The following is a 115343-nucleotide window of genomic DNA, read 5'->3' as shown; positions in this document are numbered from 1 at the left end:
AAGTCGGTCCGCAGGTCTTTCATGAGGAATCCGACGTTCACGACGCCCCAGGCGATCGCCCCGGCCAATCCGAGGACGGCCACGGCCGCGAACACAGTACGCACGCCCCCAGTCTGGCCGAATCGGCCCTGGGAGTCGTGCACATCGGAGATGATGAGCCACATGAGACGACCGACACCATGAGGCGCCTGCTGTACGAGGCGCGCCGCGCCGCCTCGTCGCCGAACCGCAACGCCCGGTCGGCGACCGTCTTCGGTCGCCTCCTCGGCGCCGCGTTCGTCATCTGCCTGCTGACCGGGCTCTACAGCCACTTCCTGCAGGAGCCGCTCGACGGGATGCGGTTCCCGACGAGTCCCGTCTGGCTCTACCAGGTGAGCCAGGGCGTCCACATCACCGCGGGCATCGCCTGCATCCCCCTGCTGCTGGTCAAGCTGCACTCGGTGTTCCCGCAGCTCTTCCAGCACCCGCCGATCAAGCACCCGGTCGACGTGCTCGAGCGCGCCTCCATCGCCCTGTTCGTGGCGACGTCGATCCTCCAGCTCGTCACCGGCCTGCTGAACACGTACCAGTACTACCCGTGGCCGTTCCCGTTCAAGCAGGTGCACTTCGCCCTGTCGTTCGTCATCATCGGCTCGCTCGCGATCCACATCGCCGTCAAGCTGCCGCTCATCACCCGCTACTGGCGGGCGCGGGACAGCTACGACGCCGAGGGGCGCTTCGTCGAGCCGTCGTCCGAGCTCGACGAGGCCCGCGCCGCGTTCGTGGCCGAGAGCGAGGCGACCGCCGAGCTCGCCCGGTTCCGTGCCGTGCGCGACGCCGACGGGACGCGACGCGACCGTGATCCGCACGCCGCGCCTCCTGCGCCCGCCCGCGGCCTCACCGGACGCGTCCTCCGCTGGATCGACTCCGCACACGAGGTCGACCGCGAACCGGGCCGCGCCCGGGTGTCCCGCCGCGGCTTCTTCACCGCCGCCGGCGTCGCCACCGGGGGAGTCGTCGCGCTCACGGCCGGGCAGTCCTTCGCCCCGCTGTCACCGCTCAACGCCTTCGGCCCGCGGCAGCGCGGGCTCGGCCCGAACGACCTGCCGATCAACCGCACGGCCGCCGCCGCCCGGGTGCTCGAGACGGCCATGGACCCCGACTGGCGGCTCGACGTCCTGGTGGGCGGCGTCGCGACCTCGTTCACGCTCGACGCGCTGCGCGGGTTCGACGGGGCCGACGAACGCCTGCCGATCGCCTGCGTCGAGGGCTGGAGCCAGACCGGCTCCTGGCGCGGCGTCCGCCTCGTCGACCTGCTGGCGGCTGCCGGCGCCCCGACCGACCAGCGCCTCCGGCTCACCAGCCTCGAAGAGAAGGGTGGCTACCGCGTGACCGAGATGGGCCCCGAGTACGCCTCCGACCCGCGCACCCTGGTCGCCCTCGAGCTGAACGGCGAGCCGCTCAGCATCGACCACGGCTACCCGGCGCGCATGATCGCCCCGGGCCGACCCGGCGTGCTGCAGACCAAGTGGCTCAGCTCGATCGAGGTGCTCTCGTGAGCGCCCGGGTGCCCTCGGCCGCGTCGAGTGCAGGAGGCGCGGGCACGTCGCGCACCGTCCGCGTCGTGCGCGGGGTGCTGATCGCCCTCGGCGTGGCCCTCGTCGGCCTCGGCGGCTGGGTGCTCACCGACACCGTCTCCCCGAACCGGTACGGCGGACTGCTGCTCTGGCTGGCCGGTTCGGTCGTCGTGCACGACGCCGTGCTCGCCCCCGTGGTCGCCGCGGTCTCGCTGCTCGTGCGGCGGACCGGTCGCCGCGTCCGGCCCGCGGTCCTCTGGATCGTGCAGGGCGCGGTCGTCGTCGGGGTGATCTTCTCGCTCGTCGTCGTGCCCGAGATCGTGGCGAAGGCGAAGGGGCCGAAGAACGACACCGTGCTGCCGTTCGACTACGGCCTGCGCCTGGCCGTGCTGTGGCTCGTCATCGCGGCGCTGACGGCCGCTGTGGTCGCGCTCTACCTGGCGCGCAGGCGGCAGAAGGTGCGTCCGTCGACCGACCAGGTCTGAGCGACCCGCAGGCCCGCGCGTCGAGCGTGGCGGTGCAGGGCCTCGCGGCCGACCTCCGCCCAGGGGAAGGTCGCGCTGGCGTGACCCTGGTCGTCGACCACGTGGGCCTCGTAGCTGTCGTCGAGCGACGCCTCGGGGGCGGTCTCGACGACGACCGAGCCGGTCGCGGTGAGGATCTCGGCGCAGCGGGTCAGCAGCGCCGTCGGGTCGCCGCCGATGCCGACGTTGCCGTCCAGCAGCAGCGCGAGGTTCCACTGGCCCTCGCGGGGCAGCGGGTCGAAGACCGACCCGCCGGCCACGGGCAGGCCGGCCTCGCGGGCCATCGCCACGGCCGTGGGCGAGACGTCCAGACCCAGGACGGTCAGGCCGCGGTCCACGGCGGCGCGCACCATGCGGGCCGGCCCGCAGCCGATGTCGAGCACGGGGCCGGTCTCGCCGTCGAGGGTGGTGAGGTCGGCCGCGTCGGCGTCGGCGCTCCAGCGCGCGACGTCGAACGCCTCGTCGTCGCCTGCCTCGGGGGGCGACGCGGGGCGTCCGGCACCGCCGGCCGCGCGGACGAGCTGCAGGAGCCCCTCGTGACGCAGGGCGCGCGCGTACGGCTCCGCGCCTCCTGAACCGAAGGTGGCGGGCTGTTCGGGGGCGATGGTCATGAGGTGACCCCTTCGGTGGCGGGATCGGTCGTGCGGGCGACGCCGTTCGTGGTGGTGGTCGTGGGGGGCGCCTCGGCGTGCCGCAGGGCGGCGGCGAAGCGGCTGTCGGGTGCGACGGACGCGACGAGGCGGGCGTCGTCGATCGTGTCGACGTCGACGAGCTCGGGCAGCATGCGCACGGTCAGGCCGGCGTCGGCGAGTCGGCGGAGCTGGTGGGCACCCGTGTCGTCACGCGACATGGGGACGCCGCGCAGCAGGTCGCCGGTCGGCCGGGAGAGGCCCAGGGCCCAGAACCCGCCGTCGTTCGCCGGGCCGAACCAGGCGTCGACGTCGTCGGTCCACGCGTCGAAGACGGGGGCGAGGGCCTCGACCGTGACCTGGGGGGTGTCCATGCCGATCAGCACGGTCTTCCCGTCGACCTCGTCGAAGAGGGCGCCGAGGCGTGCGTCGAGGTCGCCACCGATCTGAGGGATCACATCGAAGTCTTCGGAGCCGACGGGCCTGCGGTTGCCGTCGAACAGCAACACGCGACGCGTGGCGGGCAGCCGACGGACGACGTCGAGGGTGTCCTGGATCGCGGCGGCCGCGACGTCGGCGGCCTGCTCGAGGCTGAGCGGGGGGTGCAGGCGCGTCTTGACCTTGCCCGGGATCGTCTCCTTCGCGATCACCACGAGGGTCGTCATCGGCCGACCTCCCTCAGGAGTCGGGACATGTCCTTGATCGCGACGGACGTGCCGCGGATGGTGCCGGTCACCTTGCTGCGGCCGACCCGGGGCGAGTAGGGCGCGTCCTGCTCGACGATCCGCCAGCCGGCCTCGCTCGCGCGCAGCACCATCTCGAGTGGGTAGCCGCTGCGGCGGTCCTTCAGGTCGAGGTCGAGCAGTGCCCGGCGCCGCGCGACGCGCATGGGGCCGAGGTCGTGCAGGGCGACGCCGCTGGCCCGCCGCATGAGGTGCGAGAGGGCGAGGTTGGCGATGCGGGCGTGCACCGGCCAGGCGCCCCGGGTCGTCGGGCGCCGGCGGCCGAGGACGAGATCGGCGTCACCTGCCATCACGGGGGCGGCGAGGGCGACGAGGTCGGCGGGGTCCATCGACGCGTCGGCGTCGCAGAACGCGACGTAGTCGGCCGTGGCGGCCTCGAGACCGGCGTGGGCGGCGCTGCCGAAGCCGCGCCGCGCCTCCTGCACCACGGTCGCGCCGTGCTCGGCGGCGACGCGGGCGGAGTCGTCGGTCGAGCCGTTGTCGACGACGATCGCGTGCCAGCCCTCGGGCAGGCGGCCGAGGACCCAGGGCAACGCGCCTTCTTCGTCGAGACAGGGAAGCACGACGTCGACTCGGGGGCTGCTCATCCTCTCGACTGTACGGATGCGATCCCATGAAGGTGATGGGAGCGGGCGGTGCGCACCCGAACGGGGGGCGGCCGCGCCCGCCTAGCGGACGACCGCGGCGCGCAGCGGGGCCGTGGCGAACTCGTGCATGCCCTGCTCGAAGGTCACGCTCGGTCGCCAGCCCAGCTCGCCCTGCAGCCGCGCCGACGACGCCGTCACGTGCCGCACGTCGCCCGCGCGGTACTCGCCGGTGACGACGGGCGTCGGTCCGCCGGCCTCGCGCGCCAGGGCCTCCGCCATCTCGCCGATCGTGTGCACCGTCCCGCTGCCGACGTTGAACGCGCGGAACGTGTCGGTCGGCTGGTCCGCGGTCCACTCGAGGGCCGCGAGGTTGGCGGACGCGATGTCGCGGACGTGGACGAAGTCGCGACGCTGGGCGCCGTCCTCGAACACGCGCGGGGCCTCACCGCGTTCGAGGGCGGAGCGGAAGAGCGAGGCCACGCCGGCGTAGGGCGTGTTCTGGGGCATGCCCGGGCCGTAGACGTTGTGGTAGCGCAGGGCGGCGGCCCGACCGCCGGTGCTGCGCGCCCACGAGGTCGACAGGTGCTCCTGCGTCAGCTTCGTGATGGCGTAGACGTTGCGGGGGTCGAGCGGGGCCTCCTCGCCGATCAGTTGCGGCTCGAGCAGTTCGCCCGCCTCGTCACGCGGGTCGAAGACGCCCGCGTCGAGGTCGGCGATGCGGCGGGGTGCCGGGCGTTCGGTCGCACCGGTCGAGGTGCGGTAGCTGCCCTCGCCGTAGACGACCATCGACGAGGCGACGACGAGGCGGTCGACGCCGGCGCGGTCCATCGCCGCGAGCACGACGGCCGTGCCGAGCTCGTTCGACGAGACGTAGTCGGGCGCGTCCTGGAAGTCCACGCCGAGCCCGACCTTGGCCGCCTGGTGACAGACCGCGTCGACGCCCGCGAGTGCCCGGTCGACGGTCTCGGCGTCACGTACGTCGCCGTGCACGAAGTCGACGCGCGGGTCGACGGTCGGCTCGCCGCCGTGCACGTCGGCCCGCAGGGAGTCGAGCACGCGCACGCGCCAGCCGCGGTCGAGGGCGAGGTCGACGATCGCCGACCCGATGAAGCCGGCCCCACCGGTGACGAGCAGCAGGCCCGGGCCGTCGGTGGACGAGGAGGCGCCGGTCGCGCTCACAGCGCAGCCCTCCGACCCGAGACGGGCCGGGCGAGCACCTCGGCCACCGCCCCGGGCGGCATCAGCTCGCGGGGCGAGTAGTCGCCGGGCATCGCGGCGACGATCGACGCGATGGCCGCGACGATGCGCGGTTGGGCGGCCGCGAGCCGTTCGAAGACGAGCGAGGCGCTCACGGCGTCGGCGTCGGGTGCGTCGCCCTCGGCCGGGGCCAGGCCGGCGTCGCTGTCGGTCACGTACGAGAGGTTGACGGCTCCCATGCCGAGTTCGAGGGTGAGCGGGATCTCGGGGTACATCGTCATGTTGACCGTGTGCGCGCCCGCGGCCCGGAACCACAGCGACTCGGCCCGGGTCGAGAACCGCGGCCCCTGGATCACCACGCAGGTGCCGGTCGGGGAGAACGGCTCACCCTGCGCCTCGAGGGCCGCGATCGCCGCGGTCCGGAGCACGGGGTCGAACGGGTCGGCGGCGATCAGGTGCTGAACCTGCCCCTCGACGTCGAAGAACGTGTCGCGTCGTCCCCAGGTGCGGTCGATGAACTGGTCGGTCACGACCATGGTGCCGGGGGCGACGTCGGGGCTGACCCCGCCGACCGCCGACGACGACACGATGGCCTTCGCGCCGAGCGACGCCAGTGCCCACACGTTCGCCCGGTAGTCGATCAGGTGCGGCGCCACCGCGTGGCCCGCGCCGTGCCGGGTGAGGAAGGCCACGCGCTTGCCGCCCAACTCGCCGATCGTCACCTCGCTCGAGGTCGGGCCGTAGGGCGTCTCGACGACGTGCCGGGTCGCCTCGCCCTCGGCGAAGAGCGAGTACAGCCCCGATCCGCCGATGACGGCGACGTCGACGGGCGGCGGCCCCGAGGAGGCGCGGGTGGGCTGGGGGACGTCGGGCTCGGTCGCGGGGTCGGTCACCCCCGATACGCTACTGACGATCGCCCGAGAGGAACCGCGTGCGCACCATCGAGACCCACCTCGCCGAGGTCACGGCCGTCGTCGAGGCGGCCGTGCGGGCCCGTCCGGTCGACGCGTTGGTGGTGAGCCCCGAGGCGCTCGCCTCGCGCTCCGACCGGTACCGCGACCGCGTCCTCGCCGCCGACGTCGTCGCCCCGATCGACCTGCCGCCGTTCGCCAACTCGCAGATGGACGGCTACGCCGTCTCGACCGCCGGGCTCGACCCGGACGCGCCCACCAGCCTCCGGGTCGCGGCGCGCATCCCCGCCGGGCGGGCCGCCCCCGACCTGGTCTCCGGCGCCGCGGCCCCGATCATGACCGGCGCGGCCGTCCCCGCCGGTGCCGACGCGATCGTGCCCATCGAGAAGGTCTCGCCGGACGCCTTCCCTCCCGTGGGCGTCGAGGCCGTCGTCGAGGTGCCGCCGGGCGTCGCCGCCGGGGCCTTCGTCCGCGCCGCGGGCAGCGACGTCGCCGCGGGTTCCGTGCTCTTCGCGGCCGGGACGCGACTGACGCCCGCGCGGTGGGGCGTGCTCGCCGCCTCCGGGATCGACGCGGTCGAGGTACGGAGCCGCCCGCGCCTCCTGCTGGTGTCGACCGGCGAAGAGCTCGCCGCACCCGGTGCCCCGCTCGGGCCCGGCCAGATCCACGACGCGAACGGCGTCGCCCTGGCCGCGGGGCTCGCCGAGGTCGGCGTCGTCGTCACCTCCGCCCGGGTGACCGACGACGCGGCCGCCCTGCTCGCCGTCGTCGCCCGCCACGCCGACGAGGTCGACCTCGTGCTCACGAGCGGCGGGGTCAGCGCGGGTGCCTACGAGGTCGTCCGCGACGCCTTCGAGGGTGCCGGCGTCACGTTCGGTCCGGTCGCCATGCAACCGGGCGGGCCGCAGGGCTGGGGGACGATCCGCGTGCACGACCGAGAGCTGCCCGTCGTCTGCTTCCCCGGCAACCCCGTCAGCTCGCTCGTGTCGTTCGAGGCCTTCCTGCGCCCCGCCCTGCAGGGCGTCACCGGCGTCGGCCTGCCCCGACGGCGATGGACCGTGCCGATGGCGCACCCCGTGGACTCGCCGGTCGGCAAGCACCAGCTGCGTCGCGGCCGGGTCGACGTCGACGGGCGCGCCCACCTCGTCGGCGGGCCGAGCTCGCACCTGCTCGCCGCCCACGCCGAGGCCACCGTGCTCGTCTCGATCCCCGTCGGGGTCGACCGCGTCGACGCGGACGACCGGGTCGAGGTCTGGGCGCTCGACGACCCCGCCCCCCACGAGAAGGCCGACCGATGACCCCGACCCCGCCCGACGTGCCGCCGACCGACGCCCCGACCGACGCCCCGCTCTCGCACGTGCGCGAGGACGGCACCGCGCACATGGTCGACGTGACCGGCAAGTCCGAGACGAAGCGGATCGCCACCGCCCAGGCCGTGCTGACCACCCGGCCCGACGTCGTCGCGCGACTGGTCGACGGATCGCTGCCCAAGGGCGAGGCCCTCGGCACCGCCCGCATCGCCGGCATCCTGGCGGCCAAGCAGACGCCGACGCTCATCCCGCTGTGCCACCCGCTGCCGCTCGGCGCGATCACCGTCGACTTCGAGACCACGGAGGCGCAGGTCACCGTGATCGCCCGCGTCTCGACCCGGGGCGTCACCGGGGTCGAGATGGAAGCCCTGACCGCGGCGTCCGTCGCGGCCCTGACCCTCTTCGACATGATCAAGGCGGTCGACGCGCTCGCCGTGATCGGCGAGATCAAGGTGCTCGACAAGCAGGGCGGCAAGTCGGGGGACTGGTCGCGATGAGCGGCGCCCCGCACGAGACGGCCGACGTGACCGCGCCCGGCGTGACCGCGCCCGGCGTGACCGCGCCCGACGAGACCGCGCGCCGTCGGGCCGTCGTCGTCGTGGCGTCCACCCGGGCCGCCGCCGGCACCGCCGACGACACGACCGGGCCGGTCATCCGCGACTGGTTCGTCGCGCGGGGGTGGCTGGTCGAGGGGCCCGTCGTCGTGGCCGACGGCGAACCGGTCGGCGCGGTGCTCGAGGCCGCCCTCGAGTGGGGCGTCGACGCCGTCGTCACCACCGGCGGCACCGGGGTGTCGCCGACCGACGCGACGCCCGAGATGACCCTGCCGCTGCTCGACCGCGAACTGCCCGGCATCGCCGAAGAACTCCGGCGCAGGGGTGCGGCCTCGACGCCCCTGGCCGTCCTCTCCCGGGGGCTCGCGGGCGTGGCCGGCGGCACCTTCGTCGTCAACCTGCCCGGCTCGCGCGGCGGGGTGCGCGACGGGCTCGCGGTCCTCGAGGACGTCCTCGACCACGTGGTCGACCAGTTGCACGGGGTCGACCACGCCCAGAACCGCCATCCCAGTCCCGAGGGGGCCGCATGACCACCGACGATCCGACCCTCCTGCCCGGCGGCGCCTCCGCCGGGGCGCCCGCCGCGCCTCCCGCCTCCGAGCGCGTGCTGCTCGCCCGCGTCGTCGACGTGACCGTGTCGGTGGCCGAGTGCTCCGCGCTCGTGACGAGCCGCGCCTCCGGGGCGGTCGTGACGTTCGAGGGCGTCGTCCGCGACCACGACGAGGGGCGGGGGGTCGAGGCGCTGCACTACGAGGCGCATCCGACGGCGACCGAGGTGATCCACGAGGTCGCGGTCGCCGTGGCCGAGGCGCACCCCGAGGTCGCGATCGCGGTCGAGCACCGCTACGGCGACCTCGTCGTGGGCGACGTCGCGCTGGCCTGCGCGGTGGCGTCGGCCCACCGCGCCGAGGCGTTCGCGGCCTGCGCCGCGCTCGTCGACGAGGTCAAGGCCCGCACCCCGATCTGGAAGCGCCAGGAGTTCACCGACGGCTCGGACGAGTGGGTGGCGTCGCTGGGCTGACCCCGGTCGCGCACCGTCGAGTCGGCCGCCCGGCCCGGGCCGTCTACGCTTCTGTGGTGGCTCATCTACTCGGCGCAGAAAACCTCCGTCTCGAATTCCCGACCAAGGTCGTCCTCGACGGGGTGACCCTCGGCATCGACGAGGGCTCCCGCATCGGTGTCGTCGGCCGCAACGGTGACGGCAAGTCGACGCTCATGTCGGTGCTCGCGGGTCGGCTCGAACCCGACGACGGTCGTGTCACGACCCGTCGCGGCCTGACCATCGGCATGCTCGACCAGCGCGACGTCCTGCCCGAGGGCGCCACGGTCGGCAGCCTGATCGTCGGCGACCGCGACGAGCACGAATGGGCCGGCGACGCGCGCATCCGCGACGTCATCTCGGGCCTCGCCACCGACATCCCGTGGGAGGCGCGGGTCGAGGACCTCTCCGGCGGCCAGCGTCGACGCGTGGCCCTCGCGACCCTGCTCGTCGGCGACTGGGACGTCCTGTTCCTCGACGAGCCCACCAACCACCTCGACGTCGAGGGCGTCGCCTGGCTGGCGCAGCACCTCTCGCGTCGCTGGTCGACGAATTCGGGCGCCCTCGTGGTCGTGACCCACGACCGGTGGTTCCTCGACGAGGTCTCGACCGACACCTGGGAGGTCCACGACGGCATCGTCGAACCCTTCGAGGGCGGCTACGCGGCCTACGTGCTCCAGCGCGTCGAGCGGGACCGCATGGCGTCCGCCTCCGAGGCCAAGCGCCAGAACCTCATGCGCAAAGAGCTCGCCTGGCTCCGTCGCGGGGCCCCGGCGCGCTCGACCAAGCCCAAGTTCCGCATCGACGCGGCCAACGAACTGATCGCCGACGAGCCGCCCGTGCGTGACGCCGTCCAGCTGTCGCAGATGGCGACCGCTCGCCTCGGCAAGGACGTCGTCGACCTCGTCGAGGTCGGCGTCTCGTTCGGCGACAAGCGCGTGCTGCAGGACGTCGAGTGGCGCATCGCGCCGGGGGAGCGCACCGGCGTGCTCGGCGTGAACGGCGCCGGCAAGTCGACGCTGCTGAAGGTCGTCACCGGGGCCATCGCCCCCACCGAGGGGCGCGTCAAACAGGGCAAGACGGTCAAGTTCGCGATCCTCGACCAGCAGCTCGCCGACCTCCACGAGGTCGCGCACGAGCGGGTGAACGACGTCATCGGCCGGCAGCGCACCTCGTACGTCACCGGGGGCAAAGAGATGACGCCCGGGCAGCTGCTCGAGCGCCTCGGCTTCACCAGCGCTCAGCTGCAGACCCCCATCAAAGACCTGTCCGGTGGCCAGAAGCGCCGCCTGCAGTTCCTGTTGATCCTGCTGAACGAGCCGAACGTGCTCATCCTCGACGAGCCCACCAACGACCTCGACACCGACATGCTCGCCGCGATGGAGGACCTGCTCGACGGTTGGCCCGGCACCCTGCTCGTCGTCTCGCACGACCGGTACCTGCTCGAGCGCGTCACCGACCAGCAGTACGCCGTGCTCGAGGGCCGCTTCCGGCACCTGCCCGGGGGCGTCGACCAGTACCTGCAGCTGCGTCGCGAGGCGACCCAGAACCAAGGAGGCGCGACCGACCGCCCGACGGCCGTCCAGGGGGCCTCGGCATCGGTCGCGGCCTCGGCCGCCGCCTCGGGCCTGTCGGGAGCCGAGAAGCGCAACGCCGAGAAAGAGCTCGGATCGATCGACCGCAAGCTCGCGAAGGCCTCGGGCGAGCGAGAGACCCTGCTGGCCCAGTTCGCCTCCTTCGACCAGTCCGACTTCGACGGCCTGGCCGCGTTGCAGGCGAAGCTGACGGCGCTCGACCACAAGACGGGCGAGCTCGAGGTGCGCTGGCTCGAGCTGAGCGAGTTGCTGGCGTAGCGAGCGAGCGAGCGAGCGGGCGAGCGGGCTGGCGTGCTCCGCAGGTCGCCCCGACTCAGTCGCCGAGCGTGAGGCTCAGCGTCCGCAGCAGGTCGGTCAGGCGGCGGCGGTCGTCGTCGCTGAGGTCGCTGAGCAGGGTGCCCTCGGCCGTGACGAGACGTTCGATCGCGGCGTCGACCGCGCGCCGTCCGTCGCCCGTCATCGTGACCAGGATGCCCCGGCCGTCGTTCGGGTCGGTGCGGCGTTCGACCAGGCCGCGGGCCACGAGCCGGTCGATGCGGTTGGTCATCGCGCCGCTCGAGACGAGGGTCTGCTGCAGCAGCGTCTTGGGGCTCAGCTGGTAGGGGGCACCGGCCCGACGCAGCGCCGAGAGCACGTCGAACTCCCACGACTCGAGGTCGCTGGCGGTGAACGCCTCGCGACGGGCGCGATCGAGGTGCTTCGACAGCCGCCCGACGCGCGAGAGCACCTGGAGCGGCGCGAAGTCGAGGTCGGGTCGCTCGTGGCGCCACGCCTCGACGATGCGGTCGACCTCGTCCTGCTCGGGCATCAGCCCATCATGCCCGAGGCCGTCGTCGGGTGCGGGAGGCGCGGTGCGGCCCGGCGGGCCCGTCGCCCCGCGCGGGCACCTCGGTCGAGTCGTGGTCTGGCAGAATGGACCGGCGCGCACGCGCGGTCCGCCATGGTGTAACGGCAGCACGACAGCCTTTGGAGCTGTTAGGTCTAGGTTCGAATCCTGGTGGCGGAGCCCCGAGCGTCGCAGGTCGCGGTCGGCTCGTCGGGTCCGTCCCGCCCCGACCGCGGGCGCCCTGGCGTCCATCCGACGACGAGGACTCCTGCCATGTCGAAGACCGATCCCACGCCATCCCTCGTCCGGGCCGTCCTGCTCGGCGTCCTCAGCGGGTCGCGCTCGGCGACGCCGCTCGCCGTCCTGGCCCTGAACCACGACGCCCAGGAGGCGCGGGGCCCCTGGCAGCGCTGGCGCCTGTTCCGCTCACCCCTCGGCCGCGGTGCCCTGGTGGCCGCGGGCGTCGGTGAGCTCGTCGGCGACAAGCTGCCGGCCACGCCGAGCCGGGTCGGTGCCGGCCCGCTGTTCGGTCGCGCGGTCTCCGGCGCCGTCGCGGGGATCGCGATGGCCGGCACCGGCCGTCGGGGCACCCCCGTGGCCGCAGCGCTCGCCGGGGCGTCCGGCGCCCTCGTCGGCAGCTGGCTCTTCTACCGGGCACGGAAGGCCGTCGTCGAGAAGACCGGGTTGCCCGATGTCGCCGTCGCGCTCGTCGAGGACGCCGTCGCGGTCTCGGGCTCGGTCGCCGTCGTCCGCTCCCGCTGACTCCTCCCCACCTCGTCTCGGCGTCGGCGGCGTCCCCACGCCGGGCGGGTGACCCGTGGTCGGGCGGCCTCCCGTGGGAGGATCGGCGGTGATCACGCGCCACCCCTCACCAAGGAGCACCATGCCCGAACGCCAGCTCGCCGTCGTCGTCCTCGCCGCAGGGCAGGGCACCCGCATGAAGTCCTCGACCCCGAAGGTCCTGCACCGCCTGGCGGGGCTGCCGCTGATCCAGCACGTGCTCGAGAGCGCCGGCGCGCTCCGGCCCGACCACCTCGTCGCCGTGGTGCGGCACGAGCGCGACCTGGTCGTCGCGAGCGTGCTCGACACCGCCCCGCACGCGCTCGTCGTCGATCAGGACGACGTGCCCGGCACCGGTCGAGCCGTCGAACAAGCGGTGGAGGCGCTGCCCGCCGACTTCACCGGCGACGTCGTGGTCGTCAGTGCCGACGTGCCCTTCCTCGACCACGCGACGCTCACCGCCCTGCTCGACCAGCACCGTGCCGCCTCCGCCTCGGCGACGCTGCTGAGTGCCGTGCTGCCCGACGCCACCGGCTACGGGCGGGTCGTCCGCCGCGAGTCGGGCGACGTCGACCGCATCGTCGAGCACAAGGACGCCACCGACGACGAGCGGGCCGTGCGCGAGATCAACTCGGGCACCTACGTCTTCACCGTCGCCGCCCTGCGCACCCACCTGCCCCGCATCGGGTCGGCCAACGCGCAGAACGAGAAGTACGTCACCGACATGGTCGGCCTGCTCACCGGTGCCGGCGAGGTCGTCGCCGCACGGGCGATCGACGAGACGTGGCGCCTCGAGGGCATCAACGACCGCGTGCAGCTCGCCGCCGCGGCCCGTCGGCTGAACGACCGCATCGTCGAGCACTGGCAGCGCGAAGGCGTCTCGATCGTCGACCCGCAGACCACCTGGATCGACCGCGACGTCTCCCTCAGCCCCGACGTCGAACTGCTGCCGGGCACCCAGCTCCGCGGCGCGACCTACATCGCCCCGGGCGCGGTCGTCGGCCCCGACACCACCCTCGTCGACACCGAGGTGGGCGAGGGGGCGACCGTCAAGCGCACGGACGCGACGCTCGCCGTCATCGGTGCCCGCGCCTCCGTGGGGCCGTTCGCGTACCTGCGGCCCAACACGCTCCTGTCCGCCGAGGGCAAGATCGGCACCTTCGTCGAGACCAAGAACGTGCAGATCGGCGCCGGGTCGAAGGTGCCGCACCTCAGCTACGTGGGCGACACCGAGGTGGGCGAGGGGTCGAACATCGGCGCCGGCACCATCACGGCCAACTACGACGGCGTGGACAAGCACCGCACCGAGGTCGGGTCGCACGTCCGCACCGGGTCGCACAACGTCTTCGTCGCCCCCGTTAGGATTGGCGACGGAGCGTACACAGGCGCCGGAACGATCGTCCGCAAAGACGTGCCGGCCGGTGCCCTGGCCTTGAGCATCGCTCCACAGCGCAATGCGAGCGGATGGGTCGAGGCGAACCGCCCCGGCTCGGCGGCTGCCGAGGCCGCCGCTCGCGCCGAACGAACGACCGACTGAACCCGGTCGGGTTGGCCCCTCGGGGCCGGAGAGCGAGTGACGTGTCCGGAATCAAGATCACCGGCGAGAACCGACTCGTTCTGATCTCGGGGCGTGCGCACCCCGAACTGGCCAACCAGATCGCCGCCGAGCTCGGCAGCGAGCTGATCCCGACCGACGCCCGCACCTTCGCCAACGGCGAGCTCTACGCCCGGTTCGACGAGAGCGTCCGTGGCTCGGACGCCTTCGTCATCCAGTCCCACTCGGCGCCGATCAACGAGTGGCTGATGGAACAGCTGATCATGGTCGACGCACTGAAGCGGGCCTCGGCCAAGCGCATCACCGTCGTGGCGCCGTTCTACCCGTACGCCCGGCAAGACAAGAAGGGCCGGGGCCGCGAGCCGATCTCCGCCCGGCTCGTCGCCGACCTCTTCAAGGCGGCCGGCGCGCACCGCATCATGAGCGTCGACCTCCACGCCCCGCAGATCCAGGGCTTCTTCGACGGCCCGGTCGACCACCTCTTCGCCATGCCCGTGCTGCTCGAGCACTTCCGCGCCAAGCTCGACAACACCACCCTGACGGTGGTCTCGCCCGACATGGGCCGCGTCCGCGTCGCCGACATCTGGAGCGAGAAGCTCGACGCCCCCCTCGCGATCATCCACAAGCGCCGTGACCCGTTGGTGCCGAACCAGGTCACCGTCCACGAGATCGTCGGCGACGTCTCGGGTCGCGTGTGCCTGCTGGTCGACGACCTGATCGACACGGGTCGCACCATCGTCAAGGCCGCCGAGGCGCTCAAGGCCAACGGCGCGATCGGCGTCGTGGTCGCCGCGACCCACGCGGTCTTCAGCGACCCCGCCCCTGAGATCCTCAACAGCGAGTTCATCGACTCGGTCGTCGTCACCGACACCCTGCCGCTCACCGAGCACCAGAAGTTCGACAAGCTCGAGATCCTGCCCATCGCCCCGTTGATCGCCCGGGCGATCCACGAGGTCTTCGACAACGGTTCGGTCACCTCGATGTTCGACGGCGCCGCCTAGCCCCCTCCCGGCACCTCCCGTCGCCTCGGCGCACGGAGTCGACCGGCCCGACCCGCCTGGCCCGACCGCCCGGCTCGCCTGGCTCTCCGACCGCTCGGCTCGCCTGGCTCCGACCGCCCGGCTCGCCTGGCTCTCCGACCGCTCGGCTCGCCTGGCTCCGACCGCTCGGCTCGCCTGGCTCCGACCGCTCGGCTCGCCTGGCCCCGACCGGCCCGGCTTGCTCGTCCGATGTCGGCAACTCCGGAGTCCGGCTGCGCCGCGCCTCCTGCGGGCCGCTTCGGCGGTCGTTGTCCTGACTTGCCGACGGGGACCTGCTCGACCCCCCCCCGGCCGCTCGGCCCCGACGGGCCCGGCCTGCTCGTCCGATGTCGGCAACTCCGGAGATCGGCTGCGCCGCGCCTCCTGCGGGCCGTTTCGACGGACGTTCTCCTGAATTGGCCACGCGGGCGGCGTGGGGCCTGGCTGCGTGCGGCCCGGCCCGCCTGGTCCACGACCTGCCCGCGCGAAGTCGGCAACTCCGGAGTCCGGCTGCGCCGCGCGTCCTGCGCGCCGTCTTGGCGGTCGTTCTCCTGACTTGCCGACGTGGGTCTGCTCGACCCGCCCGGCCCGTGCCGCCTGGGTCACGCGACCGGCAGGCCACGGCGGCCCGAGCGGCCCGCCTGGCCCGCGACCTGCCCGTGCGAAGTCGACAACTCAGGAGTTCGGCTGCGCCGCGCCTCCAGAGGGCCGATTCGGCGGCCGTTCTCCTGAGTTGTCTACGTCGACGTCGGAAGCTCCGAGATCCGCTGCGGCGGAACGACGAACGGGCGTGCCTGATGCCGCCCGCCGCAGCGGCACCGCATCGACGGGCACGCCCGTCAGGACGCAGGAGGCGCGGTGAGCGCCCCTGCACCCGTCAGTGGGTCGACGGCTCCGTCTCGATCTCGGACCGGTCGCCCGACCAGAGGGTGTGGAACGTGCCCTCCTCGTCGACGCGCTGATAGGTGTGTGCCCCGAAGAAGTCCCGCTGTCCCTGGATGAGGGAGGCAGGCAGGCGTTCGGAGGCGAGCGAGTCGTAATACGACAGGGCCGAGGCGAACCCGGGCACGGGGATGCCCGAGAGGGCGGCCTTGGCCACGATGCGGCGCCAGGCCTCTTCGCCGTCCCGGACGGCCGCGGCGAAGTAGTCGTCCTCGAGCAGGGTCGCGATCGACGCGTCCTTCTCGTAGGCGTCGACGATGCGGTTGAGGAACTGTGCCCGGATGATGCAGCCGCCGCGCCAGATCTTGGCGATGGCGCCCTTGTCGATGTCCCAGTCGTACTCGTCGGCACCGGCGATGATGGCGTCGAAGCCCTGGGCGTAGGCGACGATCTTCGAGGCGTAGAGCGCCTTCTGCACGTCGTCCTCGAAGCCGTCGCCGGCCTCCTGGATCTCGGGCCGTCCCTGCAGGGTCTTCTGCACGGCCGAGCGCTGGGCGGGCTTCGACGACACGGCGCGGGCGAAGACGGCCTCGGCGATCCCGCCGACCGGCACACCCAACCCGACGCTGTTCTGCACGGTCCAGACGCCCGTGCCCTTGGAGCCGGCCTGGTCGACGATCGAGTCGACGAGCGGGCCGCCCGTCTTGGCGTCCGTCTGGCGGAGCACCTCGGCCGTGATCTCGATCAGGTACGACTCGAGCTCGCCCGTGTTCCACTCCTCGAAGACCGAGGCGATGGCGGCGGGCTCGTGGCCGCCCACCCGGCGCAGCAGGTCGTACGACTCGGCGATGAGCTGCATGTCGGCGTATTCGATGCCGTTGTGGATCATCTTGACGAAGTGGCCCGCGCCGTCGGCCCCGACGTGCGTGACGCAGGGCTCGCCCTCGGCCACCGCGGCGATCGACGCCAGGATCGGGCCGAGCGTCTCGTAGGCCTCCTTCGAGCCGCCGGGCATGATCGACGGCCCCTTCAGGGCGCCTTCCTCGCCGCCCGAGATGCCTGCGCCCACGAAGTTCAGTCCGCGCTCCTTGAGGGCGGCCTCTCGTCGGCGGGTGTCCTGGAAGTTCGCGTTGCCGCCGTCGACGATGATGTCGCCCTCGTCGAACACGTCGGCGAGCTGGCTGATGACGGCGTCGGTGCCGCGACCGGCCTGCACCATGACGATCGCGGTGCGCGGCTTCTGCAGGGATGCGGCGAAGTCCTCGATCGACTTCGAGGCGATGAACCCGGCGTCACCGTGCTCGTCCATGAGGGTGTCGGTGCGCTCGGGGGAGCGGTTGTAGACGGCGACCGTGTTGCCCTCGCGACTGGCCAGGTTGCGCGCCAGGTTCGAGCCCATGACGGCCAGGCCGACGACTCCGATGTTCGCCTGGGCGGTGGACTGCGATGCTGCTCCGTGTTCGGTCACGGTGCCTCCTTCTCGGTCGGTGGTGTTCGCAGACTATGCCTCGGTGCCGAGCGTCCGACAGGCTCCGTCCGTACCCCTCCACGGCGGCTCGCCTAGGGTTGACGCAACCGTTTCCCCGATCGAAGGCCGTCCGTGACCGACCAGCCCCACCCCGCTCCCTTCCCGCCCGTCGTCGTGATGGGGGTCTCCGGATCGGGCAAGTCGACCGTGGGCGAGCTGTTGGCTGAGACCCTCGGCGTCCCGTTCGTCGACGCCGACGACCTGCACCCCGAGGCCAACCGGCTCAAGATGGCCGCCGGGCAGCCGCTCGACGACGACGACCGGTGGCCGTGGCTCCGCATCGTCGCCGACCGCATCGCCGCGGCGGGCGACGCCTCGGTGGTCGTCGCCTGCTCGTCGCTGAAGAAGGCGTACCGCGACGTCCTGCGGGAGGGCGACCCGCGCCTCCGGTTCGTGCACCTGACCGGCGTGCGGGACCTCGTCGCCCGACGTCAGCGCGAGCGCAAGGGGCACTTCATGCCGGCCGGCCTGATGGAGTCGCAGTTCGCCACCCTCGAGCCGCTGACCGACGACGAGGCTGGTTTCGAGGTCGACGTGGAGCCCGGTCCCGACGACGTCGTGGCGGCCGTGACGGCCCACCTCGGGGCCGTGCGACGAGGTGAGCTCGAGCACTGACGAGCCCGACTCGGGCGCTGAGGGGGCACCCTCGCGGACGGACGAGCCGAGGAGGCGCGGGTTGGCGACACGCCCGGCCGACGTGTAGCCTTGGTAGCTGAACCTCGGCGAGGGGTGCTCCGGCACCCGTGATCGACGCGGTAGGCAGGCGCTCGGTGCTCACGCACCACTCGTGCAGCGGTGATCGTCCCTCGGGCGGCACCCCTCGGGTTGCGGGTCCTTCCTCACGCGATTCGCGTTCGAGTTGACACCGACCACACACCCCCGGGCCGTCACGGCCCCTGCAAGGAGACGACATGTCCGACCAGAACAACCTCAGCGCCCTCGTGCGCACCAGCTTCGGCAAGGGCGCGGCCCGCAAGATCCGTGCCAAGGACCAGATCCCCGCGGTCATCTACGGCCACGGCACCGACCCCCAGCACGTCACGCTGCCCGGTCACGAGACCATGCTGATCACGCGTCGTGCCAACGCCGTCATCACGCTCGACATCGAGGGCACGAACCAGCTCGCCCTCGTCAAGGACATCCAGCGCGACCCGGTCAAGCAGACCATCGAGCACATCGACCTCATCGTCGTCCGCCAGGGCGAGAAGGTCACCGTCGAGGTGCCCGTGCACGTCGAGGGCGAGTCGGCTCCCGGCACGATCCACGTCGTCGAGCTCAACGCCGTCGAGCTCGAGGTCGAGGCCACGCACATCCCGCAGAACGTCGTCGTCTCGATCGAGGGCCTCGAAGAGGGCGCCCAGATCTCGGCCGCCGACCTCGTGCTGCCCAAGGGCGCGACCCTGGTCAGCGAGCCCGAGACCCTCGTGCTCGCCGTCTCGGTGCCCCAGCTCGACCTGACGACCGACGCGGTCTCCGACGAGGACGGCGAGGCCGCCGAGGCCGAGGGCGACGTCGAGTCCATCGAGGACGAAGAGCGCTCCGAGTAACACGACGCAGCTCGAACACCCTGCCGGCGCAGACCCACTGAGAGAACGACGACCACGACGATGGCACTCGATGACCAGTGGCTCGTGGTCGGGCTCGGCAACCCCGGGCCCGGCTACGCCGGCAACAGGCACAACGTGGGGCAGATGGTCCTGGCCGAACTGGCCGACCGACTCTCCACCGGGTTCAAGAACCACCGCACGAACGCGACGGTCGCCGAGGGGCGCACCGCTCCCGGCGGCCCTCGCTTCGTGTTGGCCAGGCCCGCGACCTTCATGAACGTCTCGGGCGGGCCGACGCAGGCACTGTTGAAGTACTACGACCTCGACGTGTCGCGCCTCATCGTCGTCCACGACGAGCTCGACATCGACTTCGACGTCGTCCGGCTGAAGCACGGTGGCGGCCACGGCGGCCACAACGGCATCCGCGACATCATCGCCGCCACGGGGTCGAACGAGTTCACCCGGGTTCGGGTCGGCATCGGCCGTCCGCCCGGCAGGCAGCCAGCCGCCGACTTCGTCCTCAAGGACTTCTCCTCCACGGAACGCAAAGAACTTCCGTTCCTGCTCGCCGACGCGGCCGACGCGGTCGAGATGATCGCCACCGACGGGCTCACCGCGGCGCAGCTGAAGTTCCACACCGCGAAGAGCTGACGCGTCCGGAGCCCGGCCGACCACGGACGTGGTCGAGTCGCGGACCGCGACGAGCGGGTCCGTCCCGCCGGTGACCGACCTCCGGGCGCCTCCCGGTGTCGCCGACAGCGAACCCCGACCGCGGTGTCGGTGGTGCCGCGTAACATCGTCCGGGTGATACTCGCGGGCTTGATCCAGGCGCTCTCGCGCGCCTCCACGTTCTCTGCCGCCCTCGACCGGGCCGCACGCAGCACCGATTTCTCCGTCGTCGACGGCCTCCGCGTTCCCCTGCTGGCCGGTCTGCTCGACCGTCGCGAGGGTCCGCAGGCGATGCTGGTCGTCACGGCCACGGGTCGGGAGTCCGAGGCGGTGCGGGGGTCGCTCACCAGCTACCTGCCCGAGGCCGAGGTCATCGAGTTCCCCGCGTGGGAGACCCTGCCCCACGAACGTCTCAGCCCCAGCGCCGAGACGGTCGGCAAGCGGATCCACGCCCTGCGGCGTCTCGCCACCTGGCGGCAGGAAGCTGCCGAGGCGCCGGGTTCCGTCCGCCCCATCGTCGTCGTCGCCGGTGTGCGCGCCGCCCTCCAGCCGCTCAGCGACAACCTCGTCGAGCTCGACCCCGTGCGGCTCACCGTGGGCGAGCGCGGCCACGACCTCTCGGGCATCGCCGTCCATCTCGTCGACCTGGCGTACGCCCGGGTCGACATGGTCACCCGCCGTGGCGAGTTCGCCGTCCGCGGCGGCATCCTCGACGTGTTCCCGCCCACGGCCGAACACCCGGTGCGCGTCGACTTCTTCGGCGACGAGGTCGACCAGATCCGTCGGTTCTCCGTGGCCGACCAGCGAAGCCTGGACGGCGAGGTCACGTCGGTCGAGCTGCCGCCGAGTCGCGAGATGCTGCTCACCGAGGCGGTCCGTCAACGGGCTCGCGAGATGCAGCACGAGTTCCCCAGCCTCTCGCAGATGCTCGCGAAGATCGCCGAGGGCATCCCGGTCGAGGGCATGGAGAGCCTGGCACCCGCGCTCGTGCACCGGCTGGTGCCGGTGACGCACTACCTGCCGGCCGGCGCCTCCATCGTCGTCCTCTCACCCGAGCGGGTCGTGTCGCGCGCCCAGAGCCTGGCCGAGACGAACCGCGAGTTCCTGTCGGCCGCCTGGAACGCCGCGACGGCCGGTGCCGAGGCACCCATCGACCTCGACTCGGGCGACTTCCTCAGCCTCCGCGACCTGCGTGACGCAGCGGGCGACCGGTCCTGGTTCACGATGAGCGGCTTCGACTCGGGCGAGGTCCTGTCCGACGACGAGGCGGTCGCCGCGGCCGGCGACTACGTCCGCGTGGACGCGGCCGTCGTCCCGAGTTTCAGCGGACACGCCGAGGGGGCGCTCGAGCACGTCGTCGAGCGCGTGCGCGACGGCTGGTCCGTCGTCGTCACGGCCCGCGGCACGGGGCTCGTCGAGCGGGCCCGAGACGTCCTCGCCGAGCGCGAGGTCGCCGCCCGCCTCGAGGAGAGCCTGCCCGAGACCCTCGAACCCGGCGTCGTCCACCTCGTGGCCGGTGGTGTCGAGGCCGGTTTCGAACTGATGGAGTCCAAGATCGCCGTCCTCGGCGAGTCCGACTTCTACGGCCGTTCGGCCAACTACGACTCGCGGCAGGTCAAGAAGCTCGCGACCCGACGCAAGAACGTCGTCGATCCCCTCCAGCTCAAGCCGGGCGACGTCGTCGTGCACTCGACCCACGGCATCGGCAAGTTCCTCGAGCTCACCAGCCGCGAGGTGTCGAGCGGTGGCAAGAACGCCGTCAAGCACTCTCGCGAGTACCTCGTGCTCGAGTACGCGCCCTCGAAGCGCGGTTACCCCGGCGACAAGCTCTACGTCCCGACCGATCAGCTCGACCTGCTCAGCCGCTACGTGGGTGGCGAGGCCCCGACGCTCAGCAAGATGGGCGGCGGGGACTGGGCGGCCGCCAAGGGCAAGGCGCGCAAGGCCGTCCGCGACATCGCGGTCGAGTTGGTCAAGCTCTACTCGGCCCGCATGGCGAGCAAGGGCCACGCGTTCCCGCCCGACACCCCGTGGCAGCGCGAGCTCGAAGAGGCGTTCCCGTTCGCCGAGACCCCCGACCAGCTCACGACCATCGACGAGATCAAGGCCGACATGGAGCGCCCGATCCCGATGGACCGCCTGCTCTCGGGCGACGTCGGCTACGGCAAGACCGAGGTCGCCGTCCGAGCGGCGTTCAAGGCCATCCAGGACGGCAAGCAGGTCGTCATGCTCGTCCCGACGACCCTGCTCGTGAAACAGCACTTCGACACCTTCAGCGATCGCTTCGCCGGGTTCCCCGTGCACCTCCGGAGCCTCAGCCGGTTCCAGTCGGCGAAAGAGTCCAAGGAGACGATCGCCGGGCTCGGCGACGGCACCGTCGACATGGTCATCGGTACTCATCGACTGTTGAGCGAGGGCATCTCGTACAAGGACGTCGGCCTCGTCATCATCGACGAAGAGCAGCGTTTCGGCGTCGAACACAAGGACGCCCTGAAGAAGCTCAAGACCAACGTCGACATCCTGGCCATGTCGGCGACCCCGATCCCGCGGTCGCTCGAGATGGCCGTCACGGGCATCCGCGAGATGTCGACCCTGGCCACCCCGCCCGAGGACCGCCACCCGATCCTCACCTTCGTGGGCCCCGAGAGCGACCGGCAGAAAGCCGCCGCGATCCGGCGCGAGCTGCTGCGCGAGGGCCAGGTGTTCTACGTGCACAACCGCGTGTCGAGCATCAACCGCATCGCGGCGCAGATCGCCGAGCTCGTGCCCGAGGCCCGCGTCGCCGTCGCCCACGGCCAGATGGCCGAGTCGACGCTCGAGCAGGTGATGGTCGATTTCTGGGAGCGCAAGTTCGACGTCCTCGTGTCGACCACCATCATCGAGACCGGTCTCGACATCGCCAACGCCAACACGTTGATCATCGACCGGGCCGACAAGTACGGTCTGAGCCAGCTGCACCAGCTGCGTGGGCGGGTGGGTCGAGGCCGGGAGCGAGGCTACGCGTACTTCCTCTACGACGCCGACAAGCCGCTCAGCGAGACCGCACAAGACCGGCTCGAGACGATCGCCGCCAACAACGAGCTCGGTGCGGGCATGCAGGTCGCCTTGAAAGACCTCGAGATCCGTGGGGCCGGCAACCTGCTCGGCGGAGAGCAGTCGGGGCACATCGCCGGGGTCGGTTTCGACCTCTACCTCCGCATGATCGGTGAGGCCGTCAGTTCCTTCCGCGGGGACGTCGCCGAGGGGCAGACCGAACTCCGGCTCGAACTCCCGGTCGACGCCCACGTCCCCGAAGAGTACGTCGAGAGCGAGCGGCTGCGCCTCGAGGCCTACCAGAAGCTCTCGACAGCCAGCTCGCCCACGTCCACCGACGACCAGATCGACTCGGTGCTCGACGAACTCACCGACCGTTACGGTGAGCCCCCGGCACCCGTGCTGGCGCTGATCGAGGTCTCCCGCCTGCGTCGGGCGGCCCAGAAGGCCGGTCTCAGCGAGGTCGTGGTCATGGGCAGCAACCTGCGGGTCTCGGGCGTCGACCTGCCCGACAGCATGCAGGTCCGCCTGCAACGGATGTATCCGGGTGCGCGGTGGTTCGCGCAGACGAACGCCGTCAGCGTGCCCCTGCCACGAGCCCATGGGCAGGCACCGAGCGACGACGAGTTGATCGTCTGGGTCGAGCAGCTGCTGTCGGCGATCTACGCGGCCCCGGTCGCGCGTCCGGCGACCGACACGGCCGCGGCGAGCTGACCGTGTCGCGTCGCCCGGACGGAGCCCACGACGAGGAGGCGCGGGGCGCCTCCGAACCCGGGGCGGGCGCTCGGCTCGACGAGCTCGTCCGCGTGGTCGACGCCCTCCTCGCCGACGAGGGCGGATGCGCCTGGAACCGTGCGCAGACCCCACGGTCCCTGGTGACCTACCTCGTCGAAGAGACCTACGAGCTCGTCGAGGCGATCGAGGACGGCACCTCGGACGACGTCCGGGAGGAGCTCGGGGACGTGCTCTACCAGGTGGTCCTGCACGGGGCCCTCGCCGCCCGCGCCTCCTCGGGGTCGTTCGACCTCGCCGACGTCGTGCGTGACGTCGCCGAGAAGACCGTGCGGCGTCACCCCCACGTCTTCGGGGCCGACCGGGCCGACGACGTCGACGAGATCGTCCGACTCTGGTCGGCGGCGAAGGCCGACGAGAAGTCGCAGCGGACGAGTGCCTACGACGGCGTCCCCGTCGGGCAGCCCGCTCTCGCCCGCGCCCAGAAGCTCGATGCGCGACGGGCTGCCGCAGGTGGCGTCCGCCCCGAGCCCGATCGGGCACCGACCACGACGTCGGGCACGGAGGTGACGGGCACGGCGGTGACGGGCACGGAGGTGACGGGCACGGAGGCGACGGGCACAACGGCGACGGACGCCCTGGCCGAGTCGCGCGAACTCGCGTGGGGCCGATCGCTGCTGGCGCAGGTCGACGAGGCCACCGATCGGGGCATGGACGCCGAGCGCGCGCTTCGGGCCGCCGTGCGCGAGCGCGAGATGCTGCTTCGGCGAGACGAGGCCGAACCGGCCGGAGGCGGGCAGCACGAGGGCGGCCAGGCAGAAGGCGAGCAGCCCGAGGGCGCCCAGGCCGGAGGCGGCACGATCGAAGGCGGCACGATCGAAGGCCGTCCCGTCGAGCAGGTGCCCCCTCAACCCGAATGAGGGGGCACCTCGGCGTCGCCCGCTCAACCCGAATGAGTGGCGAGGCCGGCGCTCGTCCACCAGAGGGTCGGCCCGAGGGGCAGCGACCCGGTGGGGTCCGAGTGGTGTCCTCAATGTAGAGGATGTGTGTTGACATGTCAAAAGCCGACATGTCGGTCCACTCGGCGTCCCGCCCGGGGTGCTCGGGGGGCCTCGCGGGTGCCGGTCGACCGACCGGTCGGCCACGACAGACGTCTGTTATGGTCCACTACGACGACGGCGACCGCGCAGGGTGAGTACGACTCGTCGGCACGAAGGAGCGGCACCATGCCTCGCAAGCCTGATCCCACCCGCAAGCCCGAGCTCCTCGGCCAGATCCTCGAGCACCTCCGGGGTCGCTCCCTCGCCACCGTGTCGTTCCGCACCCTGGCCGAGGCCCTGGGGGTCAGCACGTACGTCTTCGTCTACCACTTCGGCAACCGGGCCGAGCTCATCGCCGAGATCGTCCGCGCGGTCGTCGCCCGCAACGATGCCTTGCTGTCGGTCGCGGTCTCCGAGCTCGACCGCGAGGCCTTTGGCAAGCACCTGACTAAGGTCTGGCACGAGGTCACCACCGAGCGTGGCCGGGACCTGCACCGCCTCGAGCTCGAGGCGGCCCTGCTCGAGACCGTGGCGGGCGAGGTCGGCGGCACGGCCCGCGGGGCGGTCGGGCGATGGGTCGACCACGTGGCGGGCTGGGTCTCGGCGAACGGGGTCGCGCCGGCCGAGGCCAAGGTCGCGGCGCGGGTCTTCGTCGATGCGTTGTTCGGCCTGCAGTACGACGCCATCGTCTCGGGGGACGGACGTCGTGCGTCCGCAGCGTACAAACATGCCGTCGAGACCCTCGTTTCGCGTGTTCCTCAGCACTGACCCTGCTCGCCGTCGGCCTCGGGGTGGGTGGAACCTGATGGTGTCGGCGGGCGTCGGGTCGGGCTGAACCGGGCCGAGCGCTCAGCGCCCGGCCCGGCCAGGGCCCTCACCGCAGGGAAGGGAGGGCCGAGTGGTGTGACCGACACGCAACCCGATTCGCGCCGATCACCCGAGAAAACCATAACGTAGAATGTGACATGCCTGCAAGTCGGTACCGACGTCAGGGGTGCGGCGTCTCTGGGATGATGTCCTCATGCCGACCCCCGTCAACCCGCCGCGCGGCATGCGCGACCACCTGCCCGCCGACAAGAGGCGCCGCGAGGGCGTGCTCTCGGTCATCCGAGGCGTCTACCGCTCCTACGGCTTCGACGAGATCGAGACGCCCGTGGTCGAAGAGAGCTCGCGCCTCCATTCCGGGCTCGGGGGCGACAACGAGAAGCAGGTCTTCGCCGTCCTCCGGCGGGGCCTCGACCTCGACGATCTGCGGTCGGCCGAGAGCGTGCTCGGACTCGCCGACCTCGGACTCCGCTTCGACCTGACGGTGCCGCTCGCGCGCTTCTACGCGTCGCACCGAGCCGAGTTGCCGACGGTCTTCCGCTCCGTGCAGATCGCCCCGGTGTGGCGGGCCGAGCGTCCGCAGAAGGGCCGCTACCGCCAGTTCGTCCAGTGCGACATCGACGTCCTGGGAGAGGCCGGGCCGCTGGCCGAGATCGAACTGATCCAGGCCACGACCGCCGTGCTCGACGCCCTCGGCCTCACCGGCACGACGATCCGCGTGAACGACCGCCGCATTCTGCTGGCGATGCTCGCCCACTGGGCGGTACCCGAGGCGCTGACCGACCAGGCGCTGATCGTCGTCGACAAACTCGACAAGATCGGCGTCGACGGCGTCGTCGCCGAACTCGCCGACCTCGGCGTCACCACGCCGGGTCTCGGCGAGGCGCTCACCCAGCTGGCCGGCGCCTCCTGGGCCACCGGTGAGGCCACGGACGTCCCGTGGCTCGACCGTGCGGCGTTCGCCGACCTCGTCGCGCTGCGCGAGGCGCTGCCGGGGTCCACCCTCGAGTTCGATCCGACCCTGGTCCGCGGCATGGGGTACTACACGGGCACGATCTTCGAGATCGCCCACCCGGACGTGCCCTATTCCCTCGGCGGCGGCGGTCGCTACGACGGCATGATCGGCCGCTTCCTCGGCAGCGACGTGCCCGCGGCCGGTTTCTCCCTCGGCTTCGAACGCCTCGTCGACCTCGTGACCCTCGAGGCCGACGGCGACGAAGGGCTCGCGGTGGTCTACGACAAGAAGGTCCAACCGGTCGAGCTGCTCGCCCTGCAGCGCGCGTTGCTGGCGGGCGGCGAACGGCGCGTGCGCCTCGAGAAGAAGGCCAAGAACTTCACCAACCAGCTCGACGGACTGGCGGCGGCGGGGTTCGGCCGCTTCGTCACCGTGCGCGGGGGCGAGTCGGCCGCCGACCTCGAGGTCCGCACGATCGGCTGACCGTCGCCGACGGCTCCTCGCCGCGAACCAGGGCAGGAGGCGCGGCTAAGCTGGGCCGCGGACCTCGCGTCCCCAGACGAACGACTACTAAGGAGCTCTCCAGTGGCAGCAATCGACGCCGTAGGCGCCCGCGAAATCCTCGACTCGCGGGGCAACCCCACCGTCGAGGTCGAGGTCTTGCTCGAGGACGGCACGGTGTCGCGTGCGGCCGTCCCCTCGGGTGCATCGACCGGGGCCTTCGAGGCCTACGAGCTCCGTGACGGCGACAAGAGCCGTTACCTCGGCAAGGGCGTGCTCAAGGCCGTCGCCGCCGTGATCGACGAGATCGGCCCCGAGGTCGAGGGGCTCGACGCCACCGACCAGCGCCTGATCGACCAGGCCATGATCGAACTCGACGGCACCGACAACAAGAAGCGTCTCGGCGCGAATGCCATCCTCGGCGTCTCGCTGGCCGTGGCCCGGGCGGCGGCCGACTCGGCCGACCTGCCCCTTTTCCGCTACCTCGGCGGGCCGAACGCGCACACGCTGCCCGTCCCCATGCTCAACGTCATCAACGGCGGTTCGCACGCCGACAGCAACGTCGACATCCAGGAGTTCATGATCCTGCCGGTCGGCGCGTCCTCGTTCGCCGAGGCGCTGCAGTGGGGTGCCGAGACGTACCACGCCCTGAAGAGCGAGCTCAAGGCCAAGGGCCTCTCGACCGGTCTGGGCGACGAGGGTGGCTTCGCGCCGAACCTCGACAGCAACCGCGCCGCGCTCGACCTGCTCGTCGAGGCCATCACCAAGGCCGGCTTCACCCCCGGCAAGGACCTCGCCCTGGGTCTCGACGTGGCCTCGAGCGAGTTCTACGCGGACGGCAGCTACACCTTCGAGGGCGAGAAGCGCGACTCGGCCTTCCTCGCGAACTACTACGCCGACCTCGTCGCGTCGTACCCCCTCGTCACCATCGAGGACCCGCTCGACGAGGACGACTGGGAGGGCTGGGCCCACCTGACGAGCGAGATCGGCTCGAAGACGCAGATCGTCGGCGACGACCTGTTCGTCACGAACCCCGAGCGACTCGCCAAGGGCATCAAGGCCGGCGCTGCCAACTCGATCCTCGTGAAGGTCAACCAGATCGGCACGCTGACCGAATCGCTCGACGCCGTCGCGCTCGCCCAGCGCAGCGGCTACACGACGGTCCTCTCGCACCGTTCGGGTGAGACCGAGGACACCACGATCGCCGACCTCGCCGTCGCGACCGACGCCGGCCAGATCAAGACCGGTGCCCCCGCCCGCAGCGAGCGCGTGGCGAAGTACAACCAGCTCCTCCGCATCGAGGAAGAGCTCGGCGACGCCGCGGTCTACGCCGGGTACAGCGCTTTCCCGCGCTTCTCCGCCTGACGCGACCCGCGCCTCCTCGGGGCCCGTCCTGCTCGTGCGGGGCGGGCCTCCGTCGTTCCCCAGAGACGTCCTTTAGGCTCGTCCCATGCCCCGTGAGACCGCGAACCGCCGTGTGCCGGTGACCCTGCCGACCGGCGAGACGCCGACGGGCCACTGGCTGCGGTCGATCCGGTTCTCGGGGTTCAGCGTGCTCATGCTGGTCATCCTGGTCATGTTCGTCGTCATCCTCGCGCCCTCGCTGCGCACCCTGGTGCAGCAGCAGCAGCAGATCGCGGCCCTCCAGGACGACGTCCGGCAGCAAGAGCAGTCCGTCGACGAGTTGAAAGAAGACGTCGCGCGATGGAGCGATCCGGCGTACATCGAGGCCCAGGCACGCGACCGCCTGCTCTACGTCTACCCGGGTGAGTACAGCTACCTCGTGATGGGCGACGACGCGGCCCAGGCGCCCGGCACGGCTCCGGGCACCGGCACGACGATCAGCGACTCGCTCCAGACGCCCCAGGTCGACTGGGTGGCGGCGATGACGGCCTCGGTGCTCGACGCCGGGCTGAGCGACGAGCCCGCGACCGAACTCGTCGCCCCCGACATCAGCGGCAGCCAGGTGCCCGCCCCGACCTCCGAGCAGACAGGTGGCACGCCGTGACCACGCCCCCCTTCGACCCCGTGACCGACCACGACGTCCGTGTCGTGACCGCCCAGCTCGGGCGGCCCGCGCGCGACGTCATCGGCATCGCCGCGCGCTGCGTCTGCGGCGCACCCACCGTCGTGGCGACGAAACCGCGGCTGACCGACGGCACGCCCTTCCCCACGCTCTACTACCTGTGCCATCCCGGTGCCACGGCTGCCGTGTCGACCCTCGAAGCCACCGGGGTGATGGCCGAGTTCACCGAGCTCCTCGAGTCCGACCCCGAGTTGCGAGGCCGATACCACGCCGCGCACGAGGCGTACCTGGCCGACCGCGAGGGCATCGAGCACGTGGACGAGATCGACCACGTCACGGCGGGTGGCATGCCCGAGCGGGTCAAGTGCCTGCACGCCCTCGTCGGTCACTCGCTGGCGGCCGGGCCGGGGGTCAACCCCTTCGGCGACCTCGCCCTCGAGCGGGCGTCGTGGAGTCCCGACGTGTGCCGGTGCCCCGACTTCCTGGCCGACGACCAGCCGGCCGCCGCCTCGCCCGAGATCGGTGGGGGAGCCTGACGCGCGTGCGCCGTTCCGGGGGGTTCGTGGTGGCGATCGTGCTGGGGGCCCTCGTCGCTGCCGTCGTGCCGGCGTCGGCCGCATCGGCCGACCAGGTCCGCGATGCCGAGTACTGGCTCGCCGACTACGGCATCCAGCGGGCGTGGCAGACCACACGGGGGGCGGGGACGACCGTGGCCGTGATCGACACCGGCGTCGATTCGTCGGTGCGTGAACTCCAGGGCGTCGTCGTCGGCGGCACCGACGTGTCGGGGCTCGGCTCGGCCGACGGTCAGACGCCCGTCGGCGACGACCCGAACCACGGCACGCTGGTCGGATCGATGGTCGCCGGCCGTGGCACCGGGTCCGGCGACGGCGTGATCGGCGTCGCGCCCGAGGCCGACCTGCTCTCGGTGTCGGTGGGCTTCGGCTCGTCGGCGGTGGACTCCGACGACCAGATCGCCCGGGCGGTGCGCTGGGCGGTCGACGCAGGGGCGGACGTCATCAACATGTCCCTGACCCGCAACACGCTCGACTGGCCGACCAGCTGGGACGACGCCTTCCTCTACGCCATGCAGCACGACGTCGTCGTCGTCGCGGCGGCCGGCAACCGCGGCAGCGGCACGACCGAGGTCGGCGCGCCCGCGACCATGCCGGGCGTCCTCACCGTCGCCGGCGTGGATCGCCAGGGCACGGCGAGCTTCGACGCGTCGAGCCAGGGCATCACGATCGGTGTGGCCGCCCCGAGCGAGGACCTCGTGGGTGTCGGTCCCGGTGACGTCCACTACAGCTGGAGCGGCACGAGCGGTGCCACGCCCCTCGTGGCGGGCATCGTCGCCCTCGTGCGCAGTGCCCATCCCGAGCTCGACGCCGACGACGTCATCAACCGCGTCGTCGCGACGGCCACGCCGAAGGGCGCCACGACACCCGACCCGCTGTACGGGCACGGCCTCGTCGACGCGGCCGCGGCCGTCACGGCCTCGGTGCCGACGGTCGCCGAGAACCCCATGGGCGACCTGGCCGAGTGGATCCGGGTGCACCGGCGGGCGGACGTGCCGGCGCCGTCGGCGCAGGCGACGAACCCGACCGTCGAGGCCCCCGTGCCGACACCGGTGACCGATCCGGGTCAGCCGTTGGCGGTCCTGCTGCCCACGGTCGAGACCATGAGGTCGACGGGCATCCCGTTGATCGTCCTCACGGTCTTCGGGGGAGCGGCCGTCCTCGTCGCCGTCGGGGCGGTCCGCCAGTTCAGGCGTGCGCGGCGCTCGGGGTAAGGTCGTCTGCGACACCCCCACCTCAAGGAGACATTCGCCGTGCCCAAAATCCTGATCGTCGGCGGCGGCTACGCCGGTTTCTACACTGCCTGGAAGCTCGAGAAGTGGTTGCGCGCGGGTGAGGCCGAGGTCACGATCGTCGACCCGCTGCCCTACATGACGTACCAGCCGTTCCTGCCCGAGGTCGCCGCCGGGTCGATCGAGCCGCGCCACGCGGTCGTCGCCCTCCGCCGCCACCTCAAGAAGACGAACGTCGTCACGGCCAAGGTCACCGGCGTGGACCACGCCTCGAAGACCGCCACGATCACGCCCGAGGTGGGCGACGCGTGGACGATGCAGTACGACCAGATCGTCATGACGGCCGGCGCCGTGTCCCGCACCTTCCCGATCCCGGGCGTCGCCGACGAGGCCATCGGCCTCAAGACCATCGAAGAGGCCGCCGCGATCCGCGACAAGGTGCTCACGAACTTCCAGAAGGCCGCCAACCTGCCGGCCGGTCCCGAGCGCGACCGCCTGCTCACGGTCGTCGTGGTCGGCGGTGGCTTCGCCGGCATCGAGGTCTTCGCCGAGCTGCGCAGCTTCGCCAGCGACCTGCTCAAGAACTACCCCGACCTCACCATCGACGACACGCACTTCCACCTCGTCGAGGCGATGGGTCGCATCATGCCCGAGGTCTCGCTCGAGACGAGCCACTGGGTGCTCAAGAACCTCGCCGAACGCGCCGCGACGGTCCACCTCGACACGCAGCTGCAGTCGGCGGTCGGCGGGAAGATCGAACTGTCCACGGGCGAGTCGTTCGAGTCCGACCTCATCGTCTGGACGGCCGGCGTCATGGCCAACCCGATGGTCCGCGGCACCGACTTCCCGCTCGAACAGCGCGGACGCATCACCGTCAAGGCCGACCTTCGCATCGTCGACGGTGAGACCGTCGTCCCCGACGCCTGGGCCTGTGGTGACGTCGCCGCCACCCCCGACCTCACCGGGAAGGGCGTGGGCGGCTTCTGCGTGCCGAACGCCCAGCACGCCGTCCGCATGGGCAAGCGTCTCGCGAAGAACATCGTCGCCTCGCTCCGCGGAGAAGGACTCGTCGACTACAAGCACGAGAACCTCGGAGCCGTCGCCGGCCTGGGGCTGAACGTCGGCGTCTTCCAGAGCGGCAAGTTCGCCATGAAGGGCTTCCCGGCCTGGGCCGCCCACCGCGGGTACCACGGCATGGCGATGCCCTCCTTCGAGCGCAAGTTCCGCGTCGTCGGCGGTTGGTGGAACAACTTCTGGTTGGGACGCGACATCGTCTCGCTCGACAACCGTGAGCGTCCCCGGGCGGCCTTCGAAGAGTTCGCCTCGCGTCCCAAGGCGGCCGTCGAAACGCCCGCCGAGGCTCCCGCGCCCGCATCCGTCGGTGCCGGCCAGCCCGCCGGCGAGGCGGGGCCTGCGTATGCGAACCCGGTCGAGGACGACGGGACGGCCAAGAAGGGCACGGCCGAGGTCGGCGAGGCAGCGACCGGTGCTCCTCGCAAGGCGCCCGCGCGAAAGCCCGCCGCCAAGTAGGAGATCACCGGCGAGACCGCGGTGACCGACGAGGTGCCCGCCTCCGAGTGACCCTCGAGCACGTCCGAGACGCCCGCCCGCTGCCTGCAGCGTGGCGGGCGTCCGCGTCTCGTAGGCTGGTCGCTCGGGCCCCCGTAGCCCAATCGGCAGAGGCAGGCGACTTAAAATCGCTTCAGTCAGGGTTCGAGTCCCTGCGGGGGCACGTGCCGCCCCTCCCTGCCAGGTCACGTGCCGCCCGAGGTGGCGAGGTGGCATCTGCCCCGGCGCTCGGTGCTGATCGCGGCCGGGCCCCTGCGGAACGCAAGCGCCTCGCTGTCGACCCCGCCGCGCCTCCTGCTCTCGCGTAGGCCCCGCCCCCTCGCCCGCGCCTCCTGCTCTCGCCCCCGCCTCCTGCTCGCGCCTAGGCCCCTCGCCCTCGCCCGCGCCTCCAGCTCTTGCCCGCGCCTCCTGCTCTCGCGTAGGCCCCAGCCCGCGCGCCCGCTCGTCCGCTCCCACCCCGTAGCCCCGCCAGCTCTGCCAGCCAGAGCGCCCGGCCGCCCGGTTGCCCGCACCGCGCGAGCATCGTCGGCAACTCAGGAGATCGGCGTGCTCCGGGGCACGTCGCGCGCGTTCCGGCGTCGTTCTCCTGAGTTGCCGACTTCACGCGTCCGGCCGGCGGTCGCGTCCGCCGTATGGCCGCATCGCCTCGGCCCCTGTCGCGCGCCGTCCGCCCGCGTGTTCCGCTCCGTCTGCCCTGCCCCGCTCCGCCCTGTCCCTGCCCTGCTCCGTCTGCCCTGCCTAGCCCTGCCCTGCCCTACGTTGACAACTCAGGAGATCAGAGGATCGGCAGGCCGTTTCCGTCCGTTCGTGCGTTGATTTCCTGAGTTGCCGACGGCGACGACGCCGACGACGCCGACTGCGGCAGGCAATGCGGCGAGACCGGGACCACCGGCAGCCCGACGGCCTGGCAGCCGTCCGCGTGACATCCGCCGCCCCGCCCGCCGCCGCCCCGACCGCCGTCGCGTGGACCGCAGTCGGGACGGCCGGCGACGGAGGCGCGTCAGGTCAGGCGTCGTCGGTGTCGATCTCGACGAACGACGTCCAGAGCCAGGCCGCGACGCAGAGGCCCGCGGTCACGGCGGCGGCCACGACCGCGCCTCCGATCGGGAAGGACGACGAGCCGCCCGTGAGCACGGCGGCGGCCGCCGTGACGCCGACGACCGTGAGCGCCACGTGCAGCGGGCGCGACCAGGCCCAGAGGCGTCGACCCGGCAGGGAGCCCACCGGCACGAGCGCGAGCACGAGCGATCCGAGCCCGGTCAGGCAGACCGTCGCGCTCGTCTCGAGGGCCAGCTCGGTGATGAACCCACCGGTGGCGGGGAGGGCGCCGTGGACGGCCCAGGCTCCGGCCGACACGACCACCAGGGCGGCGACCTGGAGGAGCGCGAGCAGCCCTGCGTCGCGATCGCCCACCTCGCCGGTCCGGCCGTGGTGCGCCTCCGACCGGGGCGCTGCGGCGAGGTTCCCGACGAGCACCACCCCGAGCACGAGGGGCGGGTCCAGGCCGAGCGACCGCGTCACCGCGCAGGCGACGACGGCGACGAGGAGGAGGCGCGGTGACATGCGGATGCGCGTCTCGCGGTCCGGGGAACGCCCCATCACCAGGGTGGGGACGACGACCGCGAGCACGTTGACCAGGGCGACTCCGACGACGATCCCGGCGAACAGGCGTGCGTAGCGGACCTCGTCGTCGAGGCCGGCCGCCAGCCCGACCACGGCGGCTCCGGCCGCGATGGTCAGCACGGCGGCGAGGCGCGGGTCGAGTGTGGCGGTCGAGAACGAGGTCGGGAGTTCCCGACGACGGTTCCGGCCGGTGAGCCGCGGGGCGCGCGGCGCGAGGCGACCTCGCATCGCCGTGGCCAGCAGACGTGCCGGGGCGACGACGAGCAGCACGAACGCGGCTGCGAGGCCGAGAGCGATCAACCATCCCGACCCGGTCATCGTCCGGCCGAGGGACGGCAGGTCGCGACCGAACGTCGTCGCGGCCGCCCAGGAGTCCGCCGTCGGTGTGGAGGCTTCGGGTGGTACCTCGCCGACGCCACCGGGAGCGCCTCCCGGCCCGTCACCGGGCCCCGGGGCTCCGGGCGCCCCGGCAGACGGCTCGGAGGGGACGGCGCCCCCGGACGCGCCGGGCGCCGCCGTCGGTGCCGGAGCGGCCGAGGACGAAGGAGGCGCGGGCTGCGCGGCCGACGACGTCACCGTGATCGAGATGCCCGCGCTGGGCGGCCCGACGTTCACCGACGGGTCGATCTGGGCGGCCTGGACCACGTGCTCGCCATCGGCGAGGGCGGCATCGGACGACGTGCAGGCCCATGCGCCGCCGGAGACCGTGGCCTGGCAGGCGGGGGTGCTGTCGACGTAGGCGGTGACGGTCGCGCCGTCTTCTCCCGTCCCCGAGAAGGTGAGCGGTTGCGAGGCGACCCGTTCGCCGGCCCGGGGCGAGAGCACGGCCGGCGGGGCGGGTGGGTCGCGGTCGATCGTGACGGTGACGCCGGTGGAGGTCGAGGACCGGGGCACGGCGGGAACGGAGTCCGAGGACTGGGACGCCGTGACCGTGTACCGGCCGGTCGGCCAGGTCGCCGACGGGAGCACGGCCGACCAGGCCCCGGCGTCGTCGGCCGTCGCCGAGACCGGTGCCGCGCCCCCGCCGACGGTGATGCGGGCACCGGGGAAAGCGGTGCCCGCGACCTTGCCACCGACGGCGGGTCCTCCCTGGACCGTGGGCGGGCCGAGCACCGAGAACGGAGCGCTGACGGCGTCGTCGACCACGGCGGCATTCGTCACGTCTCGGACCGTGAGGGTCTGGTCGGCACCGTCCTCCAGCGTCACCGGGCACGACCAGGGGACGCCGGCCGGGTCACCGGTGGGCAGGATGACCTCGCAGAGGGCTCGACTGGGGACGCGGGGGTCGAGCACCCTCACGGTGGCTCCGGGCGTGCCGGTCCCGCCGACCACGACGGCGTTCACGTCCCGGTCTCCGACGTCGCCGATCGTGGGTGCGACCGGACCGGGAGGGGACTGGCCGAGCGACGGGCCGGGTGCGGGAGTACCCGACGGGCTGCCCGCGGCGAGCGCGCCGACTCCGCCCGTCAGGGCGAGCGAGAGACCCAGCACGACCGTCGCGAGGGTCGAGGCGACACGTCGTCCGTGTCGCGACTCGACCACGAGCCGTCCGTCGACGGGGGTCGACGGACGCGGGGGACGCAGGGTCGGCGGCTCGAACACTGTCACCCATTCAGCACGTTCGCGGGGTACAAGTCAATCCGTTGTGCGGGGGAGTCGTGCGGGGGAGATGCCCGGTCGGGCCCTCCTCGGGAGTCTGCTTCGAGATCACCCGACGGGCAGGGACCCCACATGCAGCGCATTTATAGTGTCCAACGGACTCCCGACGACCCGACCCCGGTCGCGGGCGACCATCCGGCGCCCGCCGTCATCGGTCCACCACCTAGGAGTGACACGTCATGCAACCGGCCACGATCGGCATCTTGGTAGCAGCAGGGATCATCGTCCTGCTCGCGGTCATCATCGGCATCTACCTCTGGGCCACCTACAACTCGTTGGTGACCCTGAAGGTGCGCGTCGACGAGGCGTGGAGCGACATCACGATCCAGCTCAAACGCCGGGCCGACCTGATCCCCAACATCATCGAGGCGGTCAAGGGATACGCCTCGCACGAATCGTCCGTCTTCCAGAACGTGACGGCGGCCCGTGCCGAGACCATCGGAGCGGGCACACCGGCCGAGGCGTCGGCTGCCGAAGGGCACATGCAGACCGCCCTGAAGAGCATCTTCGCCGTGGCCGAGGCCTACCCGCAGCTCCAGGCGAGCCAGAACTTCCTGCAGTTGCAGTCCGAGCTGGTCGACACCGAGGACAAGATCCAAGCCGCGCGCCGCTTCTACAACGGCGGCGTCCGCGAGTTCAACACCAAGAACCGCGTCTTCCCCAACTCCCTCTTCGCGAAGCGGCTCGGCTTCAGCGAGCGGGACTTCTTCGAGGTCTCCGAGCCGTCGGCGATCGCCGAACCGCCGCGCGTCCAGTTCTGATCCAGCCCGAGTCGTCCTCGACACCGTGTACTCCGCGATCTCGCGCAACAAGCGCAACACCGTCTTCATCGTCCTGATCTTCCTGGTGATCGTCGGGGCCCTCGGGTTCGCCGCGAGCGCCATCTGGAACAACGGGTCGATCGGTTTCCTGGTTCTCGGTGGTGCCGCGGTGTACGCCGTGATCCAGTACTTCGCGGCCAGCGGGCAGGCGCTCTCGATGAGCAACGCCCAGCAGGTCGACGGTGTGACGGCTCCGCGGTTGTACCGCACGGTCGAGAACCTCAGCATCACGATGGGCATGCCGATGCCCAAGGTCTACGTCGTGGTCGATCCGGCCCCCAACGCCTTCGCCACGGGCCGCGACCCGGAACACGCCGTGGTCGCCGCCACGACCGGCCTGCTCGAGATCATGGACGACAGCGAGCTCCAGGGCGTCATGGCTCACGAGCTCGGTCACGTGAAGAACTACGACATCCGTGTGTCGACCATGGTGTTCGGCCTCGTCGTGGCCGTGGGCTTCCTGGCCGACATCCTGTTGCGCATGTCGTTCTTCAGCGCGTTGTCAGGGGGGAACCGCAACTCGAACAACAACGGTGGGGGCGGCGGGAACCCCGTCTTCCTGGTGCTCGGTCTGGTGGCCATGATCATCGCCCCTCTCGCCGCAGCAGGTGTCCAGGCGGCCGTCTCGCGTCAGCGCGAGTACCTCGCCGATGCCACCGGGGCGTTGACGACGCGGTACCCCGAGGGTCTCGCCCGAGCCCTCGAGAAGCTCGGTGCCCAGGGGCGGCCCATGCGGCAGCAGAACACCTCGATGTCGCACCTCTGGATCAGCGATCCGATGAAGCCCGGCGTGATGGACCGACTCTTCAGCACGCACCCTCCGCTCGCCGATCGCATCCAGCGGCTGCGACAGAACGCCGGGACCTTCTAACCGAGGGGGTCGGCCGGGCCGGCCGCGTCGGCCCGGCCGGTCAGCACCGTGCGGAGTCGGCCCGCCAGGTCGCCCCGATCGGCCACCTCGACGGCGTCCAGTCCCTGCCAGGCGGCCGCCCGGCGCAGCGTCGTCACGAGCCGCTCGACGTCGACGGGGAGGTCGCGCTCAAGCCATGCCGCCTGCACCCGCAGGACGCCCGCCTGACGATCGCTCTTGAGGTCGACCCGCCCCACCAGCTGGTCGTCCTGCAGGACGGGGAGGACGTAGTAGCCGTGCACGCGTTTCTCGCGCGGGGTGTAGATCTCGATGCGGTAGCGGAAGTCGAAGAGGCGTTCCGCCCGGGGCCGGTGCCAGACGACGGGGTCGAACGGTGACAGCACGGCGTCGGCCTCGAGCCGACGGGGTACGCGGGCGTCACGGTGCAGCCACGCGGTCGCACCCCAACCCGCCACGTCCACGGGTTCGACGACACCGTCGTCGTGGAGCTCGCGCAGGGCGGGTACGACGTCGGCGGCCTTGAGGCGGAAGTAGTCGGCGAGGTCGGCGGCCGTCGCGACCCCGGAGGCGCGGGCCGCGTGGGCGACGAGGCGCCGGTGGGCCTCGTGACGGTCGACGTCGACGGCCAGGACCTCGGCCGACAGCACCTGTTCGGGCAGCGCGTAGACGCGCTCGAACCGACGGCGACCGGCACTGACCAGGGCGCCCGTGCGGAACAGCGACTCGAGGCCGCGCTTCACGTCACCCCACCCCCACCACGGGCCCGTCCGGTCGGGCTGGGGGAAGAGGGCGGCGTCGGCCTCGACCAGGCTGGCCGGCAGCGGCCCCTTGTCGCGGATCTCGTCGAGCAGCCAGCGTTCCATGCGCGGACTCGTCGACAGCCACGAGGAGGCGTCCCCCCGCCATTTCGCGTCGTAGTCGCGCATGCGCCACCGCAACAGGGGCCAGGTCGACACCGGGACGATGGCGGCCTCGTGGGCCCAGTACTCGACGTACCGCCCACGGGGAGCGAAGGTGAGGCGGTCGAGGGTCGCGCGGTCGTACGCGCCCAGTCGTGCGAACGCGGGCAGGTAGTGGCTGCGCTCGAACACGTTCACCGAGTCGATCTGCAGCAGGCCGAGGCGATCGACGAGGCCGTTCAGCTGCCGCGTCCCCGGGCGGGCAGGGCCGTCGACGGGCCTCCCGAAGCCCTGCGCCGCCAAGGCGACGCGACGGGCCTGGGCGGGGGAGAGCTGCTGACGGGGCACGCGGACGACTGTAGCGACGGCCACCGACGCGCGCCGCGCCTCCCGGTGTCGCCTGGTCCTCGTCGACACATGCGTGCACCGGCATGTGGAGGGGTAGGTGACCGGCCCCGCAGGGCCATAAACTGACGCGATGATCTGGCGGAACCGCCCCACGCGCGGCGACGAGGTGCAGGGCGACGTCACGACCGGTCGCGCGGCCGGTGTCGTCGCCGATCCGTCGGTGCCGCGGGGCATGGTCATCGCCGGGGCCTGGTCCTGGCGCATCCTGGTGATCGTGGCCGTGGCCGGCGTCGTCATCTGGTCGATCACCCAGCTGCGGGTCATCGTCATCCCCTTCTTGGTGGCCCTGCTGATCTCTGCGCTGCTCGTCCCGCTCTCGGGGTGGCTGCAGCGGCACCGCTGGCCCAAGTGGTTGGCGGTCGTGTCCGTCCTGGTGGGGTTCCTCGTCGTGGTCTCGGGCCTCGTCGTCCTGGTCGTCCTCCAGATCGTCGACGGCTGGCCCTCGTTGCGTGATCGCTCGATCGCCTCCTACGGCGACTTCAAGGACTTCCTGCTCACCTCGCCGTTGCACCTCACCGAGGCGCAGATCAACGGGTACGTGTCCGACGCGGTGGCGGCCGTCCAGCAAGACAGTCAGCCGCTCGTGCGCGGTGCGCTCTCGGTCGGGTCGACCGCGGGTCACGTCGCTGCCGGGCTCGTGCTGGGGCTCTTCGCGACGATCTTCGTGCTCGTCGGCGGGGCCGAGATCTGGCGGTGGGTCGTCCGGCTCTTCCCCCGGGCCTCGCACCCGGCGATCGACGGGGCGGGCCGCGCGGGCTGGCTCACCCTGACCAACTTCGTCAAGGTGCAGATCTTCGTCGCGTTCGTCGACGCCGTGGGCATCGGGTTGGGGGCGCTCTTCCTCGGCCTGCCCCTGGTGGCACCGATCGCCATCGCGGTCTTCCTCGGGTCGTTCGTGCCCGTCGTGGGCGCCGTCGCGACCGGAGCCGTCGCCGTCGTCATCGCCCTCGTCTACAACGGCTGGGTCGTGGCCCTGCTCATGCTCGCCGTGGTGATCCTCGTGCAGCAGATCGAGGGGCACCTGTTGCAGCCGTTCGTCATGGGCAGTGCCGTCAAGGTGCACCCGTTGGCCGTCGTCTTCGCCGTCGCGGCCGGCACCCTGGTCGCCGGGATCCCCGGCGCCCTCTTCGCGGTCCCGTTCGTGGCCGTGCTGAACGTCATGATCACCTACGTCGCGAGGGGTACGTGGCGAGAGAAGCCGCGACCCGTCGAGCACGACGTCACGCAGCCCGGAGGCCTCACCGATGTCTGAACGCACCCTGGCCGGTCCCACCCTCGTCGAGATCGAGGAGGCGCGCGACCGCGTCTCGCAGGTCGTCCGCGTCACCCCGATGGAGACCTCGCAGTACCTCGCCGAGGTGCTCGGTTCGCGGGTGCACCTCAAGTGCGAGAACCTGCAGCGCACCGGGTCGTACAAGATCCGAGGCGCCTACAACCGCCTGACCCAGCTGAGCGACGACGAGAAGGCGCGCGGGGTCGTCGCCGCGTCGGCCGGCAACCACGCTCAGGGTGTCGCCCTGGCGGCCCGTGAACTCGGCATCGTGGCCACGATCTTCATGCCCGTCGGCGTGGCCCTGCCCAAGTTGCAGGCGACCCGGCACTACGGCGCCGACGTCGTCCTCCGGGGGCACACGGTCGAGCAGTCGCTGCGAGCCGCACAAGAGTTCGCCGACACGACCGGCGCCGTCTTCATTCCCCCGTTCGACCACGCCGACGTCGTGGCGGGCCAGGGCACGCTGGGGCTCGAGATCCTCGAACAGGTGCCCGACGTCGACACCGTGATCGTGCCCGTTGGCGGAGGTGGGCTGGCGGCCGGCGTCGCCAGCGCCCTGAAGCAGAGCGCGGCACGCACCGGGCGCGACGTCCGCATCATCGGCGTGCAGGCGGCCAACGCCGCCCCGTACGCCGTCTCGATGAAACTCGGCGTGCGGACCGACATCGACGCCCAGCCCACGATCGCCGACGGCATCGCCGTGGCGAAACCCGGCGTGCTCAACTTCGAGATCATCCGCGACACGGTCGACGAGATCGTCACGGTCAGCGACGACGACACGGCCCGGGCGATGCTCGTGCTGCTCGAGCGCGCGAAGCTCGTCGTCGAGGCCGCGGGTGCCGTGGGCATCGCCGCGATCCTCACCGAGCAGGTGCGTGACCTCGGCACGACCGTGGTGATCCTCAGCGGCGGCAACATCGACCCGCTGATGATGGAGCGCGTGATCGGTCGCGGCCTCGCGGCCGCCGCCCGCTACGTCAAGCTGCGCATCGGCATGCCCGACCGCCCCGGCCAGCTGACCCGCGTCAGCGAGGTGCTGTCCGACGCCAACGCGAACGTGGTCGAGGTGCTGCACACCCGCCACGGTCGCGGGCTCCAGATCAGCGAGGTCGAACTCGAGCTCAGCGTCGAGACGCGCGGGCCGGACCACGTCGAAGAGGTCCTGCAACGGCTCCGCGACGCCGGGTACGAGCCCAACGTCGACTTCTGAGCCGACTCCGCGAGACGTGCCCCGCGCCTCCTGACCGTGGCCGTGCCTCCTGACCAGGTCTGCGCGTCCTGACCGTGTCCGCGCCTCCTGACGGTGGCCCGCGCCTCCTGACCGGGTCTGCGCGTCCCGACCGCGCCCGCGCCTCCTGACGGCACCGCGTCCCCGTCGGCAACTCAGGAGAACGGCCGCCCGCGGGCGCAGGACTGCCGCGGACGACGCCGCATTCCGGAGTTGCCGACACCCCCGTCGAGGGTCCGGGCCCCCGCGGCCGGGACGACGAAGGCCCCCGCTCCGTTCGAGCGGGGGCCTTCGGCGTCGGACCTACGGCTGGTAGGTCTCGACGTTCGTGATCGACACCGAGATGTCCTTGCCGTTCGGGGCGGTGTAGCTGGTCGTCGTGCCGACCTTCAGCCCGTTGATGGCCTGGCCGAGCGGGCTGGTCTCGCTGTAGACCGAGAGGTCGCTGCCGGCGGCGATGATCTCGCGGTTGCCGAGCAGGAAGGTGCTCTTGTCGCCGGCGATGGTCGCCGTGACGACGGTGCCGGGGCCGACGATGCCGTCGGCGGCCGTCGAGTCACCGACCGTCGCGTGCTTCAGCAGGTTGATCAGCGTGCGGATGCGCGCCTCCATCTTGCCCTGCTCGTCCTTGGCGGCGTGGTAGCCGCCGTTCTCCTTCAGGTCGCCCTCTTCGCGGGCCGCCTCGATGCGTGACGCGATCTCGCGACGTCCCTCGCCGCTGAGGGTGTCGAGCTCGGCCTGCAGACGGTCGCGGGCGTCCGTCGTGAGCCAGGTGGTCTCGTTGTCAGTGCTCATGGTGTCTCCGTTTCGTGCGGCGGCCGAACCCGGTCGGGCGACTCGAGCCGAGGAGGCGCGGTGCCGGGAGCCGGGGCGAGGTCGCCCACCGAAAAAAGGAGACCGGCCGAGTGGCCGGTCTCGTCGTGCGATTCCGAGCAGTCTAGGGAAGCCAGCACCGGTAGATCAAGCCCGTGACCGCCCGTTCCGACGTCGCGAGCGAGGTCGTGTAGGTCACCGAACGCCGCTCGGAGGCGGGCAGGTGCACGATCTTCCAGCCGACGACCGCGAAGCCGCTGTTCTGGGCTTCGACCGCACAGTCGACCGCCTCGCCCGTGTCCGCGGTGACCGTGTACTGGACCTCGACGGCTCGGTCGGAGGTGACCTGGTAGCCCACGTCGGCGGATTCGAGCTGGGACGAGGTCCCGTCGAAGGCGGCGAAGACGACCCACGCCGCGAAGACGACGACGAAGGCGACGGCGACGGACAGGCCCACGACGAGGCGCCTGCGCCGACCCCGCGGCGAACGCCCGTACCGTGCGTCGAGGCGCGACGAGGGCGAGGTGACACGGGGCGTGGACGTCACGCGGATCTCCGTCCGATTAAGCTGTCCCCAGGGTAGCAACGTCTGCCCGGCACACATTGCGAGGAAGAATTGACCCTGCGCCTGCTGGCGGTCCACGCCCACCCCGACGACGAGTCCAGCAAGGGCTCGGCGACCTACGCCTACTACCGCAGCCTCGGCGTCGACGTCCTCGTCGTCAGCTGCACAGGCGGCGAGCAGGGGTCGATCCTCAACGAGCAGCTCGAGGCCCGAGCTCACGCCGAGCGTGACATCGCGGGCCTGCGCGTGCACGAGATGGCGGCCGCCCAGGCGGCGATGGGCATCGACCACCTGTGGCTGGGCTACGCCGATTCGGGCCTGCCGGCCGAGGGCGAGTCGGTCGCGGTCAACTCGTTCTCCACCATCCCGCTCGAGATCAGCGCCGAGCCGCTCGTCGCGATCATCCGTCGGTTCAAGCCGCAGGTGCTGGTGACCTACGACGAGAACGGCGGGTACCCCCACCCCGACCACATCCGCACGCACGAGATCTCGATGGCGGCCTACCGCGACGCCTCCGACCCCGAGCGCTACCCGGCGACCGGCGACGCGTGGCAGATCGACAAGGTCTACTACGACCGCATGTTCAGTGCCGGACGCATCGGCGCGATGATCACGCACCTGCGCGAGAGCGACCCCGAGTCGCCCCTCATCGAGTCGTTGACCGAGATGCTGGCCCGTTTCAGCGACCGGCCCGACCTGGCCACGACCCGCGTGCCGGTCTCCGACTTCTTCCCCGTGCGCGACGCCGCCCTTCGGTCGCACGCCAGCCAGGTGCCGCTCGACAGCGCGTTCTTCTTCTGGCCCCACGACCTCCAGGTCGCCGCCTGGCCCACCGAGGACTTCCAGCTCGTCGAGTCGAACGTCGGGTCCGACCTGCCCGAGGTCGACCTCTTCGCCGGGGTCGTCGACCCCGACACCGGCCTCGTGGGGGTGCAGCGATGAGCGTGCTCTCCGAATCGGTGGTCGCGGTCACGACCCGTCTGCTGGCGCAGCCGCAGACCCCCGACCCGACGCTGCCGCCGTCGACCATCCCCGACGAGGCCGTCACGCCCGGCGTCTGGGGTTTCGTCGCCATCGCGTTCGTCGCCGTCGCGACGGTGCTGATCGTCGTCGACATGACCCGTCGGGTCCGACGCACCCGGTACCGAGGCGAGGTGCGCGAGCGCATCCAGGCCGAGCGCGACGAGGCGACCCTGGCGGCCGCGGCTCTCGACGACGAAGAACTCCCCGGAGACGCCGATCGGCGGGCTCGCCCCGTCGAGGGCGACCTCGACGACGACGGCGACCGCAGGAGGCGCGAGCGCGACTCGTGACCGACGCGACCGGTGCCGGGGTGGCGACCCGCGCCTCCTCGGCTCGGGCGACCTCGCGCTAGAAGGTCGGCGGGTCCAGGGCCACGAGCAGGATGCCCGTCCAGTGGCAGAGGTACGCCAGCACCGTCATGGTGTGGAACAGCTCGTGGAATCCGAAGTGCCCCGGTACGGGGTTCGGCCTCTTGATGCCGTAGAACACGGCACCCGCGATGTAGAGCGCGCCGCCGACCAGCACGAGCACCATCATCGCGACGTTCGCGTCGAGCAGGTCGACGATGAACCCCAGGGCGCCGACGCCCAGCAGGACGTAGAGCGGCACGTACAACCACCGCGGCGCGTTCAGGAAGAACACCCGGAAGAGGATGCCCAACACGGCGCCCGTCCAGACGAGCACGAGCAGCGTGACGCCCTTCGACGGCGGCAGGGCGATGACCGCGATCGGCGTGTAGGTGCCGGCGATCAGCAGGAAGATGTTGGCGTGGTCGAGGCGCTTCAGGAAGCGTTTCGCGTTCGGGCTCCACGGGAAGCGGTGGTAGGTCGCCGAGATGCCGAAGAGCAGGAGCGACGTGGTCATGAAGACCGCGCAGGCCCAGGTCGCCGCCACGCCCTGCGCGAGGACGACGAGCACCACGCCGGTCGCGATCGCGACCGGGAAGGTGGCCGCATGGATCCAGCCGCGCCAACTCGGTTTGCGCTCGATGTCGGGGTAGGCGAGGGCGTCGTCGAGCAACGGCAGGTTCGGGATGTCGGCCCCGTCGGACCCGTCTGCCCGGTCGGCTCCGTCGACCTCGTCGGCCCCGAGGCTCGCGCGATCTCCGTCGGTGTGGCTGCTCATGGGGCCGAGCCTAGGGGAGCGCCCGAGGAGGGGGGCTGAGAATCCTCGGCTCTGTGGACGGCCGGCCGTGGGCTACCGTAGCCCTGTGAAAAAGCGCCGTCCCTCTCCCCTCGCCAGGGGAGTCCTGTACGGCCTCTACCAGAACCGCATCCGCCGGAGCCTCGACGGTCAAGAGCTGCCGCACCACGTCGCCATGATCGTCGACGGCAACCGGCGCTGGGCCAAGCAGCGCATGCTCGAGACCGCTGCCCACGGGCACCGCGCGGGTGCCGCGAAGATCAGCGAGTTCCTCACCTGGTGCGACGACCTCGGCATCAAGGTGGTCACGCTGTACCTCCTCTCCGCCGACAACCTCGGCAACCGACAGTCCGACGAGTTGACCGAGCTCTTCGGCATCATCGGCGACGTCGCGGACGAGCTCTCGCGTCAGCGGGACTGGCGCGTGCAGCACGTCGGCGCGACCGACGACCTGCCGCCGGCGCTCTGCTCGGCCCTGCGCGAGGCCCAGGCCCGGACCGCCGACAAGACGGGGCTGCACGTGAACCTCGCCGTCGGCTACGGCGGGCGCCGTGAGATCGCCGACGCCATGCGCAGCATCGTGCGGGCGCACGATGCCGCGGGGGGCACGCTCGACGCCCTGGCCGAGGTGCTCACCCCTGAGCTCATCGCCGACCACCTCTACACCGGCGGCCAACCCGACCCCGACCTCGTGATCCGCACGTCGGGCGAGCAACGGTTGAGCGACTTCATGCTGTGGCAGAGCGCTCACAGCGAGTTCTACTTCGTCGAGGCCTTCTACCCCGACCTTCGCGAGGTCGACTTCCTCCGGGCCGTGCGCGACTTCGCCCTCCGGCACCGGCGCTACGGCAGCTGACGCGGGGTGCGGTCGCCGGCTCAGTGACCGGGCTGGTGTCGGCAACTCCGGACTCCGGCTGCGCCGCGCCTCCTGCTGGGGTTCTGGTGTGCCGTTCTCCTGAGTTGCCGGCTGTGCGCGCGGTGACGGGGCTGGTGTCGGTGACTCCGGAATCCGGCTGCGTCGCGCCTCCTGAGGGGGTTCTGGTGCGTTGTTCTCCTGAGTTGCCGACTGTGCGCGCGGTGACCGGGCTGGTGTCGGTGGCTACGGAATCCGGCTGCGCCGCGCCTCCTCGTGGGGTGCAGGTGCGTCGTTCTCCTGAGTTGCCGGCTGTGCTCGCCTTCGCCTTCGCCTTCGCCTTCGCCCTCCGGCACCGGCGCTACGGCAGCTGACGCCCGAGAAGCCGCCGGCTCGGTGACGGGGCTGGTGTCGGTGACTCCGGAATCCGGCTGCGCCGCGCCTCCAGGTGGGGTTCTGGTGTGTCGTTCTCCTGAGTTGCCGGCCGTGTGCGGGCCTGCCGCGCACGCCCCCGCGCGGACGACCGGACGAGGAGGCGCGGGTCGGCGGACCGCCGACGGCACTACGGTGGACCAGTCACCGCCGCCTAGGAGAACACCGTGAAGACCATCGACGACCTCGCCTCGGGGTTCACCGACGAGCCCGGATACTTCGACTTCGCGAAGTGGGGTCCCATCTCGAGCTCCGTCGCCGACGAGCAGCGCTCGTTGGTCGAGGTGCAGGCGAGGGCCCGTTTCGGGTCCGAGATCGCCCTGACCGAGCAAGCGGGTCGCGTCGGACGGGCGATCTCGTCCCTCGTCGGCTTCGCACCCGACCACGTCGTCTTCCAGCCGAACACGAGCGAAGGGCTCACGCACACGCTGTTCGGTCTCACCGGGCAGGTGCTCATGTCGGCGCGCGACTACCCGAGCATGCCCGTCGCGGCGACCCGCTCCTCCGAGGCCCTGCGCGTGCTCGAGCCGGTCTGGATGGACCTCGACCACGACGTGGTCACGCCGGCCGTGGTGCAGCGTCACCTCACCGACTCGGTCACCGCCGTGGCCGTCAGCCTGGTGGACTACCGCACGGGGTACCTGGTGGACCTCGAGGGCATCCGCCAGGTGATCGGCGACCGGTTGCTGATCGTCGACGCGATCCAGGGGTTCGGTGTGGTCGACGCGCCCTACGCCGTGGCCGACGTCGTGGCGTCGGGCGGTCAGAAGTGGGTCCGCGCCGGGTGGGGGACGGGCTTCCTGGCCCTGAGCGACCGCGCTCTCTCGGCCCTGACACCGGTGTTCAGCGGTGTCGCCGGGAGCGACCTGACCCTCGGCGGCTCGTACCACGGACGGCAGCCGACCCGTCCGGGTGCTGCGGCGTTCCAGCTGACGAATCCCGACCCCATCGCCCAGGCGCGCCTCGCCACGGCCCTGGAGGACCTCGCCGATGTGGGCGTCGCCGCCGTCTCGCGGGCCGTGGCCGAGCGGGCCACGCGGGTGATCGACCTCGCCGACGAGTTCGCGGTGCCGGTGGTCTCGCCGCGCGACGAGGCGGAGCGCGCCGGCATCGTCGTGCTCGAACCCGCCCTCGACCAGATGACGACGCTGACGGCTGCACTGATCAACCACGGGGTCACGGCCACCGTGCGCGACACGACCGTGCGGCTGAGCGTGCACGTGTCCACGGGCGACGATTCGTTCGAGATGCTGCGGGGTGCGTTCACCTCGTTCGGCACGACCGTCTTCTACTAGGCGGGACCGCCCTGCGGGGTGGGGCTCGCGCGCCGCACCCTCGACCGTCACATGAGGGTCGTTCACCTGATCGTCACACGACACGGTGGCGTCGATGATGCGGATGTCGGAGGCGCGTCGTAGGTTCGTCACATCGGGCAAGGAGCCCGATCGAGACGGCCACGAAAGTTCGCCTCGCAACTGCTCCGCGGCCGTCTCTGCCGAAGGTACCCGGGTGCCCAGCCGCCCGAGGACGGAGTGGTCGTGACCGCGTCGAACATCACCTCAACCGAACGCAACACCGCATCAGCCACGGGGGGTGACCAGGCGGTCGCCCAACGCACGTACGTGCTCGACACCTCGGTGTTGCTGTCCGATCCGCAGGCGCTCTTCCGCTTCGCCGAGCACGACGTGGTGCTTCCAGTCGTCGTCGTCAGCGAACTCGAGGGCAAACGTCACGACCCCGAGCTGGGCTACTTCGCGCGCCAGGCCCTACGCCTCCTCGACGACCTCCGCGTGAAGCACGACCGTCTCGACTTCCCGGTGGCCGTGGGTGACGGGGGCTCCCTGCGGGTCGAGCTCAACCACTCGAACATGTCGGTCCTGCCCTCGGGCCTGCAGTTGAACGACGCCGACTCGCGCATCCTCGCCGTCGCGTCGAACCTCGCCGCCGACGGGCTGGCCGTCACGGTGGTCTCGAAAGATCTGCCTCTGCGGGTGAAGGCCGCGTCGATCGGACTGGCCGCCGAAGAGTATCGGGCCGAACAGGTCGTCGACAGCGGGTACACCGGGCAGACCTCGATCGACGTCTCGAGCGACCAGATGGCCTCGTTCTACGAGTCCGAGAAGATGTCCGCCCGTGCGCTCGCGGACGTCCCCGTGAACACCGGGGTGGTCGTGCACTCGGAGCGGGGCTCGGCACTGGGGCGCGTGGTCGCCCGCGGCGAGGCTCGTCTCGTCCGCGGCGATCGCGACGTCTTCGGGCTGCACGGTCGATCGGCCGAGCAGCGCCTCGCGATCGACCTGCTGCTCGACCCCGAGGTGGGCATCGTGTCGCTGGGCGGCAGCGCCGGCACGGGCAAATCGGCCCTCGCGCTCTGCGCCGGCCTCGAGGCCGTCCTCGAGAAGCAGCAGCACAAGAAGATCATGGTGTTCCGCCCGCTCTACGCGGTGGGCGGCCAAGACCTGGGGTTCCTCCCGGGCGACGCCGGCGAGAAGATGAACCCGTGGGCGCAAGCCGTCTTCGACACGCTGGGCGCGATCGTGTCTCAGAACGTCCTCGACGAGGTGGTCGAGCGGGGCATCCTCGAGGTCCTGCCCCTGACGCACATCCGGGGCCGGTCGTTGCACGACGCCTTCGTGATCGTCGACGAGGCGCAGTCCCTCGAGCGCAACGTGCTGCTGACCGTCCTGAGTCGCATCGGCCAGAACTCGCGGGTGGTGCTGACCCACGACGTGGCGCAGCGCGACAATCTGCGCGTCGGCCGGCACGACGGGGTCGCCTCGGTCATCGAGACGCTCAAGGGTCACCCGCTGTTCGGTCACGTGACGCTGACCCGCTCCGAGAGGTCCGCGATCGCCGCCCTCGTCACCGAGATGCTCGAGTCGAACGACCTGGTGTAGCAGGGACGCAGGAGGCGCGGGTCACCTGACCCGCGCCTCCTGCGTGTCTGGCGCCGCGGCTCCTGCGTTCTGGCGCCGCGCCTCCTGCGTGTCCGGCGTCGCGCCTCCTGCGGTCTGGCGTCGCGCCTCCTGCGTGTCCGGCACCGCGCGTCGTGTCGGCAACTCCGGCGATCGGCAGGCTGCGAGGAGTCAGGGCCGCACCTGGTCGCCGTTCTCCTGAGTTGCCCACCGGACCGTGCTCGGGGTCGCGTGGTGCTCGGAGGTCCGTGACGAGTCGGCGTTTCGGTGCGATCCGTGCCGTGCTCGACCGGCAGGAGGGACCACCTGCCGGTCGGCAACTCAGCAATCCGACACGGTTCGAGGCCGTCTCGAGGCCGGTGGGCGGCGTTCTCCGGACTTGCCAGCATGGTCGGGAACGCCCGGACGGGCGCGGGGCGCGGTCGGGAACGCCCGGACGGGCGCGGGGCGCGGGCGTGGGCGCGGGCACGGGCACGGGCGCGCCGCGGGGTCGACGAGCCGCGGGGTCGACGAGCCGCCGTGAGGGACGCCTCGGCCCCACCTCGCGCGACGCGGACGTTCTCCACCGGCGGGCTCTCGTGCTCCGCGGAGGAGGCGCGGGTCGCGTCAGCCTGTCGGCATGCAGCAGATCGCGACCCACGTCAGGAGGGCAGGCGGCGTCCTCCACAAGCGGGATCTCGTCGCCCTCGGAGCCACCGACCGGATGCTCACCGCAGCAGTGCGATCCGGGCACGTTCACCGAGCCCGACGCGGGTGGTACACGACCTTCGCGCCGGGGGACGCACGGTACGAGGCCGTGCGCATCGGGGGCCGGTTGACCGGGGCGTCGCTCTTGGCCCTGCTCGGGGCGTGGATGTGGACCACCGTTCCGATCGTCAGCGTCGTGGTGCCCCCTGGAGCCTCACGACTTCGGGCCAGGCACGGTGCGAGGGTGCTGTGGCGGTCCGACGGGCGCGTGCCCCCTCGTCCGTCCCCCGGGACGGTGCCCTGTCCGCCGGATGACGACGAACACGGATCGGAGGACGCACGGCGGGCGGCCTGGGCCGTCCCCGTCGGCACCGCTCTGGTGGACGCCGTGACGGCGGCTCCTCTCGACGAGGCCGTCGCCCTCCTGGACTGGGCGCTGTCGAGCGGTCACTTCTCGGTCGCCGGACTGCACGCGGCCTTCGCCGAGGCTCCCGCGGATGTGAGGGGCATCGTCGACTGGGCCGACCCACGGAGCGAGAGCTTCATCGAGAGCGTCATGAGGGTGACGTTCGCCGACCTGGGGCACCGCGTCGAGTCCCAGACCCGGGTCGGCCCGCAGGACCTCCGCCGCATCGACATCGTCGTCGACGGTGTCGTCGCCCTCGAACTCGACGGGCGCAGGTGGCACGGCGACACGTTCGACGCGGACCGTCTGAAGGACCTCGCGATCACGGTTCAGGGACGAACCGCCCTTCGAGCCAGCTACGAGATGGTGCGCGACCATCGATCGCTCATCGTCGAGGCCGTGCACGCGGTGCTCGACGACGCCCGGCGACCTCGACGGCGACTCGTCGTGACGACGGGCCGTGCCCACCGTCCGCGAACCCGGCGCACGCGAGGTCGACGCCCGTGGCATCTGGTCCGACCAGCTCGGGGACGTACTCCGCATCCGGGTCGGTCAAGATCGGAGACGGCCTCGTCATCAGGAGCATCGTGAGCTCGTCGGAAGGTCTCGTGGACGAGACGGCGTCCCCGGACGGGACGGGTTCGTCGGACGGGACGGGCTCGCCGGACGGGACGCGCTCGCCGGACGGGACGCGCTCGTCGGACGGGGAAGCGGTTCGAGGTGGTGATGGACCGCGACAGGAGCGCACGCAGGCCCTCGAAGCAGTCGCCGCGGCTGCACTGTCGGCGGTCACGGTCGCTGCCGCCACACTGGATGCCGGCCCCCTCACGGGCGCGAGCGCCGGGGCGGTGACGCTCGTCGGATGTCTCGGAGTCGCGGCCGTGACTCCGGCCCTGGTCCGGATCGACATCGCCGAGCGTCGACTGCCGAACGTCCTCGTCGGAGTGGCCGCGGGTGCGTGGGGGGTGTCGACCGTCCTGCTCGTCGCGGGGGGCGGTATCGCCACGGCGGCCACGAGCCTGGCCTTCGCCCTGGTCGCCGCCTTGCTCGGTCTGGTGGCCGCCATCGCCGGCGGCCTGGGCATGGGGGACGTCAAGCTCGGCGCCGTGTTGAGCGGACTCGTCGCGACGGGTAGCCCGGCGGCCCTCCTGGGTCTCTGGGCTCTTGCCGGAACGTTCGCGGTCGGGGTGGCCGGCGTTCGGGCGTTGGGCTCGAGGTCGCGACGGGCCGGCACGCCTCCGTGGCCAGAGCTGGCATCGGTCAGCCGGGGCATCCCTTTCGGGCCGTGCCTGCTCGCGGCCTTCTGGTGTGTCGTGGCCAGCCCGTCGGTGGCCGTCGCCGTCGATGCCGTCGTGACGGGTCCGTGAGGTCCGCGTCGCGGCGTGCCCCCGTCGACGGGAACGGGAACGGGAACAGGAACGCGAACAGGCAGGCGAGAGGGTAGAGAAGCCTAAAGGTCGAGGAGGCGCGTGTCCGTCGACGACGGGCGCGCGCCTCCTCGACGTGCTGTGGTCCCGGCCGGCCGGGGATGGGCTCAGGCCGGAGGGCTCGACCCGGGCCGCTCGGGGCTGGACTCTGACCGGTGGGCTCAGCCCGGGTGGGTCATGCTGAGCACGTCGAGTGCGGTGTCGAGCTGCTGCTCCGTGACCTCGCCCCGCTCGACGAACCCGAGATCGACGACGGCCTCGCGAACGGTGAGCTTCTGGGCCACCGCGTGCTTGGCCACCTTCGCGGCGGCCTCGTAGCCGATGACGCGGTTGAGCGGCGTCACGATCGACGGGGACGACTCGGCGAGGGCCCGGGCGTGCTCGACGTTGGCCTCGAGCCCGTCGACGGTCTTGTCCGCCAGGGCGCGGGTGGCGTTCGAGAGCAGGCGGATCGACTCGAGCAACGCCGTCCCCATCACGGGGATCGCCACGTTGAGTTCGAAGGCTCCGGACGCGCCGGCCCAGGCGATCGTCGCGTCATTGCCGATCACCCGTGCCGAGACCATGAGCACGGCCTCGGGGATGACCGGGTTGACCTTGCCCGGCATGATCGACGAGCCGGGCTGCAGGTCGGGGATGTGCAGCTCGCCGAGACCCGCGTTGGGCCCCGAGCCCATCCAGCGGATGTCGTTGTTGATCTTGGTGAGGCTCACGGCGAGCACGCGCAAGGCACCGGAGGCCTCGACGAGCGCGTCGCGGGCCCCCTGCGCCTCGAAGTGGTCGAGCGCCTCGGTGACGGGCAGCCCGCTGTCGTCCGCGAGGGCGGCGATGACGCGCTGCGGGAAGCCTTGGGGCGTGTTGATGCCGGTGCCGGTGGCCGTTCCGCCCAGGGGGACCTCTGCCACGCGCGGCAGGGCGCTCTGCACCCGTTCGATCGCGAGACGGATCTGGCGGGCGTAGCCGCCGAACTCCTGCCCGAGCGTGACCGGCGTGGCGTCCATGAGGTGGGTGCGGCCCGCCTTCACCACGTCGGACCAGGCCGTGGCCTTCTTCTCGAGGGCGACCGCCAGGTGGTCGAGGGCGGGCACCAGGTCGTGCAGCAGCGCGCCCGTGACGGCCACGTGCACCGAGGTCGGGAACACGTCGTTCGACGACTGTGACGCGTTGACGTGGTCGTTGGGGTGGACGGCGACGCCGTCGACCGTTCCGGCGAGGGTGGCGAGCACCTCGTTCATGTTCATGTTCGAGGACGTGCCGCTGCCGGTCTGGTAGACGTCGACCGGGAACTGGTCGTGATGGCTGCCACCGATGATCTGGTCCGCGGCCGAGACGATCGCGTCGGCGACGGGTCGGTCGATGATGCCCATCTCGCCGTTCACCAGGGCGGCCGCGCGCTTGATGCGAGCGAGCGCGACGATCTGCGCCGGCTCGAGACCGGCCCCGCTGATGGGGAAGTTCTCGACGGCACGCTGCGTCTGGGCGCGGTAGAGGGCCGATGCGGGCACCCGCACCTCGCCCATCGTGTCGTGCTCGATGCGGTACTCGGTCTCGGATGTGGTCACGACGTCGTGGTCCTTTCCTCGGGCCCTGCCGGGCTGCTGCGCCCGTCGAGGGCGCGGGGCGTCGGAGCGTTCGCCCCGACTCGGTTCAGAGTCGGCCGACGACGACCGAAGGGTCGACCCGCCCGTTGGCGAGGTCGTAGTTCGCGCCGACCACGGCCAACTTACCGTCCGCGACGGCGGACGCGATGAGGGCGGACCGGTCGACGAGCGTGCGGACCGACGCCTCGATGTGCAACTGGCCGACCGTGCGGGGGTCGAGGTCGGCACCCGTCTCGAGGTCGAGCTGGGCACGCTCGACCGACGGCATGATCATGTCGATCAGCCCACCCAGGAAGGCCGACCCGGGGGCGGCGTCGGAGCCGATGGAGTCGATGGCCGAGGCGACGGCGCCGCAGCTGTCGTGGCCGAGCACCACGATGAGGGGGACGTGGAGCACCGAGACCGCGAACTCGAGCGAGGCGATGACGGTGTCGCCGACCACCTGGCCGGCGTTGCGCACGACGAAGAGGTCACCGAGGCCGACGTCGAAGATGATCTCGGCGGCCAGTCGCGAGTCGGCGCATCCGAAGAGGGCGGCCACGGGCTCTTGACCGCCAGCGAGGGACGATCGCCGGTCACTGTCCTGGTGGGGGTGGCGAGGTGCCCCCTCGACGAAGCGGTGGTTGCCGTCCACCATCCGGCTCCATGCCGTCCCCGGCTCGGACGCGCTCGCCGGCGCGATGGCCGAGACGTCCGTGGGCAGGGACGTCGCGGTGTTCTCGGGTGCGGAAGGGGCCGCGGTGGCGGGCACACCGGCGGCGGGGTCGTGTCGGGTCACGTCATTCGCTTTCTTGGCTGGAGATCTGCTCGGCCAGGGAGGTGGCCAGGACGTCGAACTCGGCGTCGTCGGCCGTGCCGTAGAGCACGTACGAGCTGCGGTCGACCGTGGTGGTCAGGGCATAGGCGTAGTTGCCCGGGTCGTCGGCGTCGCGCCGATCGTAGACGTCCCAGGTCAGACCGCCGATCGACCGGGTCGACGTCGCCGCCGCGTTCTGCACCTGCAGGCTGACCCAGGTCGGATTGGCGTCGATGCCCTGTTCGAGCCCGATGAACTGCTGGGCCGGCGTGATCAACCCCACGTACCAGGTCGGTACGTCGTCGCGGGTCGTGGAGCGGACCTCGGCGGCGTTCGAGCTCCAGCCGTCGGGCAGCGGAGGCGCGGCCAGGGGGGCGTCGACGCTCGCCTGGGCCTGCGACGCGACCTGGACGTAGTCGATCTCCTGCCGGTTCACCGTGCCACTCGGGCGGACCACGACGAGCACCAGGAAGAGCACGATGCCGAGCGAGGCGACGATCGACAGGGTCAGGTTGATCGCCGTCTGGTTCGCGTAGTGCTTGCGGGTGTTCTCGGCCTTGCGCGCGGCGGTCTCGTCCGGGGTCTCGGGTCGGCCGAGTTCGGCGACGATGCGGGGCTCTCGGGGGCGTCGCGAGCCCCGGGGGCCGCCGTCGGAGGGGGAGGTCATTCTGCCGACACCTGACGGCGGGCCGCCTCGAGGCGCTCGCGCGCCCCCATCAACCATTCTTCGCAGCGCCGGGCGAGCGCCTCGCCGCGTTCCCAGAGGGCCAGCGAGCGCTCGAGGGTCGAGGCGCCCTGCTCGAGTTCGGACACGACGGACACGAGCTCGTCGCGGGCCTGCTCGTAGCTGAGCGACGAGACGTCGGGCGGGGTGCTGGTCGGGGTGGTGTCCACGTGACGATCCTAACGAGGGGTGCTGGCGGAGGTCGTGGCGGACGCCACGGGTGACGACTCGTCGGGAGCGTCGGAGCCTGGGGAGGAGGCGCCGGTGCTGACGGCGCCCACCGCGCCTCCGTCGGTGGTCACGAGCAGGCGCGTCTCGGCGGGGGCCTCGGCGGGGGACCGCAACACCCCGCCCGACGGCAGCTGCACGATCGCGTAACCGCGGCGCAGCGTGCCCTGCGGCGACAGGGCGCGCAGCTGGGCCGTGAGCTCCGAGACGCGGGTGTGCGCGCTCTCGACGGCCCGGCCGACGAGTTCTTCGCCGCGGGCCACCGCCCGGACGACCTCGTCGGCCCGGACGTCGACGAGGGTCTGGGGCGACGCCAGCACCGGCCGGCTGTGGATCTGTTCGAGCCGGTCGATCTCGGTGGCGACCAGCGAGGTCAGACGCACTCCGATGCGGGTGCGCGCCTGTTGCACGCGCGACAGTTCTTCGGTCACGTCGGGGACGACCCGTTTCGCGGCGTCGGTGGGCGTGGACGCGCGCAGGTCGGCGACGTCGTCGAGCAGCGGCCGGTCCGCCTCGTGCCCGATGGCGCTGACGACCGGCGTGGTGCACTCCGAGACGGCGCGGACGAGGCCTTCGTCGCTGAAGCCGAGGAGGTTCTGGAAATCGCCGCCGCCTCGCGCGACGATGATGACGTCGACCTCGTCGTCGGCGTCGAGGCGCTGGATCGCCGCCGTGACCTCGCCGACCATGCGATCGCCCTGCACCGCGGCGTGCACGACGCGGAACGAGACCGAGGGCCATCTCAGCTGGGCGTTGCGCAGGACGTCTTTCTCGGCGTCGCTGTCCTTGCCGGTGACGAGGCCGATGCAGCCGGGAAGGAACGGCAGGGCCCGCTTGCGCTCGGGGGAGAAGAGCCCCTCGGCCGTGAGCTGGCGTCGGAGGCGCTCGAGTCGTTCGAGGAGGTCGCCGAGCCCGACGTGGCGCATGTCGAAGACCTGCATCGTGAGGCTGCCGCCCTTGACCCAGTAGTTCGGCTTGACGGCGGCGATGACCCGGTCGCCCTGCTTGAGGTCGGCGGGTACGCGTGACTTCACGCTGGACCAGATCGAGAACGAGACGGTCGCGTCGTGTTCGAGGTCGCGGAGCTTGCCGTAGACGTTGCCGCCCGAGACGTTCCACTGGGTGATCTCGCCCTCGACCCAGGCCGTCCCCAGGCGGTCGATCCAGTCGCGCACCTTGCTCGCGAGGAGCCCGACGGGCCACGGGGACTCGGCGGTGGGGGGTGGGGGAACGATCGTCATGGAGCTCCGTTCGAGGGGTGGTCGACACCGGCAGGACGAGCGGCGACCCCGGTGATCGACCGGTCCCACGGTCGCTCCCAGTACGCGACCAGTCCGGCACACCTAGACTCGTCGGGTGAGCCACATCTCCAACGGCGCCCTCGCCATCGACCTGCCGACACCGCGTGTTCCTGCGGTGCGGAACAGGCTAAAGGATACCCCCGTCAACGGACGCAAGCAGGTGCTGCTCGCGGCACCCCGCGGGTACTGCGCCGGCGTCGACCGCGCCGTCATCGCGGTCGAGAAAGCCCTCGAGCACTACGGCGCGCCCGTCTACGTCCGCAAGCAGATCGTCCACAACGTGCACGTGGTCGCGACCCTCGAGAGCCAGGGGGCCATCTTCGTCGACGAGGTCGACGAGGTGCCCCCGGGGTCGCACATCGTCTTCAGCGCGCACGGCGTCTCGCCGGCCGTCGTGAAGGGTGCGGCGGATCGCGAGCTGCAGGCCATCGACGCGACCTGCCCCCTCGTCACGAAGGTCCACCGCGAGGCCGTGCGCTTCGGCAACCAGGGCCGACACATCATCCTGATCGGCCACGCCGGGCACGAAGAGGTCGAGGGCACGATGGGCCACGCGGCGGATCGCACCACCCTGGTGCAGAACCCGGGCGAGGTCGACGACCTCGTCGTCGCCGACCCCGACAACCTCGTCTGGCTGTCGCAGACCACCCTCAGCGTCGACGAGACGATGGAGACCGTGCGTCGACTGCGTGAGCGGTTCCCGAACATCCAGAACCCCCCGAGCGACGACATCTGCTACGCCACGCAGAACCGCCAGGTCGCCATCAAGAAGGTCGCCCAGGGCGCCGACCTCGTCATCGTCGTCGGATCGGCGAACAGCTCCAACAGCGTGCGTCTCGTCGAGGTCGCCCTCGAGCACGGCGCCAAGGCCGCCTACCGCGTCGACTACACCAACGAGATCAAGCAGGAGTGGCTCGACGGCGTCGAGACGGTGGGGGTCACCTCCGGAGCGTCGGTTCCCGAGGTCCTCGTCGACGAGGTGCTGGCCGACCTGTCGGACGCCGGCTACGTCGACGTCCACGAGGTCGTCACGGCGGAGGAAGACCTGATGTTCTCGCTGCCGAAAGAGCTGCGGAAAGATGCGACGGGCCAGGTCGACGCCCGCGGCCTCGGCGGTCGCACCCGATGACCGACGACCGACCGAAGCCGCGCTATGGCGAGTACGCGCCCGAGGGCTGGGTCAATCCCGCCGCGGCCGAGGCCGACGCCGCCGAGGAGGCGCGGGTCGCCGGTCAGGACGCCCGGCCCGCGGTCTCGACCGACGTCCGCCCCGGTGACGAGACCCGCACCGCGCCTCCTGCGCTCTCGACCGGGCGGCGCATCGACCGGGTGGCGACGTTCGCCCTGATCGGGCTGGGTGCCTTCGGGGCGATCCAGGCCGTCGCCCGCGTGCCCGGTTACGCGACGACGCAGCTCGCCCAGTTCGAGACGTTCGGGCTCGACCTCTCGGGGTTCGGCTCGTCGGCGGCGCTGCAGACCTTCGGGGTCGTCATGGCCGTGTTGGCCGTGACGATGTTCGCCGTCTCGACCTGGTGGACCCTCCGGCGGCTGCGTGCCGGGCGTCTCGGCTTCGTGGTGCCCCTCGTCGCCGGTGTGGTCTTCGGCCTCGTGCAGGGCTTCGGAGCGGCGGCCATCTTGATGGGCGATCCGGCTTTCGCCGAGGCGATGCAGAGTTTCACGAACGACTACTTCTCGGGGTCGAACTGACGTCCGCCCTTCGCCCCGACGACGAAGCCCCCGAGCACTCGCTCGGGGGCTTCGTCGTGCGATCAGGAGGCGCGGGTCAGCTCGCCGACTGACCGTACGACCCGAGCTGCTTCGTCGCCTCGACGACGCGGGCGGCCATGGCGCTCTCGGCGACCTTGCCCCAGGCGCGGGGGTCGTACTGCTTCTTGTTGCCGACCTCGCCGTCGATCTTGAGGAACCCGTCGTAGTTCTTGAGCACGGTGTCGGCGATGGACCGGCTGAAGGCGTACTGCGTGTCGGTGTCGAGGTTCATCTTGACGACGCCGTTCGAGACGGCCTCGGCGATCTCGGCGTCGGACGACCCCGAACCACCGTGGAAGACGAGTTCGAGGGGCTTCGCGGCGGTGCCGAACTTCTCCTGGATGCCCTGCTGGATCTCACCGAGCAGTTCGGGACGCAGCTTGACGTTGCCCGGCTTGTACACGCCGTGCACGTTGCCGAAGGTGAGGGCGGCGATGTAGCGGCCGTGTTCGCCGAGGCCGAGCGCCTCGACCACGCGGGTGACGTCGCCCACCGTGGTGTAGAGCGCGTCGTTGGTGCCTTCGTGTTGCACGCCGTCTTCTTCGCCGCCGACGACGCCGATCTCGACCTCGAGGATGGCGTTGATGGCCTTGGTGCGCTTCAGCACGTCCTGCGCGATCGAGATGTTCTCGTCGAGCGGGACGGCCGAGCCGTCCCACATGTGCGACTGGAACAGCGGGTTGCGACCGGCCCGGACCTCTTCTTCGGAGGCGGCGATGAGCGGGAGCACGAAGCCGTCGAGGGCGTCCTTCGGGCAGTGGTCGGTGTGGAGGGCGACGGTCACCGGGTAGTTCTTCGCGACCTCGGTCGCGAACTTGGCGAAGGCGATGGCGCCCGCGGCGCGGTTCTTGACGGTGTGGCCGGCGAAGTAGTCGGCGCCGCCGGTGGTGACCTGGATGATGCCGTCGCTGCCCGCCTCGGTCAGGCCCTGCAGCACGGAGTTGATCGTCTGCGACGACGAGACGTTGACGGCGGGGTAGGCGAAGCCCTTGTTCTTCGCCTTGTCGAGCATCTCGGCGTACTGCTCGGGGGTTGCGACGGGCATTGAATCTCCTTCGATCACGGCTGGTGGCTCATCCACCCTAGTCAGCGCACGTCTGTTCGTCCTGGTCGTCGGAGCCCGGTCGGGAGGCGCGGCGCGGGTAAGATCCGGAGCATGGCTGACACGGATTCCGGAACCCTCTACTCGCACCCCGACCGCAACCTCGGCATGGAACTGGTCCGGGCCACCGAGGCGGCCGCGATCCGTTCGGCGCCGTTCATCGGCAAGGGCGACAAGAACGCCGCCGACAAGGCCGCGGTCGACGCCATGCGCAAGTTCTTGGGCACGGTGGCGTTCGACGGCGTGGTCGTGATCGGCGAGGGCGAGAAGGACGAAGCCCCGATGCTCTTCAACGGCGAGCACGTCGGCAACGGCTTCGGCCCGGCCTGCGACATCGCCGTCGACCCGATCGACGGCACGAGCCTCACCGCGGCGGGACGCATGAACGCCCTCTCGGTGATCGCCGTCAGCGACCGCGGCAGCATGTACGACCCCAGCGCCGTCTTCTACATGGACAAGATCGTCACCGGCCCCGAGGGCCGCGGCATCATCGACCTCGACCGTCCCATCGGCGAGAACATCACCGCCCTGGCCACCGCCAAGGGCATCGCCGTCGAGGACATGCAGATCGCCGTCCTCGACCGTCCCCGTCACGCCGACCTCATCGCCGAGATCCGGGCCGTGGGCGCGTCGACCCGCCTGCTCCTCGACGGTGACGTGGCCGGTGGCATCAACGCCGCCCGTCCCGACTCCCGCATCGACATGTGCGTCGGCGTCGGTGGCACGCCCGAGGGCATCATCACGGCCTGCGCGGTCAAGGCCCTCGACGGCCTGATCCTCGCCCGCCTCGCCCCGAAGGACGACGCCGAGCGCCAGAAGGCGATCGACGCCGGTCACGACCTCGACCGCGTCCTCGACCAGGACGACCTCGTCACGGGCGACAACGCGTACTTCGTCGCCACGGGTGTCACCGACGGCGCACTCGTCGCGGGCGTCACGCGCAAGCAGGGCATGATCCGCACCTCGAGCATCGTGCTGCGCTCGCACTCCGGCACCATCCGCCGGGTCGAGGCCGACCACCTCGTCTCGAAGTGGTACGGCGAGAAGGCCTGATCGGCGCGACACCCGCCTGACACGACGAACGCCCGGCCTCGGCCGGGCGTTCGTCGCACCGGGGGTCAGTCGTGGTCGGTGCTGCCCTCGACGAGGGCCGACGCGAGCTCGGGGGCGGTGAGCTCTCGGGGAGACTCCTCGACGATCGTCGGGGTCGCGAGGACCTTGGACTCGTCGAGCATGCTGAGCCGACGGGCCGACGGGAGGACCGTCCGCTCGAGCGACCCGACGAACCGGTTGTAGTCCGTGACGCCGGCGCGCAGCGACCGGCCGAGCTTGTCGACGTGGCCGGCCATGGTCGACAGCCGACCGTAGAGTTCGCGGCTGAGGTCGAAGAGCTCTTTCGCCTCGGCGGTGACGACGTCCTGTTGCCAGCTGAAGGCGACGGTCTTGAGCACCGACCAGAGGGTCACGGGCGAGGCGAGGGCGACGCGCTTCTGGAAGGCGTAGTCCATCAGGGCCGGGTCGGCCTCGAGGGCGGACGACACGAGCGACTCGCTCGGGATGAACGCGATGACCAGCTCGGGCGAGGACTCGAGTCCGGCCCAGTACGTCTTGCCCGCCAGGGCGTCGACGTGGGCCCGCAGCGCCTTGACGTGCTGCCGGACCAGCTGGTCGCGTCGTGCGCCCTCGTCGCCCGTGGCGGATGCGGGGATGGCGCTGGCCTCGAGGTAGGCGGAGAACGGCACCTTGGCGTCGACCGCGATGTTCTTGCCGCCGGGGAGGTGCACCACCATGTCGGGGCGACCGGAGCCGGCGTCCGACGAGATCGACGTCTGCACGTCGAAGTCGACGCGCTCGACGAGACCCGCGGCCTGCACGACGTTGCGCAACTGGGTCTCGCCCCACACGCCGCGGGTGCTGTTCGACTTCAGCGCGGAGGCGAGCGACTCGGCCGTCCCGCGGAGCCGTTCACCCGATTCGGCGGCGGTGCGGAGCTGCTCGCTGAGGGCGCCGTACTGGAGGGTGCGTTCGGCTTCGAGCTCGGCCACCTTCTGCTGGACGGCCTGCAGGCTCTCGGCCACCGGGCTGAGCGCGACGAGCACCTGACCGTCGGTGCGTGCCCTCTCGGCCTCGGCGATGCGGACGTCGCGGAGGCGGTCCTGGAACTCGCGGAGGCGGTCTTCTTGCTGCGCGATCTGTCGACGGTACTGGTCGTCCTGACCGTCGAGGCGCTCACGAGTGGCATCGGCCACGGCGCGGGCTGCGGCGAGGTCGGACGACAGGCGTGCCGTCGCCTCCGCGGCGCGGGTCCGGGCGACGAGTGCCCCGACGGCGACGCCGAGGACGAGACCGAGCAGCAGGGCGAGGAACAGCGCGAGCGGAAGGGGCATGGCGGAAGTGTGGCAGCGGCCACCGACACCGGTCGGGAGTCGACGCGGTGGGGTCGGGAGAGACCGACGCGCCCCGGGGGCGTCGGACTGGCGTGAGGGAGGCGCCTAGCCGAAGGCCATCGGGCGTCGGTCGGCCCGGGGCACGGCGGGCGCCGTCGGCGCCCCGGCCGGCTGCAGCACCTTCACCTTGACCGACGCGATCGTCGCGAGTTCGGACAGGTCGGAGGCGCCGTGGAACAGTGCGGCGTGGGCGACGATGGCCGCACAGGCCTCGGCGTCGGCGAGGGCGTCGTGGTGGGAGAAGGCGTCGAACCCGGCGGCCGTCGCGGCGATCGGCAGCCGGTACGAGTCGAGCGAGTAGGTCTTGCGGGCGACCTGCAGGCTGCAGAGGTACGACCACGGGGGAGGGGTGAGCCCGGTCGCCGCGCAGGCGGCCTTGATGACGCCCATGTCGAATCCGGCGTTGTGGGCGACGAAGACGTCGTCGCCGGCGAAGTCGGCGAGCAGCTCGAACTGTTCGGCCCAGCCGAAGGCGCCGACGACGTCGTTCGCGACGATGCCGTGGATGCGGGTGTTCCACTCGGAGAACTCGTCGTGCCCGGTGGGTGGCTGGATCAACCAGCCGACCTTGTCGACGACGACGCCGTCGCGGACCTTGACGAGGCCGACGGAGCAGGCACTGGCGCTGCTCGAGTTCGCGGTCTCGAAGTCGATCGCGGTGAAGTCGATGGGCATTGACTCATGCTCTCACGCGCCTCCGACACCGCCTCCCCAGGCGCGGTGGGCGACCGTTCCCTCCACGGCGGACGCGGTTCCGACGGCACGGCTCGGCAGGCCCGGTACGCTTGACCCTCGTGGCTCTCACTATCGCGATCGTCGGACTGCCCAACGTCGGCAAGTCCACCCTGTTCAACGCCCTGACCAAGAACCAGGTGCTGGCGGCGAACTATCCGTTCGCGACCATCGAGCCCAACGTGGGCATCGTCAACCTGCCCGACCCGCGCCTCCAGGTGTTGGCCGGTCTCTTCGGCAGCGAGAAGATCCTGCCCGCGCCGGTGTCGTTCGTCGACATCGCCGGCATCGTCAAGGGAGCGAGCGAGGGCGAGGGCCTGGGCAACAAGTTCCTGGCGAACATCCGCGAGGCCGACGCCATCGCCGAGGTCGTGCGCGGCTTCGACGACCCCGACGTCGTGCACGTCGACGGCAAGGTCGACCCCGAGAGCGACATGGGCACGATCAACACCGAGCTGATCCTCGCCGACCTCGAGACGGTCGAGAAGGCGCTCGTCCGGTACGAGAAAGAGCTGCGGCTGAAGCGCGTCGAGCCGATCGTGCACGAGACGGCCGTCGCCGCCAAGGAGGCGCTCGAGCGAGGCGAGGCGCTCTCGGCCACGAGCATCGACCTCGAGCCGATCCGCGAACTCGGGTTGCTCACCGCGAAGCCCTTCATCTACGTCTTCAACGTCGACGAGGCCGTCCTCACCGACGAGGCGCGCAAGGCCGAACTGCAGGCCCTGGTCTCGCCGGCCGAGGCGATCTTCCTCGACGCGCAGGTCGAGTCCGAGCTGATCGGCCTCGACGACGAGGACGCCGCCGAGCTGCTCGCGTCGCTCGGGCAGGACGAGTCCGGTCTCGACCAGCTCGCCCGCATCGGCTTCGAGACGCTCGGGCTGCAGACCTACCTGACGGCCGGCCCGAAGGAGACCCGCGCCTGGACGATCGGCAAGGGCTGGAAGGCCCCGCAGGCCGCCGGGGTCATCCACACCGACTTCGAGAAGGGCTTCATCAAGGCCGAGGTCATCTCGTTCGACGACCTGGTCGAGACCGGCTCCATCGCGGAGGCGCGCTCGGCCGGCAAGGCCCGCATCGAGGGCAAGGAATACGTCATGCAGGACGGCGACGTGGTGGAGTTCCGCTTCAACAACTGACGCCCCGGGCTCGGGGGCGAGCGCCACTCATCTACTCTCAAGCATGAGCCAAACGGATTCCCCGCCCACCGGCACCACCTCCGGCGCCCCCGCACTGCTGCGCCTCGGCGTCCTGGCCACCTCGCGCAAGCCCGACGAGCGGCGCCTGCCGATCCACCCCGCCCACCTCGACCGCATCGACGCCGACCTGCGGGCGAACATGACCCTCGAGCGCGGCTACGGCCTGCGCTTCGGCATCCCCGACGCCGACCTCGAACCCCTCGTGGCGATGGCCGACCGCGAGCAGATCGTCGCGGACAGCGACGTCGTCCTGCTGCCCAAGCCCCAGGCCGCCGACCTCGAGGGCCTGCGCGACGGTCAGACCCTCTGGGGCTGGCCGCACTGCGTCCAGGACCGCGAGATCACCCAGCTCGCCATCGACAAACGGCTCACCCTCATCGCGTGGGAGGCCATGAACCACTGGCAGTCCGACGGGGGCTACGGCCTGCACGTCTTCCACAAGAACAACGAGCTCGCCGGCTACTGCTCGGTGCTGCACGCCCTCCAGCTCTGCGGCTCGACCGGCGACTACGGCCGTCGCCTCAGCGCCGTCGTCATCGGCTTCGGCGCCACCGCCCGCGGCGCCGTCACGGCCCTCAACGCCCACGGCATCCACGACGTGCGCGTCCTGACGAACCGCAACATCGCCGCCGTCGGCTCGCCGATCCCGTCGGTCGACATCTTCCAGTTCGAACACGACCCCGAGACGCCCGGCGCCAGCACCGTGAACACCCCCGACGGGCCGGTCGCCCTCGCTCCGTTCCTCGCCGCCGCCGACATCGTCGTCAACTGCACCCTGCAGGACCCGAACGCCCCGCTCACCTACCTCCGCGAGACCGACCTCGACGCCTTCCGCCCCGGCAGCCTCATCGTCGACGTCTCGGTGGACGAGGGCATGGGCTTCGAGTGGGCCCGCGCCACGACTTTCGCCGAGCCGCTCGTCACCGTCGGCGCGACCACGAACTACTACGCCGTCGACCACAGCCCCTCACTGCTCTGGAACTCCACGACGTGGGAGATCAGCGAGGCCCTCCTGCCCTTCCTGCGCACCGTCATGGAGGGGCCGACCTCGTGGGCGGCGTCCGACACGATCCGCCGCGCCGTCGAGATCGCGGAGGGGCGGGTCGAGAACGAGGCGATCCTCGAGTTCCAGCACCGCGCCTCCTCGTACCCGCACGCACCGCTCGACTGAGCGGAGCCGCAGGCCGGGCGGTCGCGGGGACGGCTCAGACCGCAGGAGGCGCGGCGAGGGCCGCGAGGACGCGCCCGGCCCCGAAGTCCCACGCCCCGTCGACGTCGCCGCCCAGTTGGAAACCGCCGTTGAGCTCCATGATGACGAAGCCCGCCACCCACGCCGTGAGCGTGCGGGCGGCGTCGAGGGCTCGCTCCGGCCCGACGAGCTGCTCGCCGACCCGGAGGGCGGCGGCGCTCGCCGCGGCGCCGAACTCGCGGCGCGCGGTGGGGACGCCGGGCCCGGGCGTCATGACCAGCTGGAACGCGGCCGGGCGCTCGTGCCCGAACGTGCGGAAGGCGTCGAGCACCTCGCGAGCGGACCCCGCCCCGTCGAGCCGCGCGGCCAGGTCGGTGAGGGTGGCCTCCGCGACCGACCGCAGCAGCGCCTCCCGGTTCTCGACCCTCTTGTAGAGCGAGGGTGCACGCACGCCGACCCGCGCCGCGACCGCGGCCATCGTGAGGCCGGACGGGCCGTCGGCCTCGAGCAGCTCGCGCGCGGCGAGCAGGATGGCGTCGGGTGAGGTGCGGTCGGGTGTGGGCATCCGTCGAGTATAGCTATTGACAATAGCCATGATGGCTAACTACCGTAGCCATCATGGAACTCGCCCCCTCCCTCCACCGCATCGGCAACGACATCGTCGCCGCGTACCTCGTCGTCACGCCCGAGGGCGTGACCGTGATCGACGCCGGTCTGCCCGGCCTCTGGTCCGAACTCGTCTCCGAGCTGGCCGCCGTCGGACGCACCCCCGACGACGTGAAGGGCGTCGTCCTCACCCACGGTGACTCCGACCACGTCGGCTTCGCCGAGCGGCTGCGTCGCGAACACGGGGTGCCCGTGTACGTCCACGCCGCCGACGCCTCGCGGGCGAAGGGCGGGCCGAAGCCGGGGAACGGCATGCCGCCGATGAAGCTCGGCCCCCTGCTGGGGTTCGCCGGCTACAGCCTGCGCAAGGGCGGGGCGAGGACCGCGTGGCTCACCGAGGTCGTCGAGGTGCACGGGGGCGAGACGCTCGACCTGCCGGGTGCGCCTCGGATCATCCCGATGCCCGGGCACTCCGAAGGCAGCATCGCCGTGTTCGTCCCGGGCGTCGACGCCGTGTTCGTGGGCGACGCCCTGACCACGCGCCACGTGACGACCGGGCACGTCGGGCCCGCACCGGCTCCGTTCACCGACGAGCCCGAGCAGGCCCTCGCCTCGCTCGACGCCCTGCTCGGGACCGGCGCGACCTGGGTGCTGCCGGGCCACGGCGCCCCCTGGGACGGTGGCGTGGCCGCGGCCGTCACCGCCGTCCGCGCCGCCGCCCGCTGACCGGACCGGGCCGGCTCGGACGGCGCCGCCCGGCGACGGGCCGACCCGGGGTCAGACCCCGACCGGCACCGCCGCCGGCGTCACCCGCACCAGCACGGCCTTCGACACCGGGGTGTTGCTGCCGATCGACGCGCTGTCGAGCGGCACGAGCACGTTCGCCTCGGGGAAGTACGCGGCGGCGCACCCGCGGGCCGTGGGGTAGGCGACGATGCGGTAGTCGCTTAGCACCCGCTCGACGTCGTCGGTCCAGACCGTCGACACGTCGACCTTCTGGCCGTCGGTGAGCCCGAGGTCGTCGAGGTCGAGCGGGTTGACGAAGACCACGTGCCGACCCTTCTTGATGCCGCGGTAGCGGTCGTTGAGGCTGTAGATCGTGGTGTTGTACTGGTCGTGCGAGCGCAGGGTCTGCAGCAGCAGCGTCCCCTCGGGGCGCTCGACGTGCTCGAGGTCGTTGACCGTGATCATCGCCTTGCCGACCTTCGTCGCGAAGGTCCGCGAGTCGCGCGGCCCGTTCGGCAGCACGAAGCCGTCACGGCTGCGCACCCGCTCGCTGTAGCGCTCGAAGCCCGGCACGACCCGGCTGATGTGGTCGCGCAGCCTGTCGTAGTCGTCCTCGAAGCCCTTCCAGTCGATCTCGAGGTCGGCCCGGTCGCCGAGCGTCGCCCGCGCCAGGCGACTGACGATGGCGACCTCGCTGAGCAGGTCGGGCGCGACCGGCGGCACCTGGCCGTGGCTGCCGTGCACCGAGCACACGGTGTCCTCGACCGAGACGAACTGCGGCCCGGCCTCCTGCACGTCGATCTCGGTGCGGCCGAGCGTCGGCAGGATGAGCGCCTCGGCGCCGACCACGGCGTGCGAGCGGTTCAGCTTCGTCGACACCTGGACGGTCATGTCGGTCCCGCGCATCGCGGCCTCGGCAAGCTGGGTGTCCGAGATCGCGGCCACGAGGTTGCCGCCCATGCCCATCCAGAACTTGATGCGCCCCTCCTGCATGGCCTTGATGCCCTTGAGGGCGTCGACGCCGTGCTCGCGCGGCGGGTCGAAGCGGAACTCCTTCTGCAGGGCGTCGAGGAACTCGTCCGAGACCTGCTCCCAGATGCCCATCGTGCGGTCGCCCTGCACGTTGCTGTGCCCGCGGATCGGCGAGGCGCCGGCACCCGGCTTGCCGATGTTGCCGCGCAGGAGCAGCAGGTTGATGATCTCCTTGATGGTGTCGACGGCCTTGCGGTGCTGCGTGATGCCCATCGCCCAGGTGATGATCACGCGGTCCGAGGCCAGGTAGCGGTCGGCCAGCTCGTCGATCTCGGCCCGGTCGAGCCCGGTCGCGAGCAGCACTTCGTCGTCGTCGACCTGCGCGATGTGCTCGCGGAAGGCCTCGAGCCCGACGGTGTGCTCGGCCAGGAACTCGTGGTCGAGCACCGTGCCGGGGGCGGCGTCCTCGGCCTCGAGGACGCGCTTGGCGACGGCCTGCAGCAACGCCATGTCGCCACCGAGCCGGATCTGCAGGAACTGGTCGGCGATCTCCGTGCCGCGACCCGCGACGCCGCGCGGCAGCTGCGGGTTCTTGTAGCGACGCAGGCCGGCCTCGGGCAGCGGGTTGACCGCCACGATCTTCGCGCCCTTGAGCTTGGCGTCCTCGAGGGCCGTCAGCATGCGCGGGTGGTTGGTGCCCGGGTTCTGCCCGAGGATGACGATCAGGTCGGCCTGCTCGAAGTCGTCGTAGGCGATGGTCGACTTGCCGATGCCGACCACCTCGGCCATGGCGAGGCTCGTCGACTCGTGGCACATGTTCGAGCAGTCGGGCAGGTTGTTCGTGCCGAAGGCGCGCACGAACAGCTGGTACGCGAAGGCCGCCTCGTTCGAGGTGCGGCCGGACGTGTAGAACGACGCCTCGTCCGGGCTGTCGAGAGACCTCAGCTTGTCGCCGACGATGCGGAACGCCTCGTCCCACGACACCTCGCGGTAGTGGTCGCTGCCGGCGGGCTTGTGCACGGGCTTGGTGAGGCGGCCCTGCATGCCGAGCCAGTACTCGGTCTTGTCGAGCAGGTCGGTCACCGAGTGCTCGGCCCAGAACGTGTCGGGCACGAGCACCGGGTTGGCCTCCCAGGTGACCGCCTTGGCGCCGTTCTCGCAGAACTCGGCGACCTTGCGGTGGTTCGGGTCGGGCCAGGCGCAGCTCATGCAGTCGAAGCCGTCCTTCTGGTTCAGCGACGTCATGAGCTTGACGGTGCGGGCCAGCCCGAGCTGCTTGATGGCCGGGTCCATCGAGTGCAGCACGCCGGGCACGCCGGCGGCCCACTCGCGCGGGGGGCCGACCTCGATGTCGGCGTCGGTCACGTCGGAGACGGGGGGTTTCTCGGTCACGGTCTGGTTCCGATCGTCAGGGGGACGGGCGAGGAGGCGCGCGTCGCGCCGCCGGGGGAGTCGAGGGCGTCGGCGTCATCGGCGTCGGCGGATTCGCGGGACGAGGAGGCGCGGGTCGCGTCGCCGGCGTCGCGCGAGCGGGCCGACGGCTCGGTCCCGTCGGGCTCGCCGAGCCGGTCCGGTCGCGAGTACACGACCATCGACCGGCCGCGGAGGAACCCCACGATCGTGACGCCCAGCTCGGTCGCGAGGTCGACGGCGAGCGACGACGGTGCCGACACGGCGGCGAGCACCGGGATGCCGGCCATCGACGCCTTCTGCGTGAGCTCGAACGAGGCGCGACCCGAGACCATCAGGACGGTCCCGCCCAACGGCAGCCGCGCCTCCTTGACGGCCCAGCCGACGACCTTGTCGACGGCGTTGTGCCGACCGACGTCCTCGCGCAGGACGAGCAGCTCGCCCGTGCGGCCGTCGAAGAGCGCCGCGGCGTGGAGCCCGCCGGTCTTCTCGAACACGTCCTGGCCCTCGCGCAGGCGGTCGGGGAAGGTCGCGAGCAGGGCGGGGTCGACGACGAGGGGGTCGTGCCGCACGTCGTGTTGCGACGTCGTGCGGACGGCGTCGATCGAGGCCTTGCCGCACAGCCCGCACGAGCTGGTCGTGTAGAACGCCCGCTCGAGGCTCGGGTCGGGCGCCGGCACCCCGGGCGCGAGCGTGACGTCGAGCACGTTGTACGTGTTGAGCCCCTCGGCGGTGGCCCCGGCGCAGTAGCGGGCGGCGAAGAACTCGTCACCGGTCGAGATGACGGCCTCGGACACGAGGAACCCCGCGGCCAGGTCGAAGTCGTGACCGGGCGTGCGCATGGTGATGGCGAGCGACGTGCCGCCGACGCGGATCTCGAGGGGTTCCTCGACCGCGAGGGTGTCCATGGTCTTGCGGACGCCCGCGCTGCCGTCGTCACCGACCGTGATGCGGGTCACCGGTTTGCGGGACGTGATGCGTGCCATGGGTCAGGTCTACCCCTCGAACCCCGGAATCGAAAGCCGGCGGGGTCCGCACCTCACCACGGGAGGCCGAGCGAGGGGACGACGTCGCCCGCCCGCGCCCCGCCCTCGGGCACGACGAGCAGCCCGTCGGCGTCGGCCAGGCCGCGCAGCATCGCCGACGACTGGCGCTCGGTCGGCACGGCTCCGTCCGGGGTCGCCCGGTACGCCTGCACGAGCGCGCCGGGTCGGGGGTGGGCCACGTCGACGGCGAGCGTGACGGACCCGGGAGGCGCGGGTCGCCTCCCGAGGAGGCCGTCCACCACCGCGGTCCCCACGACCACGAGCCCCACGTAGGCGGCCATCGGGTTGCCCGGCAGGCACAGGTAGACCGTGTCGCCGCGGCGCGCGACGACCAGGGGCTGCCCCGGACGCATCGCGAGACCGTCGACCACCAGCTCGGCGCCCAGCCGGTCGAGGGCGGCGCGGACGTGGTCGGTCGGGCCGTGCGCGGTGCCTCCGGTCGTCACCACGAGGCGACGGTCCGGGCGGTCGAGGGCGGCGATCGTCGCGTCGAGGTCGTCGGCCACCCGCGTCGTGGTCGCGGACGCCGTGCCGAGGGAGCCGAGGAGGCGCGGCACCGGCACCGAGAACACGTCGCGGACCGTGCCGCGCTCGGGCACGCCCTCGGCCACGACCTCGTCGCCGAGCACGGCCAGGGCCACCGTCGGGCGGGTCACCACGGGCACGGCGTCGTGCCCGCCGAGGGCCAGCACGGCGACGCGGGGCGGGGTGAGGAGCGTGCCCGCGGTGATCAGGGCGTCGCCGCGGTCGATCTCTTCTCCGGCCCGCCGGACGTGCGGCGGGCGGCGGGGGTCGTCGTCGGCCGTCAGGACGCCGTCGGCCACGTGCCCGGACTCCGAGCGCAGCACCCGGTCCGTCCCGTCCGGGACGACGGCGCCCGTGGTGACCGGTCGTGCGACCCCGGTCGGCAGCGACCCGCCGTCGTCGGCCGCGACCCGGCCCGCGACGATCGACGGGCCGAGTCGCCAGGGGCCCTCGCCGGCGACCGCCCAGCCGTCCATCGCCGAGACGTCGGAGCCGGGCACGCGCGCGAGGCTCGTGGCGTCCCGGGCCAGCGTGCGACCGACCGCGTCGGCGAGCAGGACGGTCTCGAGGTCGCGGGGCAGGGCCCGGGCGGCGTCGGACGCCTCGGCGCGGGCCACCCGCCAGTCGGCCCGCCGGACCGTCACGCCGGGTCGGCCGTGGCCAGGGCGGTGGCGGTCGCGGTCGCCCGGTCCAGCTCGGCCTGCGAGCCGCCGGCGAGCCCCGCGGCGTAGCCGACGAGGAACGTCGTCAGCGGGGCGGCCGGGCGGGCGACGCCGTGCGCCGCGTCGCGGGCGAGGTCGAGAACCACGGGGACGTCGACCACGAAGTCGTCGGGCAGGCCCAGGGCCCGGACGAGTCGTGCGGCCCAGGCGTCGAGTTCGGCAGGTGTGTCGGTCATGGTCGACACTCAACCAGTCGCGTCGGCCTCGCGCCGGACGACACCCAGGCGGTCGGCGTCGGCGACGGTGTCGACGTCGGCGCAGAGCGCGTCGGGCACGGGGACCTCGAGCAGGTCGAGCCCGTCGAGCAGACGGCGGAGCGACAGGCCCTCGAGGGGGCCGTCGGCCCGCAGTCCTCCGAGTCGCGTCCGCAGGGCGTCGGTCCGGTAGAGGGCGAGCAGTGGCTGACGTCGCCCGTCCGAGTCGACGGCGAGCCGACCGTCCCGGTGTTCGTCGTCCTCGGCGCAGCCGGCGAGGAGGGCCGCCACGGCCTCGGGCGCCCGCGGCAGGTCGCAGGCCAGCACGAGTGCCCACGGTGACGGGTCGCCGACGACGGCGAGACCGGCCGCGAGGGCGGCCACCGGCCCGGACCAGGCGGGCTCCTCACGGGTGAGCAGGGCTCCGGCGGGCGGCACCCGACCGTCGCGCAGGCCGACCACGACGAGGGTCCGGGCTCCGGCCGCCGCCTGGACGGCCCGGTCGAGGAGCGTCGCGTCGCCACTCGTGAAGCCGGTCTTGTCGGCACCGTGCACCCGGGAGGCGCGACCCCCGGCGAGCAGGACGGCGTCGAACCCGGCGTCCCCGGTCATGCCCTGCCACCCGCGTCCACGCCGCGAGCCTAGACCTGCCCTCGACCGGCGTCCTCGGGGCGAGGCCATCCCGGAGGATGATCCGATGTCGTCCTCGGAGCCGAGGCTTCCTCGTGTCGTTGTCGTTAGGCTGGAGAGATCAGCCGACAGACCGGTCCGGCATCGGCCTGGCGAGGGGGAGACGACCATGAAGCGTTCCGTGAACACCGCCCTCGTCGGTCTTGCACTGGCCGGACTGCTGGCCGGTTGCGCGCCGGCGACGGGTGGAGCGGGCGCGTCGACGTCCGGTCCGACCGCCCCGGCGACCGACGTCGCCGCCTCGCCCGAGGCCACCGCGACCCCGTCGGAGACCCCGACGGCGACTCCGTCGCAGACCCCGACGACGCGGCCCGTGTCGATCCCGACGGACTGCACCGACCTGGTGGACGCCGCGACCTACGCCGCCACGATGGGCGACGCCCCCCTCAACGACCCCGCCTACTTCGGTCAGCCGATGGGACAGGTCGCTCCCACGGCACCCGGCGCCGACGCCGACCTGAGGGACGTCGTGGCGTCCGCCCAGGTGCTCCGCTGTGGCTGGGCCGACGTGCGGGCCGACGTCACGGGCCTCTTCGCCGACGTCAGCACGGTGGACGCCGCGACGGCCGCGGCGTATCCCGCCTGGCTCGCCGAGGGACGCGAACCCACCTCGGTCTTCTGGCTCGACGGCGTGGTCTACGACTGCTCCGAGGCGTACGGCGGCTCGCTCTGCCGGTACGTCACGACCCACCCGATGTACGGCGTCGACATGGCGGACACCGTGCTGGTGCGCGACGACGTCGTCGTCACGGTGTCGCAACGGAATTTCCCGACCGACGACCTCATGGGATCGATCGTCACGCGCCTCTGGGGCTGAGGAGCGACCGGACGCCAGGAGGCGCGGTGCCGATCGAACCGGCACCGCGCCTCCTGGGTCTCCGACGGGCGTCAGCCCGCGGCGACCTGCTGGTCGCGCTTCGGCAGCACCCAGCCCGGACGGACGAAGTGGCAGGTGTAGCCGTAGGGGTCCTTCTCGAGGTAGTCCTGGTGTTCTTCTTCGGCCTCCCAGAAGTCGCCGGCCGGGGTGACCTCGGTGACCACCTTGCCGGGCCAGAGGCCGGACGCGTCGACGTCGGCGATGGTGTCGAGGGCCGTCGCGCGCTGCTCGTCGTCCGCGTAGAAGATGGCCGAGCGGTAGCTGTCGCCGACGTCGTTGCCCTGGCGGTCCTTCGTCGACGGGTCGTGGATCTGGAAGAAGAACTCGAGGATCTCGCGGTACGAGGTCAGACCCGGGTCGAACACGATCTCGACGGCCTCGGCGTGGCCGCGGTGGTTGCGGTACGTCGCGTTCGGCACGCTGCCGCCCGAGTAGCCGACGCGGGTCGAGACGATGCCCGGTCGGCGGCGGAGCAGCTGCTGGGCGCCCCAGAAGCAGCCGCCGGCGAGGATCGCGGTCTCGGTCGTGCCGCTGGGGGCGGGGGTGGATTCGGGGGAGAAGAGCGTCATGTAGGCACCGTATCCTTCGGTTTCGAGTGAGGCGTGGGGGACGAAGCGGAGAGCCGCCGAGTTGATGCAGTACCGCAGCCCGCCGGTGGCGGTGGGTCCGTCGCGGAAGACGTGGCCGAGGTGGCTGTCCCCGGCGGTCGAGCGCACCTCGGTGCGCTTGAAGAACAAGCCCTCGCGCTTCTCGACGACGTGTTCGGCGTCGATGGGTCGCGTGAAGCTCGGCCAGCCGGTGCGGCTGTCGAACTTGTCGACCGAGGCGAACAGGGGCTCGCCCGAGACGACGTCGACGTAGATGCCCGCGTCCTTCGAGTCCCAGAACTCGTTGCGGAAGGCGGGTTCGGTGCCACCGCCCTGGGTCACGCGGCGCTGGGTCGAGGTGAGGCGGGCGACCGCCTCGGGGTCTTTCCGGTACTGGTCCGACATGATGCCTCCTGTTCGTCGGCGTCGGTGCGATCGGATGGGTCGGGTGCCCGCGGTCGCCTCGATGCCTCTCACGACAACAACCGGGCGGCGCCGGGTGTTCCGTCGGCCTGCGAGGATCGACGCATGAGCCTGATCCGACTGAACGACGTGACCGTCCGCTTCGACGGCACCCCGGTGGTGCGCGAGGCGTTCTTCCGCCTCGACGAGAAGGAGCGCGTGGGGATCGTCGGTCGCAACGGCAGCGGCAAGTCCACGCTGCTCAAGCTGATGCTCGACCAGGTGCAGCCCGACGAGGGCACGGTCACGATCGAGCAGGGCGTCCGGGTGGGGTACTTCTCGCAGTTCTCCGAACTCGACGGCACGCAGACCATCGTCGAGGTGCTGACCGGGCTCTTCGCCCACGAGCGGGCGATCGAGGCCGACCTGGCGCAGATCGACGCCGACATCGCCGTGGTCGCGATGGACCCCGACGGCGGGGACGCCCTCGACCAGCTGATCCACCGACAGTCCGAACTGTTCGCCGAGATGGACCGGGTCGACGGCTGGGAGTACCCGCGCCGCATCGACACGGCCCTGAGCGTGCTCGGATTCAGCGACGCGCACCGCACCAGCCCGATCGACGACCTCAGCGGTGGTTGGCGCAACCGGGCGGCCCTCGCGAAGATCGTCCTCGAGGACCCCGACGTGCTGCTGCTCGACGAGCCCACGAACTTCCTCGACGTGGCCGGCGTCGAGTGGCTCGAGTCGTGGTTCCGCGACTTCCACGGCGCGGCCGTGGTCGTCTCGCACGACCGCAGCTTCCTCGACGCGGTCGTCACCCGCATCGTCGAGGTCGAGAACTTCCACCTGCACGACTACCCGGGCGACTTCGCCGAGTACGTCGTGCAGAAGCAGTTCCGGCTGAAGAGCCTCGAGCAGCAGTTCGTGCACGAGTCCGAGCTGCTCGCGTTCGAGGCCGAGGGCATCTCGGACCGCCGCGACGCCGCCAAGGCCGCCAAGCGCCAGGACGGTGGCGACCTGCTCAAGCAGCTCGCCAAGGTCAAGAAGTCGCGGGCACCCCGCCCCGTCGACCAGATCATCACCGAGATCTACTCGGGGCTGCACGTCAAGGACGTCCTGTGCCGGGTCGACGGCCTCGGCAAGGCCCGCGACGACCGGACGCTCTTCGACGACCTCACGTTCGAGCTGCGGCGCGGCGACCGCCTGGTGGTCACGGGGGCGAACGGCAGCGGCAAGAGCACGCTGCTGCGGGTGCTGACGGGGGAAGAACGTGCCGACGCCGGTCGGGCCGCGTGGGCGGGCGGGGTCAAGGTGGTCTCGTACGACCAGGTGCTGGCCGAGCTCGACGACGACGACACCGTCACGCACTCGGTCAACGCGATGCCCGACAGCCTCGCCCTGACCGCGACGCGGAAGTCGGTCGGGCGGTTCCTCGCGATGTTCCAGTTCAGCGAGGCCGATCTCAAGAAGCGCATCGGCGCGCTCTCCGGTGGTCAGCGGGCCCGCGTCGCGATGGCGCAGTGCCTGCTCTCGGGGGCCTCGGTGCTGCTGCTCGACGAGCCCACCAACCACCTCGACGTGCCGAGCGCCCAGGTCATGGAGCGGGCGCTGCAGCACTTCCCCGGGGCGGTCGTCGTGGTCAGCCACGACCGGTTCTTCGCCGACAAGGTCGCCACGCGGCGTCTGGTCTTCGGCGCGGACGCCGACCGTCCCGAGCGCGTGGTCGTCACCGCCGCCTGAGCCGCGGCGCGCCGGGCGCGGTGCGCCGGGCGCGGGTCGGGTCCGCGTGCGGCCGGGCTCAGCCCTCGGTCGTCAGCTGCCGGACGACCTCGGCGACGCCCGAGACGACGAGCCCGGACGCACCCCCGTCGAGTGCGGCGCGAGCGGCGTCCAGGTCGGACACGATGTGGCCGAGGACCGGCTTGCCGGTGGCCGTCATCGTCGCCCAGGTCGCGGCCGGGGCGGACCAGTCGAGGCCCAGCATGCTCCAGCTGGCGGAGGTCCGGGTGAGCAGCTCGGGGTCGGCCGCCAGCTCGTCGGCGTAGTAGTACCCCCAGGTCGCGCACCCCTCGGAGGCGGCGAGGTCGCCCCACTCGGTCTGCGTGCAGTACCCCTTGCCGACGAGCGTCTGCGCCACCTCCGACGTCCCGAGCTGCATCCATGCGATCTCGAACAGCTCGGGGTAGAAGCGGGCGTCGACGTACTTCGGGTCGACGAACAGGGCGTGTTCCCGGCCGAACTCGCGCACGATCTCGTCGAAGCGGGCGTACGGCTGGTCGGACTGCTCGGGGTCGTTCGTCTCGGCCGCCGAGATGCGGTACTGCTGCACCTCGCTCCACGTGTGGTCGGCGGGGACGAACCCGGTCGTGCCCGAGGTGCGGTCGAGGGTCTCGTCGTGCAGTCCGAACCAGACGCCGTCCGAGGTGCGGGAGAGCGACACCTCGAGCCCGTCCACCCCGGCGGCGACCGACTGCCGGTAGGCGAACATCGACATCTCGGGCCAGTCGCCGGACCCGCCGCGGTGGGCGACGGTGGAGGGTCGAACCGCCAGGAGGGTGTCGACGGGCCGAGGAGGCGCGGCTCGGGTGACCGGCGCCTCCTCGCTCAGTCGCACGGAACGCAACCCGAGGGCGACGGCGGCCGTCCCGAGGACGGCGACGCCGCCGACGCCGAGCAGGACCGTTCGACGGGAGAGGCGTGCCAGGGGCTCGGGCGTGCGGGGCATGTGCCCACTATGGGGGGAGACCGGGTGCCGCGCCGACCACCGCCCGCCGGATCACCCGTCGTTCGCCCGGTTCAGTCGGCCGCGTACTCGTCGAGTGCGGGCAGCGGGCGACCGTCGTGGTCCCACATCGCCTGGTTCTCCCACGCGTTGCCCGAGGTCGGGTCGTCCGGGTCCCATCCGGCACCGTCGACCGCGGTCCACGCGGGTTCCCACGCCACGACGCCGATTCCGCGGCCGCCCGGGGCCGAGGCCACGACGTCCTGGATCGCACGGAAGTTCGCGGCCTGCCCCTCGGGCGTCGCGGGGTAGCCCGCGACGAGCTGCGACGGGTCGACGACGACGTTCTCCCAGAGGTGGTCGGGGTCGTCCTCGAGCGTCCAGGGGTACGACGTCTCGACGATCAGCACGTCGCGGTCGTAGCGCTCGGACAGCGTCGTGACCGCCTGCTGCATGCCCGACAGTCCGCCGTGCCAGTAGCCGTAGTACGACAGGCCGATCAGGTCGAACGGCACGCCGCGTGAGGTCGCCTCGTCGAACCACCAGGTGAGGCCGTCGACGCCGGCGTTGATGTTGGTCAGGTGCAGCACGACCTGCGTCGTGGGCGAGACCTCCTTCACCGCCGTCGCTCCGGCCGTGAGGAACATGGCCAGGTTGCTCCACTGTGCGCCGCTGACGCCGTCGCTCGGGTCGACGTCCCAGGTCTGGCCCAGCGGCCAGACCATGCCGGGGTTGATCTCGTTGCCGACCTGCACGGCGTCCGCCGTGATCCCCTCGGCGGCGAGGGCGTCGAGCACGCTGCGGGTGTGGTCGTGGATCCTCGCGGCGACCTCGGGGGCGCTCAGCCCGAGCCAGGCCCTCGGCATGGTCTGGGCGCCCGGGTCGGTCCACCGGTCGCTGTAGTGGAAGTCCACGAGCAGCTGCATGCCCGCCGCCTTCACCCGCGCCGCCATCGCGACGACGTCGTCCTGGTCGTTGTAGCCGTCGGTCGGGTCGACCCAGACCTTCAGCCGCACCATGTTCGCCCCGTGGTCCGCCAGCTGCGTCACCGGATCGGTGGGGCGGCCGGCGGCGTCGAGGTAGACGGCTCCGCGATCCTCGTTGCGGGGCAGACCCGACAGGTCGGCACCCCGCACGTCGCGCGTCACCCGCCCGGGCGTGACGGTGACGTCGTCGATGCTCGCCCAGGCACCGGCCGCACCACTCGTGGTGAACGTCGGAGTGCACTGGCTGTGCGTCACCTCGGCCGAGACCGAGAGGCGCAGCCACCCGTCGTCGGACTCGGTCGAGGGGATCACCGTCGTCGCCGCGGCGTCCTTGCTCGAGCCGGTGCCGCACCCGGTCAGCGACAGCGTGCTCGAGGCCAGGCCGCCACCGCTCTTCACCCAGGCCGAGAAGGTCCACCACCCGGGCGTCACCTTCTTGAGCTTCTGGCTGGTCGTGGCCGTGCCGGCCGTCGGCAGCACGTGCGTCAGGCGCGTGGCCGAGTCGTGCCCACCCGCCTCGAGCGTCGTGGTGCCCGACCCCTTCGAGACCCAGCCCGTCGCGCCGTGCTCGAAGCCGGGGTCCTGCACGACGACGGGGCGAGGAGCTGGGCCGCCGGGCACCGCGGTCGCGGGGGCGCCCGACAGCAGGCCGGCTCCCAGGGCCGCCGTGGCGAGGGCGGCGCCGACGGCGAGACCGCGCCGGCCCCTCCGATCGACGGGGGGCCGGGGTGTGGTGGTGGGTCGTGTCATCGCGTCGTCCTCCTTGACGATCGGTGGGGCGGGTGCTGCGGGTGCGGAACGGGGTTCGGGACGGTGGGCGCAGGAGGCGCGGTGCCGGTCTCGACGCCGGCACCGCGCCTCCTGCGGTCGCCTCGCGTCGCGGCTCAGCCGCGCGGGCGGCTCACGACGCGGACCGCACCGGCGGGGACGCCCACGCGGCCGTCGACGGCGTCGCCGGTGATCAGCTCGGTGCCCTGACCGACCACGACGTCGGTCGCGGTCTCGGCGTGGTTGACCAGGAAGGTGAAGTCGACGTCGTCCCCGTGGCGCACGACGACCTCGAGCCCCTCGGGGTGGTCCACCGGCAGCGGCACCCCGGCGTCGTCGAGCACCGACCGGACGAGACCCTCGAGGTCGGCCCCGGTCGTGCGCGTCGAGACGTACCAGGCCGAGCCGTCGCCGTGGGCGTGGCGGGTGACCGCCGGACCTCCCGCCGCCGGGCCGTCGACGTAGCTCGCGACCGCCACGGCGCCCTCGAGCACGATGTCGTCGGACCAGCCCGTGCCCGTCGTGCCGTCGTCGAGGGTGACGACCTGGTCGGCGTACAGGGGCAGGAACTCGGGCACCGAGAGGCCGAGCACCTCGCGCAGGGCGCCGGGTGCACCACCGGCGTGGACGGTGTCGTTCTCGTCGACGACGCCCGAGAAGTACGACGCGACGAAGGTGCCGCCCTCGCGGACGAACGCGCCGAGGCCGTCGGTCGTCCGCCGGTCGGCCAGGTACAGCGAGGGCGCGAGCACGAGGTCGTAGCCCGACAGGTCGTCGTGCGGGTGGCGGAAGTCCACCGTCACGCCGAGCTGCCACAGGGCGGAGTACCAGGCGACGACGCGCTCGCGGTGCTGGAGTTCGACCGACGGCCGCCATTCGAGGTCGTGGGCCCAGAAGGACTCGACGTCCCAGAGGATCGCGACCCGCGCCTCCACCCGGCTGCCGCGGACGGCCGAGAGTCGACCCAGGTCGGCGCCGAAGTCGACGACCTCGCGCCAGGTGCGGGTCGAGGTGCCGGCGTGCGGCAGCATCGCGGAGTGGAACTTCTCGGCGCCGTACCGCGACGCCCGGAACTGGAAGAACAGGATCGCGTCGGCGCCCCGGGCCAGGTGGCTCGCGGCGTTCCGGGCGAGCTCGCCGGGGCGCTTGGCGATGTTGCGCGGTTGCCAGTTGACGGCCGAGGTCGAGTGCTCCATCAGCATCCACGGGGCACCGCCGGCGAGCGACCGGGTGAGGTCGGCGTCCATGGCGAGCAGCACGTGGTTGTCGCGGCGCTCGGCCACGAGGTAGTGGTCGTTCGCGACGACGTCGACCTCGCGGGCCCACCTCCAGTAGTCGATGGAGGGGCAGTTGGTGGCCATGAAGTTCGTGGTGACCGGGAGGTGCGGCGCGTGTCGTTTGATCGCGTCGCGTTCGGCGGTGAAGCAGGCCAGCAGGGCGTCGGAGGTGAAGCGGGCGAAGTCGAGGCGCGAGGTCTGGTTGACGACCGTGGCCGAGGTGCGCGGGGCGTCGATCTCGTCCCACTCGCCGTAGGTCTGGCCCCAGAAGCGGGTGCCCCAGGCCTCGTTGAGCGCGTCGAGGGTGACGTACTTCTCCTCGAGCCAGGTGCGGAAGGCGAGCACCGAGTGGGGGCCGTAGTCCTCGCTGATCGGGGCGCCGTACTCGTTGTGGACGTGCCAGAGCACGACCGTGGGGTGGTTCGCGTAGCGCTCGGCCAGTCGCTCGGTGATCGCGAGGGCCGCCCGGCGGTAGTCGGGGCTGCTCGGGCTGACCATGCCGCGGGAGCCGCGGCCCAGGGTGACGCCGTCCCGCGTGACCGGGTGGGAATCGGGGTAGGCCTTCCAGAACCAGGCCGGCGGGACGGTCGTCGGGGTGGCCAGGTCGACGTCGATGTCGGCGTCGTGCAGCAGGCCCAGGATGTCGTCGAGGAAACCGAAGTCGTACTCGCCCTCGCGGGGTTCGAGCAGGGCCCACGAGAAGATGCCGACGCTGACCAGGTTGACGCCCGCCTGCTTCATCAGGGCGATGTCCTCGAGCCAGACCTCGCGCGGCCACTGTTCGGGGTTGTAGTCGCCGCCGTAGCGCAGGTCGGCTCGGCCGGGCAGCCAGGTCGTGGTGGCCTGGGGCGTGGGTCGGGCGTCGAGCTCGAGTGACATGCGGTGATCTCCTTTGACTGTGTGCGCTCCCAGTTGTAACACACCGGTATCGAGCGGCGAAAGGGCCCGTAACGGTGTTGACAAGTGAAAACCGCTGTGCGTAACTGTAACCGCTCACAGGCACGGCGACGTGGTTCTCCGAAGCACGCGCTGTCCCGCCCCCACCACAGCTCTTGCTTTCCTCAAGGAGGACGAATGCGCAGCTCATTCCGCCGTCTCGGTGTCGCCACGGTCGCGACCGCCGCCCTACTGCTCACCGCCGGGTGCTCCGGCGCCGGGGGAGGCGCGGCCGACGACGGTCCCGTCGAGCTCAGCTACTGGGCCTGGGCCCCGAACCTCGACAAGGTCGTCGACCTCTGGAACCAGGACAACCCCGACATCCAGGTCACCGTCAACAAACAGGACGGCGGAGACCCGGCCATCACCAAGCTGCTCACCGCCATCAAGGCCGGGAGCGGCGCACCGGACCTGATCCAGGCCGAGTACCAGAAGATCCCGACGCTCGTGTCCTCGGACGCGCTCGCCGACATCTCCGACCAGGGTGCCGCCGACCTCGAAGGCGACTTCTCGGAGGGCACCTGGTCGTCGGTGACCCTCGGCGGTGACGGCGTCTACGCCATCCCGCAGGACTCCGGCCCGATGATGGCGTACTACCGCACCGACGTCCTCGACCAGTACGGCCTGAGCGTCCCGACCACGTGGGACGAGTACGCCGACGTCGCCACGAAGCTCCACGCCGCCGACCCGACGAAGTACCTCGGCACCTTCTCGGCCAACGACGCCGGCTGGTTCGCCGGCCTCACGCAGCAGGCCGGGGCCTCGTGGTGGTCGATCGACGGCGACAGCTGGGGCGTCGACATCGAGGGCGGCCCGACGGAGAAGGTCGCCTCGTACTGGGGCGGACTCGTCGAGAGCGGGGCGATCGACAACAAGCCGATGTACACGCCCGAGTGGAACGCCGGTCTGAACGACGGCAGCCAGGTCGGCTGGATCAGCTCGGTCTGGGCGCCGGGCGTGCTGGGCGGCAACGCCCCCGACACCGCCGGCAAGTGGACCGCGGCCCCGATGCCGCAGTGGGACGCCTCGAAGCCGGCGGACGGCAACTGGGGCGGCTCGACCACGGCCGTCACGACCCAGTCCGAGCACAAGGAGGCGGCGGTCGAGTTCGCGACGTGGCTCAACACCGACCCCACGGCCGTGGCGGCGCTCGCCGACATCGCCGGCGTCTACCCGGCGGCCACCGACGCGGCCTCGGACGCACTGACCACCAGCCCCGAGTTCTTCAGCCAGCAGGACGACTTCTACGACATCGCCGCCGAGGCGTCCGAGTCGGTGCAGCCGTTCACCTACGGCCCGAACGTCAACGTGGCCTTCAGCGCCTACAACGACGAGTTCGCCAAGGCGGCCGACGCCAAGACGCAGGCGGCCTTCGAGGACGCGGTCGCGGCCATGCAGAAGATCACCGTCGACGACCTGACCAAGAGCGGCTTCTCGGTCAAGTAGCGACATCGGGCGGGGCGGCCGGGGTCGCCCCGCCCGCCCCGTCACCCCTCCGTCACACCCGTCTCGACCCAAGGACACGGCATGGCCGACACCCTCACCCCCCTCAGCCCGCGAACCGACGGGGCCGGCCCTCCGCGGTCCTCGGCCGGCCGTGAGGCGCCCCGGCCGGCGACCCGCAAGGGCAACGGCAGCTTCCGCACGCGGGTGCTGACCCCCTACGCCATGCTGGCCCCCGGCATCGTGCTGTTCGTGCTGTTCATGGCGGCGCCCATCGTCTACACGCTGTTCCTCAGCTTCCAGAAGAAACAGGTCGTCGGCCTGGGGCTCGGCTCGGGCGGCGAGAGCCAGGTGTTCGCCGGGTTCGAGAACTACGTCGGTTCGCTGACCGACCCCGAGTTCGCCTCCAGCGTGGGTCGCGTCCTGCTCTACGGCGTCGTGCTGATCCCGTGCATGCTCGGCCTCGCGTTGCTCTTCGCCCTGCTGCTCGACTCGAAGCGCACGCGGGCCACCGCCTTCTCGCGGGTCTCCATCTTCCTGCCCTACGCGGTGCCCGCCGTGATCAGCTCACTGCTCTGGGGCTTCCTCTACCTCCCGGCCGTGAGCCCCTTCTACTACGTGTTCGACCGGCTCGGCTGGGACGTCGACGGGGTGCTCGGCTCGGGAACCGTGCTGTTCGCGATCGCGAACATCGCCCTCTGGGGCGGTGTCGGCTTCAACATGATCGTCATCTACACCTCGCTCAAGGCCGTGCCGACCGACGTCTACGAGGCCGCCCGCCTCGACGGTGCCAGCGAGGTGCAGATCGCCCTGCGCATCAAGATCCCCATGGTCGCGCCGGCGCTCGTCATGACCGCGCTGTTCTCGATGGTGGCCACGCTGCAGGTGTTCGCCGAGCCGACCACCCTCCGTCCGCTCACGAACAGCCTGTCGACCAGCTGGTCGCCGCTCATGCTCGTCTACCGCGACGCCTTCACCCGCGACGACATCTACTCGGCGGCGGCGACCTCGGTCGTCATCGCGCTCGCCACCTTCATCGTCAGCTTCTTCTTCCTCCGGGTCGTCCAGAAGCGCGCATTCGGCCAGGAGGACTGACCATGACCACCATCGACCTCGACGGCTCCCGAGACGCCACGGCCCCGGTGCCCGACCCGACCCGCGCCTCCTCGACGAACCGCCGTCCCTCGGGCAGGGTGCCGCGCGACCCGTCCGCACCGCGCCTGCACGCCGAACGGCCGAGCGTCGTCTCGACGGTGCTGCTGCTGATCGGCGCCGTCTACTGCCTGTTCCCGGTGCTCTGGGTCGTCATGGCCTCGACCAAGGACGGCGGCGAGCTCTTCTCGACCTTCACCCTGGCGCCGAGCGGTCACCTGCTCGACAACGTCGTCGCCCTGACGCAGTACCGCGACGGGCTGTTCTGGCGATGGATGCTCAACACGGCCCTCTACGCCGGCCTCGGCGCGATCGCCTCGACCTTCGTCTCGGCGCTCTCGGGCTACGTCCTCGCGAAATTCGAGTTCCCGGGCAAGAAGGTCGTCTTCAACGTGCTGCTGATGGGCGTGCTCGTGCCCGGCGTCATCCTGGCGATCCCGCAGTACTTCCTGCTCGCGAACGTCGGCCTGACCAACACCTTCTGGGGCGTGCTGCTGCCGCAGATCATCAGCCCCTACGGCATCTACCTCGCCCGCATCTACGCCGCGGCCGCCGTGCCCACCGACGTGATCGAGGCCGCGCGCACCGAGGGGGCCCGCGAGATGGGCATCTTCTCGAGGATCGCCGTGCCGATGCTGCTGCCCGGGCTCGTGACGATCTTCCTGTTCCAGTTCGTCGCCATCTGGAACAACTTCATGCTGCCGTACATCATGCTCGGCGACGACTCGCTGTTCCCCCTCACGGTGGGACTCAACGGGCTGCTCAACCAGGGGGCCTCGGCGCCGGCGTTGTACACGCTCGTCATCACGGGTGCCCTGCTCTCGGTCATCCCGCTGATCGCGATCTTCCTCGTGCTGCAGCGGTTCTGGAAGGTCGACCTCGCGGCCGGCGCGGTCAAGTAGTGCGGCCTCGACGACCGGTCGTGCCGGCGGGGCGGAGCGCGCCGTCGGTCCGGCGGTCGCCGCACCCTATGCTGGCCGCGTGAGCAGCACGACCGGCCGCGGCCGACCGACCATCGACGACGTCGCGACCGCCGCCGGCGTCTCGCGGGGCACGGTGTCACGGGCCCTGAACGGCGGCCGGTGGGTCAGCCCCGAGGCCAAGACCGCGGTCGACGCCGCCATCAAGGCCACCGGGTACCGCGTCAACCCGCACGCGCGCAGCCTCGCGACCAACCGCACCGGCTCGGTCGCCTTCCTGCTCACCGAAGACCACGAACAGCTCTTCGAGGACCCGAACTTCTCCATCCTGCTGAGGGGGGCGGCCTCGGCGCTCGCCGAGCGCGACGTCTCGCTCGTGCTGATCATGGCCGGGTCGCCTGCCGAACAGCAGCGGGCGTTGGCCTACATCGGGGCCGGGCACGTCGACGGCGTCCTGCTCGTCTCGGCGCACAGCGGCGGAAGGCTGCTCGCCGACGTGGTCGAGTCGGGGGTCCCCGCGATCGCCTGCGGCATCCCGATCGGCCACGAGAAGAAGATGGGGTGGGTGGCCGCCGACGACCGCGAGGGCGCGCGCGAGATGGTCGCGTACCTCCGCGGCCTGGGGCGCAGGCACATCGCCACGATCGCCGGCCCCGCCGACACCCCCGGCGGCATCACCCGCCTCGAGGGGTACCGGGCCGAGCTGGGCGACGACGCCGACGACGCGCTCGTGCGCCACGGCGACTACGGGCGTGAGAGCGGCCGCGTCGCGATGCAGTCCCTGCTCGCCGAACGGCCGGACCTCGACGCCGTCTTCGCCGCCAACGACCGCATGGCCGCCGGGGCGATCGACGCCCTGACGGCCGCGGGGCGGCTCGTGCCGGACGACGTCGCGGTCGCGGGCTTCGACGACTCGAGCGTCGCGACCGCGACGTCGCCGGCCCTCACGACCATGCGTCAACCGTTCGACCGCATCAGCAGCGAGATGGTGCGCCTGCTCCTGCAGGTCATCGACGGCGAGAAGCCGGCTGCCATGACGTTGCCGACCGAGCTGGTGGTGCGCGCGTCCGCGTGACGCGACCCGCGCCTCCTGCGGTCCCTCGCCCCGGCGTCCCACCGGGACGCGCGCGTAGGGTCGGCGGCATGACCGATCTCGACGGAGCCGTGGTGCTCGTGGCCGGTGCGTCCGGCGGACTGGGGCAGCGTCTCGCGGCGATGCTCGAAGACGAGGGGGCCGTCGTCGTCCGCGCGGCCCGACGACCCGAGTCGCTCTCGGGCCCCGGCGCCTACCTCGCCGACCTGCGTGACCGGTCGGGAGGCGCGGCGCTGGTCCGGTCGGCGCTCGACGAGCACGGACGCCTCGACGGCGTCGTGGTCGCCGCGGGCGTCGTCGCGTTCGGAGCGGCGAAGGACCTCGACGACGACACGCTCGACGAACTCGTCGAGACGAACGCTCTCGGGCCCATCCGTCTGGTGCGCGCCGCGCACGCCGCCCTCGCGGAGTCCGCGGCGGCCGGTCGCGAACCCTTCGTCGTGACGATCAGCGGCGTCGTGTCCGAGGCCGCGACCGTGGGGATGGCCGCGTACTCGGCGTCCAAGGCGGCCCTGGCGTCCTTCGCGTCGGCCGCTGGACGCGAGTACCGGCGAGACGGCATCCGCGTGCTCGACGCGCGCCCGGGGCACACCGACACCGGCCTCGCCACGCGGGCGGTCGCCGGGAAGGCGCCGGCGTTCGGCGCGGCCCTCGACCCCGACGCGGTGGCCGAGCGGATCGTGCGGGCGATCGTCGACGGCGAGAAGGACCTGCCGAGCTCGGCGTTCTCGAGCTGATTCCCGACCGGCCCGACGCTGCTAGCTGAACTCGTCGCCGACGAGCCGCAGCAGGTCGGCGAGCTGGGCCTGCTGGGCGGGTGACAGCGAGTGCAGCCGGGCGCTCTCGGCGTCGACCAGGCTCAGCATGGCGGCGTCGACCCGCGCGATGCCGTCCTCGGTCACGCGCACCAGCACACCACGGCCGTCGCTCGGGTCGCCGTGGCGTTCGACGAGGCCGCGCTCGACCAGACGGTCGAGTCGGTTCGTCATGGTGCCGCTCGTGACCATGGTCGCCGTGACGAGGTGCTTCGGGCTGAGCTGGAAGGGGTCGCCGGCCCGACGGAGGGCCGAGAGCACGTCGAACTCCCAGATCTCGAGGCCCGCGTGGGCGAACGCCTCGCTGCGGATCCGGTCGAGGCGCCGCGACAGGCGGCGGAGGCGCGAGAAGACGTCGAGGGGTGCGAAGTCGATGTCGGGGCGCTCGCGGGCCCAGGCGTCGATGATCAGGTCGACTTCGTCGTTCGTGGCCACGGTGCTGCGTTCCCATCGGTCGGTTTCGGACTCCTCATCTTCGTCCACCTGCCGGTGAATCGTCCGCACGGGTCGCCGGGGCGACCCGGGTGGCGCGCTACTGGTAGGTCACGAGGTCGGGCGTCGGCGACACGTCGGCCATCGTCTGCTCGGGGCTCAGCACGGGCACGTCCTCGTCGTAGAAGTTCTTCCAGCCCCAGGCGACCCCGGCCGGAGCGCCGTCGTGCAGCGCGCGCCAGGTGGCCTGCTTGTCGGGCTGTGAGCCCTGACCGTCGGCGTGGATCAGCGTGGCCAGCTCGGGCCGCGACGTGTCGATCGACGCCCGGTCGCGCAGCATGTCGAGTCGGAACTGGTGCAGCACGAACATCTTCGGCGGCAGACCCTTCGAGGCCACGAGGTCGGCCAGCCAGGTCGACACGGCGTTCACCTCGCCCGCCTCGACCCCGCCGATCTGGCGCAACGGCACCTGGTCGGCCTCGAGGCGCCATTCGGGGTCGAGGGCCAAGCCGACGTTCGGCCGCGAGAGCAGCGACTCGTAGCGCTTCGCCTGGCTGAGGAAGTCCGCCCGACCCGGCTGCAGGTCGATCACCACGTACTGCCCCGCGGCGGCGGCCGCGTCCACGTAGGGCTCGATGCTCTCGACCGACAGCTCGTTCGAGTAGTCGCCGTCGTCCCCGGCGGCACCGGCGGCGACCGTCGCGATGACCTCGAGCATCGGCACCACGGGGCGGTCGCTCGCCGCGTCGTAGCTCGCCGCGACGTCGGCGGCACGTTGCACGGTCGCGGCGACGTCCTGCTCGCCGAGGACGCCGAGCGCCCCGGTGCCGGGCGCGCCGTAGAGCGCCACGAACCGCCGGTCCGGGAAGAACCGTTGGCCGCCGCCGGGCAGCTGTGCCCCGGATCGGGCCGCCGCGACCGACCACGCGGCGTCGCGAACGGTCGAGAAGGACGAGCCGATCAGGACGGTGTCGGTCGTCGTCGAGGCGTGCAGCGCGTCGATCGCCTCACCGGAGGCCTGCAGGTCGACGACCCCTTCGGGCAGGGCCTGGACCTCGGCCCCCGCGGCCCGGGCGGTGGCCGTGGCCGCGACGTCGTCGGCTCCGGCCACGACGGCGAGGACGTCGTCCAGGGGCGTCGCCGGGTCGGGCACGTCGACCGAGGAGGCGCGGGTCGCGATCTCGACGCCCGCCCCGTCGATCGTCCCCACGTCGCCGACCGCCAGCACGGTCTCGACGCCGAGCCGGTCGAGCTCGGCCGCCAGGACGGACGGCCCGGTCGAGGGGCTGTCGCTCGACGGGCCGGCGGACGGCGAGGCCGCCGGCGCCCCCGCCGGGGCGAGCAGCAGGGGCACGCCCAGTCGCTCCGCCTCGTGAGCCGCCTCCGCCTGGCCCGCCGCGTCCCCGTCCGCGGCCAGCACCGCGACCGGACTGGAGGCGAACAGCGCCCGGCTGGCCTCGACGGCCCTGTCGGGGGCGCTGGCGCCGCCGACCACCGTGACCCGCGCCTCCTGCTGGTGGGTGACGAGGGCCGTGCGCCCGTCGGCGTCGTCGGTCGAGGTCGACGTGCAGCCGGTCGCGGCGAGCAGGGCCACGGTGGCGAGCGACGCCGCCACGGTCAGGCGGGACGGGCGGGAGGGGACGCGAGATCGGCGGGTACGGGAAAGCACCGATCCACGGTAACCGCGACCGCCGACACGGGCGCGCCGACGGCTCAGCTCAGGACGTCCTTCGTGGTGAACCGGCCGAGTGCCAGGGCGCCGAAGACCACGACGTAGCCGGCCTGCAGCAGGGCGTTGGCGCCGAACGAGTCCCACGAGACCGGGTCGCGCATGAGGTCGGCGAATCCCAGCCAGTGGTGCGTGAACAGCCAGGGGTCCAGGACGTCCAGTTGCGGCAGCGCATCGACGATCTGGGCGACGGTCGAGAGCACGATCGTGGCCGCCATGGCCCCGACGGGCACGCTCGTCAGCGTCGAGGCGAACAGGCCGATGGCGCTCAGGCCGAGCAACGACATCGTGACGTAGAGCGCCATCAGCAGCAGCCTCAGGGCGTACTCGCCCAGGCCGATCGTCTGCCCGGAGAGCAGGGTGACCGGCCCGACCGGGAACAGCGCGGCCCCGGCGATCGCCCCGAACACGACCACCACGAGCGTGGCGGCGAGGCAGAACGCCGCGGCCGCCGCGAACTTGACGAGCAGGAGGCGCACCCGGCCCACCGGCGTCACCAGCAGGTACCGCAGGGTGCCGAGGCTCGCCTCGCCCGCGATCGTGTCGCCGGCGACGACGCCGACGGTCAGCGGGAGGAAGAGCGGGATCGCCACCGTGAGGGCGGTGAGCGAGACGAAGAGGCCGTTCTGGGTGATGTCGCCGAGGAAGGCGGGCCCGCGACCACCGCCGCCGTCGGAGGACGTGACGCGCACGGCGACCGCGAGCAGCACCGGGATGAGGGCCAGCGCGGCGAGCAGCGCGATCGTGCGGACGCGGCGGAAGAGCATCGCCAGCTCGCTGCCCAGCAGGCCGAGGCCCAGCGCGCTCCGGGGGCGGTCGACGGTGGGGGCGGCGTCGGGACGCGCGCCCGCGGACTCAGCCGGCGACATCGAAGCCCTCCCCGGTCAGGTCGACGAACCGGTCCTCGAGGCTGGCACCGGCCACCTCGAACCCGCGGATGCGCACGTCCGCGACGACGAGCGCCGCGACGATCGACTCGGGTGAGAGCCCATCGACCGCCAGCTCGGCCTCGACGCCGACCGCGCCATCCGCGGTCGCGGGCGTCGCGTCGGGCCGTGCCCGCGCCTCCGGGGAGAGCCCCAGGCGGACGAGCACGTCGCGGGCGGCGTCCGGATCGGGCGTGAGCAGGCGGACCCGGTGCGTGCCGAGCGCGCGCAGGTCGTCGAGCGTGCCCTGGGTCAGCAGCCGCCCGGCGCTCATCACGCCGATGTGCGTGCACATCTGCTCGACCTCGCTGAGCAGGTGGCTCGAGACGAAGACGGTCGTGCCCTCGTCGGCCAGGGAACGGATGAGGGTGCGGACCTCGCGCGTGCCCTGCGGGTCGAGGCCGTTGCTGGGCTCGTCGAGCACCAGCAGGTCCCGCGGCATCAGCAGGGCGTTCGCGATGCCGAGGCGCTGCTTCATGCCGAGCGAGTAGGCGTGGGCCTTCTTCGACGCCGCGTGACCGAGGCCGACGCGGTCGAGGGCGGCGTCGACCCGGGCGCGTCGCGTCGAGGCCGGGGCCGAGCGGTCGCCCGAGTCGAGGCGGTGCAGGTTCGCCCGTCCCGACAGGAACGGGTAGAACGCCGGACCCTCGACCAGGGCGCCGACGCGGGGGAGGACGCGGCGCAGGTCGTCCGGCATCGACCCGCCGAGCACCCTGATGTCGCCGCTCGACGCCGAGGTGAGCCCCAGAAGCATGCGGATCGTGCTGGTCTTGCCCGAGCCGTTCGGACCGAGGAACCCGTAGACGCTGCCGTGCGGCACCGCGAGGTCGACTCCGTCGACGGCGCGCTGGCGTCCGAACTGCTTCGTCAGGCCCTTCGTCTCGACGGCGAACGCCCCTCGGGGTGCGTCGCCGACGGCGGGCACCCGGGCGGCGGGGGTGTCGAGGCTCACCGGCCGGAGGTCACTGCCCGGCCACGGCGGCCTGCAGGGTCGAGGCGTCGACCGCCCCGGCGAACACCCGACCGTCGTCGGTCAGCAGGACGGTTACCAGCGACGTCTCGAGCACCCGGCCACCGTCGACCTTCGTGGTCAGCTGGTCGAGCAGACCCCGGGTGTCGGCATCGGTCGGCGAGGTGCCGTCCGTCGACCCGGCAGCCGGGGTGACCCCGACGATCGTGCTCCAGCCGGAGCCGGTGACGGTCTTCTCGGCGTGCGCCGCGTCACCGTGCGACCGTCCGGAGGCGCCGGTCGGCACGGTCACGTCGGTCACGGTCGCGTCCGCCGGGGGAGTGAACGCGAAGACGGACGCCGCGGGGGCGCCGAAGTCGACCGAGGTGAAGCCGGCCGACAGCGCCGGATCGCTCTGCCCCTTCGCGGCGACGACCACCTTGAGCGGGACGCCGGTCTCGGCGTCGACGGTGAGGGTCGCGCTCGCGACGAGCGTCGAGGAGTCCTTCGGGGTCAGGACCACCTGGTACGCGTCGCGTCCGGCCACCCTCACGTCGGAGTCGGCCGTGACGGTCGTCGTGGACTCGACCGACGACAGGACGAGGTCGGCCAGTTCGGCGGGCGTCTGCGGCACGGCGGTGCCGTCGGGGAGGGCGCTCGGCGTCGGGGTGCTCCCCTGGTCGGGCAGCGTCGCGTGCGTCGCTTCCTTCGTCTTCGAGTCGTAGGCCCACACGCTCGACCCGTCACGGATGACGTCCCGCTCGGCGAGCTGGTCGATCACCTGGACGCGCTGCTTCGTGGCGCCGTCGGCGTAGACCTTGGCCGTGTGGCTGCCGGTCAGCAGTTCGAGGGCACCGGCGGCGTCGGACGACGATCCGCCGCCCGTGGCCTGGGCCGACACGTCGGGCAGCCCGAGGTCGGAGGTCTGCTCGACCGTGCCCGAGTAAGACGCACCCGAACTCGAGGCGGCGAGGGCCAGCACCTGCTGCGGCGTCTTGTCGGGCAGGTCGACGTCCGCCGTGGCCGAGACGGCGGGGACCACGATGCTCGCGGCGATGACGGCCACGGGGACGGCGGCGGCGGTGGCCCAGCGGGTGGACTTCTTCATGACGATCGCGACCTCTCACGCCGGGCCCCGAGCGGGTCGGCGATTGGGCAGGAGACTACGCGCGAAGCCTGGAGATCGCTGTCATCCTCGCCCCCGGTCGCTCGACGTCGAACGAGCCGTGCCGACGCCGGCCGGACGCCCCGGCGCGACCGTCCCGGTCAGAGGTCGACGACCTCGAACTCGAGCAGGTCGGCACCCGTCGCGACGGGCCCGCGCGGGGCGTCACCGGATCCGGCGGGGCGGGCGTGGGCGGCCTTGGCGCCGTCGGCTGACCAGGCCGCGAAGTCCTCTTCGCTGCGCCAGGTCGTCACGACGAAGTAGCGGTCCTCGCCCTTGACGGGACGCAGCAGCTGGAACCCCTCGAACCCCTCCGCCCCGTCGACCGAGTGCTTGCGGGCGGCGAAGCGCTTCTCGAGCTCGGAGCCGGAGCCCTCGGGGACGTGGATGGCGTTGATCTTGACGACGGACACGACGGTGCCTTTCGGTGGGGACGGGAGGGGGAGCGGGTGGGGGACGACGGGAGGCGCGGTGCGGTCGGCGGGACGGCCGCGCGTCAGGCGGTCTTCATGACGTTGGCCGTGAAGCCCTGCACCCGTTCGGCGAGGCCGGCCGAGCGGCGGGCGATCTGCTCGGGCGGGTTGAGGTGCGGGGGAGCGACCCGGATCAGCAGCGAGCAGGCGAGGTCCTCACAGATGTAGGTGCCGAGCGTGTTGCCGTTGAGCCCGGCCTCGCCGGCCTTGGGGGCGGTGAAGAGGCGTACCTGCGTGGCCGGCTGGGGTGAGTGGCAGAGCGAGCACATGGCGGCGATGCCGGGGCGCAGCGAACTGCTCGACGACCGGACGACGAGTCCGACGGGTCGGCCGTCCATCCAGTGGACGATGTAGCCGCGGTGGTGGGCCTGCGGGTCGCGCCAGCCGAGGAACTCGCGTTCCTCCCACAGCATCTCGTGCAGTCCGGGGATCGGCAGGCGGTCGAGGTCGCCCGGCAGGGCGTTGACGAACGACTCGCGGATGTCGGTCTCGGTCAGCGGCTTCATGTTCTCCCTCGTGCCGTCGGGTCTCGTCAGCCTACGCGTCGGTCTAGCGTGGGCGCGTGACGATCCCGGAGGCCGACCGCGAGCAGATCGTCGCGCGTCGCCTCCGAGCCGCGGGCTGCGTCTTCGCCGAGGACGAGGCGCGCCTGCTGGTGGCCGCCGCCGACGCCGGAACCCGGCCCGACGCCGGAACCGAGGCCGTCGCCGACGCGCTCGAGTCGATGGTCGCCGACCGCGTCGCCGGACGACCGCTCGAGCAGATCCTCGGCTGGGCGGAGTTCGCGGGGCGGCGGATCGTCGTCGAGCCGGGCGTCTTCGTGCCCCGCCGCCGGACCGAGCTGGTCCTGGGGCAGGCCTCCGCGGCGCTCGTGGACGATGCGGCACCCGTGGACGACGGCGACGGTCCGGCGACCCGTTCCCCCGCCGTGCTCGAGCTCTGCTGCGGTGCCGCCGCCGTCGCGACCGTGCTCGCCGCCGAGCACCCCGGTCTCGACCTCTGGGCCACCGACCTCGACCCGGTCGCCGTGCACTGCGCCCGTCGCAACCTCGACGGGAGGGGGACCGTCGTCCGGGGCGACCTGTTCGACGGGCTGCCCCCGTCGCTGCGCGGCCGGTTCCGGGTGATCGCGGCGAACGCGCCCTACGTGCCGACCGGGGCGATCTCGTCCCTGCCGCCCGAGGCGCGCCTCCACGAGTCGTCGCTCGCACTCGACGGCGGGGCCGACGGGCTCGACCTCCACCGACGGATCGCCGCCGAGGTCGGCGAGTGGCTGGCACCGGGCGGCACCCTCGTCCTCGAGACGAGCGAGCGTCAGGCTTCCGACACGCAGGAGGCGCTGGTCGCCGCGGGCCTGCGGGCCCGGGTCGTGCGCGACGGCGAGATCGACGGCACGGTCGTCGTCGCCGTCGCGCGGTGAGGCGGTCGGCCCCCGGCGCGGTGGTCCGTGACCGGACTCAGACGTCGGCCGGGGTGACGGAGTCGACGACCGGGGCGTCGGGGGTGCCCGAGATCTGGCAGGTCCACTCCGTCGCGGGGCGGCCGTCGGCGAGGTGGCCCATCGTGACGGTGGCCACCGCGCCCGTGGCGCTGTCGCGGACGTCATCGGCCTCGTAGGCCCACACGTCGCCGAGGTACGGCAGGTCGGGGTACTGCTGACCGATCGCCGTGACGCACGCGTGCCAGGCGGGGGGCGCCTCCTGGGCCTGGGCCGTGGCGGGGGCGGGCGGCTCGGTCGTCGGGAGCGCGGTGGCGTCGGGCAGGGCCGTCGCGTCGTCCGAGGCCGTGGGCGTGGGCGTCCGCGACGCCGCGGCCGTCGGGCCCGGCGACGAGGCCGGCGCGCCCCCGGCGCACCCGGACACGAGCAGCACGAGGGCCAGACCCGTGACGGCGAGGGCCGGGGCGGTGGTTCGGGGGGACGGGCGGAGGCTGCGGGGCACGAGGGCTCCTCGAGGTGGGTGCGACACGGCGGGGTGTTGCACAGGGTAGCGAGTGGCCGGGCCGCCCACCACGCGCGACGCTGAGCCGACACGGAGGTTCGCCCGGCAGGCTGGTCGGATGACCGACACGGACAACCGCGAAAAGACCGCACTCGAACAGGCCATCAGCAAGGGCCAGGCGGGTGAGGGCGACATGAACAGCGTGCTCGCCGAGTTCGTCAACGCCCAGGTCGTCGTCGCCACGGCCACCGACGCGCAGGAGTCGCTGAACGACCTGCAGCCCGTGCTCTTCGACCGCGAGGGCGTGCCCATGCTGGCCGCCTTCACCCACGTCGACATGATCGGCGAGCAGGTCAAGGGCGTCGCCGAGTTCTCGGCGACCCTCCCGGCGGCCGAGCTCGTCCAGGCCATCCCGGCCGAGACCGGCCTCGTCGTCAACCCGGGCAACCGCGAGGGCTTCGAGATGCTGCCTGAGGGCGTCGCCCAACTGGCGGACGACGTGCGCAAGCTCGTCGCCGAGCACGAGGCGGCCGGTTCGCCCGAGCCCGGGCAGCCCTCCCGCGCCGTCTGACGCACCCGCACGACCCCACGACGCCCCGACCGCACCCGGTCGGGGCGTCCGTCGTCGTCCGGGTGGCCCGGATCGCGTGAGATCCCGAAACCTGCGTGTCACACGACGACGCTAGGCTGGCGCCACAATCGAACATCGGGCCACGAACACGTCGCGGGAGAGCCCCGGTGCGCAGAGACTGCGCCGACCGGGCACCGAAGGAGCAAGCTCCCCGCCAATCTCTCAGGTACGCGTACCGCGACGGACTGGCCACTCTGAAAAGCAGGAGGCGCGAGGCGGTCGACAGACCCCCTCGCCGGTCCTCGCCCACGGTGAAAACCGGCCTCGGCCGGTGAAGCTCTCAGGCCCATGACAGAGGGGGAGCCCCGACCGGCGGACCGCCGGACGGGGCTGCCCCGTCGTGCCCCATCCGCACGACACCGTTCCCGGCCGAGACACCTGGCGGCCGGTCCGTCCCTCTCAGGAGCACGATGTCCGACGCAGCCTCGAACCTTCCCGCCGCCCCCGGGCCCGACGACGACGACCTCGGCGGTGCCGACGCGTCCGCCGTGCTCGACGGCGACGTCGTCCTCTCCGACGACGGCACCGAGGGCATCGCCACCGGGCCGGGCGACGCCCACGACCTGACCGGTACCGACGAGCCCGACGAGCGCTACAGCCCGTTGCACGAGGTCCACGTCGCCGCCGGCGCCGTCTTCACCGACTTCGCGGGGTGGCAGATGCCGGTCCGCTACGACTCCGACCTCGCCGAGCACCACGCCGTCCGCACCGCCGCGGGGCTGTTCGACCTCTCGCACATGGCCGAGATCGCCGTGGTGGGGCCCGACGCCGGCGCCTTCCTCGACCACGCCCTGGCCGGCACCCTCTCGACCATCGCCGTCGGGCGGGCGAAGTACTCGCTCCTGCTCGCCGCCGAGGGCGGGATCGTCGACGACCTGGTCGTCTACCGCCTCGACGAGCACGACTTCCTGGTCGTGGCCAACGCGGGCAACCGCGAGGCGGCGTTCGCGGCATTGGCGACCCGCGCCTCCGGGTTCGACGTCACCGTGGACGACGAGAGCGACGACACCGCGCTGATCGCGGTCCAGGGGCCCGAGAGCGAGGGCGTGCTCGACGAACTCGTCACGGCCGACCGCCTCCAGCCCGACGCCCCGCTGTCCACGCTGCGGTACTACCGCGTGCTGCAGGCCACCTTCGACGACGCCCCCGTGCTGATCGCGCGCACCGGGTACACCGGCGAGGACGGCTTCGAGCTCTACGTCGACCCCGAGACCGCCCCGTCGCTGTGGGCCGCGATCGCCGAGGCCGGCGGACCCCGGGGGATCGTCCCCGCGGGGCTGGCCAGCCGCGACACGCTCCGTCTCGAGGCCGGCATGCCGCTCTACGGCCACGAACTCGGCCTCGACGTCCGCCCCGACCAGGCCGGGCTCGGCCGGGTCGTCGACACCTCGAAGGACTTCGTCGGGCGCTCGAACGTCGAGCCCGCCGCCGGCGCCCGCGTCCTCGTCGGACTGACGCTCACCGGGCGCCGGGCCGCCCGGGCGGGCTACCCGGTCGTCACCGACGACGGCACCGTCGTCGGCGAGGTCACGAGCGGCGCGCTGTCGCCCACCCTCGGCCACCCGGTGGCCATGGCCTACGTCGACCCCGACGTCGTCGACCGCGGTCCCGCACTGGCCGTCGACGTCCGCGGCACCGCCGTCGCCGCCACCGTCGTCCCGCTGCCCTTCTACAAGCGCTCCTAGGCACCCCCTCCCTCGAAAGGACCGGCCATGACCGATCTCACCGCACTGAAGTACACCGCCGAGCACGAGTGGCTCCTGATCGACGGCGACACCGCCACCGTGGGCATCACCGACTACGCCGCCGACAAGCTGGGCGACGTCGTCTACGTCGACCTGCCCGCCGAGGGCACCGAGGTCGAGACCGGCACGGTCGTCGGCGAGATCGAGTCGACCAAGTCGGTCGGCGAGCTGTTCGCCCCCGCGCTCGGCACGGTCCTCGAGGCCAACCAGGCCGTCGTCGACAGCCCCGACCTCGTCAACAGCGACCCGTTCGGCGACGGCTGGCTCATCAAGATCACCCTGTCGTCGACCGACGGCCAGGGCCTGCTCTCGCGCGACGAGTACGTCGCGCTGACCGCCGAATGAGCGCCGAGCAGACGGGCGGGTCCGTCTTCGGCGGCTGGTCCGACCAGGTCGCCACCGGCTTCGTCGACCGCCACGTCGGCACCACCCCGGACGACCAGGCGACCATGCTCGCCGCCGTGGGGCACGACAGCGTCGAGTCGCTCGTCGCGGCCGCCGTGCCTGACGCGATCCACGCCGCGCCCGTCGAGGGCAGCGTGCTGCCCGAGCCGATCGGCGAAGAAGAGGCGCTCGCCGAGTTGCGGGCCCTCGCGGGGCGCAACCGCGTCTCGCGCAGCCTCCTCGGTCTCGGGTACTACGACACCGTCACCCCGGCCGTCATCCAGCGCAACGTGCTCGAGAACCCCAGTTGGTACACCGCCTACACGCCGTACCAGCCCGAGATCTCGCAGGGTCGACTCGAGGCCCTCATCAACTTCCAGACGATGGTGGCCGAGCTGACCGGGCTCTCGACCGCCAACGCGTCGATGCTCGACGAGGGCACGGCCGTCGTCGAGGGCATGCTGCTGGCCCGCCGTGCGTCCAAGGCGAAGACCGACGTCTTCGTCGTCGACAGCGACACCTTCCCGCAGACCAAGGCCCTGCTCGCCGGCCGCGCCGAGGCCGTCGGCATCGAACTCGTCGAGCTCGACCTCTCGGTGCTCGACCCCGCCGAGCTGCCCGAGTCGTTCGGCCTCTTCGTCCAGTACCCCGCGGCGTCCGGGTCCGTCTGGAGCCCGCGTGCCGTCGTCGAGGCGGCCCACGCCCAGGGCGGTCTGGCCGTCGTCGCCGCCGACCTGCTCGCGCTCTCGCTGATCGAGGCACCCGGCGAGTTCGGGGCCGACGTCGCCGTGGGCACCAGCCAGCGCTTCGGCGTGCCGATGGGCTTCGGCGGTCCGCACGCGGGCTACATGGCCGTCCGCACGGGGCTCGAGCGTCAGCTGCCCGGGCGCCTGGTCGGGGTCTCGCAGGACGCCGTCGGGCAGCCCGCCTACCGCCTCAGCCTGCAGACCCGCGAGCAGCACATCCGTCGCGAGAAGGCCACGTCGAACATCTGCACCGCGCAGGTGCTGCTCGCCGTGATGGCGTCGATGTACGCGGTCTACCACGGCCCCTGGGGGCTGCGGCACATCGCGACGCGCGTGCACGGCCACGCCTCCGACCTGGCGGCCGCAATCGGGGCGAGCGAGCTCGAGCTCGAGCGGGACTCGTTCTTCGACACCCTTCAGGTCTTCGTCCCGGGTCGGGCGGCCGAGATCGTCGCCGCGGCACACGCTCGGGGCTACCTGCTGCACGCCGTCGACGACGACTGCGTCCGTCTCTCGTTCGACGAGACCACGACGCGGGACGACGTCCGGGTCGTCGCCGAGGTGCTCGGCGTCGAGCTGCTCGACGATGCCGCACCCTCGGGCCTGCAGGAGGCGCTGCTGCGGACGAGCGACTACCTCACGCACCCGGTCTTCCGCACCCACCGCAGCGAGACCAGCATGATGCGCTACCTCAAGCACCTGGCCGACAAGGACTACGCGCTCGACCGCGGGATGATCCCGCTCGGCAGCTGCACGATGAAGCTCAACGCGGCGACCGAGATGGCCGCGGTCACCTGGCCCGAGTTCGCCGGCGTGCATCCGTTCGCCCCGGCCGACGACGTGGCAGGGTACCTCGACCTGATCGGTCAGCTCGAGGGATGGCTGGCCGAGGTCACGGGCTACGACACGGTCTCGCTGCAGCCCAACGCCGGCAGCCAGGGCGAACTCGCGGGTCTCCTCGCGATCCGCGGTTACCACCTGTCGAACGGCGACGGCGAGCGGACGGTGTGCCTGATCCCGCAGAGCGCGCACGGCACGAACGCGGCCAGCGCGGTGCTCGCGGGCATGCGCGTCGTCGTGGTGGCCTGTGACGAGGGCGGCAACGTCGACCTCGACGACCTGCGCGCCAAGGTCGAGCAGCACGCGGCCCAGCTCGCGGCGCTCATGATCACCTACCCGTCGACGCACGGCGTGTACGAGCACGACATCGTCGCCCTCACCGACGCCGTGCACGCGGCCGGAGGCCAGGTCTACGTCGACGGGGCGAACCTCAACGCCCTGCTCGGGGTGGCGCGCTTCGGCGACTTCGGCGGCGACGTCTCGCACCTCAACCTGCACAAGACCTTCTGCATCCCGCACGGTGGGGGCGGTCCGGGCGTGGGCCCGGTCGCGGCGAAAGCCCACCTCGCGCCCTTCCTGCCCGGTCACCCGATGGCCCAGCAGGCCGACCGTCGCACGGGTTCGGCCCCCGCGGCCGAGGGGGACCGTCTCGCCCACGCCGGCGTGCCCGTCTCGAGTGCTCCGTACGGGTCGCCGAGCATCCTGCCGATCAGCTGGGCCTACGTGCGCATGATGGGCACCGAGGGCCTCACCCGGGCGACCGGGGCGGCCGTCCTGGCGGCCAACTACGTCGCCGCCCGCCTCCGTGAGCACTTCCCCGTGCTGTACGCGGGCGAGAACGGCCTCGTGGCGCACGAGTGCATCCTCGACCTGCGGCCGTTGCGCGACGCGACCGGGGTCACCGTCGACGACGTGGCCAAGCGCCTCATCGACTACGGCTTCCACGCCCCGACCATGTCGTTCCCCGTCGCGGGCACCCTCATGGTCGAGCCGACCGAGAGCGAGGACCTCGCCGAGATCGACCGCTTCGTTGACGCGATGATCGCGATCAAGGGCGAAGCCGACGCCGTGGCGGCTGGTCGGTACACCGCCGAGTCGAGCCCGTTGCGCGGTGCGCCCCACACGGCCGAGTCGGTCGTCGTGGGCGAGTGGACCGCCGAGTACGGCCGCGAAGAGGCCGTGTACCCGGTCCGCTCGCTCGTGCGCAGCAAGTACTGGCCGCCGGTGCGTCGCATCGACCAGGCCTACGGTGACCGCAACCTGTTCTGCAACTGCCCGCCGGCCGAGGCGTTCGCCTAGATCGCGTCGGGCGCCGACCGCGCCTCGGACGGGAAACCGCCAGCACCCGATCCCGTCGAGTGCTGGCGGTTCCCTTTGGGTCCCTCGGGCGTCGGCCGCCGAGTGTCGCGGAGGGCGTTCACGTAGCGGCGACCGTCCCGATCGACGCCCGGGGGACAGCTCACGCTGTGTGGCTAGCTCGGGGTGCTCCGACCCGTGGGTACATCAGACTCGCCCCCCGAACGAGTGTCAAGACCCAGTTCCGCCCGCGAGCGTCCCCGGACGATCCCTCCCGGTGCGTCAGGACGGCAGCCCGAAGAGGGTGGGGAAGGTCGTCGCGGCCCACGGGTAACCCACGAAGACGGCCGCGTCCATCAGGACGTGCGCGACGACGAGCGGCAGCACCCGGCCGAACCGTACGTAGAGCCAGCCGAAGGCGACGCCCATGACCACGTTGCCGACGAAGGCGCCGAACCCCTGGTAGAGGTGGTAGCTGCCGCGGAGCAGGGCCGCCGTCACGATGATCGACCACGTGCGCCAACCGAGGTCGCGGAGGCGCGCGAAGAGGTACGCGACGACGATCACCTCCTCGGTCACCCCCGCGCGCAGCGCCGAGAGCAGCAGCACGGGGACGGTCCACCAGTGCTCGCCGAGGTTCGTCGGCACGACGGTGACCGTCAGGTCGAGCGCCTTGCCCACGAGGTAGAGGCCGATGCCGGGGATGCCGATGGCGAGGGCCAGCCCGACGCCGCCGAGGGTGTCCCGTCCGGCACGCGAGAAGTCGACGCCGAGACGTCCCAGGTGGGGTCGCTCCTCGCGCCACAGCAGGAAAGCCACGAGCACCACCGGCACGAGGTCCACCGCGACGCCGAGCACCTGGTAGGCGAGGTCGAAGAACTCCCGACTGCTCAGTGGTGAGTTCAGCGTGGCGGTCTGCTGCGAGAGGGCGGTCTGCTGGGTGAGCCGGTTGACGATCGAGAGCACCGAGTACACGGCCGACGTGCCGAGCGAGAGGCCGAGGACGATCGCGATCTCGACCCGGAGGCGCGCTCGGGTCAACGGGGCCGGGCGCGGTGCGAGGGCATCACGTGGCGTCACGGCGGAGGCGGGGTCCTGGGGGCGGCTCACGGGGGCGATCGTACGGGACCGGCGTGGGTGGGCCGACCCGCGCCTCCTGCCGTGGCGGAGAACAATACCTGCCAGGTGGCGGATTTCTCGCAGCCGATTCATGCGAACTTCAGGCCCTACGCGCAACGAACCGGGTGCCGACGCAACGATCCGGCGAGTTGGTTTCCGTCGTGTAACCGTTGACGTCGGGGTTTGGTGATGCCCGAACGGGGTGCCTAGGCTCACACCATCCAACGCGGCACGGCCCCTGGGCACAGTGCTGCGTCCTTTCCCGCATCAGGAGGAACATTGAAGAAGACGCGCATGGGCCTGTCGGCCGTCGCCGTCGTGGGGACGGCAGCACTCGTCCTCACCGGTTGCGCCAGCGGCAGCGGGGACGACGACACGTCGTCCGGTGACGCTACCGCGATCATCAAGACGAACGGCACCGAGCCCGAGAACCCGCTCGTCCCGTCGAACACCACCGAGACCGGTGGTGGCCGCATCGTCACCTCGATCTTCGCCGGTCTCGTCAGCTACAACGCCGACGGCACCACCAAGAACGAGGTGGCCGACAGCATCGAGAGCGACGACGCCACCGTGTGGACCGTCACGCTCAAGGACGGCTGGAAGTTCACCGACGGCACCGACGTCACGAGCGAGTCGTTCACGAAGGCCTGGAACTGGGCGGCGAGCTTCGACAACGTCGCGAACTCGTCCGGCAGCTCGTTCTTCGAGAACTTCAAGGGCTACAGCGACACCGAGCAGAGCGACCTCGACCTCACCGTCGAGAGCCCGACCGAATTCACGGTGACGCTCAACACCCCCGAGGCCGACTTCCCGCTGCGCCTCGGCTACTCGGCCTACTCGCCGCTGCCCGAGTCGTTCTACGCCGACCCCGCCGCGTTCGGCGAGAACCCGGTCGGCAACGGCCCGTACATGCTCGACGGTGAAGGCGCCTGGACGCACAACCAGGGCATCAAGCTCAAGACGAACCCCGACTACGACGGCAACCGCAAGCCGAAGAACGGCGGGCTCGACATCAACTTCTACACCTCGCTCGACTCGGCCTACGCCGACGTGCAGGGTGGCAACCTCGACGTGCTCGACCAGATCGGCCCGGCGGCGTTCCAGACGTACCAGAGCGACTTCCCCGACACGAACGTCAACCAGCCCGCCGCGGTCTTCCAGGGCATGACGATCCCGCAGTACCTCGCTCACTTCGGTGACGACGAAGAGGGCGACCTGCGTCGTCAGGCCATCTCGATGTCCATCAACCGCGACGACGTCACGAAGGTCATCTTCCAGGGCACGCGGACGCCGGCCAAGGACTTCACCTCGCCCGTCATCCCCGGTTACACCGACGAGCTCGAGGGTGAGAGCGTCCTCTCGTTCGACGCCGACAAGGCCAAGGACCTCTGGGACCAGGCCGACGCGATCTCGCCCTACGGCGACACCACGTTCACCATCGGCTACAACTCCGACGGTGGACACCAGGAGTGGGTGGACGCGGTCACCGCGAACATCTCGAAGACGCTGGGCATCAAGGCCGAGGGCAAGCCCTACCCGACCTTCGCCGAGTTCCGCACCGACGCCTCGGGTGGTGCCATGACCGGCGCCTTCCGTTCGGGTTGGCAGGCCGACTACCCGTCGCTGTACAACTTCCTGTACCCGACGATGGCCACCGACGGCAGCTCGAACGACGGCAAGTACTCGAACCCCGAGTTCGACGACCTGCTCGCCGAGGGCAGCGCCGCGAGCGACGTGGACGACGCGAACGCCTCGTACCAGAAGGCCCAGGAGGTCCTGCTCAAGGACCTGCCGATCATCCCGCTGTGGTACGCGAACGTCAACGGCGTCTGGGCCGACACGGTGAGCAACGTCGAGTACGGCTGGGACTCCGTGCCGATCTACGAGAACATCACCAAGTAACCAAGTAAGGTCGTCGCTCACGCGCTCGACCGACGCTCGACGGGGTCCGGGCAGTGTTCGCACTGTCCGGACCCCTTCGGCGGGCCCACCCACCTCTCCCTCCACACGATTGCGATAACGATGCACGCGCAGACGTCCGAGGAAGCCTGATGCTCTGGTACACCGGACGCCGGCTCCTCCAACTGATCCCCGTCTTCTTCGGGGCGACGTTCCTCATCTACTTCATGGTCTTCGCGCTGCCCGGTGACCCCGTGGCGGCGCTGTTCGGCGACAAGACCCCGTCGCCGGCCGTCATCGAGGCCATCCGCGCCGAGTACAACCTCGACCAACCGTTCATCGTGCAGTACCTGCTGTACATCGGCGGCCTGTTCACCGGCGACCTCGGCACGACCTTCTCCGGGCGCCCCGTGGTCGACGAGCTGATCCGCGCGTTCCCGATCACGTTCCGGCTCGCGATGCTCGCCCTGCTCTTCGAGGCCGTCGCCGGCATCGTCGTGGGCCTGATCGCCGGGCTCCGCAAGGGCAAGCTCTTCGACACGAGCGCCCTCGTCGTCAGCCTGCTGCTCATCTCGGTGCCGACGTTCGTCATCGGCTTCCTGCTGCAGTACGTCTTCGGCATCCAGCTCGGCCTGTTCCGCACGACGGTCAGCTCGCAGGCGCCCTGGGACGAACTCGTCCTGCCGGCCATCGTGCTCGCCTCGGTGTCGTTCGCGTACATCGTCCGCCTGACCCGCGCCTCCGTGTCCGAGAACTCGAGCGCGGACTTCGTGCGCACCGCGTCGGCGAAGGGCCTCACCCGTGGCCGCGTCGTCACGGTGCACATCCTGCGCAACTCGCTCGTCCCCGTGGTCACCTACCTCGGCGTCGACATCGGTTCGCTGATGGTCGGTGCCATCGTCACCGAGGGAATCTTCAACATCCAGGGCGTCGGCGGAACCGTCTACCGGGCGATCACGCTCGGCGAGGGCCCCACCGTCGTCTCGTTCGTCGCCGTGATGGTGATCATCTTCATGATCGCCAACCTCCTCGTCGACCTGCTGTACGCCCTTCTCGACCCGAGGATCCGCTATGCCAAGTAACGACTCGTCGGCGTTGTCCGCCGACCACTTCGTCGCCGATCTCGACGAGACGCCCGTCAAGGCCGTCGACGCGATCGACGAGTCCGAGAAGCCCCGCAGCAGCTGGAACGACGCGTGGGACGCCATGAAGCGTCGCCCGACGTTCTGGATCGCGGCGTTCCTCATCGTCGTCGTCATCATGGTGGCGCTCTTCCCCGGGCTGTTCACCAGCGTCTCGCCGACGGCCGCCGACCTGCCCCGCAGCAACGAGGGCCCGTCGGCCGGTCACCTGCTCGGTTTCACCTTCCAGGGAACCGACGTGTTCGCCCGCATCGTCTGGGGCACCCGTGCCTCGTTGACCGTCGGACTGCTGGCGACGATCATCGTCACGATCGTCGGCATCGTCATCGGGTCGCTCGCCGGGTTCTACGGCGGATGGCTCGACGCGATCGTCTCGCGCCTGGGCGACATCTTCTTCGCGATCCCCACCGTCCTCGGTGCCATCGTGTTGATGTCCATCCTGCCGACCAGGACGCCCCTCACCGTGGCCCTCGTGCTGTCGGTGTTCGCCTGGCCCCAGATCGCGCGCGTCATGCGTGGTTCGGTCCTCAGCGCTCGGGCCGCCGACTACGTCACGGCCTCCGCGGCGCTCGGCGTGTCCCGCTTCCGCATCCTGGTCCGACACGTCGTGCCGAACGCCATCACCCCGGTCATCGTCGTGGCGACCGTCTCACTCGGCACGTTCATCGTGGCCGAGGCGACGCTGTCGTTCCTCGGCATCGGGCTGCCGCCGAGCACCATGTCCTGGGGCAACGACATCAACGCCGCACGCAACTCGCTCCGCGTCGCGCCGATGCCCCTCTTCTGGCCCGCAGCGGCGTTGTCCGTGACGGTGCTGTCGTTCCTCCTCATGGGCGACGTCGTGCGCGACGCCCTCGACCCGAAGGCGAGGGCACGTCGATGACCGACACCTCAACCCGACCCGAGACGGCGGGCACCGCGTCGTCCTCGACGCCCCTGCTCGAGATCAAGGGCCTGAAGATCGGCTTCAAAACGCAGGCCGGGTACGTCGACGCCGTGCGCGGGGTCGACCTGACGATCCGCCAGGGCGAGAGCCTCGCGATCGTGGGCGAGTCCGGCTCGGGCAAGTCGACGACCGCCACGTCGATCATCGACCTGCTGCCCGGCACGGGAGAGGTCACCGGCGGCCAGATCCTCTTCGAGGGCAAGGACCTCACGAAGGTCAGCGCGTCCGAGATGCAGGCCATCCGTGGTCGCGACATCGGCTACGTGCCGCAGGACCCCATGTCGAACCTCAACCCCGTCTGGAGCATCGGCTTCCAGGTCGAGGAGGCCATCCGGGCGAACGGCGTCGCGACCGGCAAGCAGGCCGTGCGCCAGCGAGCCATCGACGTCCTGAAGGAGGCCGGGCTCAACGACGCGGGCGAGCGCCTCAAGCAGTTCCCCCACCAGTTCTCGGGCGGCATGCGCCAGCGTGTGCTGATCGGCATCGGCCTGTCGTCGCGGCCCAAGCTCCTGATCGCCGACGAGCCCACCTCGGCCCTCGACGTGACCGTCCAGCGCCGCATCCTCGACCACCTCGAGACCCTGACCCGCGACTACGGCACCTCGGTGCTCTTCATCACGCACGACCTCGGCCTCGCCGCCGAACGGGCCGAGAAGCTCGTCGTCATGTACAAGGGTCGCGTCGTCGAGTCGGGGCCGTCCAAAGAGATCCTCGCCAATCCTCAGCACCCCTACACGCAGCGACTCGTCGCCGCCGCTCCTTCGCTGGCCAGCCAGCGCATCCAGTCGAGCATCGCACCCACGCACTCCCACGGGCTCGCGATCTCCGACGAAGGCGCCGACGACGCCGAGCTCATCGCTCGCGCCCGTCAGCGCGAGGAGGCCGGCAAGAAGGACTCCGAGTACATCTCGGTGACGAACCTGTCCAAGGTCTACAAGATCCGCCAGGGCGGCTTCAAGACGACCGAACTCCGGGCCGTCGACGACGTGTCCTTCTCGATCCCGCGGGGCACGACGATGGCACTCGTGGGCGAGTCCGGTTCGGGCAAGTCGACCGTGGCCAAGCTCGTGCTCCAGCTCGAGTCGATCACCTCGGGCACCGTCGCGGTCGGCGGCCAGAGCGTCGGGGCGCTTAAGGGCCGCGAGCTCTTCGACTTCCGTCGTCGCGTCCAGCCGGTCTTCCAGGACCCCTACGGTTCGCTCGACCCGATGTACAGCGTGGGCAACACCATCGCCGAACCGCTCGTCACGCACGGCATCGGCGACCGGGCCAGCCGTCAAGCCCGCGTCCGCGAGTTGCTCGACCAGGTGTCCCTGCCCGCGTCGACGGTCAACCGGTACCCGAACGAGCTCTCCGGTGGTCAGCGCCAGCGCATCGCCGTCGCTCGGGCGCTCGCCCTCAAGCCCGACGTCATCGTCCTCGACGAGGCGGTCTCGGCACTGGACGTCCTCGTCCAGGGGCAGATCCTCGACCTGCTCACCGACCTGCAGACCGAACTCGGGCTGACCTACCTCTTCATCACGCACGACCTCGCCGTCGTCCGCCTCATCGCGGACAACGTCAGCGTCATGCAGAAGGGTCGCGTCGTCGAGGCCGGCACCACGGACGACATCTTCGCGAACCCGGCGCAGCAGTACACCCGCGAACTGCTCGAGGCGATCCCCGGCGCGAACTTCGAGTTCGGCCGGTAGTCGACCCGCGCCTCCTGGTGTCGAAGGGGCCCCTCCGCCGTGCCGAGAGCACGGCGGAGGGGCCCCTTTACCACGTGCCGTAGACTGTTCTCGCCGGGCTCCGACCCGACCACTTCCCCCTCTCTCTTCTCGTAAGGAATACATCCATGGCGACTGCCATCCGCAGCGACCTGCGCAACGTGGCGATCGTGGCCCACGTCGACCACGGCAAGACGACCCTCGTCGACGCCATGCTCAAGCAGACCAACTCGTTCGACGCGCACTTCGACACCGAAGACCGCATGATGGACGGCAACGAGCTCGAGCGCGAGAAGGGCATCACGATCCTCGCGAAGAACACCTCGGTGCTCTACAACGGTGCCCACGCGACCGACGGCCCCATCACCATCAACGTCATCGACACCCCCGGCCACGCCGACTTCGGCGGTGAGGTCGAGCGCGGCCTGTCGATGGTCGACGGCGTCGTGCTGCTCGTCGACGCGTCCGAGGGCCCTCTGCCCCAGACGCGCTTCGTGCTGCGCAAGGCCCTCGCGGCCAAGCTGCCCGTCATCCTGCTGGTCAACAAGACCGACCGCCCCGACGCGCGCATCGACGAGGTCGTCGCCGAGAGCCAGGACCTCCTCCTCGGTCTCGCCAGCGACCTGAGCGAAGAGGTCGACGACCTCGACCTCGACGCCATCCTCAACGTCCCCGTGGTCTACGCCTCGGGTCGCAACGGCGCCGCGTCGACGAACAAGCCCGACGACGGCTCGCTGCCCGACAACCCCGACCTCGAGCCCCTCTTCGAGGCGATCCTCACGCACGTGCCGGCACCGCGCTACGACGACGAGCACCCCCTGCAGGCGCACGTCACCAACCTCGACGCCTCGCCGTTCCTCGGTCGTCTCGCGCTCCTCCGCGTCTTCCACGGCACCCTGCAGAAGGGTCAGACGGTCGCCTGGGTCAAGTCCGACGGTTCCGTCCAGAACGCACGGATCACCGAGCTGCTGATCACGAAGGCGCTCAGCCGCTACCCCGCCGAGAGCGCGGGCCCCGGCGACATCGTCGCCGTCGCCGGCTTCGACACCATCACCATCGGCGAGACGCTGTCCGACCCTGACGACGTGCGCCCGCTGCCGACCATCACGGTCGACGACCCGGCGATCTCGATGACCATCGGCACGAACACCTCGCCGATCATCGGCAAGGTCAAGGGCCACAAGCTGACCGCCCGCATGGTCAAGGACCGCCTCGACCGCGAACTGGTCGGCAACGTCTCGCTCAAGGTCCTCGACGTCGGACGTCCCGACGCGTGGGAGGTCCAAGGTCGCGGCGAGCTCGCGCTGGCCATCCTCGTCGAGCAGATGCGCCGTGAGGGCTTCGAGCTCACCGTCGGCAAGCCGCAGGTCGTCACGCGTCGTGACGAGAACGGCAAGCTCCAGGAGCCGTTCGAGCACATGACCATCGACGTGCCCGACGAGTACCTCGGCGCCGTCACGCAGCTCATGGCCGCCCGCAAGGGCCGCATGGAGAACATGGCGAACCACGGCTCGGGCTGGGTCCGCATGGAGTTCATCGTCCCCTCGCGCGGCCTGATCGGCTTCCGCACGCAGTTCCTCACCGACACGCGCGGCACCGGCATCGCCAACGGCATCAGCCACGGCTACGGCCCCTGGGCCGGCGAGATCTCGACCCGCACCAACGGTTCGATCATCGCCGACCGCTCCGGCGTGGTCACCCCCTTCGCGATCATCAACCTGCAAGAGCGCATGTCGTTCTTCGTGCAGCCGACCGAAGAGGTCTACGAGGGCATGGTCGTGGGCGAGAACTCGCGCGCCGACGACATGGACGTCAACATCACCAAAGAGAAGAAGCTGACCAACATGCGTCAGTCGACGGCCGACAACTTCGAGTCGATGACGCCCTCCAAGGTGCTCTCGCTCGAAGAGGCCCTCGAGTTCGCCGGTGACGACGAGTGCGTCGAGGTCACCCCCGACGCCATCCGCATCCGTAAGGTCGAGCTCGACGCCAGCGCCCGCCAGCGCAGCACCGCTCGCCTGAAGAAGCAGAACGCGTAAGCAGCACCGCTCCACCGCACCACCCGCCGAGGAGGCGGTCCGCACCACTGCGGGCCGCCTCCTTCGTGCATCGTCGGCACGTTCCACGCCCGCCCTCAGCGACCCCGGTTAGCCTCGCGAGGTGCTGATCCAGAAGACGACCCTCGCCCGCTCCGCCGCCACGCTCGCGCTGGCGGCCGGCCTCGTGACCGGCCTCACCGCCTGCGGCGCGGGCTCGCCCGTCGACAACATCGTGGGTGGCGCGGTCGACAGCGGCATCGAGAGCCTCAAGGGCACGGCGCTGAAGGCCGTCGAGGACGCCGCCGGGGAGGCGCTGAACGGGGCCGGCATCACGACCGACGGCACCCTGCCCGCGAGCTTCCCGACCGAGGTCCCGCTCGTCCCCGGGACGACCCGCGGTGGGGGAGCCGGTCCCGACGGCACCGGCTGGGTCGCCCAGATCGCCGTCTCGGGTGCCGACCAGTTCACCGTCGCCCAGCAGCAGCTCGAGGCCGCCGGGTTCACGGCCTCCGGGGTCGACACCGACGCCGAGAGCGGCTTCGGCACGTTCACGGGTACCGCCTACCGCGTCGTGCTCACCGTCTCGACCGACAGCGAGGGCCAGGCGATCGCCACCTACGTCGTCACGTCCGTCTGAGCGACCGCGGCGCATCCCGACGGACTGCGCGGGTCCCGAGGCCCGACGGTCGCGTCAGGCGAAGAGGGTCTCGCCCACCCAGCCGTCCTGCGACGCCCCCGGCGGAACGGCGAAGATGCCCGATCCGACGTGCTTCACGTACTCGTTCATCCGGTCGTTCCGCGACAGCGCCTGCTGGATGGGCACGTACTGTCGCCGCGGGTCCCGGTTGAAGGCGATGAAGAACAGCCCGGCGTTGAGGCGGCCGAGTTCGTCGTTGCCGTCGACGAAGTTGTAGCCGCGGCGCAGCAGCGTGGCCCCGTCGTTGTTCTGGGGGTGCGCCAGGGCGACGTGCGAGTCGGGTGCGATGGCCGGCCCGCCACCGGTCGGGGCGGACGCGGCGAAGTCGGGGACCGTGAACTCGGTGCCGCCCGAGAGCGGAGCCCCCTCGCCCTTGTCCCGACCCACGACCGTCTGCTGCTCGGCCAGCGAGGCGTGGTCCCACGTCTCGATCGTCATGCGGATCTTGCGCGCGACGAGGTACGAGCCGCCGCTCATCCACCCGGCGCCGTCGGACGCGGTCGCCCAGACGCCGTCCTCCACCGCGGTGACGTCCTCGGCCTTGACGTTGGCCGTGCCGTCCTTGAAGCCGAAGAGGTTGCGGGGCGTCGTCTGGCCACGGGTCGTCGACGAGGTCCGACCGAATCCCAGCTGCGACCACCGCAAGGAGGCGCGGCCGAAGGCGATCCGCGAGAGGTTGCGGATCGCGTGCACCGCAACCTGCGGGTCGTCGCTGCAAGCCTGTACGCACAGGTCGCCGCCGCTCGCGGCCGCCACGAGCTGGTCGCCCGAGAAGTGGGGCAGGTCGACGAGGGCCGGAGGCCGCTTCGAGGCGAGCCCGAAACGGTCGGTGCCGTCGCTCGTGGTGAACAGCGACGGACCGAAGCCGATCGTCACGGTCAGCCCGGCCGCGGGCAGACCCGTGGCCTCGCCCGTGTCGTCCGGCGGCGCCAGGGGGCTGCCGCCCGTGGCACCGGTCGGGCTGACGTCGAGGCCGGCCGTCAGCCTCGACGCGGCGTAGCTCCAGTCCTTCAGCAGCTCGACGAGTTCGGCGCGGGAGACCCCGTCCGCCACGTCGAACGAGGCGAAGTGCAGGCGGTCCTGCGCGGCGGTGACGATGCCCGACTGGTGCCGACCGAAGAACGGGTACGACGCCGAGGCCCCGGAGGACCCGTCGGCGTGGGCCTGCATGGCTCGGTCCGTGCCGATCCCGACCCCGAGGCCGAGGACGCCGGCTCCGACGCCCGTCCCGACGAGCCCCAGCAGACCGCGGCGCGAGAGGCCGCCTCCCTCCGTCACCGTCAGGCGACCAGCGCGGAGGTCAGCTCGCTGAGCGGCTCGCTGAGGGCGTTGACGGCATCCGACAGCTTCTTCTTGTCGGCGTCGGTCAGGTCGGTGTACGACGGGTACCCCGTGTCGAGGCTGCCGTATCCCGCGAGCAGCGTCTCGACCTTCGTCAGCCGGTCGTCGATGGAGGTCGCCAGCTCGGGGTCCTTCTGGTCGACGATGTCGCGCACGCCGTCGAACGCCACCCGGGCGCCCTCGAGGTTGCCCTGGAAGTCGTAGAGGTCGGTGTGCGACCAGATCTCTTCCTCGCCGGTGATCTTGCCGGTGGCCACCTCGTCCATCAGGCCGACCGCGCCGTTGGCGATCGCGTCGATCCCGACCGTGAAGTCGTCCGCGGTGACCTCGTCGTAGAGGTCCTTCGTGTCGCTCGTCAGCAGGCCGGCGTAGTGGGCACGTTCGTCGGCCGTCAGGGGGGCGTACGCCGCGCCTCCGTTCTCGGACGCCGCGGGCTGCCAGAGGTCTTTCTCGATGCGGTGCCATCCGGTCCACTCGGTGCCGGCTTCGACGTCGGCCTCGCGGAAGTCGATCTTCGGGTCGAGGTCGCCGAACGACTCGGCCACCGGCTCGATGCGCTCGTAGTGCGCCCGCGCCGACGGGTAGAGCGACCGGGCCTTCTCGTCGTCGCCGGCGGTGTACGCGGCGAGGAACTCGTCGGTCGCCGTGACGAGCTGCCCGGTCTGGTCCTTCACGTAGCCCACGTAGGCCGTCGCCGCGGCGTCGATCTGCTGCTTCTCGCTGCCCGTCGCCTCGACGGCCGCGCCCGAGTCGGTCACCGTGAAGGAGGCGCGGACGCCTTCTCCGACGAGTCCCGGGACGCAGGCGGTGTAGTAGTCGCCGGCCGGCACCGAGACCGTCATCGAGCCCGTCGTGCCGGGGCCGATGTTCTCCTTCTCGCTGATGATGCGGAGACCGTCGTCGGCGAGCAGTTCGAACTCGCTGTTGTCGCTGCCGGTGTTCGTCATGGTGAACGTGACGGGGCCGCTCGGGACCGAGGTGGTCGAGAGCGAACACGTGTCGTCGGAGCCGTCGACGGTCACGGCGGTGGCCGCGGAGGAGCCGGCGGGAGCGTTCGCGACGCAGCCGGTCAGGGCCAGCGCGAGGGCGGCGACGCCCGAGGCGACGGCGAGGGGGCGGAGGGGGCTGGCGATCATCGTGATGCTCCTGCGGTGCGGGGTGACGGGGTGGTCGAGGGGGCGGACGTGCCGAGGGTCGCGGACGAGCCGGACGGGGTCGTGGTACCGGGTCGACGTCGGCGGGTCGCCCGCACGAAGAGGGGGACGACGACGGCGAGGTAGGCGAGCCAGACGACGACCTGCAGCCAGCTCGGCGTCGGGGTGAAGTTGACGAGCCCCTGGAGCAGGGTGCCGTACCAGCTGGTCGGCGGAACGGCAGCGCTCACGTCGAAGGCCAGGGAGGAGCGGCCCGGCAGCACGGACGCCTCCTGGAGGTCGCCCACCCCGTAGGCGAGGACGCCCGCCGCGACGACGACGAGGAAGTAGCCGGTCACCCGGAAGAACCGGGCGACGTCGAGGCGGACCACGCCACGGTAGATCGCCACCTGGACGGCGACCGCCGTGACGATGCCGAGGAGCGCACCCACCAGCGGCGTCGCGCCGCCGCCGGTCGACTGCACGGTGGCCCAGACGAAGAGAGCGGTCTCGATGCCCTCGCGACCGACCGAGAGGAAGGCCAGCGCGACGACCGCCCAGGCGCCGCCCCCGAGGGCTCGCTCGAGGCCCGACTCGAGTTCGCCGCGCAGGCCGCGCGCGGTGCGGGCCATCCAGAAGACCATCCAGGTCACGAAGCCCACGGCCACGATCGAGAGACCGCCGCCGATGATCTCCTGAGCTTGGAAGGTCAGCCCGTAGGTGCCGAAGGTGAGCACGGCGCCGAGGCCGAGCGAGAGGACGACCGCGGCGCCCACGCCCAGCCAGAGGCGGGGGAGGACGTCGCGTCGGCCGACCTTGACCACGTAGGCGATGAGGATGCCGACCACGAGAGCGGCCTCGAGGCCCTCTCGGAGTCCGATGAGGTAGTTGGCGAGCACGGGGACGGCTTTCTCGGGGGAGTGGAGCTCGTCGTCGAGCAGGATGAGGATCAGGGACGCGGTCGACCGGTCGGACCGCAGAGGGACCGAACGGACTGGTATGGTTAGGCTAACCTCACTAAGGGCACCCTGAGCCAGACCGACAGTAGTGCGGCGCGGCATATCCTGTCCAGTGATGAACTCCTCCGCCTCGCCGACGCCCGCGTCGCCCTCGACCGCCGGCGACCCTCGGCTCGAGCGCGTGCTCTTCGTCCACGCCCACCCCGACGACGAGACCATCACCACGGGTGGCACCATCGCCGCGATGGTCGAGGCCGGTGCCGCGGTCACCGTCGTGACCTGCACCCGGGGCGAACTGGGCGAGGTGATCCCCGACGACCTCGCCGCCCTCCGGGTCGACCAGGCCGCCCTCGCCGTCCACCGAGAGGGCGAGATCGCCGCCGCCATGCGAGACCTCGGCGTCGACGACCACCGGTTCCTCGGTTCGGCCGGTGCCCGCACGCCGGGGCTCCCCGAACGGGTCTATCGCGACAGCGGCATGGTCTGGCGGTCGGACGGCGTGGCCGGGCCGACGCCCGACCTGCACCCCGCCGCATTCTGCGCCGCCGAGTTCGGCGAGGTCGTGAGCGACCTGTCGGCCGTCGTCCAGTCCGTGCGCCCGACCGCGATCATCAGCTACGACGAGGACGGCGGGTACCACCACCCCGACCACGTCCGGGCCAACCGGGTCGCCGTACGTGCCGCCCGCCTCGTCGGCGTGCCGTTCTTCGCGATCGTGGCCGGTGCCGAGTCGGCCGTGGGGGCGGAGGCCGAGGCCCTCGCCACCGACGACACCGTGCTGACGACCGACACGCGTCACGTGGCTCCTCGCAAGCTCGCCGCACTCCGCGACCACCGCAGTCAGGTCGAGGTCGTCGACCTCCCGGGTGGCCGGGCCGGCATCCGGTTCCCCCACGGTGCCGTCGAGCCCGTGACCGTCCGCGAGTCGTTCCGCTTCGTGCCCGAGCCGACGGTGGACGAGGGCGATTCCGAGATGGCCCGGATGACGACGGGCGGACGCGTCGTCGCGCTCGTCCTGGCGCTCGCCGCCGGGGCCGTGTTCGGCACCATCGGCACCGTCATGCACCAGTCGACGATCACCGTCGCCGGCTCGCCGTTCTGGTCCGGGCTCGTGCTCGCGTTGCTCATGAGCCTCACGCTCCTCGCCGGTCTCCGCTCGGTCTTCGGCTCGCGGGCGGTGGCCGGGGCCGCCGCCGTCGGTCTCATCGGGGCGCTCGTCGTCCTGTGGCAGGCGAGTCCCGGGGGGTCGATCCTCGTGCCCGACAACACGCCCGCCCTGGTCTGGCTCGGCGGAGTGTTCCTGATCTGCCTCGTGGTGCTCGGGTGGCCGCGATTGCGGGGCCCGGCCGCCGGGGGAGCGACGCCGCCCCGCGACGCGGCCCGCGCCTCCTCGGTCGAGGCACAGCCGGCAGACGATAAGCTGGACGCCCTGCCCGACGCGAAGGGAACCCCCCAGACGTGACGTACGTGATCGCACTTCCCTGTGTCGATGTCAAAGACCGTGCCTGCATCGACGAGTGCCCCGTCGACTGCATCTACGAGGGCGAACGCTCGCTCTACATCCACCCCGACGAATGCGTCGACTGCGGTGCGTGCGAGCCCGTCTGCCCGGTCGAGGCCATCTACTACGAAGACGACCTGCCCGACAAGTGGGCCGAGTACTACAAGGCCAACGTCGAGTTCTTCGACGAGATCGGCTCGCCCGGTGGCGCGGCCAAGGTCGGCGTCATCGCCAAGGACCACCCCGTGATCTCGGCGCTGCCCCCTCAGGGCGCCGGCGCCTAGGACGGCCCCCGTGGCGCTCGACCTGCCCGAGTTCCCCTGGGACGCCCTGGTGCCGTACGCGGCCACCGCCCGGCGCCACCCCGGAGGCATCGTCGACCTCAGCGTCGGTTCGCCCGTCGATCCGACGCCCGAGGTCGTCCGTGAGGCCCTCGCGGTCGCGACCGACGCCCACTCGTACCCGCAGGTCGCCGGCACCCCGGCCCTGCGGTCGGCCATCTCGGAGTGGTACGCGCGCCGCCGAGGGGTGACCGGACTCGGCGACGCGAACGTCCTGCCGACCATCGGCTCGAAAGAACTCATCGCTGGCATGGCTCTCTGGCTGGGCATCGGTCCGGGCGACACGGTGGTCTACCCGACGAACGCCTACCCGACCTACGCGCTCGGCGCCGCCCTCGTCGGAGCGACGGCCCTCGCCTCCGACGACCCGGCCGAGTGGCCCGTCTCGACGAAGCTGGTCTGGTTGAACAGCCCGGGCAACCCCGACGGGGCCGTGCTGGGCTTCGAGGCTCTCCGCGCCGCCGTTGCCCGTGCGCGTGAACTCGGTGCCGTGATCGCCGGCGACGAGTGCTATGCCGAACTCGGGTGGACGGGCGAGTGGGCCGACCGCCCCACGCCCTGCATCCTCGACCCACGCGTGGTCGGCGACGACCTCCGCGGCGTCGTCTCGGTCTACTCGCTCAGCAAGCAGTCGAACCTCGCCGGGTACCGCGCGGGCTTCGTCGCGGGCTGCGACCACGTGCTCGGGCAGCTCCTCGCCGTGCGCAAGCACGCGGGCCTCATGCCGCCGGCCCCGGTGCAGCAGGCCATGGTCGTCGCCTTGGCCGACGAGGCCCACGTGGTCGAGCAGAAGGCGCGGTACGCGGCCCGCCGAGCGCGCCTCCTGCCCGCTCTCGAGGCAGCGGGGTTCCGCATCGACCGCAGCGAGGCCGGCCTGTACCTCTGGGCCACGCGGGACGAGGACGCCTGGGCCTCGGTGTCCTGGCTCGCCGAGCGTGGCGTGCTCGTCGCCCCGGGGTCGTTCTACGGGCCCGCCGGTGATCGCCACGTCCGCGTGGCACTCACGACGACCGACGAGCGCATCGACGCCGCCGTGGGGCGACTCGGCGGCTGACCGCTAGGCTGACCGGGTGACTGACACTGCCAACGACGCCCAGAAGGCCACGCTGCAGTTCCCGGGGGGAACAGCCGAGTTCCCGATCGTCGCGAGCACCGAGGGTGCCTCGGCGATCGACATCTCGACGTTCACCAAGCAGACCGGTTACACGACCCTCGACACGGGCTTCGTGAACACCTCCAACGCCCGAAGCACGATCACCTACATCGACGGTGATCAGGGCATCCTGCGCTACCGGGGCTATCCGATCGAACAAGTCGCCGAGAACTCGACCTACCTCGAGACGGCCTGGCTGTTGATCTACGGCGAACTGCCCACCCCCGACCAGCTCGCCGACTTCGACGCGCGCATCCGGCGGCACACGCTGCTGCACGAAGACCTGCGCCGCTTCTTCGACGCCCTGCCGCACAACGCCCACCCGATGTCGGTGCTGTCGAGCGCGGTCGGCGCACTGTCGACGTTCTACGAAGACAGCATGAGCGTGCACGATCCCGAGCAGGTCGAGCTCCAGACCGTCCGACTGCTGGCGAAGCTGCCGGTCATCGCGGCGTACGCACACAAGAAGAGCCTCGGCCAGGCGTTCCTCTACCCCGACAACTCGCTCAGCTTCGTCGACAACTTCCTCAAGCTGAACTTCGGCACGATGGCCGAGCCGTACGAGGTGAACCCCGTCCTGTCGAAGGCGCTCGAACGCCTGCTCATCCTGCACGAGGACCACGAACAGAACGCGTCGACCTCGACCGTGCGTCTCGTCGGCTCGACGCAGGCCAACATGTTCTCGTCGATCTCGGCGGGCATCAGCGCCCTCTACGGGCCGCTGCACGGCGGGGCCAACGAGGCCGTCCTCAAGATGCTCGCCGAGATCCGCGACAGCGGCCAGGGTGTCGAGCGCTTCGTCGAGCGGGTCAAGAACAAAGAGGCCGGCGTCAAGCTGATGGGCTTCGGCCACCGGGTCTACAAGAACTACGACCCGCGCGCCAAGCTCGTCAAGGAGAGCGCCACCGAGGTGCTCGAATCGCTCGGCGTGAAGGACGACCTGCTCGACATCGCGATGGAGCTCGAGGGCATCGCCCTGGCCGACGACTACTTCGTCGAGCGCAAGCTCTACCCGAACGTCGACTTCTACACGGGCGTCATCTACAAGGCGATGGGGTTCCCGCCCCGCATGTTCACGGTGCTCTTCGCCATCGGTCGCCTCCCCGGCTGGATCGCCCACTGGCGCGAGATGAACACCGACCCGACGACCAAGATCGGCCGCCCCCAG

105 protein-coding genes, 2 tRNA genes, 1 pseudogene and 1 riboswitch (2 of these 109 cut by a window edge) are annotated in these 115343 nt (G+C 71.6%); of the genes and pseudogenes, 65 read left to right on the top strand and 43 right to left on the bottom strand.

Going from position 1 to position 115343, the window contains the following annotated elements:
- A protein-coding gene (locus IFT79_RS16795; RefSeq protein ID WP_192122794.1) for a glycosyltransferase 87 family protein crosses the window boundary here: on the bottom strand, positions 1-104 show its 5' portion. It extends 1366 nt beyond the left edge of the window; only the first 104 of its 1470 coding nucleotides appear in the window; its start codon is at positions 102-104; its stop codon lies beyond the left edge, outside the window.
- Positions 105-179: 75 nt separating this feature from the next.
- Here IFT79_RS16795 and IFT79_RS02130 point away from each other — a divergent pair, with 75 nt between their 5' ends.
- Both IFT79_RS02130 and IFT79_RS02125 read left to right on the top strand, forming a co-directional pair.
- Positions 180-1538, top strand: a complete 1359-nt coding sequence (locus IFT79_RS02130) for a molybdopterin-dependent oxidoreductase (RefSeq protein ID WP_056048872.1) — start codon at positions 180-182, stop codon at positions 1536-1538.
- Entirely contained in the window at positions 1535-2041 is a 507-nt protein-coding gene (locus IFT79_RS02125; protein WP_192122793.1) for a hypothetical protein, read from the top strand. The genes IFT79_RS02130 and IFT79_RS02125 overlap by 4 nt, the downstream gene beginning before the upstream one ends.
- On the opposite strand, the gene IFT79_RS02120 is transcribed toward IFT79_RS02125, so the two are convergent.
- The 5 genes from IFT79_RS02120 to IFT79_RS02100 form a co-directional block, all read right to left on the bottom strand.
- Positions 1990-2691: a class I SAM-dependent methyltransferase gene (locus tag IFT79_RS02120; RefSeq protein WP_159827177.1), complete on the bottom strand. Its 702-nt coding sequence runs from the start codon at positions 2689-2691 to the stop codon at positions 1990-1992. The two genes, IFT79_RS02125 and IFT79_RS02120, sit on opposite strands and share 52 nt — an antisense overlap.
- Complete coding sequence (locus IFT79_RS02115) at positions 2688-3374, bottom strand: TIGR04282 family arsenosugar biosynthesis glycosyltransferase (RefSeq protein ID WP_056048862.1); 687 nt, start codon at positions 3372-3374, stop codon at positions 2688-2690. The genes IFT79_RS02120 and IFT79_RS02115 overlap by 4 nt, the downstream gene beginning before the upstream one ends.
- Positions 3371-4039 (bottom strand): glycosyltransferase family 2 protein, encoded by a 669-nt coding sequence (locus tag IFT79_RS02110; protein ID WP_056048859.1) that lies wholly within the window; start codon positions 4037-4039, stop codon positions 3371-3373. Before IFT79_RS02110 ends, IFT79_RS02115 begins: the two co-directional genes overlap by 4 nt.
- Before the next feature lie 81 nt (positions 4040-4120).
- Positions 4121-5218, bottom strand: coding sequence for an NAD-dependent epimerase/dehydratase family protein (locus IFT79_RS02105; protein WP_233568492.1), 1098 nt, complete (start codon positions 5216-5218; stop codon positions 4121-4123).
- Positions 5215-6129: an MTAP family purine nucleoside phosphorylase gene (locus IFT79_RS02100; RefSeq protein ID WP_192122792.1), complete on the bottom strand. Its 915-nt coding sequence runs from the start codon at positions 6127-6129 to the stop codon at positions 5215-5217. Before IFT79_RS02100 ends, IFT79_RS02105 begins: the two co-directional genes overlap by 4 nt.
- A 38-nt stretch (positions 6130-6167) precedes the next feature.
- Between IFT79_RS02100 and IFT79_RS02095 the strand changes: the two genes are divergently transcribed.
- The 6 genes and pseudogenes from IFT79_RS02095 to IFT79_RS17040 all read left to right on the top strand — a co-directional run bounded on the left by IFT79_RS02095 (position 6168) and on the right by IFT79_RS17040 (position 10903).
- A complete protein-coding gene (locus IFT79_RS02095; protein ID WP_192122791.1) occupies positions 6168-7445 on the top strand; it encodes a molybdopterin molybdotransferase MoeA in 1278 nt (425 codons plus the stop codon).
- Entirely contained in the window at positions 7442-7954 is a 513-nt protein-coding gene (gene moaC, locus IFT79_RS02090) for a cyclic pyranopterin monophosphate synthase MoaC (protein ID WP_056048856.1), read from the top strand. The genes IFT79_RS02095 and moaC overlap by 4 nt, the downstream gene beginning before the upstream one ends.
- Positions 7951-8541, top strand: coding sequence for a MogA/MoaB family molybdenum cofactor biosynthesis protein (locus tag IFT79_RS02085; RefSeq protein WP_192122790.1), 591 nt, complete (start codon positions 7951-7953; stop codon positions 8539-8541). Before moaC ends, IFT79_RS02085 begins: the two co-directional genes overlap by 4 nt.
- On the top strand, positions 8538-9032 hold the full coding sequence (locus IFT79_RS02080) for a molybdenum cofactor biosynthesis protein MoaE (RefSeq protein WP_082460591.1): 495 nt from the start codon (positions 8538-8540) through the stop codon (positions 9030-9032). Before IFT79_RS02085 ends, IFT79_RS02080 begins: the two co-directional genes overlap by 4 nt.
- Positions 9011-9557 (top strand): annotated as a pseudogene (locus IFT79_RS17045) (ATP-binding cassette domain-containing protein); the annotation flags it as partial. The gene IFT79_RS02080 and the pseudogene IFT79_RS17045, both read left to right, overlap by 22 nt.
- Before the next feature lie 191 nt (positions 9558-9748).
- On the top strand, positions 9749-10903 hold the full coding sequence (locus IFT79_RS17040) for an ABC-F family ATP-binding cassette domain-containing protein (RefSeq protein WP_369794404.1): 1155 nt from the start codon (positions 9749-9751) through the stop codon (positions 10901-10903).
- A 55-nt stretch (positions 10904-10958) separates the two neighbouring features.
- Here IFT79_RS17040 and IFT79_RS02070 read toward each other — a convergent pair whose 3' ends face one another.
- Positions 10959-11453, bottom strand: coding sequence for a MarR family winged helix-turn-helix transcriptional regulator (locus IFT79_RS02070; RefSeq protein ID WP_056048853.1), 495 nt, complete (start codon positions 11451-11453; stop codon positions 10959-10961).
- 126 nt (positions 11454-11579) lie between these two features.
- Here IFT79_RS02070 and IFT79_RS02065 point away from each other — a divergent pair.
- The 4 genes from IFT79_RS02065 to IFT79_RS02050 all read left to right on the top strand — a co-directional run bounded on the left by IFT79_RS02065 (position 11580) and on the right by IFT79_RS02050 (position 14807).
- A tRNA-Gln gene (locus tag IFT79_RS02065) sits at positions 11580-11651 on the top strand.
- A 93-nt stretch (positions 11652-11744) separates the two neighbouring features.
- Positions 11745-12233 carry a DUF4126 family protein gene (locus IFT79_RS02060; protein ID WP_192122789.1) on the top strand — a complete coding sequence of 163 codons (489 nt, stop codon included), beginning with the start codon at positions 11745-11747 and terminating at the stop codon, positions 12231-12233.
- Between the two features lie 121 nt (positions 12234-12354).
- Positions 12355-13788 (top strand): bifunctional UDP-N-acetylglucosamine diphosphorylase/glucosamine-1-phosphate N-acetyltransferase GlmU, encoded by a 1434-nt coding sequence (gene glmU, locus IFT79_RS02055; protein ID WP_192122788.1) that lies wholly within the window; start codon positions 12355-12357, stop codon positions 13786-13788.
- A 41-nt stretch (positions 13789-13829) separates the two neighbouring features.
- A complete protein-coding gene (locus IFT79_RS02050) occupies positions 13830-14807 on the top strand; it encodes a ribose-phosphate diphosphokinase (protein ID WP_056048844.1) in 978 nt (325 codons plus the stop codon).
- A gap of 895 nt (positions 14808-15702) precedes the next feature.
- Here IFT79_RS02050 and gndA read toward each other — a convergent pair.
- On the bottom strand, positions 15703-17106 hold the full coding sequence (gene gndA, locus IFT79_RS02045) for an NADP-dependent phosphogluconate dehydrogenase (protein WP_123571738.1): 1404 nt from the start codon (positions 17104-17106) through the stop codon (positions 15703-15705).
- 201 nt (positions 17107-17307) lie between these two features.
- Here gndA and IFT79_RS02040 point away from each other — a divergent pair, with 201 nt between their 5' ends.
- From IFT79_RS02040 to IFT79_RS01980, 13 genes are all read left to right on the top strand, one after another.
- Positions 17308-17850, top strand: a complete 543-nt coding sequence (locus tag IFT79_RS02040) for a gluconokinase (protein ID WP_267659389.1) — start codon at positions 17308-17310, stop codon at positions 17848-17850.
- Positions 17851-18146: 296 nt separating this feature from the next.
- Entirely contained in the window at positions 18147-18782 is a 636-nt protein-coding gene (locus IFT79_RS02035) for a 50S ribosomal protein L25/general stress protein Ctc (protein ID WP_056048841.1), read from the top strand.
- A gap of 60 nt (positions 18783-18842) precedes the next feature.
- A complete protein-coding gene (gene pth / locus IFT79_RS02030; protein WP_192122787.1) occupies positions 18843-19433 on the top strand; it encodes an aminoacyl-tRNA hydrolase in 591 nt (196 codons plus the stop codon).
- A gap of 153 nt (positions 19434-19586) precedes the next feature.
- Complete coding sequence (gene mfd / locus IFT79_RS02025) at positions 19587-23198, top strand: transcription-repair coupling factor (protein ID WP_159827150.1); 3612 nt, start codon at positions 19587-19589, stop codon at positions 23196-23198.
- A 2-nt stretch (positions 23199-23200) separates the two neighbouring features.
- Positions 23201-24136 (top strand): MazG nucleotide pyrophosphohydrolase domain-containing protein, encoded by a 936-nt coding sequence (locus IFT79_RS02020; RefSeq protein WP_342211746.1) that lies wholly within the window; start codon positions 23201-23203, stop codon positions 24134-24136.
- Between the two features lie 306 nt (positions 24137-24442).
- On the top strand, positions 24443-25024 hold the full coding sequence (locus tag IFT79_RS02015; protein WP_192122786.1) for a TetR/AcrR family transcriptional regulator: 582 nt from the start codon (positions 24443-24445) through the stop codon (positions 25022-25024).
- Between the two features lie 253 nt (positions 25025-25277).
- Positions 25278-26519, top strand: coding sequence for a histidine--tRNA ligase (gene hisS / locus IFT79_RS02010; protein WP_192122785.1), 1242 nt, complete (start codon positions 25278-25280; stop codon positions 26517-26519).
- Between the two features lie 102 nt (positions 26520-26621).
- Positions 26622-27902 (top strand): phosphopyruvate hydratase, encoded by a 1281-nt coding sequence (eno, locus tag IFT79_RS02005; RefSeq protein ID WP_056048826.1) that lies wholly within the window; start codon positions 26622-26624, stop codon positions 27900-27902.
- 85 nt (positions 27903-27987) lie between these two features.
- Entirely contained in the window at positions 27988-28545 is a 558-nt protein-coding gene (locus IFT79_RS02000) for an FtsB family cell division protein (RefSeq protein WP_056048823.1), read from the top strand.
- Positions 28542-29099, top strand: coding sequence for a DUF501 domain-containing protein (locus IFT79_RS01995; protein WP_192122784.1), 558 nt, complete (start codon positions 28542-28544; stop codon positions 29097-29099). Before IFT79_RS02000 ends, IFT79_RS01995 begins: the two co-directional genes overlap by 4 nt.
- A gap of 5 nt (positions 29100-29104) precedes the next feature.
- Positions 29105-30352, top strand: coding sequence for a S8 family serine peptidase (locus IFT79_RS01990; protein ID WP_056048819.1), 1248 nt, complete (start codon positions 29105-29107; stop codon positions 30350-30352).
- Between the two features lie 39 nt (positions 30353-30391).
- The gene (locus IFT79_RS01985; RefSeq protein WP_159827141.1) at positions 30392-31900 is read left to right on the top strand and encodes an NAD(P)/FAD-dependent oxidoreductase; all 1509 of its coding nucleotides are present in this window, start codon (positions 30392-30394) and stop codon (positions 31898-31900) included.
- Positions 31901-32028: 128 nt separating this feature from the next.
- Positions 32029-32102 (top strand) — tRNA-Leu (locus IFT79_RS01980).
- An 842-nt stretch (positions 32103-32944) separates the two neighbouring features.
- Here IFT79_RS01980 and IFT79_RS01975 read toward each other — a convergent pair.
- The gene (locus tag IFT79_RS01975; protein ID WP_192122783.1) at positions 32945-35170 is read right to left on the bottom strand and encodes an Ig-like domain-containing protein; all 2226 of its coding nucleotides are present in this window, start codon (positions 35168-35170) and stop codon (positions 32945-32947) included.
- 230 nt (positions 35171-35400) lie between these two features.
- On the opposite strand from IFT79_RS01975, the gene IFT79_RS01970 reads away from it, so the two are divergent.
- Positions 35401-35982 (top strand): LemA family protein, encoded by a 582-nt coding sequence (locus IFT79_RS01970; protein WP_043597810.1) that lies wholly within the window; start codon positions 35401-35403, stop codon positions 35980-35982.
- Positions 35983-36007: 25 nt separating this feature from the next.
- Positions 36008-36913 carry a M48 family metalloprotease gene (locus tag IFT79_RS01965; protein WP_056048814.1) on the top strand — a complete coding sequence of 302 codons (906 nt, stop codon included), beginning with the start codon at positions 36008-36010 and terminating at the stop codon, positions 36911-36913.
- Here IFT79_RS01965 and IFT79_RS01960 read toward each other — a convergent pair.
- Positions 36910-38160 (bottom strand): winged helix-turn-helix domain-containing protein, encoded by a 1251-nt coding sequence (locus IFT79_RS01960; protein WP_342211745.1) that lies wholly within the window; start codon positions 38158-38160, stop codon positions 36910-36912. The genes IFT79_RS01965 and IFT79_RS01960 overlap by 4 nt on opposite strands.
- Positions 38161-38290: 130 nt before the next feature.
- Between IFT79_RS01960 and IFT79_RS01955 the strand changes: the two genes are divergently transcribed.
- Together IFT79_RS01955 and ilvA are read left to right on the top strand one after the other, a co-directional pair.
- On the top strand, positions 38291-39472 hold the full coding sequence (locus tag IFT79_RS01955) for an AI-2E family transporter (protein WP_192122782.1): 1182 nt from the start codon (positions 38291-38293) through the stop codon (positions 39470-39472).
- Positions 39465-40703, top strand: a complete 1239-nt coding sequence (gene ilvA, locus IFT79_RS01950; protein ID WP_056048808.1) for a threonine ammonia-lyase — start codon at positions 39465-39467, stop codon at positions 40701-40703. Before IFT79_RS01955 ends, ilvA begins: the two co-directional genes overlap by 8 nt.
- Before the next feature lie 321 nt (positions 40704-41024).
- Here the strand turns inward: ilvA and greA are convergent, their stop codons facing one another.
- Together greA and IFT79_RS01940 are read right to left on the bottom strand one after the other, a co-directional pair.
- Positions 41025-41516 (bottom strand): transcription elongation factor GreA, encoded by a 492-nt coding sequence (gene greA, locus IFT79_RS01945; RefSeq protein ID WP_192122781.1) that lies wholly within the window; start codon positions 41514-41516, stop codon positions 41025-41027.
- A 142-nt stretch (positions 41517-41658) separates the two neighbouring features.
- Complete coding sequence (locus IFT79_RS01940) at positions 41659-42081, bottom strand: DUF4307 domain-containing protein (RefSeq protein WP_043597824.1); 423 nt, start codon at positions 42079-42081, stop codon at positions 41659-41661.
- Positions 42082-42150: 69 nt separating this feature from the next.
- Here IFT79_RS01940 and mca point away from each other — a divergent pair, with 69 nt between their 5' ends.
- Both mca and IFT79_RS01930 read left to right on the top strand, forming a co-directional pair.
- Complete coding sequence (gene mca, locus IFT79_RS01935; RefSeq protein ID WP_192122780.1) at positions 42151-43041, top strand: mycothiol conjugate amidase Mca; 891 nt, start codon at positions 42151-42153, stop codon at positions 43039-43041.
- Positions 43038-43412, top strand: coding sequence for a hypothetical protein (locus IFT79_RS01930; RefSeq protein ID WP_056048802.1), 375 nt, complete (start codon positions 43038-43040; stop codon positions 43410-43412). Before mca ends, IFT79_RS01930 begins: the two co-directional genes overlap by 4 nt.
- Before the next feature lie 58 nt (positions 43413-43470).
- On the opposite strand, the gene trhA is transcribed toward IFT79_RS01930, so the two are convergent.
- Positions 43471-44157 (bottom strand): PAQR family membrane homeostasis protein TrhA, encoded by a 687-nt coding sequence (gene trhA, locus IFT79_RS01925; RefSeq protein WP_374058385.1) that lies wholly within the window; start codon positions 44155-44157, stop codon positions 43471-43473.
- Between the two features lie 175 nt (positions 44158-44332).
- On the opposite strand from trhA, the gene IFT79_RS01920 reads away from it, so the two are divergent.
- The 6 genes from IFT79_RS01920 (at position 44333) to IFT79_RS01895 (ending at position 50925) form a co-directional block, all read left to right on the top strand.
- The gene (locus IFT79_RS01920) at positions 44333-45121 is read left to right on the top strand and encodes an isoprenyl transferase (RefSeq protein ID WP_043597826.1); all 789 of its coding nucleotides are present in this window, start codon (positions 44333-44335) and stop codon (positions 45119-45121) included.
- A 221-nt stretch (positions 45122-45342) separates the two neighbouring features.
- Positions 45343-45492, top strand: a complete 150-nt coding sequence (locus IFT79_RS01915) for a hypothetical protein (RefSeq protein ID WP_192122777.1) — start codon at positions 45343-45345, stop codon at positions 45490-45492.
- 225 nt (positions 45493-45717) lie between these two features.
- Positions 45718-46845, top strand: a complete 1128-nt coding sequence (locus IFT79_RS01910; protein WP_192122776.1) for an aminotransferase class V-fold PLP-dependent enzyme — start codon at positions 45718-45720, stop codon at positions 46843-46845.
- 258 nt (positions 46846-47103) lie between these two features.
- A complete protein-coding gene (locus IFT79_RS01905) occupies positions 47104-48447 on the top strand; it encodes a PhoH family protein (protein WP_342211770.1) in 1344 nt (447 codons plus the stop codon).
- 1093 nt (positions 48448-49540) lie between these two features.
- Positions 49541-50149, top strand: coding sequence for a hypothetical protein (locus tag IFT79_RS01900; RefSeq protein ID WP_192122774.1), 609 nt, complete (start codon positions 49541-49543; stop codon positions 50147-50149).
- 290 nt (positions 50150-50439) lie between these two features.
- Entirely contained in the window at positions 50440-50925 is a 486-nt protein-coding gene (locus IFT79_RS01895; protein ID WP_192122773.1) for a hypothetical protein, read from the top strand.
- A gap of 221 nt (positions 50926-51146) precedes the next feature.
- Here IFT79_RS01895 and IFT79_RS01890 read toward each other — a convergent pair whose 3' ends face one another.
- The 5 genes from IFT79_RS01890 to xseA form a co-directional block, all read right to left on the bottom strand.
- A complete protein-coding gene (locus IFT79_RS01890) occupies positions 51147-52547 on the bottom strand; it encodes a class II fumarate hydratase (protein WP_255350807.1) in 1401 nt (466 codons plus the stop codon).
- 85 nt (positions 52548-52632) lie between these two features.
- Positions 52633-53223, bottom strand: coding sequence for a carbonic anhydrase (locus tag IFT79_RS01885; RefSeq protein WP_192123113.1), 591 nt, complete (start codon positions 53221-53223; stop codon positions 52633-52635).
- A gap of 142 nt (positions 53224-53365) precedes the next feature.
- A complete protein-coding gene (locus IFT79_RS01880; RefSeq protein ID WP_056048791.1) occupies positions 53366-54049 on the bottom strand; it encodes a DUF4245 domain-containing protein in 684 nt (227 codons plus the stop codon).
- A complete protein-coding gene (locus IFT79_RS01875) occupies positions 54046-54276 on the bottom strand; it encodes an exodeoxyribonuclease VII small subunit (protein ID WP_123571591.1) in 231 nt (76 codons plus the stop codon). The genes IFT79_RS01880 and IFT79_RS01875 overlap by 4 nt, the downstream gene beginning before the upstream one ends.
- A 9-nt stretch (positions 54277-54285) precedes the next feature.
- Positions 54286-55575, bottom strand: a complete 1290-nt coding sequence (xseA, locus tag IFT79_RS01870; RefSeq protein WP_192122772.1) for an exodeoxyribonuclease VII large subunit — start codon at positions 55573-55575, stop codon at positions 54286-54288.
- A 124-nt stretch (positions 55576-55699) separates the two neighbouring features.
- On the opposite strand from xseA, the gene IFT79_RS01865 reads away from it, so the two are divergent.
- Together IFT79_RS01865 and IFT79_RS01860 are read left to right on the top strand one after the other, a co-directional pair.
- Positions 55700-56764 (top strand): 4-hydroxy-3-methylbut-2-enyl diphosphate reductase, encoded by a 1065-nt coding sequence (locus IFT79_RS01865; protein WP_233568507.1) that lies wholly within the window; start codon positions 55700-55702, stop codon positions 56762-56764.
- Positions 56761-57342 carry a DUF6264 family protein gene (locus tag IFT79_RS01860; protein WP_192122771.1) on the top strand — a complete coding sequence of 194 codons (582 nt, stop codon included), beginning with the start codon at positions 56761-56763 and terminating at the stop codon, positions 57340-57342. Before IFT79_RS01865 ends, IFT79_RS01860 begins: the two co-directional genes overlap by 4 nt.
- Positions 57343-57418: 76 nt before the next feature.
- Here IFT79_RS01860 and fbaA read toward each other — a convergent pair whose 3' ends face one another.
- Complete coding sequence (gene fbaA, locus IFT79_RS01855; protein WP_192122770.1) at positions 57419-58447, bottom strand: class II fructose-bisphosphate aldolase; 1029 nt, start codon at positions 58445-58447, stop codon at positions 57419-57421.
- A 111-nt stretch (positions 58448-58558) separates the two neighbouring features.
- Here fbaA and glpX point away from each other — a divergent pair, with 111 nt between their 5' ends.
- On the top strand, positions 58559-59557 hold the full coding sequence (gene glpX, locus IFT79_RS01850; protein WP_192122769.1) for a class II fructose-bisphosphatase: 999 nt from the start codon (positions 58559-58561) through the stop codon (positions 59555-59557).
- Positions 59558-59622: 65 nt separating this feature from the next.
- Here the strand turns inward: glpX and IFT79_RS01845 are convergent, their stop codons facing one another.
- Positions 59623-60891, bottom strand: a complete 1269-nt coding sequence (locus tag IFT79_RS01845; RefSeq protein ID WP_192122768.1) for a DNA recombination protein RmuC — start codon at positions 60889-60891, stop codon at positions 59623-59625.
- A gap of 105 nt (positions 60892-60996) precedes the next feature.
- The gene (locus IFT79_RS01840; RefSeq protein WP_192122767.1) at positions 60997-61626 is read right to left on the bottom strand and encodes an exonuclease domain-containing protein; all 630 of its coding nucleotides are present in this window, start codon (positions 61624-61626) and stop codon (positions 60997-60999) included.
- Positions 61627-61745: 119 nt separating this feature from the next.
- On the opposite strand from IFT79_RS01840, the gene ychF reads away from it, so the two are divergent.
- Positions 61746-62819 (top strand): redox-regulated ATPase YchF, encoded by a 1074-nt coding sequence (ychF, locus tag IFT79_RS01835; protein ID WP_043597911.1) that lies wholly within the window; start codon positions 61746-61748, stop codon positions 62817-62819.
- 43 nt (positions 62820-62862) lie between these two features.
- Positions 62863-64050: a N(5)-(carboxyethyl)ornithine synthase gene (locus IFT79_RS01830; protein WP_192122766.1), complete on the top strand. Its 1188-nt coding sequence runs from the start codon at positions 62863-62865 to the stop codon at positions 64048-64050.
- Between the two features lie 34 nt (positions 64051-64084).
- Here IFT79_RS01830 and IFT79_RS01825 read toward each other — a convergent pair whose 3' ends face one another.
- Entirely contained in the window at positions 64085-64633 is a 549-nt protein-coding gene (locus tag IFT79_RS01825) for a TetR/AcrR family transcriptional regulator (RefSeq protein WP_192122765.1), read from the bottom strand.
- 53 nt (positions 64634-64686) lie between these two features.
- Here IFT79_RS01825 and IFT79_RS01820 point away from each other — a divergent pair, with 53 nt between their 5' ends.
- On the top strand, positions 64687-65400 hold the full coding sequence (locus IFT79_RS01820; protein ID WP_123571582.1) for an MBL fold metallo-hydrolase: 714 nt from the start codon (positions 64687-64689) through the stop codon (positions 65398-65400).
- Between the two features lie 51 nt (positions 65401-65451).
- On the opposite strand, the gene IFT79_RS01815 is transcribed toward IFT79_RS01820, so the two are convergent.
- From IFT79_RS01815 to mobA, 5 genes are read right to left on the bottom strand one after another with little or no spacing between them, the layout of a single operon-like run.
- Positions 65452-67764 (bottom strand): FdhF/YdeP family oxidoreductase, encoded by a 2313-nt coding sequence (locus IFT79_RS01815; protein WP_192122764.1) that lies wholly within the window; start codon positions 67762-67764, stop codon positions 65452-65454.
- Positions 67761-68768 (bottom strand): formate dehydrogenase accessory sulfurtransferase FdhD, encoded by a 1008-nt coding sequence (fdhD, locus tag IFT79_RS01810; RefSeq protein ID WP_192122763.1) that lies wholly within the window; start codon positions 68766-68768, stop codon positions 67761-67763. The genes IFT79_RS01815 and fdhD overlap by 4 nt, the downstream gene beginning before the upstream one ends.
- Positions 68769-68821: 53 nt before the next feature.
- Positions 68822-69997, bottom strand: a complete 1176-nt coding sequence (locus tag IFT79_RS01805) for a molybdopterin-binding protein (protein ID WP_192122762.1) — start codon at positions 69995-69997, stop codon at positions 68822-68824.
- Positions 69994-70251, bottom strand: a complete 258-nt coding sequence (locus tag IFT79_RS01800) for a DUF6457 domain-containing protein (protein WP_158612919.1) — start codon at positions 70249-70251, stop codon at positions 69994-69996. The genes IFT79_RS01805 and IFT79_RS01800 overlap by 4 nt, the downstream gene beginning before the upstream one ends.
- A 9-nt stretch (positions 70252-70260) precedes the next feature.
- Positions 70261-70881 carry a molybdenum cofactor guanylyltransferase gene (mobA, locus tag IFT79_RS01795; RefSeq protein WP_192122761.1) on the bottom strand — a complete coding sequence of 207 codons (621 nt, stop codon included), beginning with the start codon at positions 70879-70881 and terminating at the stop codon, positions 70261-70263.
- 187 nt (positions 70882-71068) lie between these two features.
- Here mobA and IFT79_RS01790 point away from each other — a divergent pair, with 187 nt between their 5' ends.
- On the top strand, positions 71069-71776 hold the full coding sequence (locus IFT79_RS01790) for a hypothetical protein (protein ID WP_192122760.1): 708 nt from the start codon (positions 71069-71071) through the stop codon (positions 71774-71776).
- Between the two features lie 71 nt (positions 71777-71847).
- Here IFT79_RS01790 and IFT79_RS01785 read toward each other — a convergent pair whose 3' ends face one another.
- Positions 71848-72828, bottom strand: a complete 981-nt coding sequence (locus IFT79_RS01785; protein WP_192122759.1) for a bifunctional methionine sulfoxide reductase B/A protein — start codon at positions 72826-72828, stop codon at positions 71848-71850.
- A gap of 123 nt (positions 72829-72951) precedes the next feature.
- On the opposite strand from IFT79_RS01785, the gene IFT79_RS01780 reads away from it, so the two are divergent.
- Positions 72952-74568, top strand: a complete 1617-nt coding sequence (locus IFT79_RS01780; RefSeq protein WP_192122758.1) for an ABC-F family ATP-binding cassette domain-containing protein — start codon at positions 72952-72954, stop codon at positions 74566-74568.
- 58 nt (positions 74569-74626) lie between these two features.
- On the opposite strand, the gene IFT79_RS01775 is transcribed toward IFT79_RS01780, so the two are convergent.
- The 3 genes from IFT79_RS01775 to IFT79_RS01765 form a co-directional block, all read right to left on the bottom strand.
- Complete coding sequence (locus tag IFT79_RS01775; protein WP_192122757.1) at positions 74627-75553, bottom strand: glycerophosphodiester phosphodiesterase; 927 nt, start codon at positions 75551-75553, stop codon at positions 74627-74629.
- A gap of 71 nt (positions 75554-75624) precedes the next feature.
- Entirely contained in the window at positions 75625-77286 is a 1662-nt protein-coding gene (locus IFT79_RS01770) for a glycoside hydrolase family 53 protein (RefSeq protein WP_192122756.1), read from the bottom strand.
- Between the two features lie 134 nt (positions 77287-77420).
- Positions 77421-79460 carry a beta-galactosidase gene (locus tag IFT79_RS01765; protein ID WP_192122755.1) on the bottom strand — a complete coding sequence of 680 codons (2040 nt, stop codon included), beginning with the start codon at positions 79458-79460 and terminating at the stop codon, positions 77421-77423.
- Between the two features lie 195 nt (positions 79461-79655).
- Between IFT79_RS01765 and IFT79_RS01760 the strand changes: the two genes are divergently transcribed.
- From IFT79_RS01760 to IFT79_RS01740, 5 genes are all read left to right on the top strand, one after another.
- Positions 79656-80963, top strand: coding sequence for an ABC transporter substrate-binding protein (locus tag IFT79_RS01760; protein ID WP_173152794.1), 1308 nt, complete (start codon positions 79656-79658; stop codon positions 80961-80963).
- A gap of 222 nt (positions 80964-81185) precedes the next feature.
- Positions 81186-82055 (top strand): carbohydrate ABC transporter permease, encoded by an 870-nt coding sequence (locus IFT79_RS01755; RefSeq protein ID WP_233568506.1) that lies wholly within the window; start codon positions 81186-81188, stop codon positions 82053-82055.
- Positions 82056-82057: 2 nt separating this feature from the next.
- Positions 82058-83014, top strand: coding sequence for a carbohydrate ABC transporter permease (locus tag IFT79_RS01750; RefSeq protein WP_159825679.1), 957 nt, complete (start codon positions 82058-82060; stop codon positions 83012-83014).
- 79 nt (positions 83015-83093) lie between these two features.
- Complete coding sequence (locus IFT79_RS01745) at positions 83094-84107, top strand: LacI family DNA-binding transcriptional regulator (protein WP_056048744.1); 1014 nt, start codon at positions 83094-83096, stop codon at positions 84105-84107.
- A 68-nt stretch (positions 84108-84175) separates the two neighbouring features.
- Positions 84176-84862, top strand: a complete 687-nt coding sequence (locus IFT79_RS01740; protein ID WP_159825683.1) for an SDR family NAD(P)-dependent oxidoreductase — start codon at positions 84176-84178, stop codon at positions 84860-84862.
- Between the two features lie 21 nt (positions 84863-84883).
- On the opposite strand, the gene IFT79_RS01735 is transcribed toward IFT79_RS01740, so the two are convergent.
- The 7 genes from IFT79_RS01735 to IFT79_RS01705 all read right to left on the bottom strand — a co-directional run bounded on the left by IFT79_RS01735 (position 84884) and on the right by IFT79_RS01705 (position 91120).
- Positions 84884-85375 (bottom strand): MarR family winged helix-turn-helix transcriptional regulator, encoded by a 492-nt coding sequence (locus tag IFT79_RS01735; RefSeq protein WP_043596034.1) that lies wholly within the window; start codon positions 85373-85375, stop codon positions 84884-84886.
- A gap of 97 nt (positions 85376-85472) precedes the next feature.
- Positions 85473-87041, bottom strand: coding sequence for a hypothetical protein (locus IFT79_RS01730; RefSeq protein ID WP_192122753.1), 1569 nt, complete (start codon positions 87039-87041; stop codon positions 85473-85475).
- 44 nt (positions 87042-87085) lie between these two features.
- Complete coding sequence (locus IFT79_RS01725; protein WP_192122752.1) at positions 87086-87970, bottom strand: ABC transporter permease; 885 nt, start codon at positions 87968-87970, stop codon at positions 87086-87088.
- A complete protein-coding gene (locus IFT79_RS01720) occupies positions 87957-88952 on the bottom strand; it encodes an ATP-binding cassette domain-containing protein (RefSeq protein WP_192123112.1) in 996 nt (331 codons plus the stop codon). The genes IFT79_RS01725 and IFT79_RS01720 overlap by 14 nt, the downstream gene beginning before the upstream one ends.
- A gap of 37 nt (positions 88953-88989) precedes the next feature.
- Positions 88990-90084, bottom strand: a complete 1095-nt coding sequence (locus tag IFT79_RS01715) for a LolA family protein (protein ID WP_192122751.1) — start codon at positions 90082-90084, stop codon at positions 88990-88992.
- A gap of 158 nt (positions 90085-90242) precedes the next feature.
- Positions 90243-90554 (bottom strand): antibiotic biosynthesis monooxygenase, encoded by a 312-nt coding sequence (locus IFT79_RS01710; protein WP_192122750.1) that lies wholly within the window; start codon positions 90552-90554, stop codon positions 90243-90245.
- Between the two features lie 83 nt (positions 90555-90637).
- Entirely contained in the window at positions 90638-91120 is a 483-nt protein-coding gene (locus IFT79_RS01705) for an FBP domain-containing protein (RefSeq protein ID WP_056048726.1), read from the bottom strand.
- A gap of 56 nt (positions 91121-91176) precedes the next feature.
- Here IFT79_RS01705 and IFT79_RS01700 point away from each other — a divergent pair, with 56 nt between their 5' ends.
- Positions 91177-92034: a putative protein N(5)-glutamine methyltransferase gene (locus tag IFT79_RS01700; RefSeq protein WP_342211744.1), complete on the top strand. Its 858-nt coding sequence runs from the start codon at positions 91177-91179 to the stop codon at positions 92032-92034.
- A gap of 37 nt (positions 92035-92071) precedes the next feature.
- Here the strand turns inward: IFT79_RS01700 and IFT79_RS01695 are convergent, their stop codons facing one another.
- Positions 92072-92554 (bottom strand): hypothetical protein, encoded by a 483-nt coding sequence (locus IFT79_RS01695; protein ID WP_192122749.1) that lies wholly within the window; start codon positions 92552-92554, stop codon positions 92072-92074.
- Between the two features lie 118 nt (positions 92555-92672).
- Here IFT79_RS01695 and IFT79_RS01690 point away from each other — a divergent pair, with 118 nt between their 5' ends.
- From IFT79_RS01690 to gcvP, 4 genes are all read left to right on the top strand, one after another.
- Positions 92673-93125 (top strand): SseB family protein, encoded by a 453-nt coding sequence (locus tag IFT79_RS01690; RefSeq protein ID WP_054144917.1) that lies wholly within the window; start codon positions 92673-92675, stop codon positions 93123-93125.
- Positions 93126-93269: 144 nt separating this feature from the next.
- A riboswitch (glycine riboswitch) is annotated at positions 93270-93373 on the top strand.
- A gap of 375 nt (positions 93374-93748) precedes the next feature.
- Complete coding sequence (gcvT, locus tag IFT79_RS01685) at positions 93749-94870, top strand: glycine cleavage system aminomethyltransferase GcvT (protein WP_216844374.1); 1122 nt, start codon at positions 93749-93751, stop codon at positions 94868-94870.
- 27 nt (positions 94871-94897) lie between these two features.
- The gene (gene gcvH / locus IFT79_RS01680) at positions 94898-95275 is read left to right on the top strand and encodes a glycine cleavage system protein GcvH (RefSeq protein ID WP_056048718.1); all 378 of its coding nucleotides are present in this window, start codon (positions 94898-94900) and stop codon (positions 95273-95275) included.
- A gap of 104 nt (positions 95276-95379) precedes the next feature.
- Entirely contained in the window at positions 95380-98199 is a 2820-nt protein-coding gene (gcvP, locus tag IFT79_RS01675; protein WP_249407759.1) for an aminomethyl-transferring glycine dehydrogenase, read from the top strand.
- A gap of 279 nt (positions 98200-98478) precedes the next feature.
- Here gcvP and IFT79_RS01670 read toward each other — a convergent pair whose 3' ends face one another.
- The gene (locus IFT79_RS01670) at positions 98479-99306 is read right to left on the bottom strand and encodes a CPBP family intramembrane glutamic endopeptidase (protein WP_374058365.1); all 828 of its coding nucleotides are present in this window, start codon (positions 99304-99306) and stop codon (positions 98479-98481) included.
- Positions 99307-99594: 288 nt separating this feature from the next.
- Here IFT79_RS01670 and IFT79_RS01665 point away from each other — a divergent pair, with 288 nt between their 5' ends.
- From IFT79_RS01665 to IFT79_RS01640, 6 genes are all read left to right on the top strand, one after another.
- Complete coding sequence (locus IFT79_RS01665) at positions 99595-101217, top strand: peptide ABC transporter substrate-binding protein (RefSeq protein WP_056048711.1); 1623 nt, start codon at positions 99595-99597, stop codon at positions 101215-101217.
- Positions 101218-101366: 149 nt separating this feature from the next.
- Positions 101367-102296 carry an ABC transporter permease gene (locus tag IFT79_RS01660; RefSeq protein ID WP_043595472.1) on the top strand — a complete coding sequence of 310 codons (930 nt, stop codon included), beginning with the start codon at positions 101367-101369 and terminating at the stop codon, positions 102294-102296.
- Entirely contained in the window at positions 102286-103239 is a 954-nt protein-coding gene (locus tag IFT79_RS01655) for an ABC transporter permease (RefSeq protein WP_056048708.1), read from the top strand. The genes IFT79_RS01660 and IFT79_RS01655 overlap by 11 nt, the downstream gene beginning before the upstream one ends.
- Positions 103236-104993, top strand: a complete 1758-nt coding sequence (locus IFT79_RS01650) for a dipeptide ABC transporter ATP-binding protein (RefSeq protein WP_192122745.1) — start codon at positions 103236-103238, stop codon at positions 104991-104993. The genes IFT79_RS01655 and IFT79_RS01650 overlap by 4 nt, the downstream gene beginning before the upstream one ends.
- Positions 104994-105139: 146 nt before the next feature.
- Complete coding sequence (gene typA / locus IFT79_RS01645) at positions 105140-107050, top strand: translational GTPase TypA (RefSeq protein ID WP_043595466.1); 1911 nt, start codon at positions 105140-105142, stop codon at positions 107048-107050.
- A 121-nt stretch (positions 107051-107171) separates the two neighbouring features.
- Positions 107172-107687 carry a hypothetical protein gene (locus IFT79_RS01640; RefSeq protein ID WP_192122744.1) on the top strand — a complete coding sequence of 172 codons (516 nt, stop codon included), beginning with the start codon at positions 107172-107174 and terminating at the stop codon, positions 107685-107687.
- Positions 107688-107741: 54 nt separating this feature from the next.
- Here the strand turns inward: IFT79_RS01640 and efeB are convergent, their stop codons facing one another.
- From efeB to efeU, 3 genes are read right to left on the bottom strand one after another with little or no spacing between them, the layout of a single operon-like run.
- On the bottom strand, positions 107742-109031 hold the full coding sequence (efeB, locus tag IFT79_RS01635) for an iron uptake transporter deferrochelatase/peroxidase subunit (protein WP_192123110.1): 1290 nt from the start codon (positions 109029-109031) through the stop codon (positions 107742-107744).
- Positions 109028-110224 carry an iron uptake system protein EfeO gene (efeO, locus tag IFT79_RS01630; RefSeq protein ID WP_192122743.1) on the bottom strand — a complete coding sequence of 399 codons (1197 nt, stop codon included), beginning with the start codon at positions 110222-110224 and terminating at the stop codon, positions 109028-109030. Before efeO ends, efeB begins: the two co-directional genes overlap by 4 nt.
- Entirely contained in the window at positions 110221-111120 is a 900-nt protein-coding gene (gene efeU / locus IFT79_RS01625) for an iron uptake transporter permease EfeU (protein WP_192122742.1), read from the bottom strand. Before efeU ends, efeO begins: the two co-directional genes overlap by 4 nt.
- A gap of 175 nt (positions 111121-111295) precedes the next feature.
- On the opposite strand from efeU, the gene IFT79_RS01620 reads away from it, so the two are divergent.
- The 4 genes in view from IFT79_RS01620 to IFT79_RS01605 are tightly spaced (at most 16 nt apart) and all read left to right on the top strand, a layout consistent with a single transcriptional unit that may run on beyond the window.
- Positions 111296-112642 carry a PIG-L family deacetylase gene (locus IFT79_RS01620; RefSeq protein WP_192122741.1) on the top strand — a complete coding sequence of 449 codons (1347 nt, stop codon included), beginning with the start codon at positions 111296-111298 and terminating at the stop codon, positions 112640-112642.
- Positions 112639-112965, top strand: coding sequence for a ferredoxin (fdxA, locus tag IFT79_RS01615; RefSeq protein WP_043595461.1), 327 nt, complete (start codon positions 112639-112641; stop codon positions 112963-112965). Before IFT79_RS01620 ends, fdxA begins: the two co-directional genes overlap by 4 nt.
- A gap of 10 nt (positions 112966-112975) precedes the next feature.
- On the top strand, positions 112976-114076 hold the full coding sequence (gene dapC / locus IFT79_RS01610; protein WP_056048692.1) for a succinyldiaminopimelate transaminase: 1101 nt from the start codon (positions 112976-112978) through the stop codon (positions 114074-114076).
- A 16-nt stretch (positions 114077-114092) separates the two neighbouring features.
- Positions 114093-115343, top strand: the 5' portion of a protein-coding gene (locus IFT79_RS01605) for a citrate synthase (protein WP_082460573.1). Its footprint extends 45 nt past the window's final position; the window shows 1251 of its 1296 coding nt (coding positions 1-1251); it begins with the start codon at positions 114093-114095; the stop codon falls past the right edge of the window.

It is taken from the genome of Frigoribacterium sp. CFBP 8759, from assembly GCF_014841655.1.
In the GTDB taxonomy this organism is placed as follows: domain Bacteria; phylum Actinomycetota; class Actinomycetes; order Actinomycetales; family Microbacteriaceae; genus Frigoribacterium.
The sequence above is the reverse complement of the archived record's forward strand: the minus strand, read 5'-3'. Positions and strand labels throughout refer to the sequence as shown.

Bases quoted from the DNA above. Each gene is read 5' to 3' on its own strand.
- efeO (WP_192122743.1), bottom strand. From the start codon at position 110,224: ATGATCGCCAGCCCCCTCCGCCCCCTCGCCGTCGCCTCGGGCGTCGCC.
- IFT79_RS01930 (WP_056048802.1), top strand. From the start codon at position 43,038: ATGAGCGTGCTCTCCGAATCGGTGGTCGCGGTCACGACCCGTCTGCTG.
- IFT79_RS02130 (WP_056048872.1), top strand. From the start codon at position 180: ATGAGGCGCCTGCTGTACGAGGCGCGCCGCGCCGCCTCGTCGCCGAAC.
- typA (WP_043595466.1), top strand. From the start codon at position 105,140: ATGGCGACTGCCATCCGCAGCGACCTGCGCAACGTGGCGATCGTGGCC.
- fbaA (WP_192122770.1), bottom strand. From the start codon at position 58,447: ATGCCCGTCGCAACCCCCGAGCAGTACGCCGAGATGCTCGACAAGGCG.
- gcvP (WP_249407759.1), top strand. From the start codon at position 95,380: ATGCTCGCCGCCGTGGGGCACGACAGCGTCGAGTCGCTCGTCGCGGCC.
- IFT79_RS01830 (WP_192122766.1), top strand. From the start codon at position 62,863: ATGAGCCAAACGGATTCCCCGCCCACCGGCACCACCTCCGGCGCCCCC.
- IFT79_RS01880 (WP_056048791.1), bottom strand. From the start codon at position 54,049: ATGACCTCCCCCTCCGACGGCGGCCCCCGGGGCTCGCGACGCCCCCGA.
- IFT79_RS01690 (WP_054144917.1), top strand. From the start codon at position 92,673: ATGACCGACACGGACAACCGCGAAAAGACCGCACTCGAACAGGCCATC.
- IFT79_RS01790 (WP_192122760.1), top strand. From the start codon at position 71,069: ATGAAGCGTTCCGTGAACACCGCCCTCGTCGGTCTTGCACTGGCCGGA.
- IFT79_RS02080 (WP_082460591.1), top strand. From the start codon at position 8,538: ATGACCACCGACGATCCGACCCTCCTGCCCGGCGGCGCCTCCGCCGGG.
- IFT79_RS02070 (WP_056048853.1), bottom strand. From the start codon at position 11,453: ATGCCCGAGCAGGACGAGGTCGACCGCATCGTCGAGGCGTGGCGCCAC.
- IFT79_RS01750 (WP_159825679.1), top strand. From the start codon at position 82,058: ATGACCACCATCGACCTCGACGGCTCCCGAGACGCCACGGCCCCGGTG.
- IFT79_RS02035 (WP_056048841.1), top strand. From the start codon at position 18,147: ATGTCCGACCAGAACAACCTCAGCGCCCTCGTGCGCACCAGCTTCGGC.
- IFT79_RS01715 (WP_192122751.1), bottom strand. From the start codon at position 90,084: ATGAAGAAGTCCACCCGCTGGGCCACCGCCGCCGCCGTCCCCGTGGCC.
- IFT79_RS02015 (WP_192122786.1), top strand. From the start codon at position 24,443: ATGCCTCGCAAGCCTGATCCCACCCGCAAGCCCGAGCTCCTCGGCCAG.
- IFT79_RS01655 (WP_056048708.1), top strand. From the start codon at position 102,286: ATGCCAAGTAACGACTCGTCGGCGTTGTCCGCCGACCACTTCGTCGCC.
- IFT79_RS01780 (WP_192122758.1), top strand. From the start codon at position 72,952: ATGAGCCTGATCCGACTGAACGACGTGACCGTCCGCTTCGACGGCACC.
- IFT79_RS02120 (WP_159827177.1), bottom strand. From the start codon at position 2,691: ATGACCATCGCCCCCGAACAGCCCGCCACCTTCGGTTCAGGAGGCGCG.
- glpX (WP_192122769.1), top strand. From the start codon at position 58,559: ATGGCTGACACGGATTCCGGAACCCTCTACTCGCACCCCGACCGCAAC.
- gcvH (WP_056048718.1), top strand. From the start codon at position 94,898: ATGACCGATCTCACCGCACTGAAGTACACCGCCGAGCACGAGTGGCTC.
- IFT79_RS01740 (WP_159825683.1), top strand. From the start codon at position 84,176: ATGACCGATCTCGACGGAGCCGTGGTGCTCGTGGCCGGTGCGTCCGGC.
- IFT79_RS01955 (WP_192122782.1), top strand. From the start codon at position 38,291: ATGATCTGGCGGAACCGCCCCACGCGCGGCGACGAGGTGCAGGGCGAC.
- IFT79_RS01650 (WP_192122745.1), top strand. From the start codon at position 103,236: ATGACCGACACCTCAACCCGACCCGAGACGGCGGGCACCGCGTCGTCC.
- IFT79_RS01825 (WP_192122765.1), bottom strand. From the start codon at position 64,633: ATGCCCACACCCGACCGCACCTCACCCGACGCCATCCTGCTCGCCGCG.
- mobA (WP_192122761.1), bottom strand. From the start codon at position 70,881: ATGACCGGGGACGCCGGGTTCGACGCCGTCCTGCTCGCCGGGGGTCGC.
- hisS (WP_192122785.1), top strand. From the start codon at position 25,278: ATGCCGACCCCCGTCAACCCGCCGCGCGGCATGCGCGACCACCTGCCC.
- glmU (WP_192122788.1), top strand. From the start codon at position 12,355: ATGCCCGAACGCCAGCTCGCCGTCGTCGTCCTCGCCGCAGGGCAGGGC.
- IFT79_RS17040 (WP_369794404.1), top strand. From the start codon at position 9,749: ATGGCGTCCGCCTCCGAGGCCAAGCGCCAGAACCTCATGCGCAAAGAG.
- gndA (WP_123571738.1), bottom strand. From the start codon at position 17,106: ATGGGCTCGAACCTGGCGCGCAACCTGGCCAGTCGCGAGGGCAACACG.
- ilvA (WP_056048808.1), top strand. From the start codon at position 39,465: ATGTCTGAACGCACCCTGGCCGGTCCCACCCTCGTCGAGATCGAGGAG.
- IFT79_RS01760 (WP_173152794.1), top strand. From the start codon at position 79,656: ATGCGCAGCTCATTCCGCCGTCTCGGTGTCGCCACGGTCGCGACCGCC.
- IFT79_RS01785 (WP_192122759.1), bottom strand. From the start codon at position 72,828: ATGTCGGACCAGTACCGGAAAGACCCCGAGGCGGTCGCCCGCCTCACC.
- IFT79_RS01820 (WP_123571582.1), top strand. From the start codon at position 64,687: ATGGAACTCGCCCCCTCCCTCCACCGCATCGGCAACGACATCGTCGCC.
- fdhD (WP_192122763.1), bottom strand. From the start codon at position 68,768: ATGGCACGCATCACGTCCCGCAAACCGGTGACCCGCATCACGGTCGGT.
- IFT79_RS01860 (WP_192122771.1), top strand. From the start codon at position 56,761: ATGACCGACGACCGACCGAAGCCGCGCTATGGCGAGTACGCGCCCGAG.
- IFT79_RS02000 (WP_056048823.1), top strand. From the start codon at position 27,988: ATGCCCCGTGAGACCGCGAACCGCCGTGTGCCGGTGACCCTGCCGACC.
- IFT79_RS02115 (WP_056048862.1), bottom strand. From the start codon at position 3,374: ATGACGACCCTCGTGGTGATCGCGAAGGAGACGATCCCGGGCAAGGTC.
- IFT79_RS01660 (WP_043595472.1), top strand. From the start codon at position 101,367: ATGCTCTGGTACACCGGACGCCGGCTCCTCCAACTGATCCCCGTCTTC.
- IFT79_RS02060 (WP_192122789.1), top strand. From the start codon at position 11,745: ATGTCGAAGACCGATCCCACGCCATCCCTCGTCCGGGCCGTCCTGCTC.
- IFT79_RS01840 (WP_192122767.1), bottom strand. From the start codon at position 61,626: ATGCCCATCGACTTCACCGCGATCGACTTCGAGACCGCGAACTCGAGC.
- IFT79_RS01765 (WP_192122755.1), bottom strand. From the start codon at position 79,460: ATGTCACTCGAGCTCGACGCCCGACCCACGCCCCAGGCCACCACGACC.
- IFT79_RS01845 (WP_192122768.1), bottom strand. From the start codon at position 60,891: ATGCCCCTTCCGCTCGCGCTGTTCCTCGCCCTGCTGCTCGGTCTCGTC.
- IFT79_RS01705 (WP_056048726.1), bottom strand. From the start codon at position 91,120: ATGAAGCCGCTGACCGAGACCGACATCCGCGAGTCGTTCGTCAACGCC.
- IFT79_RS01970 (WP_043597810.1), top strand. From the start codon at position 35,401: ATGCAACCGGCCACGATCGGCATCTTGGTAGCAGCAGGGATCATCGTC.
- moaC (WP_056048856.1), top strand. From the start codon at position 7,442: ATGACCCCGACCCCGCCCGACGTGCCGCCGACCGACGCCCCGACCGAC.
- xseA (WP_192122772.1), bottom strand. From the start codon at position 55,575: ATGACGATCGTTCCCCCACCCCCCACCGCCGAGTCCCCGTGGCCCGTC.
- IFT79_RS01800 (WP_158612919.1), bottom strand. From the start codon at position 70,251: ATGACCGACACACCTGCCGAACTCGACGCCTGGGCCGCACGACTCGTC.
- IFT79_RS01620 (WP_192122741.1), top strand. From the start codon at position 111,296: ATGAACTCCTCCGCCTCGCCGACGCCCGCGTCGCCCTCGACCGCCGGC.
- pth (WP_192122787.1), top strand. From the start codon at position 18,843: ATGGCACTCGATGACCAGTGGCTCGTGGTCGGGCTCGGCAACCCCGGG.
- IFT79_RS01770 (WP_192122756.1), bottom strand. From the start codon at position 77,286: ATGACACGACCCACCACCACACCCCGGCCCCCCGTCGATCGGAGGGGC.
- IFT79_RS02110 (WP_056048859.1), bottom strand. From the start codon at position 4,039: ATGAGCAGCCCCCGAGTCGACGTCGTGCTTCCCTGTCTCGACGAAGAA.
- IFT79_RS02085 (WP_192122790.1), top strand. From the start codon at position 7,951: ATGAGCGGCGCCCCGCACGAGACGGCCGACGTGACCGCGCCCGGCGTG.
- greA (WP_192122781.1), bottom strand. From the start codon at position 41,516: ATGAGCACTGACAACGAGACCACCTGGCTCACGACGGACGCCCGCGAC.
- IFT79_RS01725 (WP_192122752.1), bottom strand. From the start codon at position 87,970: ATGTCGCCGGCTGAGTCCGCGGGCGCGCGTCCCGACGCCGCCCCCACC.
- IFT79_RS01775 (WP_192122757.1), bottom strand. From the start codon at position 75,553: ATGCCCCGCACGCCCGAGCCCCTGGCACGCCTCTCCCGTCGAACGGTC.
- IFT79_RS01755 (WP_233568506.1), top strand. From the start codon at position 81,186: ATGCTGGCCCCCGGCATCGTGCTGTTCGTGCTGTTCATGGCGGCGCCC.
- IFT79_RS01885 (WP_192123113.1), bottom strand. From the start codon at position 53,223: ATGGTGGACGGCAACCACCGCTTCGTCGAGGGGGCACCTCGCCACCCC.